This window comes from Variovorax sp. GW821-FHT09D04 (assembly GCF_059416405.1).
Genome location: NZ_JBWKPA010000003.1, coordinates 110370 through 221923, shown reverse-complemented (window position 1 = coordinate 221923; position 111554 = coordinate 110370). Strand labels below are relative to the sequence as shown.

Below are 111554 nucleotides of genomic sequence, written 5' to 3'. Positions count from 1 at the left end.
GCCCGAAATGGAAGCTCACCACCGGCGGCTTGAACTCGGCCAGCAGGTCGGCCACCTCGGCGCTGAAGGGGTTGCGCCCGGGGCCGGTCGGGATGCCCGCGGGGTCGATGCCGAACTCGGCGTAGTACGGCCCCAGCGCGGCGCGCCAGGCGGCCTCGCGTGCCTCGTCCGGCGTGGGCGGGGTGTGGGCGAAGAAGTTGACGTTGAAGGGCTTGTCGGTGCCCGCGCGGATCGCCGCGAGTTCGCTGCGCATCGCGTCGGGGCCGAGCATCGCGCACGGCAGCGACCCCAGCGCGCCTTCGTTGCACACCGCGATCGCCATCGCGCTGGCCTGCGCGCCGGCCATCGGCGCCTGGATCAATGGAAGTTCGGTGCCGAGGATCTGTTGCAACGTCGTCATTCGGGGTGCGCTCCTGTGTCCGTGTGTCGAATGCACGGCATTGTCCGGCCAAGCCGTTGAGCGCGGCGCCCGCGGGGTCATCGGGCAGCGGGACAGGTCAGCAGCAGCAGCAGCAGCGCGCAGCCCGCCGCAGGCTCACTCCTCGCTGGTCCACTCCACCTGTACGCCCAGGCTGCGCAGGTTTTCCACGAAGCGCGGATGCGCGCGCCGGATCGGCGTGGCGTTGCGGATCTCGGACTTGCCCTCGATGCTCGCGGCCACCATGAACAGCGCGATCGCCACGCGGATGATGTAGGGGCTCTCGACCACCGCCGGCGTGAGCGCGTGGCCGCCGAAGGTGATGAGCCGGTGCGGGTCGGACGAGAACACGTGCGCGCCGAACTTCGACAGCTCGCCGGTCCAGCCCAATGCGCCGTCGTACACCTTGTTCCAGAACATCGCGTTGCCCTGCGCGCGCACGCCCAGCGCAATGAAGATCGGCAGCAGGTCGACCGGGAAGTACGGCCACGGCGCGGCTTCCACCTTGGTGAGCACGTTGCTGGTGAACGGCGTCTGCACCTTCAGCGGGCCGCTGCGGATGGCGCGCGACCAGCCGTCGGCATGCTCGATCTGCACGCCGAACTTGGCAAAGGTGCGGTCGATGAGCGGAAAGTTGCCCGGCGCGCTGTTGCGCACCACGACGTCGCCGCCCGTGATCGCGCCCAGCGCCAGGAAGGTGGTGATCTCGTGGAAGTCTTCGTCGAAGCGGAACTCGCCGCCGCCCAGCGTGCCGCCGCCATGCACCGTGAGCCGCGAGGTGCCCATGCCCTCGATGCGCACGCCGATCATGGCCATGAAGCGGCAGAACTCCTGCACGTGCGGCTCCGAGGCCGCGTTGGTGAGCGTCGAGGTGCCGCCCGCGGCGGCCGCGCACAGCACGAAGTTCTCGGTGGTCGTCACCGAGGCGTAGTCCAGCCAGTGGTCGGTGGGCGTAAGGCGGCCGGGGGCGTACACCAGCAGCGAGCCCTCGGTGCGCTCCACCTGGCCGCCGAAGCGCTGGAACACCTCCACGTGCGGATCGATCTCGCGCACGCCCAGCGTGCAGCCCTTGACGTTGTCTTCCAGCCGCGCCACGCCGAAGCGCGCCAGCAGCGGCGGCACCAGCATGATCGACGAGCGCATTTCCTCGGGCAGGCGGTGGAGCGCCGCATCGAAGGTGGTGGCGCGGTGGTGCAGCTCGAGCGTGCCGCTCTCGTGGTCCATGCGGACCTCGCTGCCCAGCGTGCGGAAGATGTCGAGGATCTTGCGCACGTCGGTGATGTCGGGCACCCCGTGCAGCCGCAGCGGTTCGCCGGTGAGCAAGGTGGCGCACAGCACCGGCAGCACCGCGTTCTTGTTGGCGGAGGGAATGATGCGGCCGCGAAGGGGCGTACCGCCGTGCACGATGAGGTTGGACATGAAAGGGGGCGAACAGAGGGGCGAAGGCACGAACTGTTCGCGCCGGACGGCGGAACTTTACCGTTGGAAACGACGGGTTTCCGGGGGCTCAGTTGTAAGAATTTGGAAACGCCCGCGGCGCACTGGTGCAGCCGCGGCGTGGCCTGGGAGGCCCGTCAGGCCTTGCGCTGGAAGCCCGGCGCCTGGTCCACTTCGGTCGGCTTGTAGATCTTGTGCGCCGCCGTCGCGCTGCCCGCGTCGGCCACCACCAGCAGGCGCCACAGCGGCTCGCGCACGGCGCACATGCTTTCGTCGGGCGTGAGCGCGAAGGTCGGCAGCGCCGGGGCGGTGCCCTTCACGACCACCTTGAGCAGCATCGCGCCCTTGGCGTTCGACACCTCGATGTCGTAGCCCAGCGCCTTGCTGGTGACGTCTTCCGCGTTGTAGCCGTAGCCCTTGAAGTGGCCCATGACATAGGCCATGGCGGCGGCCTGGACGGCGTCCGTCGTGGTCGGGCCGGCCGGGGCCGCGTCTGCGTCGTCGGCCGCCGGCACGCCGCCACGGGCCTTGGCGGCCGTGATGTCGGCCTCGGTCGGCACCCAGCCGCGCGCACCGCGCACCAGCACGGCGAGCTGCTGCTCGGGTTCCCAGCTCGCGACGTGCCATTCGGCGTCGTCGCGCACGCGGGTCGACACCTTGGCGCTCTTGTTGCTCTCGAGCTCGGCAATGGCGACGCGGTTGGTCTGCAGCACGGCGCGGAAGCCCTGGCCGGCGTCGAAGGTGCGCTTGAGCAGGGCCAGGCGGTCCTTGGCGCGCTGCGCCTGCTGGGCGCTGCGCACGCCGCCGCCGGGGCGGCGCTGGGCGTCGAGCGATTCCAGGTAGAACCAGCGGCCACCGGCCGCGACGCTCACGTACTCGCCCCAGATGGTGGCGATGACGTTGTCGCCGGTGGCGAGCCAGGCGTGCTCGAACGGCTTGTCGCGTGCGTCGAACACCCCCATCTTGGCGACGATTTCGACCGGCGTGAGGCGCGGTCCGGAGAGCCGCATCTCATCGATGGCGGCGAGCACGGAGGGGTCGACTTCCTTGTCCATTCAGCGGAATTCTGGCGAGTTGGGAGGGGGTGGGAGTATGCCGCATCGGCCGTCGCTCCCCGGTGCCCGGCGCCGCGCCGCGTGTACCCTCCGTGCCTTGAAAGCCCTCGCATGCACGACCTGCTGACCTCCTATTTCTGGCACGGTGACACGCTGCGCAGCCGCAGCGTGAGCGGCATCGTGCACGCGGCCCTGCTCGACGTGCCCGAGCCCCCGGCGCGCCTCGTGGCCGACTGGCAGCGGGAGATCGCCACGAACGTGCCGCTCGAACCCGGCGATGTCGAACCGATGCCGCTGGCCCGCGCACGCACGCGCTGGCCCGACTATGCGCAGTGCGTGCAGGCGATGTCCGGCTGGCTCGGCACGCTGGGCCTGCCCGTGTCGCTGCTGCCGGCCAGCGACGTCGCCCTGATGGCCTGCCGCGGCGCGCGCTACCACCACGACGGCGCGCAGTACGGCGGCGCGGCGTTCTGCAATCTCTTTCTCAGCGAGGACAAGGGCCTGGACGTGCACTTTCCCGTCACGGGCCATCGCATCGCGCTCACGCGGGGCACGGCCCTGCTGTTCGACACGGGCCAGCCCCACGCGGTCGTGCCGCGCGGCAGCGACCACGGCTTCGACGCGGCCGACTTCCCGTCTTCGCTCGATCGCACGCAGCTGTTCCTGACCTGGGAGCTGTCGATCGAAGACGCGCAGGTGGCGCGGCTGCTCGGCGTCGGCTTCGATGTCGATCCGGCCACCGCGTCGCGGCTCGGTGAAGAACAGGTTTGGGTGAACGGCGAACCGGCCGAGGTCTGCGCGAGCTCGGGCCGCTGGCGCAGCGCCGAGTAGCGATCAATCGCCTTGGCGGTAGTGGTTCCCCGGCCGCGCCGCCGAATCGATGATGTCCCGCCACGATTTTCCCGCGCTTCGCAGCTGCTCGATCGACGGGCCCAGCGTGTTGCCGTAGCGGCTGTGCGACCTGGCTTCGAGGGCCTGCAGCTCGTGCGAGGGCGTCAGCGCGCGGTAGTGCAGCTTGAGATCGTCCCGCTGCGCGAAGATCCAGCGCGCCACCTGTTCTTCACTCACACCGTCGGCCAGCATCCGCGCAGCGGCAGGCCCCAGCTCGGCCACGGCCGCTTCGTAGGTCTTGCGTACGTTGAGGTCTGCCATGCGGACTCTGGAGTGGATGTGACGGGCGACTCGGCCCATTGTGCATACGACGAGGGCGCTACAGTGGCTGTCCCCTCACCTCTTTTCGTGCATGCCCGGAGCCCAGACGATGCGCCACCTCTTCAACGTGTTCGGCCGCACCCTGCGCGTCGAAATGACCGACGCCCGCTGGCGCAGCCACTGGGTCGGTGCCGACGGAAAACTGGGCCTCGCCCAGCTCGCAATTCCTCCGGACGTGGCGCCGGCCGACCTCGCGCAATACCTCTACGACATCTACCACGAGAACGCGACGCCGACGAACGGCGATGTCTTCGAGATCGGCGCGAAGTGAGCCCGGCGTTGCTATCGCTGCGCGGCCTTCGATGACGCGCGCAACATCAGCCAGGCCACGCCGCCGAACGCCAGCACGAACACCAGCAGCGGCCCCACCTCCCGGGGCCTGAATCCCTCGCTCGCGAGGTTGCCAAGCAAGGTCCACGGCACCAGCGGAAACGCAAGCAGCACCACCACCGCGGGCACATGCGCGTGCAGCGGAAAAAGAACCAGCGCAAGGCCGGTCGACAGCAGGCTCGCCACCAGGTACGCGAGCAGAAGCTTGAACACCACTTTCATGCGGCGATTCTGACCGCCTCCTTGCCCAAGCCGGGGTGACAGATGACACGGCAATCTGCTACACCTCGCGGTACCCACCCGTCCCCCTGCGCATGGAGATCCGACCGATGGCCCCAGCCAAGAAGCGCGTCGCCGCGAAGAAGCCCTCGCCCGCTGATACGAAAGTCCCCAGGATGCCGCACGGGGTGCTGACGCCGGCGCTGTCGTCGGGCAGCGTGCGGCTGCACGTGACCGGGCAGATCAAGCTGCTCAACAGCTGGGTCGACCTGCCGCCGGAGATGGCCGCCGCGATGGTGGCGCAGTCGGCCCACGCCGACGCGCCCGCCGCGGGCCACCTGCCGGGCGAAGCCTCCCCCGCCCTCACCGCCGCGCTCGCCGGCACGGCCGACGCGCTGTGCACGCGGCTCTCGCCGGTGTCGACCTTCGGGCTCGCGCAGCTGCAACGCCTGCCGATGGACGTCGAGACCTCGATGGACCCGCGCCTGCAGCTGGCGGTGATGAACCGCCGCGCGGGCAAGCAGAGCATGCCCATCTCGTCCGCCGATGGCGATTCGGTGCCGGTGGTGGCGCGCGTCACCAGCCATGCCGAGTGGGCCGACATTCCCGACGTCGATGCGGGCTCCGACATCGGCACCGCCGACGACGGCACGGCGCTCGTCACGGGCCGCATTCCGCTGGGCAAGGCCGAGGCCATCCGCCAGCATCCGGCCGTGCTCAGCATGAAGGCCTCGCAGCCGGTGCTGCCGGCGCTGAACAACACCATCGCGTCGATGGGCGTGCAGGCCGACAACCCCGCGCTCGCCGGCACGGCGGGCGGCGCCGGCGTGGTGATCGGCGTGGTCGATTCGGGCGGCGACTTCGCGCACCAGAACTTCGTCAAGGCCAACGGCAAGACGCGCCTGCTGGCGCTGTGGCAGCAAGGCGCGCCGGCCAAGGCCAACAGCCCCTACGGCTACGGCCGGCTCTTCGAGGCGGCGGACATCGACAAGGCGCTGAAGAAGGCCGACCCGTACAAGGCGCTGGGCTACGACCCCGGTGCGGGCATGCCGGGCAGCCCGGGTTCGCACGGCACGCATGTGATGGACATCGCCGGCGGCAACGGCCGGGGGTCGCTGCAACCCGGCGTGGCACCGAAGGCCGACCTGATCTTCGTCGAGATGTCGGCCCGCGACATCGCCTGGACCGGCCACAACGCGGTGTTCAGCTCCTTCGGCGATTCGGTGCAGATGCTCGAGGCGGTGAAGTTCATCTTCGACCGCGCCGGCGACAGGCCCTGCGTCGTCAACCTGAGCCTGGGCACCAACGGCGGCCCGCACGACGGCACCTCGCTGGTCGAGCAGGGCTTCGACGCGCTCGTGTCGCAAAAGCCCAACCGCGCGATCGTGCTGGCGGCCGGCAATTCGCAGGAAGACAACACGCACACGGCGGGCACGGTGCCCGGCAACGGGCACCTCGATGTGTCGTGGACCCTGGTCAACGGCAAGGGCGGCGAGTTCGAGCTCTGGTACGGCGGCAGCCAGCGCCTGCGTGCCGAGCTGCTGGGCCCCGACGGCCAGGTGCTGGCGAGCGTCGCACCGGGAGAAAACTTTCCGCTCGGTGCAGGCAACGGCGAGATCGCCGCGTTCCTCAGCAGCCGCATCACCGACCCGAACAACAAGGACAACGTGATCGGCATCTGGCTCGCACCCAACTGGCCCGACGGCGAGTTCAAGGTGCGGCTGCACGCCCTGGCCGCCGACGACGTGCCGTTCCATGCCTGGCTCGAGCGCCTGGACAGCGGCCAGTCGTACTTCGGCCAGCCGGTGAAGTCGCACCTGCTGGGCTCGCTGTCGACGGGAAAACTGTCGATCGTGGTCGGCGCCTACGACGCCCGCAAGACGGGCGAGCCCGCCGCCAGCTTCTCGAGCGCCGGCCCGACGCGCGACGGTCGGCCCAAGCCCGAGGTCAGCGCGCCCGGCGTGCAGGTGAAGGCCGCGCAGTCGCGCACGAAGGACGGCATGGTGAAGAAGTCGGGCACCAGCATGGCGGCACCGGCGGTGACGGGGCTGGTCGCGCTGATGCTGGCCAAGGCCCACAAAGCTGGAAAGAAGCTGACCATCGCCGACATCCGCGCCAGGCTGAAGGCGGGCGTCAAGCCCGGCGGCAGGCCGGCCGGCTGGGACCCGCAGCGCGGCGACGGCCGCGCCGGCAGCGGCGCGATCTGACAAGCTACCCATGACCCCCACGCCCGGTGCGGTTGTGCCGAACCCGAACGGGGGGTGTAATCTGTGCTTTCGCCCCCATCTGCCCTCTCATGCCCATCGATTTGCGCTCGCTCAAGAAGCTCGACTTTTCGGCCGCCCCCGCGCCGGTGTCGGGCGAGCGCGTCGTCGTGCTGGTCAAGCTGTGCGAGGGCGCCGAGCGCCCGGACTACATCGCCGCGCGTGCCGACATCTCGCCGGGCCTGTTCTCGGCCGAGATCCCGCTCGACAAGCTCCAGCAGCTCGAGGCCGATCCGGCCGTCGAGTCGGTCGAGCTGTCGCGCCGGCTGCCCAACATCTCCTGATTCCCCTGACAAGCGACCCACCCGGGTCGCTGCCTTCGCGCATGCCATGCCGGCAGGCGCCCGCACACCCGTGCCCCACAACCCACCCCAAGGAACACCCATGAAAGTGCTCGACGATGCCGCGCGCGCGGCGGTCCGGTCGGTGATCGCCACCCACCAGGCGCAGTTGGCCGCCCTGCCCGGCTACGTGGCGGCGGAGCCGGGCTTTCCGCTGGTCGACGGCCGCTTCCTGCGCGAGCCCGCCGTGATCGTGCTGGTCGACCGCAAGCGCCCGTTGTCGGAGGTTCCCGTGGCCGAGCGCGCGCCCCGGCAGCTCGGCCCCTACCGCGTCTGCGTGATGCAGGCCGACCCCGCGCGGCAGCTGGCCGCCAGTGCGGACTTCGAGGACACGGTGAACGCACTCGCCGAAGCCGCCGTCGGCCTCGTCTACAAGCCGCCGGCGGGCCAGCCCATCGACAAGGTCTACAACGTGAAGCAGCCCTTCCTGTGCCACGTCGGCCCCGATGCGGGGTGGCCGGTGCTGCGGCCTTTTCTCGAAGGCACGACGCGTTCGCTGTCGGTGGCGATGTACGACTTCAACGCCGACCACGTCGCCCAGGTCTTCATCGACCTCGTGCGCGACGGCGGCATCGCGGCGGCGCTGAGCTGGGACGACGGCATGACGAAGGAAGAACAGGTCATCCGCAAGAAGCTGCGCAAGCTGCAGCAGGAGGCCGACTTCAGGGCCTGGCTCGTGCAGTGCGGCAAGGGCCGCCGCTTCGCCAGCGCGTACCACGAGAAAGTGGCGGTGCGCGACCACAAGGCCTTCTGGCTCTCGAGCGGCAACTGGAGCAAACGCAGCCAGCCCGACATCGACCCCGTGGCCACGCCCGCGCAGGCCAAGGGCATGTTCAGCAAGGGCAACCGCGAGTGGCACGTGATCTGCAACGACGCCGTGCTCTCGAAGGTCTTCGAGAAGTACATCCTGCACGACCTCAAGGCCTCCGAGAAGGAAGAAGCCGACGGCGCGGCCGACGCGGCGCTGGACGTGGCGCCCAAGCTCACGTTGCCCGACGTGTTCGTGCCGCTGGACCACCTGCTGGAACAGGCCGTGGCCTTCGCGGGGCCGGTGGTGCCGGTCGAACCCGCGCGGCTGCCGACGGTGAAGACCACGGTGAAGGTCCAGCCCGTGCTCACGCCGGACAACTACCTGCCGCACATCAACGCCCTCATCGACAGCGCACAGACTTCGCTGTACCTGCAGTTCGCCTACATCACCTGGAGCGATGCCGACAAGGACGCGGACTTTCGCGCGCTGCTGCGCAAGCTCGCACAGCGCAGCACCGAGCCGGACCTCGACCTGCGCATCATCCTGGGCAGCACCAGCGCGGCCGACAACATCCGCAAGCTGGTCGAGGCGGGCTGCAACCAGGACGTGTTCCGCGTCCAGGGCAGCATCCACAACAAGGGCATCATCGTGGACGGCCAGGCGGTGCTGGTGAGCAGCACCAACTGGTCGGGCGACGGCGTGCTGCGCAACCGCGACGCCGGGCTGATCATCCACAACGAAGAAGTGGCGCAGTACTACCAGCAGGTCTTTCTCGACGACTGGGACTCGCGCGCCAAGAGCCGCGTGGACGACGATCCGCCGGTGACGCTGGCCTCAGCCGGCGCGCCCACGCCGCCGGGCATGGTGCGCATGTCGTGGAGCGACTATCACGGGTGAGGCGCCGCCTCGATGAAATCCACCGAGTGCAGCACCCGCCGCAGCTCGGGATCGTCCGAGGCCTGCCACGCCGGCAGCTGTGCCAGGAAGTGAGCGATGAAGCGCGCCGCCGCGTGCGACGGCGCCTCCTGCGCGCGGCGCACGATGCCCACGACGTTGCTGTGGAAGCGCTCGCGCAGCTGCAAGGTCACGAGCGCATGGCGCAGGCTCTCGGTTTCCACCAGCGGCCAGGGGCAGAAAGTGAGCATGTCGGTCTTGCGCACGAGGCCCAGCATCATCGACGGTGAATGGGCCAGCTGGATGCGCTGCACGGGCGCGGCCAAGCCGTGCTGGCGGAACAGGTTGTCGAGAAAACTCGCGCCCTCGCCCGGCGTGAAGTTGAGCACCCAGTCGTCCTGCAGCAGCTCGGCCATCGACTGCGCGCCGGCCCGCGGATGGCCGCGGCGCGCCACCACCGTCATGTCGTAGCGGAACAGCGGCTGCGCCTGCAGCCCCTGCATGGCCTCGTCGGGGCCGATGCGGCCGATCAGCAGGTCCAGGCTGCCTTCGCGCAGCCGCGGGTAACTGAGCGCGGAGAGGCCGTCGAACATCTCGAGCTGCACGTGCGGCAGCTCCTCGCGAAACAGCGACACCACGCGCGGCAGCAGGGTCTGCGTGATCCAGGGCGTGATGGCCACGGTCAGGCGCTGCTGCGCGCCGGTGTCGCGGTGGCGTGAGAGCGTGTCTTCGGCCTGGCGCAGCTGGGCCAGCACGCGCTGCGCATGTTCGAGCAGCTCCAGCCCGGCCGGTGTGAAGGCGATGCCGCCGCCATGGCGCGTGAACAGCGCCACCTGCGCATGCGCCTCCAGTTCGCGCAGGCCCTGCGTGACCGTGGCCTGGGTGACGCCCAGCGCCCGCGCGGCGGCGCGGATGCTGCCTTCGGAGGCGACGGCGGCGAGATAGCGGAGCTGGTGCAGCTTCATGGCGGCCCATTATCCGCAGCCGTCCGCAGCCGTCCGCAGCGACAGGCGCCGCCCGCCCCCGCATGGCGGCGCCTGTCTGCCCCGGCGGGCAGCGAATTCCTAGACTCGCCGCAAGACAGCAAGGAGACAGATTCCCCCATGACGACCTACACCGTCGACAACGCCGCCGCCCTCGAGAGCGTGCTGCCCGCCGTGCGCGAGGTCGCGCCCGAGATGGTCGGCCTGCGCCACCAGATTCACGCCCACCCCGAGCTGGCCTACGAAGAGCACGTCACCAGCGAGCTGGTGGCCACGCGCCTGGCCGACTGGGGCTACGAGGTGCACCGCGGCCTGGCCGGCACCGGCGTGGTCGCCACGCTGCAATGCGGCACGGGGACGCGGCGCCTGGGCCTGCGCGCCGACATGGACGCGCTGCCGATCCAGGAAACGACCGGCCTGCCCTACGCCAGCCAGGTGCCCGGCAAGATGCACGCCTGCGGCCACGACGGCCACACCAGCATCCTGCTGGCCGCCGCGCGCGTCATCGCGCAGGAGCGCGGCTTCGACGGCACGCTGCACCTGATCTTCCAGCCGGCCGAGGAAGGCCTGGGCGGCGGGCGCCGCATGGTGGAAGAAGGCCTGTTCGATCGCTTTCCCTGCGACGCCATCTTCGCGCTGCACAACATGCCCGGCTTTCCGGCGGGCAAGTTCGGCTTCAAGGAAGGCTCGTTCATGGCCTCGTCCGACTCGGTCACGATCACCGTGACGGGGCGCGGCGGACACGGCTCGGCGCCGCACCTGTCGGCCGACCCGGTGGTGGCGGCGGCGCACATCGTCGTGGCGCTGCAGACCATCGTGTCGCGCAACGTCGACCCGCGCGAGATGGCGGTGGTGTCGGTGGGCGCGATCCACGGCGGCGACGCGCCCAACGTGATTGCCGACAGCGTGCAGATGCGCCTCACGGTGCGCGCCTACCGCCCCGAGATCCGCGCCATGCTGCGCGAGCGCATCACCGAACTGGCGCAGGCGCAGGCCGCCACGCTCGGCGTGAAGGCCGAGGTGGACTACCACTGGCGCTACCCCGCGCTGGTGAACGACGAGGAATCCACGCGCTTCGCACGGCAGGTCGCGCGCGACTGGCTGGGCGACGACGGCCTGCTGCCGCCGCTGGCGCCGCTCACGGGCAGCGAAGACTTCTCCTTCATGCTGGAGCGCTGCCCCGGCAGCTACCTGATCGTGGGCAACGGCGAAGGCGAGCACCACCGCACCGGCGGCTGCATGGTCCACAACCCCGGCTACGACTTCAACGACGCGATCCTGCCGATCGCGGCCAGCTACTGGGTGCAGCTGGTGCGGCGCTTCCTGGGCGCGCAGGCCTGAGCGGGCCTTCTCCTTTCCCACTCTTTCGTACTGGAACCGCGATGACCCGTCTTGCTTCCTCTTCCGTTTCGCGCCGCGTGGCACTGAGCGCGCTTGGCGCCGCCGCCTTCTGTGCCGCCGCCCCCGCGTTCGCGCAGGGTACCTACCCCGCCAAACCCATCAAGCTGCTGGTCGGCTACGCGCCGGGCGGCTCGGTCGACATGGCCGCGCGCGTGGCGGCGGACATCCTGTCGGCCAAGCTCGGTGCGACGGTGGTGGTCGAGAACGTGACCGGCGCCGCGGGCGTGGTCGCGGCGCAGCGCGCGGTGAGCAGCCCGGCCGACGGCTACACGCTGCTAGCCGGCTCCAGCAACGAAATGGCGGCCACGGTGCTCGTGAACCCGGCGCAGCGCTACGACCCGGTGAAAGACCTGACCCCGGTCAGCCTGCTCGCCTTCGCGCCCGTGCTGCTGGTGGCGAGTCCGAAGGTGGGCGTGAAGAACCTCGACGAGTTCATCGCCCTGGCCAAGCGCAACCCCGGCAAGTACAGCTACGGCAGCTCGGGCGTGGGCTCGACGCTGCACTTCGTGGGCGAGCAGATCAAGCAGCGCGCGGGCCTGTTCCTCACACACATTCCCTACCGCGGCACCGCGCCGCTCACGAGCGACCTGGTCGGCGGCACGCTGGACTTCGCGATCGTGTCGCCCACCGCCGCGGCGCCCTTCCTGCAGGGCGGGCGGATCGTGCCGCTGGGTGTCTCGTCGGCCAAGCGCTTTCCCGGCTTGCCGCAGGTGCCGGCGCTCGGCGAGCATCCGCAGTTGAAGGGCTATGAGCTGAGCGGCTGGTTCGCGCTCGCGGGCCCGAAGGACCTGCCCGCGCCCATCGTGCAGAGCCTGCGCGCGGCGCTGCAGGCCGGCCTGGCCGACCCGGCGATCCGCCGGCGGCTGGAAGAAGGCGGCTCCATTCCCGCCACGGGCAAGGAAGACCTCGGCCAGATCATGCGCGAGGACACGGCGAAGTACGCAACGCTGGTGAAGTTCGCGAACATGCGCGACTGAGGCCCGCCGGCCCGTTTCAGCGCGGGGCGTCGCCGCCCTGGCGCTCCTCCACCCACCACTTCGCCTGCGCGGCATTCATCGCGCGCGCGTTGACAATCATTTCCTCGATCTGCGCACGCGTGGCCGGTGAATCGACCATCCACGCGGTCTGCACGGCATGCGCGGGCCCGCCTTCGGCAAGCCGGTATTCCAGACAAAAACGAACCTCATTGCTCATCGGTGATCGAACCCTCTCTCTTCGCCACCGATTCTGTCTGACTCAAGTGAAACAGAACGCTTCTTCGATGCGTCGCAGCCACAGGAATCGATGGCGTTTTGAGGCCATTCGTTCACAATGATTGCACCGTTGTTGCAGCGGAAAGGAGTGTGAAACCATGTTCGACTTCTTGTTTCGGCCCACCCACACGGCCTATTTGAAACGTGCCTCGGCACTGCTCGAAGAGGCGCAGATGGCACGCATCGAACACCAGGCTGCCGCAGAGCATCACAGCGCCCTCGCCCGCATGTACGCGGAACGTGCCCGGCGGCTCGAGAACGAGCTGTACCGGCAACCTCGCGCCGCGGAGCACGGCACCGAGGCAGTGGCGGTCGCGGTGGAAGACCGCCCGCAGCTGTACTCGCTGGATGGCAGCCGCAAGGCGACGACGCACCCGGCCGGCAGCTGACGCCGGCCCGCGCGATCGCCTCGAGGTCGCGCCCGGCGACAAGGGCGCGGCTGTGCCGATGCGGTGATCCGGGGTGATGTAATCCGGCTCCCCGGCCCTCACCGCGAGAACCCCATGCGCTTCATTGCCTGCATCGCCGCCTGCGCGGCCCTGGTCCTGTCCCCAGCCCATGGGCAAACCGCCGCGCCGTACGACGGCCCGCTGTTCGACACCCACCTGCACTACAACCAGGAAGCCTGGGACGGCACCGCCGGCCCCTTCCCGCCCACCGAGGCGCTCGCGCGCATGCAGCGCAACCAGGTGAAGGCCATCATCGCGAACTCGCGGCCCAACGCCGGCACGCAGACCTTGGCCGCCGCACGCGAGACCCGCGCCGCCGGCGTCACCGTGGTGCCCTTCGTGCGCCTGTACCGCAACCGCGACGACTACAACAACTGGTTCCGCGACGAAAGCATCCACGAGATGGTGCTGGCAGAGCTGGCACGCGGCACCGCCAGCGGCCCCTATCGCGGGCTCGGCGAATTCCACCTGTACGAGAGCGCCAACGCCAACGGCCCCGTGGCGAAGAAGCTGATCGCACTGGCCGAAGAGAAAAAGCTCGCCGTGCTCGCGCACGTGGACGACGTGGCCGTCGACCTGCTGATGGCGAACGCGCCGTCGAAGGGCCGTGCGCTGCGCCTCATCTGGGCCCACACCGGCATCGGCGGCACGCCGGTCGAACGCGTGCAGGCGATGCTGGAGCGCTACCCACTGCTGATGGGCGAACTCTCGTACCGCCCGGGCCTGACCTGCGAGGACGGGCGCCTGTGCCCCGAGTGGCGCGCGCTGATCCTCAAGCACCCCGACCGCTTCATGGTCGGCTCCGACACCTGGGTCAACCAGCGCTGGAGCGCCTACGACGAGATCATGCGCGGCTACCGCACCTGGCTGGGCGACCTGCCGCCCGCCGTGGCGCAGCGCATCGCCTGGGGCAACGCGGCGGCGCTGTTCGATCTGCGCTGAGGCCGGCCCGCGCAGGAGGTCTCAGGCGACCTGATCGCGCCGCGCGGCCACCTCGCGCAGCCGCTGGTGCGCGACGCCGTCCCACGCCACCGGCTGCTGGTTCTTCGCGCACAGGTAGTGGTGCGTGAACACGCCCAGGTAGGCGTCCAGCGTCTGCTGCGCGGCCTGCTCGCCGGCCAGGTCCATGCACATCGCGGCCACCTCGCTGGTGCAGAAGTGGTCGCCGCGGCCGGAGTTGCGCAGTTTGTATTGCGTGATCTGCTCGGGCTGCAGGCTCAGCACCGGCAGCCGGTCGAGGTAGGGGCTGCGGCGAAACATCTTGCGCGCCTCGCCCCAGGTGGCGTCGAACAGGATGAAGAGCGGACGTTTCGCGGTGCCTGCATCGGCCGGGTCAGCCGACGAAGGAACGACGCTCAGCACCACGCGCTCGGGCGCCGCGTACTGCCCCGGGAACACCACATACGGCTGCCATTGCGGGTCGTTCAACAGCGCCAGCAGCGCGGGATCGGTCTCGGTGCGGGCCCAGCCGAAGGCGAAGGTGTCGGCCACCACATCGGCCACCAGCCACCCGGTGTTGGTGGGCTTGAGCGGCTCGATGTCGGCCATGAGCAGGCACACCCCCGCGCGCGTGGCCACCGGAGGGCGCACGGCGCACATGCAATGGCTGGGCACCAGGCGGCAACCCGCACAGCGCTCGCGCTTGAAACCGCCACGGGCAAGAAAAGGCTTGGCGCTGCGCGCCAGGCGCGCGGCGCGAAGGAGGGAGACGGCGTGAGGCATGCGCCGATTCTCGGTGGCGTGGCCGTCGCATGGCGGCCCCTGCCCTCACCGAGGCTGACGCGATGCCTCGGTATCAGGGCGTGCGAACCGGCGTGACCTTGCGGATCAGGTTGTTGAAGGTGTCGGCCACGTACAGATTGCCAGCGGCATCGACCGTCACCCCATAAGGCTGCTTGAACGTGGCTGCCGTGCCGATGCCGTTCTGCGCGCCCAGCACACCAGGCTGGCCGGCGATCGTGGAGACCACGCCCGCCGGCGTGATCTTGCGCAACAGGCTGTTGCCCGTGTCGGCCACGTAGATGATGCCGTCGCTGTCCACCGTCAGGCCGCTCGGCTGGTGGAAAGATGCCGAGTTGCCGGCCCCGTCGGCCGCCCCGGCCTGGCCCGAACCCGCCAGCGTCGTGACCACGCCACCGGGCGTGATCTTGCGGATGCGGTTGTTGCCGCCATCGGCAACGTAGACGGTCCCGCCCGCGTCGACCGCGATGCCATAGGCCATATTGAAAGACGCCGCGCTCCCGGTGCCGTCGGCGAAACCCAGCGCACCCGAACCGGCCAGCGTGGTGACGTCGCCAGCAGGCGTGATTTTGCGAATGACGGCGCCGAAGAGTTCGGTCACGTAGAGGTTGCCGGCGGCATCTGTAGCGACCGACGCAGGTGCATTGAACGTGGCGGAAGTGCCATGACCATCGAGCGAACTGCTGTTGCCGTTCCCGGCGAACGTGGTCACGTCAGCTGCCGGCGTGATCTTGCGGATGCGGTTGCCGTTGAATTCCGTTGCGTAGGCATTGCCCGCAGCATCCAGCACAAGACCGGCCAGCCCCGCGAACGATGCGGCCGTGCCGTTGCCATCCCCCGAGCCACCGCCGGCACCGCCGCCCGCAAAGATCGAGACATCGCCGGCAGGCGAGATCTTTCGCACGAGATTGGTTCCTACGTCGGACACGAGCAGGCCGCCGCTCTTGCCGACGACCACGCTGTACGGGAGGTAGAACGATGCGGCGGTCCCGTTGCCATCGACCGAGCCGGTGGTACCCGATCCGGCGAACGTGGACACTTGCGCCTGCACCGCCGAGCACGCGACCGCCACGTCGCCGACGTCGGCCGCCGCCTTGCCGCTGCCCTTGCTGACGGTGCAGAACTGCCACAGCGGCTGGGTGCGTACGCTGACCTCGTAGGCCGCACCTTCGACGAGCGCGGTGGTAAAGGTGAACTTGCCATCGGCCGTGAGCTTCAGGTCGTCGCCCGCATTGTTCTGGAGCACCAGGCTGCCGGTGAGGCCAGTGACGGTGCCGCCGACCGTGTGGGTCACGACCACGGGAGGCGCCGGCTCGGGCTGCGGCTGTGCCGGCGCGACGATCGGCAGGAAACCCGCGCCACCGCCGCTTCCCCCACCACCGCCGCAGGCCGCCAGCAGGACAATCACACCGGCCATGGCGCTGCAGCGCCCGTAAGAACTCACTCGCTTGGAAAGCATCCGACGCCTTTTTGGAGAAACCCGCTCTCCGGCTGGAGCGCCCAATTGTTTCTGAATGTCTATTTTTGTAATTAACCTGCGCCAAAGCCATCCCCGAAATTGGGTAAACGCAGCGGCGCATGCCTGTGCGGCCTCAGGCGAAGGGGCGGACACAAGGTCCAAAAGGAGATCGTGAAAGAGACGGTGCGGCCCGCCCCCGTGGGGCCATCAGACCAGCCGCAGGTCCCTCACCGCCGCACCGCCGAACACCCGCGCCACCTGCGCCGTCGACAGCCCGTACATCCGCTGGAACAACCCGCCCAGCACCGCCCGGTACTCGTTGAGCACCGCGTGGTCGCGGTTCTGGAACAGCGTGGCCTGCGTCAGCGGCTGCTGCTCGCCCACGACGCGCCCGCCCGCCTGCGCGGCCAGGCCGCCGCCGAGCACCCAGTACACGGTGCCGTGCCCGTGATCGGTGCCGCGGTTGCCGTTCTCGCGGAAGGTGCGGCCGAACTCGCTGACGACGACCACCACGGTCTGGCGCCAGGCGGGCTCGCCCATCTCCTGCGCGAAGCCGGCCACGCCGCGGCCCAGTTCTTCGAAACGGTTGGCCAGGTAGCCCTTGGCCGCGCCCTGCCCCACGTGGGTGTCCCAGCCGCCGACGTCGACAAAGCCGATGTCGTAGCGCTCGCGCATCAAGAGCGCCATGCGCCGCGCGACCTGCTCGAAGCCCTTGGGGCTCATGGCGTTGCGGCTGGCGGCGTCCATCTCGGCCTGCATGGCGCGCACCACCTCGTCGCGCACCTGGAAGCCCTCGGCCACGGGCTGCGCGAGCGCGGTGTTGCGGTACATCGACGCAATGATCTGGCTCTGCCGCGCATCGAGGGCCTGCCGCGCCACGCCCGCGAGCGCCATGTTGGCAGCCTTGGCGTCGTCGCCGCGCAGCACGATGGGCAGCTGGTCGGTGAAGGCGATGGGCGACACGTCGGCCAGCGGCCCGGCGCCGAGCACGCCGGCCAGCCGGTTGAGAAAGCCCGAGCGGTAGTCGCGCCGCGCGTTGTCGGGCGCCACGCCGAGCTCGATGGCGTCCTGCGTCTCGAAGTGGCTGCGCGTGAGGTCATCGGTGCCGGCGAAGGCGATGAAGGCCGCCTGCTTGCGCTGGTACAGCGGCAGCACGCTCTGCGCGAGCGCGGGGTGCAGGCCCCAGTCGCCGCCATCGAGCGGCAACGCGCCGTCGGGCGTGCCGGGCCGGGGGATGGCGATGTTGGGCCGCGAGGCGTAATAGAAGTCGCTGTTCGCGGTGGGCAACAGCAGGCTGGTGCTGTCATAGGCGCCACGCAGGAACACGACGAGCAGCTTGGTGCCCTCGGCGGCGGGCGCGGCAACCACGCGTGCGGCGGCGCTGGCCAGCGGCGTGGCGGCGATGAGTTGCAGCAGGTGTCGACGTTGCATGACTGAGCCTCTTTTCAACGCCGCATCAGCTCGGGCGATGCGAGCAGGAAGGTGTTCCACTCCGGCGGGTTCTTCGCCTGCGCGAGCGCCTGCTGCGTGTCGGCGCTCAGGCCGGGCTGCAGCGCATGCACGGCGCGCGACTCGGCCAGCGGCGGAAACGGCGGTTTCTCGAGCGGCGCCTTGTCGTCGGTGCGGAACAGCACGGCGCCGCCCGTGCCGATGGCGCGCGCGATTTCGAAGCGGGTGTTCATCTGCCCCGCGCTGGCCCAGGCGGCCTCGTTGAGCGGGTAGCCGTCGGGCGTCTCGTGGGCGTACAGGGTCTCGCCCATGCGGTTGATCCAGCCGATCATCGGCGTGGTGTTGAGCACCACGCGCTCGTCGTAGGCCAGCCGCACGCCCGCCACCACGTAGTGCACGGGGTCGCGGAACTTGCGGCCCAGCGAGGCCGCGAACTCGCGCGATTCGAACAGCGTCTGCAGGGTGGCGGCGATGTCGCCGTCGCTGCGCGTGAAGGTGGCGGCCATGCGATCGACCAGCGCGGGCGGCGGCTCGTCGGCCACGAAGTACACGGCGAGCTTGCGCGAGATGAAGCGCGCGGTGGCCGGCGCGCGCGCCAGGCGGTCGAGCGCCTCGTCGGTCTCGGCCAGGCCGCGCGCCTGGATGGGCTGGCCCAGGAAGGTCTTCGGGCCGTAGTCGTGCCGGTTCGGGTGGAACTCGAACAGGCCCTGGCGCACGTAGTCGGCGCGCACGGCCGGGCGCACCGCGGGCGGCGCTGCGTCGGGCGGCTGCACGCCGACGCCCACGCCGGTCAGCACGCGCGCCAGCTCCTGCACGTCGGCCTGCGTGTAGCCGCCGCCCACGCCGAGCGTATGCAGCTCCATGAGCTCGCGCGCGTAGTTCTCGTTGATGCGGTTGGCGGCGTTCTGCGCGTTGTCGAGGTAGCGCAGCATGGCCGGGTGCCGCGCGGTCGCGCCCAGCAGGTCGCGGAACTTGCCGAGCGCGTGCGGGCGGATGGCGTTCTCTTCGTAGTCGCCGACCATCGCGCGCACCAGGTCCTTGCGGATGCTGACGCTGAAGTGGTTCATCCAGAACCAGGTCATCTGCTCCTGCAGCTGGTTAGGCGAATACAGCGCGCGCAGCAGGAAGCGCTGCTGCGCCTCGCGCGCGAGGGTGTTGAGTTCCTGCTGGTAGGCCGTGCGTGCGGCCTTCTTCGCTTCTTCGTCGGGCAAGGCGTCGGCGGCCTTGCGCCGGGCGTCGAGCGCGAAGACGAGCTGGTCGAGCGGCGTGCGCGAGATGGCCATGGCGTCGATCTGTGCCTGCGCCGCCGCGGGCAGCGGGCGTGGCGCGGGACGCAACTGCCGGCCCATCCAGCGCGGCAGGCCGTCGCGCGCCAGTTCGGCCTGGCTGCCGGCGTTGGCGCCCCAGCTCACACGATCGAGCCAGCGCAATTGCGCGGCGGGCGTGTCGGCGGCATGGCCCAGCGCCGTGAGCGGCGGGCCCTCGGGGCGCAGCAGGCCGGTGGAACAGGCGGTGAGCGCCAGCACGGCGGCCAGCGTCACGGCGATCGCGCGCGAACGGTGCAGCTTCGGAAACGGCATGCGGTCGATCATGCGCCCTTCAACCGCCTCGCGATGTAGGCGGTTGACCGACCTCGGCCCGCACTCAGGTAAAGCTGAAGGTCAGCTTCGTTTCAGGACGAAACGACAGGGCCGCAGCCCTGCGCCTTCAGGCCGTGGCGGTACGGCTGGGCTCCGCGCCCGCAATCTGCCGCAGCGCGCGCTCGAACACCTCGACCGGCTGGCCGCCGGAGATCAGGTGCTGGTCGTTGATGATGATCGCGGGCACCGAATGGATGCCGGCGTCGGTGTACAGGCGCTCGCGTTCGCGGGTCTCGGCCGCGAACTCGTCGCCGGCCAGGATCTCGCGGGCCCGCGCCGCGTCGAGCCCCGCTTCGGTCGCCGCGCGCACCAGCACCTCGATGTCCGAAGGGTTCTGGCTGTCGGTGAAGTAGGCCTTCAGCAGCAGCTTCTTGAGCGCCACCTGCTTGGCCGGGTCTTCCAGTTCGGCCCAGTGCAGCAGGCGGTGGGCGTTGAAGGTGTTGTACACGCGGGGCCGGCCCCCGGCGCTGAACTCGAAGCCGACGGCCGCGCCGCGCTGGCGGATCGCCTCGCGGGCCTGGGCCTGCTGCTCGCGCGAGGAGCCGTACTTCTGGTTCAGGTGTTCGAAGGTGTCCTGGCCTTCGGGCGGCATCTGCGGGTTCAGCTCGAAGGGCTGGAAATGCAGCTCGGCCGTGACCTCCGGCGCCACCCGTTTCAGGGCGGCCTCGAGCGAGCCGAGGCCCACGGCGCACCAGGGGCAGGACACATCGGAAACGAAATCGATCTTGAGATGGGCGGTCATGGCGCCATTCTTCATGGCGCCACAACCCCTTTGTGCGCGCGGGGTCTTCAGGCCATGGCCTTGCGGCGCTCGCGCTCCGTGCGGGCGCTGGCCAGCGTTTCTTCGCGCAGCCGGTCGTACTCGGCCTTGTCGACCGGCACCGCGTTCGGGTTGCCCAGGTCGTGCATGTGGACGCGGTAGGTCTCGCGGGCGCTCATGGCGGCCAGCGCGGCCAGCACGGTCACGGCGAAGGTGATGGCACCCACGGTGAACCAGATGTTGGTCGAGCCCGGAGGTGCCACGGCGGCGAACAGCGCGGGCAGCAGCGCGGTGAAGGTGGTACCGATGTTCTGCGAGATGGCCATGGCAGACACGCGGTTGCGGGTGCGGAACAGCTCCGGGTAGAAGCTCGGGAAGGTCGCGTTGTAGCCCTGGTACACGATGCCCCACATCAAGAGCGACATGCAGATGGCCAGCGGCACGTTCTTGATGCTGATGGCGTACAGGTACACGAACGACAGCAGGCCCGACGCCAGGGCGCCCACGATGATCGGCGGCTTGCGGCCGATGCGGTCCGACAGGTTGCCCACGAACGGGATCACCAGCACGGCCAGGATGTTGCCCAGCACGGGAATCCACAGGTACACGTCTTTCTGGAAGCCGATGCCGTAGGCGGCCTGCACCGCGTAGGCCGCGCCGAACACGGTGGCGACCACGGGAATCACGTTCATCAGCGCCATGCAGATCACGCGCAGCATGTCGCCCCAGCTGTCGGTCAGCGCCTGGACGATCGGCGCCTTGGCCACTTCGCCCTTCTGGTCGACTTCGGCGAAGGCCGGCGTCTCGTCGACCTCGCGGCGGATGATGTAGCCGGCCACGATCACGATGAAGCTCAGCAGGAACGGAATGCGCCAGCCCCACGAGTTGAAGGATTCTTCAGGCATGTAGTGCGCCAGCGGCAGGAACACGGCGGCCGCCAGGATCTGGCCGGCCTGCACGCCCTGCAAGGTGAAGCTCGCGAAGAAGCCGCGGCGCCCGAACGGCGCGTGCTCCAAAATCATCGAGCTCGCGCCCGAAATTTCGCCAGCCACCGCGAAGCCCTGCACCAGGCGCAGGAACACCAGCAGCGCCGGGGCCAGCAGGCCGACCTGGTCGTAGGTCGGCAGCAAGCCCACGGCCACGGTCGAGAAGCCCATCAGGAACATGCACAGCACCAGCACCTGCTTGCGCCCGTGCGTGTCGCCCCAGTGGCCGAGCACGAAGGCGCCGATGGGGCGCGCGACATAGCCCACGCCGTAGGTCGCGAGCGACGCGATGATGGCCGTGGTCGGGTCGCCCTTGGGAAAGAAGATCTGCGGAAAGATCAGCGCCGCGGCGGTGGCGTAGATGAAGAAGTCGTAGTACTCCAGCGCCGAGCCGATCCAGCCGCTGGCGGCGGCTTTCCTCGACTGGTGCTTGCCTTGCGGCTCTTTGGCGGATGGGTGGGCCATGGGTTGTCTCCAGTGGTGTGACGAAGGTGTCGGATGCGAGGGGGAAAATTGGTCTTGTGGATCAGTCTTGCTGGGGCTGCTGCGCCTGCGACGCCATGCGCGCGGGTGCGTTGAGCGCGCCGTAGGCGTCGTAGCCGCCCACGCGCTGTGCGACCTCGAAGAAGAGGCCGCCGTCGAAACTCTCGGTGTAGATGTGCAGGTAGTCGCCGGCCGCCGAGCGGTCGAACAGCACGCCGGCCGCGCGCATGCGCGCCAGCAGCTCGGGCGCCACGTCGATGCGCGTGGCCAGGTCGTCGTAGTAGTTGTCCGAGATCGGCACGAAGCGCGTGCCGTTGGCGCGCAGCCGGGCCACGGTGTCGAAGATGTCGTCGCAATCGAGCGCGATGTGGTGCACCGCGCCGCCGCCGGTCACGCTCAGCGTGCGCGCGGTGCGCGTGCGCTGGCTCAGCGACACGTTCAGCACGAGGCGCAGGCTGCGGTCGGCATTGGCCACGCCGCGGCTGCGGATCAGGCCGAAGGGGTCGGCCAGCTCCAGGCTCTCGCCGGGCTCCAGGCCGAGCACGGCGCGCGTGAACAGCACCCAGGTGTCGAGCTGGTCGAGCGCCAGGCCCAGCGCCACATGGTCGATGCGCGTGAGGCCGGCATCGTGCGCATCGGGCCCTGCGTCCTCGAGGATGAAGTCGGTCTCGTACAGCCCGTTGGCGCCCAGCGCCTCGGGCACGAAATGGATCAGGTTGCCGCCCGGCGCCACGATGGCCGGCACGCGCAGCTCGTTCGGCCCCACCGGGCTGTCGTGGCGCTGCGAGCGCATGGCGCTGGCGCGGCCCACGGCCGCGAGCGGGTCGGCGCAGCGCACGCCCAGCGCGCAGACCGAGGTGCCGTGCGCCTCGAAACGGCGGCGCGCGAACGAATCGGGCTGCGCGTTGACGATGAAGTGGATGCCGCCCTGGCGGTACAGCGTGACGGCCTTGGAGCGGTGGCGCCCGACGCGGCGAAAGCCCAGCTGCCCGAGCAGCGCGCCGAGCGTGACGGCCGAGGCCTCGTCGGCCGCGAACTCGATGAACGACAGCCCCGAGAGCGCCGGCGCCGGCGGCGGGTTGAACAGCTCCACGCGCTGCGGCTGCACGGGTGCATTCCCGTTGGCGAGCCGCTCGCGCGTTTCGCTTTCGAGGTACAGCAGCGAGCGCATCGCATCGACGGCGGTGCGGCGGTTCGGCGTCTCGCGGAAGATGTCGTTGAAGATCTCCAGCGACAGCGGCCCGGTGTAGCCCGCGCGCAGCACCTGTTCGAAGAAGCCGACCACGTCGAAATCGCCCTGCCCCGGGAACGAGCGGTGATGGCGCGCCCACTGCAGCACGTCCATCGACAACAGCGGCGCATCGGCCATCTGCACGAAGAAGATCTTCTCGCCCGGAATGGCGGCGATGCCCGCCGGATCGTCCTTCAGCGACAGCGTGTGGAAGCTGTCGAGGATCAGCCCGAGGTGCGGGTGGTCGGCGCGCTGCACGATGTCCCAGGCCTGGGCGTAGCGCGAGGTGTGGCGGCCCCAGGCCAGCGCCTCGAAGCCCACGCGCAGGTTGCGGCGCGCGGCGCGCTCGGCCAGCGCGTGCAACTGGGCGGCGGCGCGCGCCGGGTCGTTCACCGACAGCGGCGAGGTGTTGGAGCAGCACAGCACCAGCGGCGCGCCCATGGCTTCCATGAGGTCGAACTTGCGTTCGGCACGCTCCAGGCTGCGGTGGAACTGCGCCTCGGGCATGCCTTCGAAGTCGCGGAACGGCTGGTACAGGTCGATAGCCAGGCCCAGGTCGACCACGATGCGGCGCAGCTCGGCGGCGGTGCCGCGGAAGTTGACGAAATCGGCTTCGAACAGCTCGATGCCGTCGAAGCCCGCGGCCGCAATGGCTTCGAGCTTCTGGCGGAGGGTGCCGCTGAGCGAGACGGTGGCAATGGCGCGGTGCATGGGGATGGACTGTAGAAAGAGCCCGGGCGCGCCACAACGCAAATCAGCCCTTTCTGATCGATGATCGCACGCTATCGATCATCATTCGCACGAAATAGGGGTTACACCTAGCCCGCACGGGGGGTGCGGGCCGGGCATTTTTTCAGAGGCTGCGCCAGTAATCGATCAGCATCTGCGCGAACTCGACCGGGCGCTCCACCGCGCTCAGGTGCGCGGCGTCGATGGTCGCCAGCCGCGCACCCGGGATCTGCGCCACCATGGCCTCGGACATGGCAAGGGGCGTGGCCTCGTCCTGCAGCCCGCCGATCACCAGCGTGGGCGTGGCGACGCGGCGGTTGCTGTCGCGGAAGTCGATGGCGGCCACGGCGTTGCAGCTCTCGATGTAGCCCTGCGCGTCGGTGCGCACCAGCGTGTCGTGCAAGGTGCGCGCGGCCACCGCGCCCTCCGGCGTGGCGGCGTAGGCCGGCGTGAGCCAGCGCGCCACGGCGCCCGGGGCGATGGCGGCCACGCCCTTGGCGGCCACGGTTTCCGCGCGCAGGCGCCACGGGGCCTGGTCGGGGTAGTGCGCGGCCGAATTGGCGATCACCACGGTCTTGAGCTGCGCGGCGTGCCGCACCGCCAGCGCCTGCGCGGTCATGCCGCCCATCGACAGGCCCACGAAGTGCACGGGCTCGCCGCCCGTCTCGCGCGCAATCAGCTCGGACGCGTCCTGTGCCAGCGTTTCCACGCGCAGCACGCCGGGCACCACCTCGGAGCCGCCGTGGTTGCGGTGGTCGTAGCGGATCACCGTGTGGGCGCGCGCGAGCTGCGCGGCCACGCCGTCCCACATGTGCAGGTCGCAGCCGAGCGCATGGCTGAGCACGACGAAGGGGCCGTCGCCTTCGCGCACGACATTCAGGCGGGGGGAGGATGTGGTCATGGTGTGGAGTCCTTCTGGGAAGCGGATGACGAAGCAGGTTGCGCAAGGCGCGGCAGCCACAGGAACGCGATGGCCAGCAGCACGGTGCCGGCCATCAGCATCGGCACGACCATCGGCCAGGCGCCGTACGAAAAGCTCGTGTCGACGAACAGCGCGGCGACCTGCCCCACGCAGAACGCGACCATCATCATGCCGAAACCGGACCACGACACGGCCCGCCCCGCCAGGTGCGGCAGGTCGCCCACGGCGCCGGCCTGCCCGCAGGGCTGGTGGATGCCGTGGCCGAGGCAGTACACGGCATGGCCCGCCAGCAGCGGCACCGCGCTGTGCGGCATCAGCCAGCAGCCCAGCGCCTGGATGACGGCGCCGGTGATGCTCAGCACCGCGCCCAGGCGCACCGTGCGCATCGGCCCGAAGCGACGCAGCAGGCTGCGGCACATCGTGGTGCTGAAGATGTAGACCAGCGAGCCGCCGGCCGGAATCCAGCCGTACCACGCGGGCGACCAGCCGAGGTAGCCGATGTAGACCATCGGCGAGAGCAGCAGGAAGCAGAACAGCCCGCCGTAGGTGGCCGCCGCCACCGAGGCCCAGGCGCGGAAGGCGCGGCTCGCGAACACGGCGCGCGTGCTGCCGCGCGGCGCGGACGATTCGCCCTCGCCCCACGGCCGACGCGTTTCGCCGAACGAGCGCCAGCACAGCGCGAACAGCACCACGGCATAGAGCGCCATCGCCACCATCACCCAGCGCCAGCCCGCGCCCTGCACCAGCCAGGCGCCGAGCAACGGCGCCATGAGGCCGACCACGCCCAGCCCCGTGAGGCCGCGCGCCATCACGTGCGGGCCTTCGTGCGCCGGGTACAGGTCGCGCACCGCGGCACGCGCGCACACGAGGATCGCCGCCATCGAGAAACCCTGCAGCGTGCGCCAACCCGCGAGCACCGCCACGCTGCCCGCGAATGCGCCGCCGAAGGCCGCGATGGCGTAGCAGCCCAGGCCCGCGAGCAGCACCGGCCGGCGCCCGAAACGGTCGGCCAGCGGGCCGCACAGCAGCTGCGCAAAGCCGAAGGCCAGCACGAACAGCGTGAGGCTGGTGCTGGCCGAACCGAGTTCGCCGGCGATGGCGGGCAGCGCCGGCAGGTAGCTGTCGGTGGCGACCGGCTGCGCGGCCAGCAACAACGGCAACAGCAGCGTGAAGCCGACGTCGAAGCGGCCCTTGCCGCCCCGGCCTTCCGTCGCGCTCACTGCGCCGCCACTGGCGGCAGCAGGCCCTTCTCGCGCAGGATGTTCGTCGCGATGCCGAAGGCGTGGTTGGCCACCGGCACGCCGCAGTAGATCGCGGCCATCATGATCACTTCCTTGATCTCGTCGGGCGTGAGGCGCGACTCGGGCGGGCCGTCGAGCGCGGCGCGCACGTGCATGGCGAACTCTTCGTAGGCATGGATGCCCAGCATCATCGACAGCACCATGAAGCGGCGCGTCTTGTCGCCCAGCGCGGGGCGGCCCCAGATGTCGTTCCACGCATGGCGCGTGATGAGCTCCTGGAACTCGGCGTTGAAGCCGTTGCGGTTGGCGAGCGACTTGTCGACCCACGCGTCGCCGAGCACGCGGCGGCGGTTGACGAGCCCGTCTTCGTAGGGGTTGCTCGGGGTTTCGGGGGCGGTCATTGCGAGAGTTCCTTGTCGGATGAGAGTTGGGCTTGCAGGGCTTTCACCTGCGCCAGTGCGGTCTGGCCGGCGTTCACGGCCAGCGCAGGGTCGAACCATTCGTCGGCCGCGTCGCGCGGCAGCTCGGCGCGCAGCCGATCGATGTTGGCGCGCATGCGCGCGGCGTCGACCTGCAGGCCGGGCAAGGCGCCGGCCATGGCGCGCACGCTGCCGTGCGCCGACATCAACAGCTGCGGCCATTCGGCCAGCTCGGCCTGCCAGGCGCCGAGCGCGCGTTCGTGCTGCTGCGGCATGGCGCCGAGCAAGGCGGCCACGCGCTGCGGCGCGCGGTGCGCGGCGGCGATGGCGACCATCGAGGCCACGGGGTTGCGCTTGTGCGGCATCGCCGACGAGCCGCCGCGCCCGGGTTCGCTGGGCTCGGCGACCTCGGCCACTTCGTACTGGCCGAGCAGCGAGATGTCGACCGCGACCTTGCCCAGGCTGCCCGTGAGCAGGCCGAGTTCGCAGCCGAGCGCGACCCATTCGTCGCGCTGCGTGTGCCATGTCGCGCCAGGGTCGCCCAGGCCGAGTTCCTTGGCCATGCGCTGGCGCACCGCGGCGCCCTGCCCCTTCATCTGCGCCAGCGTGCCGACGGCGCCGCCGAGCTGCAGCTGCAGCGCGTGCTTCGCGGCGGCGCGCAGGCGGGTGCGGCTGCGCACCAGCGGCGCGGCCCAGCCGGCGCACTTGAAGCCGAAGCTGGTGACCGAGGCCGGCTGCATCAGCGTGCGCGCGAGCATCGGCGTGTCGGCGTGCTGCACCGCCAGGCGCAGCAGCGCGTCGGCGGCCTTGGCGAGGTCGGCCTCGACCAGCGCGACGGCTTCGCGCGTGACCAGCGCCATCGCGCTGTCGATCACGTCCTGGCTGGTGCTGCCGAAGTGCACGAAGGGCGCGGCCTCGGCATTGAACAGGCCCACGGCCTCGCGCAGCGCCTTCACCAGCGGGATGGCGACGCTGCCGGCGCGTCCGCTCTCGCGCACGATCTTGGCCACGTCGAACAGCTCGACCTTGCAGCTGCCGACGATCGAATGCGCGGCGCTCTCGGGGATCAGCCCCTCGGCCGCCTGCGCGCGCGCGAGCGCGGCCTCGAAGCGCAGCATGGCGTCGACGAAGGCGCGGTCGCTGAAGGCGCCCAGCGTTTCGGAGGTGGAAAGGAAGCCTTCAAAAATGCTCATGCGTATTCCGATGTCTAGTATTTCAATTGCGCGACGGCGCGCAGCTCTTCAGGCGAGGCGGTGCCGAAGCCGAAGAACTCGAGGTAGGCCGGGATCATCTCGAACAGCATGTCGGTGCCCACCTGCACCTGGCAGCCCTTGGCCCTGGCGGCCTGCAACAGCGGCGTGTATTCGGTCTTCATGACGACCTCGCCAACGAAGGTCTCGGGAGCGATGCGGTCCACGTCGAAGGGCAGCGGGTCGGTGTCCTTCATGCCCAGCGGCGTGGCGTTGACGACGATGTCGAAGCCCGCCGGGTCCTTCGAGCCGGTGGCGACCTTCATCTGCGGATAGTGCTCGCGCAGCCGCGCGGCCAGGGCCTGTGCAGAGGCATCGCTCATGTCGAACAGCATCAGCTCGGCCGCGCCGGCCGCCGCGATCGACGCCGCAATGGCCGACCCGACGCCGCCCGTGCCCGACACCAGCACGCGCGTGCCCTTGAACAGCCGCCCCTTGCGCTCCACGCCGCGCACGAAGCCCGCACCGTCGAACTGGTCACCCAGCAGGCTGCCGTCGGGCCGCTTGAGCACGGCGTTGCAGGCGCCCGCGACGCGCGCGGTGGGCGTGACTTCGTCGACCAGCGACATCGTCGTGACCTTGTGCGGCATCGTGACCAGCGCGCCGCGCAGGTTCGAGAACTTGAAGATCTGCGCGAGCGACACCGCGTAGTCCTCGGGCTTCACGCCCATCGGCACGACGACCGCGTCGATGTCCTGCTTGTCGAACCAGGGGTTGTAGATCATCGGCGCCTTGAAGGCTTCGGTGGGGTAGCCGATGTGGGCGATGAGCGTGGTCTTGCCGGAGATCATGGGAAGTCGTCTTGTTCAGGAAGGTACGGGATCAGGCCACGCTCGGGGATTGGTAGCGCAATGGCGTTGCGATCTCAGCGTGCATCGCCGGCGGATAGATGAGCTCGCGCAAAAAGTCGGCGTCGGCCTGCATCGCATCGGCCGCGTCGATGTGACCGAAGTAGCGGAAGTAGTGCGGCATCTGCTGCACCAGCATCTCGAAGCCGGCCTGCGCATTCAGCCCGCGCGCGCGGGCCGCGCGCACCAGCGGCGTGGGCTGGTTGCGCAGCAGGATGTCGAACAGCGCCGCGTGCGGTTCCATGCGCGCCACGTCCAGCGGCAGCGCGTCGTCCTCGGCCAGGCCCAGCGGCGTGGCGTTGATGACGAGGTCGTAGCCCTCGGGCGCGTTGCTGTCGACCGCCACCACGGTCGCGTCGAAGAAAGCGTCGAGCTTGGCGGCCACGCCCGCGGCCTTGCCGGAGGCGGTGTCGAAGAAAGCGATGTGCTCGGCGCCGTTCACCGTGCCGCCTTCGGCCAGCGCCACGCCGATGGCGGCGGCGCTCACGCCCGCGCCGAGGATCAGCACGCGCTTGCCGCGAAACGGCACGTTGCAGCGGTCGAGCGCGCCGATCAGGCCTTCGCCGTCGAACAGGTCGCCCTCGAGCTGGTCGCCCTCGGTGCGGCGCACCACGTTGACCGAGCCCGCCACGCGGCCGAACAGGCCGCAGCCGTCGAGCAGGTCGACCACGCGCGGCTTGTGCGGCGGCGCGATCACCATGCCGCGCACGTTGCGCGCCAGGAAGGCCGACTTCATGAACACCGCGAAATCGCGCACCGGCACCTGCATGGGCACCAGCACCGCGTCGATGCCGTAGCGCGCGAAGGCCGCGTTGAACATGCGCGGCAGCCGCACGTTGCGGACCGGGTCGCCGGGGATGAGGTAGGCCTGGGTGCTGCCGGTGATGAATGGGCTCATGGGCGTGCTTCCGTTCGTCAATCGCTCGTTTCGGTGCGGAACAGCGGGCTTTATAGTCCCTTCGCGCGCGGCCTGCTGGCGCACGAGCCACCAAACGTTCGATGATCGATCTTTCAAGTTCGTCAATCGATCAAATTGCGGGTTTTTACTTAGCCATTCGGACCCCGCCGCCGCGACGGACGCGGGCACACTTCCGCCCATGAACAGCACCAGCCCCGACGACTCGACGCCGCCCGCCGGCCTGGACAAGCGCGACTGGATCGCCGGGCTGGAGCGCGGCGTGAGCATCATCGAGGCCTTCGACGACGCCAACCCGCGCCTCACGGCCAGCCAGGCCGGCCAGCGCACGAACATGACGCGCACCGCCGCGCGGCGCTACCTGCTCACCCTGCAGCACATGGGCTACGTGGCCAGCGACGGCAAGCTCTTCTGGCTCACGCCGCGCGTGCTGCGCCTGGGGCAGTCGTACCTCGAATCGGCCCGGCTGCCGCGCGTGGTGCAGCCCTTCCTGCAACGCGTGGCGGCCGGCACCAACGAGATCGCGTACCTCAGCGTGATGGACGGCGACGAGGTGGTCTACATCGCGCGCAACGGCCCCAACCGCAGCATGAGCACCGGCTACGTGCTCGGTGCGCGCGTGCCGGCGCAGGTGACGGCCTCGGGCATGCTGATGCTGGCGCTGCGCAGCGACGCCGAGCTGAACGACTGGCTGGCCACGCGCCAGCTCACGGTGTTCACCTCGCACACCATCGCGAGCATGGAGCGCATGAAGCTGGAACTGGCGCGCATCCGCGCCCAGGGCTGGGCACTGTCGGAACAGCAGCTCGACCTGAACTCGCGCGGCATCGCCGTGCCGCTGCGCGACCGCCACGGCACGCTGGTGGGCGCACTCAACATCACGATGCCGATGGGGCACGAGAGTTCGGAAGACGCGGTGGCCCGCGTGCTGCCCGTGCTGCGCGAGACGGCGCAGGCAATGCGCAACCTGATCTGAGGCACTGACAGCATTCCGACAGCATCCGCCCGGCAGGATGCGGGCTTCCATCCAAAAAACACTGGAGACAAGCCATGTCCGACCGCTTCCCCACCGACGTTCCCCTGAGCCGCCGCCACTGGCTGCAAGCCGGCGGCGCCCTCACCCTCGGCGGCCTGCTGCCTTCGATGGCCTCGGCGCAAGACGCCTGGCCCAGCAAGTCGATCCGCTTCGTCGTGCCTTTCGCGCCGGGCGGCAGCTCGGAGATCGTGGCGCGCTCCACCGCCGCCGAGCTGTCGCGCACGCTGGGCCAGAGCGTGTTCGTGGACAACAAGCCCGGCGCGGCCGGCAACATCGCCATGAGCGAGGTGGCGCGCGCCACCGACCAGCACACGCTGATCCTCGGCCACATCGGCACGCTGGCCGTGAACCCCTACATCTTCGCCAAGCTGCCCTATGACGCGAACAAGGACTTCAAGCCCGTGAGCCTGCTGGCCAAGGTGCCCAGCCTGTACGTGGTGCACCCCGACGTGCCGGCGAAGAACCTCAAGGAATTCATCGCCTATGCCAAGAGCAAGCCCGGCAAGCTGAGCTACGGCTCGGCCGGCAACGGCAGCGCCGGCCACTTGGCCTTCGAGTACCTGAAGATGACGGCCGAGGTCTTCATGCTGCACGTGCCCTACCGCGGCACCGGCCCGATGGTGACCGACCTGCTCTCGGGCCGGCTCGATGCCTCGGCCATCGGCGCGGCGGCGATCATTCCGTTCATCAAGGCCGGCAAGGTGCGCTGCATCGCGACCGGCTCGGCCAAGCGCCTCGCCCAACTGCCCGACGTGCCGACCGTGGCCGAGCAAGGCTTCCCCGGCTTCGAGATGACGCAGTGGTACGGCATGCTCGCGCCGGCCAGCATCACGCCCGCGCAGATGGCCAAGCTGTCGGCCGAGACCATGAAGGCCCTGAAGTCGCCCGACTCGATGCAGCGCCTCACGGCCGATGCGGCCGAGGCCGTGGGCGGCACGCCGGAGCAGTTCGCGCAGTTCATCACCGCAGAACAGAACCGCTGGCAAAAGGTCATCGCCCGGGCAAACATCAAGCCTGATTGAGGCACGCAGGCCCTAGCATCGGCGCCATGCGCATCCTGCTGGCCGAAGACGAACACACCCTGGGCACCTGGCTCTGCAAGGCGCTGGAGCATGCGGGCATCCAGGTCGAATGGGTGGACGACGGCCGGCTGGCCGACCGGGCGCTGCAGCAGCGCGACCACGACGCGCTGGTGCTCGACCTGGGCCTGCCCGGCATGGACGGCCACACGGTGCTGCAGCGGCTGCGCGAACGCGACCAGCGGCTGCCGGCGCTGATCCTCACGGCGCGCGATTCGCTGGACGAGCGCGTCGCCTCCCTCAACGCGGGCGCGGACGACTTCCTCGCCAAGCCCTTCGCGCTGGCCGAGCTGGAAGCGCGACTGCACGCGCTGGTGCGCCGCGCGCGCGGCGTGGAGCATCCGCGCCTGGCCTGCGGGCCGCTGGTGTACGACGGCGCGCGCCGGCAGTTCACGCTGGGCGGCGAAGCGCTTGCCCTGTCGCCACGCGAACAGGCGGTGCTGCGCGCGCTGGTGCAGCGCAGCGGCGAGCCGCTGTCGAAGCAGCAGATCCTCGACCGCGTGTTCTCCGACGACGACGAGGTGCACCTCGAAGCGATCGAGGTGCTGGTGTACCGGCTGCGCAAGCGGCTCGACGGCAGCGGCGTGCGCATCGTCACGCTGCGCGGCCTGGGCTACGTGCTGGAAGCCGACTGAGTGAGCGCGCTGCGCCGCTTCACCGACCGCCTGCGCCGCACCAGCCTGTGGCAGCGGCTCGCGCTGCTGCTGTTCCCCGCCCTGCTGCTGGTGACGGGCATCGAGCTGTGGATGACGCGGCACGACGCGCTGGCCGCCGCCAACGCGGCGTACGACCGCTCGCTGCTCGGCGCGCTCAAGTCGATCGACGCGAACATCTCCACGGCCTCGGGCGGGCTGTCGGTCGAGCTGCCCTACACGATGTTCGAGTTCTTCGAGCTCACGGCCAGCGGGCAGGTGTTCTTTCGCGTCGCGACCTCCGACGGGCTGGTGGAGCTGGGCAGCGCCGACCTGCCCGCGCCGCCCGTCGAGCCCGCGATGGGCGTGCCGGCCTTCTACGACGCCACCTACTTCGGCGAGGCCGTGCGGCTCGCGGCCTATCGGCGCGACCTGGACCGCGCGCCGGCCGGCAGCACCGGGCGCAGCGTGCTGATCCAGGTCGGCGAGAGCACGCGCTCGCGCCAGGAATTCACCAGCCGCTTCGTGCGCAGCGCGGCGCTGCGCGACGGACTGATCCTCGCGATGCTGCTGTGCGGCACCGCGCTGGCGCTGGCGGCGGCGCTGCGCCCGCTCTCGCGGCTGGCGCGCGAGGTCCAGGCACGCACGCCCGACGACCTCACGCGCATCGCCGAGACCGACCTGCCCGCCGAGGTGCGCCCGCTAGTGGCCGCCGTGAACCAGCAGATGGCGCGCACGCAGGAGCTGGTGGCGCAGCAGCGGCAGTTTCTCGACGACGCCTCGCACCAGTTGCGCACGCACCTGACCACGCTGCAGATGCAGGCCGACTACGCACGCCGCGAGGACGACCCGGCGCAGGTGCGCGCCGCGCTCGACGCGCTGGGCGCCGAGATCGGCCGTGCCACGCGCAGTGCGCAGCAGCTGCTGGCGCTGGGCCGCAGCGACACCGTGGCCGTGGCACCCGCCGAGTTCGACACCGCCGAGCTGCTGCGCGAGGTGGCGGTCGACCTGCTGCCGCTGGCGCGCGCCAAGCGCATCGACCTGGGCATCCATGCGCCCTCGCCCGAACTGCACGCGGTGGGCGACCGCGGCCTGCTGCGCGAGGCGCTGAGCAACCTCGTGGCCAACGCCATCGCCTACACGCCGGCGGCCGGCACCATCACGCTCTTCGCGGCCGGCGACGCCGCGGGCTGGAGCCTCAACGTGGAGGACGACGGCCCCGGCCTGAGCGAGGACGAGCGCGCCACCTTGGGCCAGCGCTTCCGGCGCGGCGCGCGCGCGGACCAGGGCGGCTTCGGACTCGGCCTGGCGATCGTGCGTTCCATCGCGCAGCGGCATCGCGGCGATTTGCGGCTCGAAGCACGCGGCGCGGGGCCGGGCCTGCATGCCATCATCTGGTGGCCCCGTCCCGCGGGGTGAACTGCCGCCCTCCTTCCTTTTCGATGCCACGCTCTTTCGCCGTCACCCGTCGCCATGCGCTGCGCGCGCTGTCCGCGTGGCTCGCGCCTGTCGCGCTGCAGGCGACGGCGGCCGCGGGCGATGCGTCCGAAGGCCCGGCGGAATGCGTGATTCCCGCCAAGGCCGGCGGCGGCTTCGCGCTGACCTGCGCGCTGGCGCGCGATGCGCTGCAGGCCGTGCGCCCCGCGCGCACGCCGCTCGCGCAGCGCTACCTGCCGGGCGGCATCGGCGCGGTGGCCTTCGACCGCATCGCGAGCGGCCAGCTCGGCGGGCCGGGCACGCTGGTCGCGTTCTCCAGCGGCTCGCTGCTCAACCTCGCGCAGGGCCGCTTCGGGCCGCACCCGCCCTCGGCCGTGCGCTGGATCGCCACGCTGGGCACCGACTACGGCGTGGTCGCCGTGCACCGCGACTCGCCCTACCGCCGCCTGCAGGACCTGATCGCCGCGCTGCGCCAGGACCCGTCGCGCGTGGTCTTCGGCGCGGGCGGTACGGTCGGCAGCCAGGACTGGGTGAAGGCCGCGCTGCTGGTGCGCGCGGCCGGCGGCGCACCGAAGGCGATGCGTTTCGTGTCCTTCGAAGGCGGCGGCGATGCGCTGGGCGCGCTGCAGGGCAAGCACGTCGACGCGTTCCCGGGTGACGCCGCCGAGGCGCTGCAGGCCATCGCCGGCGGCGCGCCGCTGCGCCTGCTCGCGGTGCTGTCCGAAAAGCGGCTGGGCGGCGCGCTCACCGGTGTGCCCACCGCGCGCGAGCAAGGCGCGGACATCGTCTGGCCGACCGTGCGCGGCGTGTACCTGAGCGCCAACGTGCCCGACGCCGCCGTGCGCGCCTGGACCGCCGCCTTCGCCGAGGCCACGGCCGCGCCGGGCTACGCGGCGCTGCGCGAACGGCACGGCCTTTATCCTTTCGCGCTCACCGGCGCCGCGCTCGACGACTACGTGCAGGCGCGCATCAAGGCCTACCAGGCACTGGCCGACGAGCTCGGCCTGCGGCGCTGGAAGCCTTGATCTTCAACTGACCTCCATGACCGAAGACGACATCACCCAACACCTCATCGACATGCTCGGCGGCGGCCATTTCGAAGTGGCCGACGACAACACCTTCTTCTTCCATGGCGCGGACAACAAGTTCCCCTTTGCCACGATCGTGACGAAGGACAACGACTTCGACAGCGCCTCGAAACTGAACCGCCCCGGCTTGTTCCGCCTGAACGTCGGCGTGGGCAAGGAAAGCTTTCGCGCGCTGTTCGGCGAGCAGCCGCCAATTGACGTCGACTACACCGCGATCGACCGGCTGATGCCGCACCCGGTGTACGCCAAGATGCACTGGGTGAGCGTGATCAACCCGAGCGCCGCGACCTTCGAGACCGTGAAGCCGCTCTTGGTGGAAGCGCGCAACCTGCTGATCGCGCGGGACAAGAGCGCGTAGACCGGCCCCAACACCCGACCACATGAAACGCATACAATCCATATACGTTTCATACAGAGGTGGCCCATGGGCATCGTCAAGATTTCAGACCTGATGCACGAGAACCTGCGCGTGGCGGGCAACGCCCTCAGCCGGTCGATCAATGCGCAGGCAGAGCACTGGATGCGGGTCGGCATGCTGACCGAGATGCATCCCGACCTGGACTACCGGGAGGTCTGCCAGTTGCTGATCCAGGCCGAGCTCTCGGGCGGGCTGGACATTGCCGCGACAGTCACTGCGGCGCCACCCGGCAAGCCCCGCGCCCCCGCGAACGGCAAGCAGCACTGATGGCACACGACGTTCCACTCAAGTCCGCCGAAGAGCTGGTGATGGCGCGGCGCGCCGCACAGCTGGCCGCCGAGGTCCTGGCCATGATCGAGCCCCACGTCGTGCCCGGCGTGAGCACCGAAGCGCTCGACCGCCTCTGCCACGAACACATCGTGAAGGTGCAGGGCGCCATTCCCGCCAACGTGGGCTACCTGGGCTATCCGAAGACCATCCTCACCTCGGTGAACCAGGTCGTGTGCCACGGCATCCCCTCGGCCGACAAGATTTTGAAGGCGGGCGACATCGTCAACATCGACGTCGCCGTCAACAAGGACGGCTGGTTCGGCGACACCAGCCGCATGTTCTTCGTCGGTGCGCCGAGCGTGCTGGCGCGCCGGCTGGTGGAGACGACCTACGAAGCGCTGTGCGCCGGCATCCGACAGGTGAAGCCCGGCGCGACGCTGGGCGACGTGGGCCACGCCATCCAGTCGATCGCCCAGCGCGAGCACTTCAGCGTGGTGCGCGAATACTGCGGGCACGGCATCGGCCGCATCTACCACGACGAACCCCAGGTGCTGCACTTCGGGCGGCGCGGAGCGGGCCTCGTGCTCGAGCCGGGCATGGTCTTCACCATCGAGCCGATGCTCAATGCGGGCCGCGCCGAAACGAAGCAGCTGGCCGACGGCTGGACCGTCGTGACCAAGGACCGCTCGCTGTCCGCCCAGTGGGAGCACATGGTGGCGGTGACGGCCGACGGGTACGAGGTGCTGACGGCCTGGCCGGACGGCACGGGGACCTACGCGCCGATCTGATGCGCGGCCCGGCCCTGGGGCGATGGCGATTCAGTAGGTCACGGTGACCGTGATCGTGTCGCTGTAGCTGCCCGGCGTCACATTGGTCTGGGCCGGCACCCGCCCATAGACCGGAATGCTGCTGCCGGGGTTGCCGCTGCCGTCGACCGTGTCCGTGCCGACGGTGTTGCCCCAGCGCAGCGAACGCGCGGCATCGCGGTACAGCTCGTACTGGATGTAGTCACCGGTGCCGCCCGCCATGCGCCGCTGGGTCCCCGCCACGTTCACGCCATTGCTCAGTCCCACCTTCCAGGCGGTGCTGGGCGGACAGGCCATCGTGATGGCGGCCGTGCCGTTGACCGCGGCGCTCAGCGAGCTGGCACTGCCGAAGTCCAGGTCGGTGGCCGCCACGCTGACAGTGCAGGCGTTGGAATAGAGCGCCGTGACCTGCGTGTAGAAGTTCGTCCTGCCGACGTACTTGGCCGAACTCGCGGTGCAGCTGTCGGGCGCGTTGCCGCTCTTCATGCCCCAGACGACCTCGGAGTTGTAGATGTTGGCCTGGTAGCTGCCCGCCGCCAGCGATTGCCCGGACGGCACGCGGCCATACAGCGGGATGTTCAACGCGACATTGCCGCCGCTGGCCGGCAGCACGAAGGTGCCACCCGCGCTGGCGTAGGTGCCACCGCCCGGCGGCGGGCCGACGATGCCGCTGCGGGCCGCGTCGGCATAGATGTTGTAGGCCATCTGCGAACCGTTCCAGTTGGTCATGTAGCGCGGGGCGTAGCCGGCGATCTCGTTGCCCTGGGAGACGTACACGCAGTAGCTCAAGAACATGGTCTGGCCGGTGTCGTTCTGGCAGGCGAAGCCGACCGTGGCGGTGGTGTCCGTCGCCGCCGACGCCGTCACGGTGCCGAAGGCGAAGCTGGGCTGGCTGGCGACCCAGCAGCTCGGGTCGGCATGCGCCGCGCCCATGCCCAGCAGGCATGAGAAGGCCAGCGCCAGTTTCACGAATCTCAACGTCCACATGTCAACCGCTCTTTCTGCAAACCACCGCTCTCGGGACGCCGCCAGTCGAACTGTGCCCGGCACACCGCGCCGTCGGGCGTGCGCACGGCGAGCGTGTTGCGCACGGCGAGCGTGTCCAGGTACACCCAGCCGTCGTAGCCCACCACCGCGCCACCGCCCTCCTGCCCGTTCACCTGCACGCGGCTGCCCAGCGGCAAGGGCTGGCCCTGCGCATCTGCCAGCGCCACGTGGGCGGCCCGCACGGGCGTGATGCCGAAATGCGCCCGCGCGCCCGACCGGCCGGCCGGGGTGATGAGGCTCTCGGCACGTTCGATGCGCACGTCGGCGGGCAGGTCCATCGGGTCGATCGCCAGCTTGTTGTTCTGGTAGGCGTTCACCGGCACGACCAGCAGCAGCCCGCGCGAGTTGGTCTGCCCCACCGGTCGATTCTCGAGCTTCACGGGCACGCCGGCCACGCCGTCGGTGTCCACCACGGCAAAGGCGTCGTCGATGCGCCGCGCGGCCAGCACCCCGCCGCCCATCAGCACCAGCGCACCGCTGGCGCCCGCATAGGCGTAGCGGCTGGCGCGGCCGCCGCCCATCTCGCTCACGCCGGCCTGCACGCGACCGTAGGGGCCCAGGTAGTTGATTTCAGCCTGCCCGCCGGTCGTGCCGCCGCCCGTGCGCGCGGTGGCGCGCCAGCCCCAGCCGCCGTCGCCGAGGGGGGAGTGCTGCGCGCTGACGGTGCCCACGGTGCCCTGGTCGCCGCTGCGCTGCACGCCAGCGCTCACGCTGGTCTGCGCGTCCCACGACCAGCTCAGGCCGACGAAGATGCCGCGGTCGCTGCGCTTGTCCAGGTTCTGGTTCATGCCCACCGAGACCGAGGTCGTGCGCCCGATCGAACGGAACCAGTTCACGCTGGCGTAGCGCGACGCGGTCTGCCCCACCGGGCGCAGGTAGAGGTAGCTCACGCTGACGTTGCCCAGGCCGCCCATGTCGTAGCCCACGCTCGCGCTGGCGCTGCCCTTGGCCGGTGCCGAGCCGTAGGCCGTGGCCACGTCGCGGTAGTCGCCCTGCGTGCGGCTGCCGTTCAGGCCCACCGACAGGCGCTCCTGCCGCCACAGGTAGCCCAGGCTGGTCTGCGTGCCGCTGCGGCTGCCGCCGGGGGCGTCGGCGTCGTGCCGGCTGCCCGCCAGCGCCGCCGACAACGTGCCCGCCGCGCCCAGTTGCCACACGCCGCCGGCGCCGGCCAGCGCCAGGCCGCGCGTCACTTCGCCATGCGCTTCCACCGTGAAGCTGTCGCTGAGGCCCCGGCGCCAGGTGCCGGTCAGCACCGGCTGCTTGCCGTAGTCGAAGGAGCGCAGGCCGTAGTTGCGGCGCACCACGCCCAGGTCCACCGTCCAGTCGCTCAGCCCGGGCGCCAGCAGGCGGCTGCTGTCGAAGAGCGAGAAGCTCAGCGTGGCGGCGCGACCCAGCGCGTCGGTCACCACCACCTGCGCCGTGCCGGTGCTGTTGATGCGCGGCAGCGCGTTGAGCTGGAAAGGCCCCGCCGGCACCTGGCCGCTGTACTGGCGGATGCCGTCGATGAACAGTTCCACGTCCGAAGGCATCGTGGCCGAGCCGATGAAGCTGGGCAGCGGCGCGGTCTGCCGGTAGGGCTGCAGGCCGAAGTCGCGCGACAGCTGGATGCCGCCGATGCGCGTGGCGCGCGACCAGGGCACGGCGCCGGTGAGCGTGTCGCCCACGCGCAGGGTGAGCATCCTGTCGGGGAAGGCCATGCTCCAGATGCTGTCCATGCGCACGGACTGGTCCTTCCAGCCCTGGGTGTCGTGCGTGCGCTGCATCAGCCAGGTGGTGCTGAGCACGCTGGCGCCACGAAAGGCGCGCAGCTCGCCGAAGGCGCTCAGGCTGGCACTGCCACCCCTGCCCTGGGTGCCGTAGAGGTCGTAGTTCAGCAGCAGGCCGGTGGACGTGCTCAGGGGCTGCGCGGTGACTGCCGCCTGCCCCACCGTGGCCGTGGGCAGTTGCAGCATCGCCAGCGGCGCGGTCAGGCTCAGTTGCTGGCGCGCGGCGTCGTAGTCGGCCACGAGCCCGGGCAGGTCGCGCAGGGGCAGCCATTCGGCGCCGTTGTCGGGCAGGGAGAAACTCAGTTCGCGCAGCACCGCGCGGGAGGCCGACAAGGCCCCGGCCTGCAGGCGAAACGGGTGCAGCCCGCGCGCCATGCCGTTGAGGCTGACCTCCAGGTACAGCGTCATGGCCCCCGGCACGGACTGCGCGGCGGGCGCTGCGTGGGCGGGGAGCGTGGTCAGGGCCAGCGCAAACGGAGCCAGCAAGGCCCTCGCAGCGAACCCGGCCCGCTCAGCGCGCCAGCGGCGCGAGGTTGGCGTCCGTCGTTCTGCCATCGATCATGACCTGCCAGCGACCCGCGCCGGCCAGGGCGGCGGGCGACGTCTTCAGCGGCCAGCGCATGGTGGCGCCGGGCAGCACGTAACCCAGCAAGCCGGTGTAGGCGGCGACGGCGCGGCCGTCCGCGCCGGTGAACACGAGGTCCGCCAGCTGGGCATGCACCCCGCCGCTGTTGCTGACTTCCAGCACGGCCTTGCCGTCCTCGCGCCGCAGGCTCCAGCGCAACTGCGCGGGGGCCGGCTCCGCGCCCGCCGGGGACACGAAGATGGGCAGCGAGTGCCGCATCACGAAGTTCAGGTTGCTCTTCTTGCCGTCCGCCGCGGTGCCCGCCGCCTGGGGCACGGGCAGTTCATCCACCAGCACGCGGTAGGCTTCTTCCGCCGGGCCCGCGGGCGGCGGGCCGTTGCGGATCACGCGCACCAGTTGCCGTCCGCCGGTGGGCAGCTGCAGCATGGGCGGGCTGACGACCAGTCCGTCCGCCGGCTCCATGCGGTCCTGCCCGTCCACCTGCGTCCAGCGGAAGACGCGGATCTGCGCGTCCAGCGGCGCGGCTCCCGTGTTGCTCAGCCAGAGCCCGTCGCCTTGCCGCGTCGGCGCCAGCGTCAGGGTGACGGGCGAGACCTGCAGGCCGGCCGCCTGGACCGCACCGCCGCCAAGCAGGCATGCGCCCCACAGTCCGAGGATGGCAAGTGCACGTCTCACGATTCAGCTCTGGCTCGGTGATTCAGCTCTGGCTCAGTACGTGACCGTCACCGTGACGGTGTCGGCGTAGCTGTCCGGGGTGAAGTTGGCGTTGGTGTTCTTGGCGTAGACCGTGTGCGTGATCGCCGCACCGGTGCCCGTGCCGCCGACGACATTGGCGCCGGTGCCGGTGGTGTTGCCCCACACGGTGCTGTTGCCCGCGTTGGAGTACAGCGCGTAGGGCACCTTGTCGGTGTTGGTGGCCGAGTTGGCGACGGACGACATGGCACCCGTGCCGTCGGTGGTGCCGCCGTTGGTGGACGAAGGCAGCAGGCCGACGGTGTAGGGCGTGGTCTTGGAGCAGGTGACCGAGATGGTGTTGTTGCCCGTCTGGTTGGTGGCGGTGGGCTGCACGGAGGTGCCCAGGCTGATGTCGGAGGCGCCGCCGGCCGTCACCGCGCAGCTGCGCACGATGGTCATCTTGACCTGGAAGCTGGCACCGGCGGTGTCAGCCAGGGCCGAACCGGATGCGAAAACGAGGGTGGCGGTGGCCGCCGCGGCGACTGCGAGCTTGAGCATGAAAGCACTCCAAATGTAATCAATAAGACCTGACAGGTCGGTATTTTGTAATCATTTTGCATACGTTTTGACTACAAAGTGGCGCAAGGATGCCCCACAACCGGCCCGTTTGCCCTCGGATTCACGGCGCCTCGGCTCAAGTTTCGTGATCTAGTTCTCGTAACAATTGGAAAACTGTTTGCATTGTTTACATTTCCACCACAGTCAAAGCGCCCCCGCCTCCGCGAAGTGGAGGCCTTGGTGCAGTCGATAGCGGGTGGGGAAGTGGTCGCAACAAGCGCAGGGCTTGGTGGCGCCCGAGGCTGGGCAGCCTCAGGAAGTCGATGCGGGCCGGCTCAAAGCGTTGCCCGGACCCGCCCGGGCGCAGACGGCAGGGAGTCGCCCTGCCCCCGCGTCAGCCTCAGGCCTTGGCCAACCGCCGCCGCGCCTTCACCGCCGACGCCAGCCCCTCGAGCACCGGCACCGTCTGCGCAAAGCCGATGCAGGCATCGGTGATCGACACGCCGTGCTTCAGCGGCACGCCGGGCTTCAGGTCCTGCCGGCCTTCCTCGAGGTGGCTCTCGATCATGATCCCGGTGATGCGTCGCTCGCCGCCTGCGATCTGCGCGGCCACGTCCTCGGCCACCACGATCTGGCGCTGGTGCTGCTTGCTGCTGTTGCCGTGCGAGACGTCGATCATCACCTGCGGGCGCAGGCCGTTGGCCAGCAGCGCCTCGCAGCTCGAAGCGACATCCGCCGCCGAATAGTTGGGCGCCTTGCCGCCGCGCAGGATCACGTGGCAGTCGTCGTTGCCGCGCGTCTCGAAGATCGCGGCCATGCCCATCTTGGTCATGCCCATGAAGGCATGCGGCGCGCGGGCCGCGAGGATGGCGTCGGCCGCCACCTTCACGCTGCCGTCGGTGCCGTTCTTGAAACCGACCGGGCAGCTCAGTCCCGAGGCCAGTTGGCGGTGGCTCTGGCTTTCGGTGGTGCGCGCGCCGATGGCGCCCCAGGCGATCAGGTCGGCAATGAACTGCGGGCTCAAGAGGTCGAGGAACTCGGTACCGGTCGGCAGGCCCAGCGTGGTCAGCTCCAGCAGCAGGCGCCGCGCGCGCTCCAGGCCTTCGTTGATGGCGAAGCTGCCGTCCAGGTGCGGGTCGTTGATGTAGCCCTTCCAGCCGACGGTGGTGCGCGGCTTCTCGAAGTAGGCGCGCATGACGATGAGCAGGTCGTCCTGCAGCGAATCGGCCACCTTCTTGAGGCGCTGCGCGTACTCGATGGCCTGGTCGTGGTCGTGGATGGAACACGGGCCGACCACCACGACCAGCCGGTCGTCGCGGCCGTGCAGCACGTCGGCGATGGCCGCGCGGCTGCCTTCGACCAGAGCGAGCGTGTTGTCGCGCACGGGCACGCGCTCCTGCAGCAGCGCGGGGGTCATGAGGGGACGCACGGCGCCGATGCGCACGTCGTCGATGCGGGTGGTGTCGAGGGTGCTGTCGCGGGAGCCGACTTCGGCGTCGTGGCGGGGGTCGTCGAGGCGAGACATGGTCGTGGAATGCTGTGATGTCGAGGGGGTTGCTTCGATTGTCCCCCAGCACGCCCTCCTCCCCGGCTCAGGCCGCCTTCAGGAACACGTCGGGGTCCGTCGCGGCCTGCATCGGCAGCTGGCCTCACGGGACCACAGCCAGGCGATCACGCCGACGAACGCGACAGCGTCGCCAACTTCTTCCTCGCACTCTGCAAGAGGCCGACCTTCTCGGCGGGCAGCGGCGCCTTCGTATCCCCGAGCTTGATGATCTCGAGCGCCGCGGGTTTCGGCATGAGTGCATCGCGCGGCGTGAGGCCGTTGAACTTCGCGTTCGAGATGACGTGCACCTTCAGGTGACGGTGGATGTTCTTCGAGAGCTTCCGGCAGGCGGCCGCCAGGGTGGCTTCGTCGGGCATCGACTGGCCGTGCACGACGAGCAGCTCCAGGGTGCCGTCTTCGTCCTCCGCGAGCACGAAGGCGCGCACGACCGAGGCCTTGAACTTGCCGCGCAGCATCGCGCGAACCGGCTCGGCCGCGGCGAACGACTTGAGCGCGATGTTGCGCAGTTCGTCGTGGAAGATGAACGCGCGGTCGATCGAGAAGGTCTCGGCCTCCTCGGCCTTCGGCTTTTGCTTCTTCAGGATGCCGCTGCCGACGAGATGCGCCAAGGTGCGTTCCACGTCGGCCGTGTCGAGCTTCGAGCGATGGGCCAGCTCGCTGGAAGACAAGGGTTGTTGGGGCGCCGCGTAGGCGACCATCAAGAGCTTTTGCACCTCGGGGGCGAAAAGAAAATCTGCTGCACTCATTTCGCGGTTCTCTAGTTCTCTGCTTCTGTGGGGTTCTCTACAAGCGGGTTGCATTATCGAGAGCGCCCTGTCTCCCGTGCGATGCGGCTTTCTCTACGGCGTTTTCGCGGCGGATTCCGTCACCGCGCATGGCGCCGGCCTACAGCGGAGCCCGGCGCTCACCGGTAAGAACGGCTGAACACGACAAGGAGCTTCAGCCATGGACCTGAAACAGACGATCGACAAGATCAAGCAGGTGGATGCGGCGCGCGCCGACTACCCCGGCGAACACTTCGTCGTGCTCGGCGCCGGCGTGCTGCTGTTGCTGGCCGCGGGCCGCAGCCGGTCGTTCCTGATGCGAGTCGTCGCGGGCGCCGCCGGCGGCGCGCTGATCGGCCGGGCGGCGAGCGGCACCGGCGGCATCGCGAAGCTGGCCGGCGTGTTGCAGAACGGGGGCCTGGCATGGCCGCGGCGTTGAACTCACGGGCCGGCGACCCCCGACGGTATTGGGCCCCGTGCCTGGGCGTGGCGCTGGTGGCGATGTCGCTCTTCTATGTGACCTTGAAAGACCTGGTGCACGAGAGCGCGGCGCGTGCTGCGCTCCTGACCACGGCAGTCGTTCCGGTCGAGGCCGAGCCCGACAGATCGGCCGCCCGCGAAACGTTCCCGGATGCGGTGACCCGCGCATCCAAGGAACCTGCCACGCTGACGAACACGCACTTCGAGCCCCCAGTGATCGCCCCCGCAGCCAAGTCCGTGCCTGCCGTCGTCGAGGTGCACAAGTGCGTCATGCCCGAGGGCGATGCGACCTACTCCGACGGGCCGTGCCCCGCAGGCGCACGCGCGAGCACGCTGCGATTGCCGCGCGACCTGCACGCCTCGGCGAGTTCCTGAGCTCTTGAGCGGCTCACCCCGCCTTCAAGAACACATCGTGGTCCGGTGCGAAGTTGGCGTGCAGCGGCAGCATCGCGCCGCCCAGCGCACACGCCTGCGCCCCCGCCCTGCCCCCATGCAGTTGCGGCGCCCACAGGCCTTCCCAGTTGCACTGCGTGAGCGCCGTGCGGGTCTGCACCAGCAATGCGTCGAGCAGCGCGCGCGACATCGAGCCGTCCATCACCACGTCGGCCAGGTCGAGCACCGCGGTGCTGCTGACGATGGCATGCGCCAGCGCGCGTGACGCGCTGCCGAGCCAGGCCTGCGTGGCTGCGGCGAACGGCACTTCGAGCGCGCGGTCGTCGTAGGCCGCCGTGGCATCGAGGCCTTCGGTGCGCAAGCGTTGCTCGAGCTCCCACAGCGACGCCTCGGCCACCACCTGCGTCGACAGGCCTTCGGAGGGCTTCTCGGTGCGCATCGGGATCGACGCGAGCGCGCCCGCATTGCCGTGCGCACCGGTGTGCAGGTGCGAGTTGATGACCAGCCCGCCGCCCACGAAGGTGTCGACGAAGATGTAGAGAAAGCTCTTGAGGTCGTGCCCGCGCCCCGTCACCAGCTCGGCCACACAGGCCGCCACGGTGTCGCGCGCGAAGCCCACGGGCACGTCGGTGCGCGCGCGCACCTCGGCCAGCAGGTCCATCTGGTTCCATTCGTCCGACTGCGCCTTCGACAGCCCCAGCGTGCGGTGCCAGCCGCCGAGCTGGAACGGCGCCGCCAGCCCCGCGCCCACGTTGCGCGCGGCCAGCGGCCCGAGCCCGTCGCGCAGGCGGTGGATGTGCTCGGCGATCACGGGCAGCAGCGCCTCGGCGTCCGGGAATTCGTAGCGGATCGCGTGGTGCTCGCGCACGCGCGCCGCGAAGTCGATCAGCAGCCACTCTGCGCCGCGCCGCCCGAGCTTGACGCCGATGGCAAAGGCGCCGTCGGGGTTGAGCGCCAGCGGCACCGAGGGCTGGCCGATGCGCCCGCGCACGCGACTTTGCTTGACGATGAGGCCGTCGTCCTCGAGCCGCGCGGTGATGAGGCCGATGGTCTGCGCGCTCAGGCCCGTGAGCCGCGCCAGGTCGGCCTTGGGCAGGCTGGTGTGCACGCGCAGCGCCTGCAGCACCACGCGCTCGTTGAACTGGCGCATGCCCACCTGGTTGGAGCCGCGCGGACGCAGCAGGGCCGACGGGCGCTCGAGGGCATCGGTATCAAGCATGCGCCTCCGCGGGCAACTGGTCGGCGGTCATGGCGCCGGTCATCACGGCCACGGTGTCGCTCATGCTGATCTTCTTCGGATTGAGCACGGCCGCGCGCCTGCCCAGGCGCGCCACGTGGATGCGGTCGGCCACCTCGAACACGTGCGGCATGTTGTGGCTGATGAGCACCACGGGCAGGCCGCGCTCGCGCACGCGGCGGATCAGCTCGAGCACCATGTTGCCCTCCTTCACGCCGAGCGCGGCGGTGGGCTCGTCCATGATGACCACGTGCCGCGCGAAGGCCGCGCTGCGCGCCACCGCCACGCACTGGCGCTGGCCGCCCGAGAGCGTTTCGACGGCCTGCGTCATCGACTGGATGCCGACCTTCAGGTCGGCCATGCGCGCCGTGCTTTCGAGCAGCATCTTTTTCTTGTCGAGCATGCGCAGCACATTGCCCAGAAAGCCGGGGCGGCGCAGTTCGCGGCCGAGAAAGAGGTTCTCGTAGATGGTCATCGCGGGTGCGACGGCGAGGTCCTGGTAGACCGTCTCGATGCCGGCGCGCCGCGCGTCCAGCGGGTTGCGGAAATGCACCGGCACGCCATCGAGCAGGATCTGGCCTTCGTCGGGCACGATGGCGCCCGACAGCGCCTTGATGAGCGACGACTTGCCCGCGCCGTTGTCGCCGATCACCGCGAGGATCTCGCCTTCGCGCAGCTCGAAGTCGACGCCGTCGAGCGCGGTGACCTGGCCGTAGCGCTTCACCAGGCCCTTGGCCTGCATCACGATCTTGGGGTTGGCCACGGTGTTCATCAGCGGGCTCCCTTGCGCGAGAGTTGATCGGCCGCCACCGCCAGGATCACGAGCACGCCCGTCACCAGCACCTGGTAGATCGACGACACGCCCATCAGCGTGAGTCCGTTGCGGAACACGCCCACGATCAGCACGCCGATGAGCGAACCCAGCACGATGCCGCGCCCGCCGAAGAGGCTGGTGCCGCCGAGCACCACGGCCGTGATGGCATCGAGGTTTTCGGTCTGGCCCGCGTTCGGGTCGCCCACGCCAGTGCGCGCCACCGACAGCAGCGAGGCGATGCCGTAGAACACGCCCGCCGCCACGTACACCGCGAGCAGCACGCGCTGCGTGGGAATGCCCACCAGCCGCGTGGCCTCCGCGTTGTTGCCGATCGCGTAGACATGCCGGCCGGCCGCCGTCTCGCGCAGCACGAACCACGCGAGCGCATAGAGCGCCAGCATGAGCACCGAGCCCCACGCCACCTCGGCGCTGCCGATGGTGAAGGTGGTGCCCAGGCCCGTGAGGCCGGCGGGCAGGTCGGTGATCGTTTGCGACGACGAATACAGCTGCGTGATCGCGAACGCGATGTTCAGCGTGCCCAGCGTCACGATGAACGGCGGCAGCTTGATGCGCGTGACCAAGAGGCCGTTGAGCAGGCCGAACAGCGTCGTCACGCCGATGCCGCACAGGATGGCCACCGGCACCGGCATGCCGAGCTCGGTGGCGAACTTCGTCATGATGATCCCGCCCAGCGCCATCACCATGCCGCACGACAGGTCGATGCCGGCCGTGAGGATGATCAGCGTCTGGCCGATGGCGATCACGCCCACCACCATCACCTGCTGCAGGATCAGCGACAGGTTGCCGCCCGTGAGAAAACGCTCGGACTGCGTCGCGAAGAAGATGCAGGCGCCGAGCAGGGCCAGCCACGGCCCGAGGGCGCCCCACGGGATGTGGTGCGTCGGAGATTTCGCCATCGATGTGCCTCCCTATAGACCGGGGCCGTTTACTTTTTGCCCCAGCACAGCTCGGTGCCGGTCTTGGTGTCCTTGCTGTCGACGCCGACCACGCTCTTGCCGGCGATGAGCGTCACGCCGGTGTCGACGTAGCCCGAGGCCTTCTTGCCGGTCTTGGCGAATTCGACGCCCGCGGCCACGCCCATGGCGGCCATCTTCAGCGGGTACTGCTGCGAGGTCGCGGCGATGATGCCGGCAGCCGTGTCCTTGATGCCCTGGCAGCCGCCGTCGACCGAGACGATCATCACGCCCTTCTCCTTGCCCGCGCGCTTGAGCGCGTTGTAGGCACCGGCCGCAGCGGGCTCGTTGATGGTGTAGACCAGGTTCACGTCGGGCGCCTTCTGCAGGCAGTTCTCCATCACGGTCTGCGCCTTGGCCTGGTCGCCGAAGCTGTCGGCCATGCAGACGATCTCGGGCGACTTCGACAGTTCGTTCGACTTGGCGTCGTTGGCCGGCAGGCCGAAGCCCTTCATGAAGCCGTTGTGACGCTGCGCACCCACCGGATGGCCCGGCAGCAGGTCGAGCGCGACGATCTTGGGCGTCTTGCCGGCCATCGCGGCCTTGGCGTATTCGCCGATGAGCACGCCAGCCGTGTAGTTGTTGGTGGCGAAGAGCGCGTCGGTGGCGTCCGGCGGATCGGCCGGGCTGTCGAGTGCGATCACCTGCACGCCCTTGTCGCGCGCCTTCTTGATCGCCGGCACGATGGCCTTGGCGTCGCTGGGCGTGATGAGGATGGTCTTGGCGCCGGCGGCGATCATGTTTTCCATCGCCGTGATCTGGCCCGCGTTGTCGCCGTCGGCCTTTCCAGCCCCCGACAGCAGCTTGGCGCCGAGCTTCTTGGCCTCCTCCTGCGCGCCCTCTTTCATCTTCACGAAGAAGGGGTTGGTCTCGGTCTTGGTGACCAGGCCGATGACGGGCGGGTCGGCGGCCAGGGCCGTGGAAGTGGTCGATGCGGCCAGGGCCAGGACGGCCAGGGCGGGAACGAAGCGCGGGCTGATGAACATGAGGTTGTCTCCTTCAGGGGGGCGGGCGCACAGCGCCTGCCGTGCTTGCTATGGAACCGGATGGCGATCCGCCAACGAGCGGAAAGGCATTCGGACGAGGGGGACTATCGAGCAGTCGACCGACTAAATCAAGCAACTTGAGTTATCGAAAACCCGAGGCCGGACAGGTTCGTGCGGTCAGAGCTGACTGCGACGGAGGATTCCGTGCAGCGCGTAATTTGTAATTCAAACGGCCTCGTTTCTATTGCCGCCCGCTCAATTCTTTTCTGATTTTGACAATTGTCATGGATGTTGATTTATCGTCATCGAAGATGCAAAGAATCGGCAATTCGCAAAACGAAAAATAAAGTTTTCGCTGGAGTCCCACCACTCGCAAGCCGTTGATGCCAATGGATGCAGTGCTCCTTTTTTCGTTGCGATCCGCCGACCCGCTCGAATGAACAAATAACCCGGAGGGATCGCGGCACATGTTCGGCCACCTTGTGGAAATACTCAGAAACAGTCCGGAGATCGCATTGTTTCTGGTGCTGTGCATTGGCTACGCGGTGGGCCAGATCCGTTTCGGCCCGATCCAGCTCGGCGGCATCTGCGGCACGCTGATTGCCGCGCTGGTGGTCGGCCAACTGGGCATCCGGCTCGACGACAGCGTGAAGAACGTGTTCTTCATGCTCTTCATCTTTGCGCTCGGCTACGCAGGCGGCCCGCAGTTCTTTGCCAACCTCGACGCCAAGGGCCTGCGGCTGGGCCTGCTGTGCCTGGTCGAGGTGGTGGCGGTGCTCGCGCTGGTGCTCGGCGCCACCGTGCTGCTGTCGCTCGACCGCGGCACGGCCGCCGGGCTGATGGCGGGCGCGGCCACCGAATCGGCGGTGGTGGGCACGGCGACCGACGCGATCTCGAAGCTGTCGCTCCCCGCCGCCGAGATCGCGCAGCTGCAGGCCAACGTGGTCACGGCCTACTCCATCACCTACGTGTTCGGGCTCATCGCCATCGTGGTGGTCACGAGCCAGGTGTTTCCGCTGCTGCTGCGCGTGAACCTGCGCGCCGAAGCCGACAAGCTCTGGAAGACCATGGGCGGCGGCGCCGACGATCCGGAGGCCGCCAGCGCCACGCCCGAAATGGTCGGGCGCGTGTTCCGCGTCACCGTGGGCCGCGGCCGCTCGGTCGGCGAGCTGACGTCGATCCTCGGGCGGCAGGCCAGCATCGAGCGCGTGGTGCGCGACGGCCAGAGCCTCGCGGTCGAGCCCGGGCTGCACCTGCGCGTGGGCGACCAGGTGCTGGCCATCGGCCGGCGCAGCGCGCTCGTCAACGTGGGCGAGCTGCTGGGCCGCGAGTTCGCCGACACCACCGCCTTCGACACCGTGGTCGAGACCACCGAGGTCGTCGCCAACCGTCGCGAATGGTTCGGCCGCGGGCTGCGCATGCTGGAAAACGAGTTGCCGTCCGCCGTGCAGGTGATCGGTGTGGCGCGCGACGGCCACGCCATGCCGCTCGTGAACGAGCTGGTGCTGCAGCGCGGCGACGTGCTCCAGCTCTACGGCCCCGCGCCCGAGGTGGCGAGCGCCATCGCGCAGGTCGGCGACCGCGTGATCGCCTCCACGCGCAGCAACATCAGCTTCGCCGCCGCGGGCATTTTGCTGGGCGTGTTCATCGGCAGCTTCAGCGCGAAGCTCGGCGGCATTCCGTTTTCGCTCGGCACCGGCGGCGGTGCGCTGCTCACGGGGCTGGCCTTCGGCTGGTACCAGTCCAAGCACCCGCATCGCCTGAGCGTGCCGGCCGACGCGCTGGCGCTCATGAAGGACCTGGGCCTGGCCACCTTCATCGCCTGCGTGGGCCTGGCCTCGGGGCCGCAGGCGCTGGCGCTGGTCCAGAAGTTCGGCGTTGCGCTGCCGCTGGTGGGCATCGCCGTCGCGGTGGTGCCGGCCAGCATCTCGCTGTTCGTCGGCCACCGCCTGCTCAAGCTCGAGGCGCCGGTGCTGCTGGGCGCCATCGCCGGCCAGCAGTGCAGCACGCCCGCGCTCAGCGCGGTGCAGAACGCCGCGGGCAACGCCACGCCACTGCTGGGCTACACGATCACCTACGCCATCTCGAACGTCGTGCTGCCGCTGATGGGCCCGCTGATCGTGGCCCTGGCCGGCCTGGTGCAGCACGCGAAATAAGACAACGACCCGAGACGCTCCACGCCCTTCTCTTCTCTCTTCTTCTCATTGATGCCCTGAAAGGACTTCCTCTATGGAATGGCTGCATGAACTCTTCAAGAAGTCGCCCGAAATGGCGCTGTTTCTCTCACTGGCTGTCGGCTACTGGATCGGCAAGATCAAGTTCGGCAAGTTCCAGCTCGGCGGCGTCGCCGGCTCGCTGCTGGTGGCGGTGATCGTGAGCCAGGTCGGCGTGCAGATCGACGGCGGCGTGAAGGCCGTGCTGTTCGCGCTGTTCATCTACGCCGTGGGCTTCGAGAGCGGGCCGCAGTTCTTCAGCTCGCTGGGCAAGCAGTCGATCAAGGAGATCATCCTGGCCGCCGTGATGGCGGCCACCGGCCTGGCGACCGTGGTGGTCATGGCCAAATTGTTCGGGCTCGACAAGGGCCTGGCGGCGGGCGTGGCGGCCGGCGGCCTCACGCAGAGCGCCATCATCGGCACCGCGGGCGACGCCATCGGCAAGCTCGGCCTTGCCGCGGCCGAGACGGCGCGGCTGCAGGGCAACGTGGCCATCGGCTACGCCGTGACCTACGTGTTCGGCTCGTTCGGCGCGATCATCGTGTGCGTCAACATCCTGCCCAAGCTCATGGGCCGCAGCATCCGCGACGACGCGATCGCAGCCGAGACCGCGATGCAGGCCGGCGTGAAGGTGCTCGGCCCCGACCAGGAAGAAGCCGCGCCCTCGCTGGTCGGGCGCATCTACCAGCTCACGAGCGACCCGCAGCGCACGGTGGCCGACATCGAGAACGCCAACCCGGCCACCACCATCACCATCGAGCGCGTGAAGCGCGACGGCAAGTTCGTCGAGGTCAGCCCCACGCTCGTGCTGCGCCAGGGCGACTACGTGCTCACCGTCGGCCGGCGCGATGCCGTGGTGGCGAGCGCGCCGCTGCTGGGCAAGGAGGTCGACGCGGTCGACGGCATGGAGCTGACGCTGAACAAGCGCGAGATCGTGCTCACCAACAAGGACTTCGGCGGCAAGACCGTCGACCAGATCCGCCAGGCCACCGCCGGCGGCGTGCGCCACGGCATCTTCGTGGTGCAGCTCAGTCGCATGGGCCAGGTGCTGCCGATGAAGCCCGACACCGTCGTGCAGGTGGGCGACCTGGTGTCGATCTTCGGCGCCGAGCAGGACGTGAAGCGCGTCGCGTCCCTCGTCGGCGACGTGATCGTGCCCAGTGCCAAGACCGACTTCGTGTACCTGGGCGCGGGCCTGGTGGTGGGCCTCTTGGTCGGCCTGCTGAGCGTGAAGATCGGCGCCATTCCGCTGACGCTCGGCGCCGGCGGCGGCGCCCTGCTGTCGGGCCTGCTGTTCGGCTGGTACCGCGCGAAGAAGCAGACCTTCGGCGCGCTGCCGCCCAGCGCGGTGCAGCTGCTGAAAGACCTGGGCCTGGCGGGCTTCGTGGTCGTGGTCGGCCTGACGTCGGGCCTGCAGGCCGTGCAGACCATCAAGGAACTGGGCCTGACCATCTTCGGCGTCGGCGTGGTCGTCACGCTCGTGCCGATGATCCTCACGATGCTGTTCGGGCGCTACGTGCTGCGCTACGACAACACGGCCGTCTTCGCGGGTGCGCTGAGCGGCTCGCGCAGCGCCAACCCGGCCTTCGGCGAAGTGCTGGGCAAGGCCGAGAACGCCATTCCCACCGTGCCCTTTGCCATCACCTATGCGCTGGCCAATGTGTTCCTCACGCTGCTGGGCCCGCTGATCGTGGCGCTGGTCTGAGCACCGCGCCGTCCCTCTTCTTTCTTCTTTCTTTTTATCAACCAAGGAGTACTCCATGGATTTCGGCGACGTGAAAAAGCTGGGCGGCCTGAGCCCGTTCGAACTGAAGGATGCGCTGATCCAGGTCGCACGACAGAGTGACCGCCTCATGCTCAACGCCGGCCGCGGCAACCCGAACTTCCTGGCCACCACCCCGCGCCACGGCTTCTTCCAGTTCGGCCTGTTCGCCATGACCGAGGCCGAGCGCTCGTACATCTACATGGCGGACGTGGGCGGCTTTCCGCAGCGCGAGGGCATCGAGGCGCGCTTCGAGCTCTTTGCCAAGTCGCACGAGGGCGAGCCCGGCGTGCGCTTCATCGAGGCCGCCGTGTCCTACGTGCGCGACCAGTTGGGCCTGTCGGCCGGCGACTTCATCTACGAGATGTGCGAGGCCATCCTGGGCTGCAACTACCCGGTGCCCGACCGCATGCTGCGCCTGACCGAGATCGTCGTGGGCCAGTACATCCACAAGGAAATGATCGGCACCCACCCCTTCGTGGGCAAGTTCGACATGTACGCGGTGGAAGGCGGCACCGCCGCCATGACCTACCTGTTCAACAGCCTGCGCGAGAACCACCTGCTGTCGCCCGGCGACACCATCGCGCTGGGCATGCCGATCTTCACGCCCTACATCGAGATCCCGCACCTGAACGACTACCAGCTCATCGAGGCGCTGATCGACGCGCCGCCGGAGAACAACTGGCAGTTCACCAAGAAGGAGCTGCAGAAGCTGCTCGACCCGAAGGTCAAGGCCTTCTTCCTGTGCAACCCGAGCAACCCGCCCTCGGTGAAGATCAGCGACGAGGTGCTGGGCTACATCGCCGACATCGTGAAGCAGCGACCCGACCTCATCATCCTCACGGACGACGTGTACGGCACCTTCGCCGACAACTTCCTGTCGCTGTTCGCGATCTGTCCGCAGAACACCATCCTGGTGTATTCGTTCTCGAAGTACTTCGGCGCCACCGGCTGGCGCATGGGCGTGGTCGCCACGCACGAGGACAACATCCTCGACCGCAAGATCGCCGCCCTGCCCGAGGCCAAGCGCCGGGAACTCGACGCACGCTACAGCTCCATCACCACCGAGCCGCGCAAGCTGAAGTTCATCGACCGCCTCGTGGCCGACAGCCGCACCGTGGCGCTGAACCACACGGCCGGTCTCTCCACGCCCGTGCAGGCGCAGATGGTGATGTTCTCGCTGTTCTGCCTCATGGACGAAGGCGAGACCTACAAGAAGTCGATGAAGCACATCGTCTCGCGCCGCAAGGAAGCGCTGTACCGCGAGCTGGGCCTGCCGCTGCAGCCCGACCCGAACTCGGTGAGCTACTACCACCTGCTCGACCTGCAGGACATCGCCACGCAGATGCACGGCGAGCGCTTCGGCAAGTGGATTCTCACGAAGCTGCAGCCCAACGAGGCGCTGTTCCGCATCGCCGCCGAAACCAGCATCGTGCTGCTGCCCGGTCGCGGCTTCGGCGGCAAGCACCCCTCGGGGCGCGTGTCGCTGGCCAACCTCAACGAATACGACTACGCGAACATCGGGCGCTCGCTGCGCAAGATGGCTTCGGAGTACTTTGCGATGTTCGAGAAGGAGGTGGGGGGCGGCAAGGTGGACAACGCGGGAAAGGCGGCCAAGGGCGGCGTAGGCAAGACCACTGTCGTTAAACCCGCAAAACGCGGCAAAAAGTAGCCTCGTTCCGCCCCTTGCGCGGCCCCGAAATGTATGCCTTTGACATACGATCAAAGGCATAAAAGAGGGATCGCAAAGGGGCGAGAAATGATCGTAGGCATTGACCTGGGCACGACCAACAGCCTGGTGGCGGTGTGGCGGGAAGGGAAGTCCGTTCTGATTCCCAACGGACTGGGCGAATACCTGACGCCGTCATGCGTCAGCCTCGACGAGGACGACACCGTGCTCGTCGGCAAGGCCGCCAGGGAACGGCTTCAGACACATCCGGACCGCACCGCCGCCGTCTTCAAGCGCTACATGGGCAGCAACAAGACGGTGCGCCTGGGCAAGCGCAGCTTCAGGCCCGAGGAGCTTTCGGCACTGGTGCTGCGTTCACTCAAGGCCGATGCCGAGGCCATGTTGGGCGAACCAGTTCATGAAGCCGTCATCACCGTGCCCGCGTACTTTTCGGATGCGCAACGCAAAGCCACCCGTGCGGCGGGCGAACTCGCCGGCCTGAAGGTCGACCGGCTACTGAACGAGCCCACTGCCGCGGCACTCGCCTACGGCATGCACGACATGGGCGCCGAAACGCGCTTTCTGGTGTTCGATCTCGGCGGCGGCACTTTCGACGTATCGATCCTCGAAATGTTCGAGGGTGTGATGGAGGTGCGTGCGTCGGCGGGCGACAACTTCCTGGGCGGCGAAGACTTCGTCGAATCGCTGATCACCCTCTTCTTCGAACGCAACGCTCTGCCGGCGAGCCTGCGCAGCAACGCCCAGTTCATGCAACGACTGGCCGCGCAAACCGAAGCCGCGAAGCAGGCGCTGAGCCTGCACCCGCGCGCCGAGATCGTCGTCGCGCACGAGGCCGTGCAGCATCGGCTCGCGCTCGACGAAGCCCTGCTCGAACAAGCCTGCGCACCACTGCTCAAGCGGCTGCGCGCGCCGGTCGAACGCGCGCTGCGCGACGCCAACCTGCGAGCAGCGGAACTGGATGCAGTCGTTCTCGCGGGCGGTGCCACGCGCATGCCCGTCGTGCGGCGGCTGGCAACCACGATGTTCGGACGCTTCCCCTCCATCGACTTCAACCCCGATGAAGTCGTCGCACTGGGTGCCGCCGTGCAGGCCGGCCTCAAGGCCAAGGATGCGGCGCTGAAGGAAGTGGTGATGACCGACGTCGCGCCCTACTCGCTCGGCGTCGCGGTGAGCCATCGACTGGGCGCCAACACCTCGTCGCACGGGCATTTCGACCCCATCATCGAGCGCAACAGCACGGTGCCGGTCAGCCGCTCGAAGACATACATTCCCGGCTCCGACGCGCAGACCGCCATCGAACTGCAGGTGTACCAGGGAGAGTCACGCATGGTGCGAGACAACGTGCACCTGGGCAATCTCGAGGTACCGCTGCCACCCGGCCCCATTCAGGAATCGGTGGTCGAGGTCCGCTTCACCTACGACGTCAACGGTCTGCTGCAAGTCGAAGCGACGGTGCAGAAAACCCAGCAGACCTTCGGACTCCTGATCGAGGGTAATCCGGGGCTGCTCACTGACACGGAGATCAAGGAGCGACTGCAGGCACTGAGCGAACTCAAGATCCATCCACGTGACCGCATCGAGAACCGCACGCTGCTCGCACGCGGCGAACGGGTCTACCAGCAGCTGCGCGGCGATGTGCGTGAATGGCTGGGCGCCTGCATCACGGAATTCGAACGTGTGCTGGCTACACAGGACAAGCGGCTCATCGCACCGGCGCATCGCCAGTTTCAGGAGCAGCTGGACCACATCGAGCGCGACAGCCATCTGGCGGACTGACCGAAAGCGACGGCACTCATGAGCGAAGTACCGGGCTTTCTGCTCGCACTGGGCCTGCGGCCAGACGCCGATGAGCGCGCGATCCGGCGCGCCTACGCAGCCGAACTGAAAAAGATCGACCAAGAGGCCGAGGCAGACGCCTTTCAGCGCTTGCGTGAGACCTATGAAGCGGCCTTGAGCTGGGTGCGCCACAAGCCTCAGGCCGATGCACCTGCCACGCAGGAGCCCCCACCGGCGCCTGTCGAATCCACTGCGCAGAATGTGCAGCCCGCCCCGCTCGATACAACGCTGGCAGGGTCGCCCTCCGCTGTCCCCCAGACCGCCTCACCCCACGAGAGCGCACACGCGGTGGTCGCAGCGTTTGCCGAGCGACTTGCCGAGCACCCGCCCCGCTCGATCGACGACGCGGCAACGCTGCTGAATACCTCGCTGGAAGATGACCGCCTGCTCGACATGGACGCCCGCTTCCTGTTTGAGGCCAACGTGGCGCATATCCTGGCCAGCGGCTGGCAGGCGGGGCACGAGCACTTGTTCGAGGCGGCCGCCGAAGCCTTCGAGTGGCGCAAGGATTCCGCCCGACTGCAACGACTGGGCAAGGCTGGCCAGGTGGTGGATGCCGCCATCGTGGAGCAGCACGCCCACGCAGACCTGCCCACCGCGCACCGCGAACTGCAACTGAAGTACCTCGACCTGCTGCGTAAACGGTCGAACCCTGGCGAAGAAGCGGTGACGCTCGGCCTCGATCACGTCTTGCATGCGGCGGGGCTCTTTCCCAATTGGGTACGGCTGACATCCAAGACCGAGAACATCGCAGCCTGGCAGAAGGTCGACGCCAATACGGCAAGCTCGGCCTTCGGACCGAGCCCTCGTCGCACATCGCCTGCGACCGATGCACCGCACACACCGCTGAAGCCATCGCAACTGGTGGCATGGTTTGCGATCTTCTGTGTCGGCTCGATGCTGTTCGTGGTGTTGCAGTCGGCTCTCAAGTGGCAGGGCGAAAAGATGCCGGTTGCAGGGCCGCTCTCCTCGCACGCATCCCAGACGCCACCCCAGCGCGCAGCCTCGCCAGCGACAGTCATCCCGACCTCGCCTACCCCACCCACCTTCACGGCGCCCCCTGGGGCGCCCCGCGCCAGCGTCGCCCAGTCCGATGCGCCCAAGGCCGAATACAGCGTGGCGCCCCGTCCCGTCTATCCTCCGTTGTCGAAGCGATTTGGCGAACAAGGCAAGGTCCTCGTGAAAGTGCTGCCCGACAGCGAAGGCATCGTCCGGGGTATCCGCGTGGCACAGAGCTCGGGCTACGAGCGGCTCGACGCCGCAGCCCTCGATGCCGTCAAGGCCGCCCGGCTCATCATCCCCAAGGACAAAGTCGACAAGACGGGATCCACCTGGTACCTGGCGCCCATCAATTTCGTACTGACCGACGGCGCACAACCCGCCACGCGAAAGGACTGGGGCCAGATGGTGGCAGCAGCGGTCAGGCCCAACATCATTTTTGCGGCCGACGTACGGGGCAATCCAACGGTGGAGTTCACCCTGGACCTGGCGCCGAGCGGAAAGATCCTGAACGCAACCCTGTTGAAATCCAGCGGCGTTCCCGAATGGGACAACGCGGCGTTGCGCGCGATCCGCAAGACCGAGTACATGCCACTGCCCGATCAGGGCGCGATACCCGCCCAGATGGTGCTGGCTCTGCGCCCCAAGAATCCATGATCGACTTGCTTTTCGCTGTCGTGACCTGCGTCGTTCTTCACGTGTCATCGGCGGCATTCCTTGCCGACCAACTGAAGATCCGGGTGCGGGAGGTGTCGATCGGTTTCGGGCCTGTGCTCGCGCGGTTCGGCCGAGTCACGCTCAGGCCGTTTCTCTTCGGCGGCTCCGTGAGGTTCAAGGACTCCGAGGCGGAGTACCTCGATCCCGATGACATGCACGACGCTTTCGATGCCCAGCCACTGACGGCACGGCTTGCGGTCGGCGCCTCAGGCTGCATCGCGCTGGTGCTGGTGGCCGCGGCGACGCTGCGCATGGACGGTCTGCGCGCCTTCGTCAATGGCTTCGCGCAGATCGTCGGCGGCGCACTGTCCCCACTTGGCGAGGCGCAGGAACTGCTGGCACAGATGCATCTTGCGGGCACCACGCTGCCCTTCGTCTCGCTCCTCGGCTTCACAGCCGCCAAGTTCGCAGCGTTGAACCTGCTTCCCTCACCGGCAACCAACGGCGGCTTCCTGATCCGGACAGCCTTCTTGCGTACCCGGCTCTTCGGACTCTGGCCATCGCGAATGACTTCGCTCTGCGTGGTCGCCTACCTCGGGTTGCTGCTTTCATGGCTGTGCGCCCTACTGGTCTACCTGACCCAGTCAGGTGCCATCGACCTTCACATGCTCAACGGGAAGTAAATGACGCCCATGCAATCGAACATCGAGGTCCTTGTGGCCTATGCCCTCGGCGGCGGCGCCTTCGCCGCCTTTGCCCTGCTGCCATGGATACGGCGTATTCCACTCGACATGCACAGGGTGTGGGCCAGCGAATACCAGAACTATCAGCCCTTCCTGCGCGACACCTCCGAACTCGACATCTCCAAGGCGAGCAAGTTCGCCATCGTCATCGGTGCCGCCTTGCTCTGTCTCGGCCTCGCATTCGTGCGCGGCGCATCGTTGGACACAGCGATGCTGTGCGTGCTGCTGCTCGGATGGATCCTGCTGACGGCGATCAACGTCCGTCACGAGTTGCTTCCAGACCGGATCTTGCTCGCCCTGCTATGGCTGGGGCTGCTCTACCGTGCATCCACAGGACCGGCGTCCGACAACGTGCTCGGGGCGGTGTCGGGGTACCTGGCGCCGTGGCTGGTGACGACGGCAGTGCGCTCGAATACAGGTCGGGACATCGTGGGTCACGGCGACCTCAAGGCCTTCGCCGTCACCGGCGCCTGGTTCGGATGGGCCGCGCTGCCGACGGTGTACGTCGCGTTCGTGGTGGCTTCGTTGCTGACGGCGATCGTGTTCGCACTGCGAGACGCGCATCACAAGAGAGCCGTGCCATCCGGGCCGGCACACATGGCGGCGGCAATGGTGGCAATGCTGGGGTACCGAATCTTCTGACGGCGCGGCTCAAGCGGGCTTCGACCGCCCCGACGGCTCGAGCACCACCATCCGCCACGCACACAACGTCCCTGCCACCGCCAGCAACGCCGCCAGCGCGAACATCGTGCGGTAGCCCAACTCCTGCGCCACCGCCCCACCGAGCAGCACGCCCAGCACGCCGCCGAAGCCGTAGCCGATCACCGTGAACAGCGCCTGCCCGCGTCCGCGCAGGTGGCCGGGGAAGCGGCGCGACACCACGGCGATGCAGGCCGTGTGGTGCGCCGCGAAGCTCAGCGCATGCAGCCACTGCGCGATGACCAGCGCCGCGATGAAGCCGCCCAGCCCGGCCGTGAGGCTGAGCCGTGCCACGCCGGCGATGCCGCACACCAGCATCCACCGCGGCATCGGCAACAGGCCGATGAGCCGGCCCTGCAGGAAGAACCAGACGATCTCGGCCACCACCGACAGCGCCCACAAGAGGCCGATGGTGCTCTTGCCGTAGCCGATCGAATCGAGGTACAGCGAGAAGAACGCGTACACCGAGAAGTGCGACATCACCTGGAAGAACAGCGAGGCGAAGAACCATCGCACGGCAGGGATGCGCAGCACGGGGCCGATGGGCTCCTTCACGGCGTCGTGCGCGGCCGGCGGCTCGCGCAGGTCGGGCAGCTTCATGGTCGCGAGCAGCACCACGGCCAGCGTGCCCGCCGCCCAGTACGGAAAGTGCTTCATACCGAAGCGCTCGAACCACTCGCCCGCGACGAACACGGTGACCAGGAAGCCGGCCGAGCCGCACAGGCGGATGCGCCCGTAGCGGCCCCAGTCGCCTGCGACGATCTGCGCCATGGCCGCTTCGGTGAGCGACATCATCGAGCTGGTGTGCGTGAACATCACGAGCAGCACGAGCGCGAGCCACCAGGCGCCGCCGTGCCACCACAGCCCGAAGGAGCTGGCCAGCGCCACCGCGGCGCTGAAACGCAGCAGCTTCACGCGCTGGCCGGTGTGGTCGCTGAGCGCGCCCCAGGCATAGGGCGCGAAGACGCGCGTGATCGATTGCACCGAGGCCAGCAGGCTGATCGTGAAGATCGGCAGGCCCAGGTCCTTGAGCCACAGCGGCAGGTACGGATTGAAGAAACCGATGTGCGCGAAGTAGCTGGCCGACAGGCCAGCGAATGCCAACAGGTGGCCGCGCCCGGCGGCCACAGGTGGCGCGGCGGACACTACAGGAAAGACGACTGCGGCGACGCAGCTTCGCTCTTGTCGGCGGGCGGGTTCACGTCGCCGCACTGCGCGCGGTTGCGCAGCACGTGTTCCATCACCACCAGCGCGAGCATGGCTTCGGCGATGGGCGTGGCGCGGATGCCCACGCAGGGGTCGTGGCGGCCCTTGGTGATGACTTCGACGGGGTTGTTGTTCACGTCGATGGACTGGCGCGGGCTGATGATCGAGCTGGTGGGCTTGATCGCGATGCTCACCTCGAGGTCTTGCCCCGAGCTGATGCCGCCCAAAATACCGCCGGCGTTGTTGCTGAGAAAACCGGTCGGCGTGATCGAGTCGCCGTGCGTGGTGCCGCGCTGCGTGATGCTGTCGAAGCCGGCGCCAATTTCCACGGCCTTCACCGCGTTGATGCCCATCATGGCGTAGGCGATCTCGGCGTCGAGCTTGTCAAAGAGCGGCTCGCCCAGGCCCACGGGGACGTTGGTGGCGGTGACGCGGATGCGCGCGCCGCACGAATCACCGGCCTTGCGCAGGCGGTCCATGTAGTCCTCCAGCGCGCTCACGTCGGCGATGGGGGCGAAAAAAGGGTTGTTCGGGACGTGGTCCCAGCTCTCGAAGGGAATGGCAATCTCGCCGATTTGCGTCATGCAGCCGCGGAACACCATCCCGTATTTTTCGGCCAACCATTTCTTGGCGACCGCGCCGGCCGCGACCATGGGCGCCGTGAGGCGTGCCGAAGAACGCCCGCCGCCGCGCGGATCGCGGATGCCGTATTTCTTCCAGTAGGTGAAGTCGGCGTGACCGGGGCGGAACTGCTGGGCGATCTGCCCGTAGTCCTTGCTGCGCTGGTCGGTGTTCTGGATCAGCAGCGCGATGGGCGTGCCGGTGGTCTTGCCCTCGTACACGCCGGACAGGATCTGCACCGCGTCGGGCTCGTTGCGCTGGGTGACGTGGCGGCTGGTGCCGGGGCGCCGGCGGTCGAGGTCGCCCTGGATGTCGGCCTCGCTCAGGGCCATGCCTGGGGGGCAGCCGTCGATCACGCAGCCGATGGCCGGGCCGTGCGACTCGCCGAAATTGGTGACCGCGAAGAGAGTTCCGAAGGTGTTGCCGCTCATGCCGGGGATTATCCCCACAAAGCAGCAGCCGACTCAGTCGGTGGTGTTTTCCATGCGCTTGGCGAGCGCGCCGAGCTGCAGCTCGATGCTGAACAGCCGCTCGTTCAGCACCGCCGTCTGCAGCCGGATCGCCTCGACGATGGCCTTGGTCTGCGGGTCGGAGGTGCTGTCGGACAGTTCCGCCAGGTCATGCAGCTTCTTGCGCAGTTCGTTGCTCATGGGGCCTCCGTTCGGTCGTGGGATGCGTCGTGGAAGCCCCAGTATGGAGGCTCGTCAACGCTCCGGCAATGCGGCGCCGCCCGGGGGTACGGCGCCCTCCTCCGCGTGGGACGCGCCCACCCCGCGCAGCCGCACCGCCACCAGCACGCCGACGAACAGCAGCACCACGGCGCACAGGCCGGCCACCAGCCGCAGGGCGCGCAGCAGCGCCTCACGCCCGGTGTCGAGCAGCGCGGCGCCGGAGGTACCGGGCAGTTCCCCGGCCAGCGCGACCGCCCCGCCCAGCGTGCTGCGGGCGGCTTCGACCGCGGCCGCATCGGCCAGCCCGGCCGGCACGGCGTCGGCCATGGTCGCGCGGTAGATCGCCGCGCCGACGCTGCCGAGGATGGCGATGCCCAGCGCCCCGCCGAACTCGGAGCTGGTCTCCGAGATCGCCGAGGCCACGCCCGCGCGCTCGGGCGGCGCGCTGCCCACGACCAGGTCGGTGGCCAGCGTGAACACCGGTGCCAGGCCGAGCGAAGAAATGATGGCGCTCGTCACCATCCAGGCCAGCCCGCCTTGCGCGGGCAGCAGCACCAGCATGCCGAAGCCCAGCGCCGCCACGCCCAGTCCGCCGCCCATCACGTAGGCCGGGCACAGGCGCCGCGTGAGCGCGGGCACGATCATTGAGCCGACGATGAAGGCACCGGCGCCCGGCATGCTCCACAGGCCCGCCGCCAGCGGCGGCAGGCCGAGCACCAGCTGCAGGTACTGCGCGTTGTACAGAAAGAGCCCGAACATCACGAAGCAGGCCAGCATGTAGGCCCCCAGCGAGACGCTGAAGGCCGGCAGCCTGAACAGGCGCAGGTCGATCATCGGGTTGGCCAGCCGCCCCTGCCGGCGCGCGAACAGCCAGCCCAGCAGCGCACCGGCCGCGATGGCCAGCAGCGACACCGCGTCGGGCCCGTGCTCGGCCACCTGCTTGATGCCGTAGATGGCAGCCAGCACCGCGCCCAGCGAGAGCGCCACGCTGGCCAGGTCGAGCGCGCCCGCGTCGGGGTCGCGGTACTCGGGCAAGAGCCACGGGCCGAGCGCCAGCAGCAGCACCATCACCGGCACGCCGATGAGGAACACCGAGCCCCACGGAAAGAACTGCAGCAGCACGCCGCCCAGCACCGGGCCGATGACGGCGCCGGCCGAGTAGCTCGAAATCCACACGCCGATGGCCACGGTGCGCTGCGCCGGGTCGAGGAACATGTTGCGGATCAGCGAGAGCGTGGACGGCGCCAGCGTCGCCCCCGCCACGCCCAGCAGCGCGCGCGTGGCGATCAGCATGTTGGCGCTGGTCGAGAAGGCCGCGAGCACCGAGGCCACGCCGAACGCCACAGCGCCGATCAGCAGCAGCCGGCGCCGACCGATGCGGTCGCCCAGCGTGCCCATGGTGACCAGCAGGCCGGCCACGAAGAAGCCGTAGATGTCGACGATCCACAGCAGCTGCGAGGCGGTGGGCTTGAGGTCTTCGCTGATCGACGGGATCGCCAGGTTCAGCACCGTGAGGTCCATCGAATAGAGCATGCACGGCAGCGCGATGACCGCCAGCCCGGTCCATTCGCGCGCCGTGGCGCGGGCGGGTGCCGCCCGGTCGAGTGCGCCGCTCATGGGCCGGCTCCGCTGTCGCTTGCCGACCAGGCCTTGCGCACCTCGATGCTGCTCAAGCGCGCCGAGGGAATGCCGGCCGCGAGCTGCAGCGCTTCTTCTTCGCTGTCGGCCTCGACCAGGTAGAAGCCGCCCAGCTGCTCGCTGGTTTCGGCGAACGGCCCGTCGGTGACCGAGAGCTTGTCGTTGCGCATGCGCACCGTGACCGCCGTGCCGGCCGGCTGCAAGGCCTCGGCCACGACGAGCTTGCCGAGCGCCTGCAGATGGGCGTCGTAGTCGATGTGTTCGTTGATGTAGTGGTCCATGTCCTGCGCCGAGAAGTGGCTCGTCTGCGCGTCGGTTCCGAAAATGAGGCAAAGGTATCTCATGCGGCATTCCCCTCGGGGTTTTCGATCATTTCCATGACCTCGATGGGACGCACCTCGATGGCACCGTAGCGCGCCATCGGAATGCGGCCCGCCAGCTGGATCGCGGCGTTCAGGTCGCGCGCCTCGACCAGGATGAAGCCGCACAGCTGCTCGCGGGCTTCGGCGTAGGGGCCGTCGACGTGCGAGCGCTGGCCCTGGCGCACCTGCACGACCTTGGCGGCGCGCACCGGGCTCAGCGCCTCGGCGGCGATGAAGTGGCCGGCGGCTTCGAGCAGGCGGTCGTAGGCCATCGAGTCGGCATTGAGCGCGCGGCGCTCGTCGGGCGGCAGCGCGCGAAGCACCGCTTCGTCGCAATGAACGAGGCAGAGGTATTTCATGCGGAATCTCCTTGCAGATGTGAATGAGGACACCACTGGTCGAACGGCGACGGCCGGAATCGACAAGGGCTGTCAAAAATTTTTCGTGTCCGGCAGCGAAGCCAGCTGCCGCTCCAGGAATTGCCGCTCGGGCTGCTGGCGCACCAGTGACAGCGCCTGCAAGTAGGCCGCGCGTGCATCGTCGGTGCGGCCCAGGCGCCGGCACAGTTCGGCGCGCGCGCCGTGCGCCAGGTGGTACTTCGCCAGCTCGCCGCGCGCGAGCAGCGCGTCGATCAGCGCGAGCCCCGCAGCCGGCCCGTCGCGCATCGCCACGGCCGCCGCGCGGTTGAGCTCGGCCACGGGCGAGGGGTCGAGCCGCAGCAGCACGTCGTACAAGCCGACGATCTGCGGCCAGTCGGTGTCGGCGGCCTCGGATGCTTCGGCGTGCACCGCGGCGATGGCGGCCTGCAAGGTGTACGGGCCGAAGCGGCGCGACAGCAGCGCGCGCTCGACCAGCGCCGCGCCCTCCCCGATCTGCCCGCGGTGCCACAGGCTGCGGTCTTGCGCGTCGAGCAGCACGAGCTCGCCCTGCGCCGACGTGCGTGCGGCGCGGCGCGCGTCGTGCAGCAGCATCAGCGCGAGCAGGCCCAGCGCCTCGGGGTCGGGCAGCAGTTCAGCCACCAAGCGCCCGAGCCGGATCGCTTCGGCCGAGAGGTCGGCGCGCGTCACGCTCTGGCCCGACGAGGCCGCGTAGCCTTCGTTGAATACGAGGTACACCACGCGCAGCACGGCATCGAGCCGTTCGGGCAGCTCGGCCAGGCCTGGCACCTGGTACGGAATGCCTGCATCGCGGATGCGCGCCTTGGCCCGCACGATGCGCTGCGCGATGGTGGGCGCGGGCACGAGGAAGGCGCGCGCGATCTCCTCGGTCGCCAGCCCGCAGACCTCGCGCAGCGTGAGCGCCACCTGGGCGTCGGGCGCGAGCGCGGGGTGGCAACAGGTGAAGACGAGGCGCAGGCGGTCGTCCTCGAGCGCGTCGGCATCGGGGTCGGCCTCGTGCCAGGCGGGCGCGGGGTCGGCCAGCGTGTCGGTGTGGGCGGTGGCGTCGTCCCACGCCGTGAAGCGCGCCTGCCGGCGGATGCCATCGATCGATTTGAAGCGCCCCGCCGACACCAGCCAGGCGCGCGGGTTGGCCGGCACGCCTTCGCGCGGCCATTGCTCGAGCGCGGCGCGAAAGGCGTCGTGCAGGGCTTCTTCCGCCAGGTCGAAATCGCCCAGCAGCCGCACCAGCGTGGCGAAGATGCGGCGCGACTCGCTGCGGTAGATCGCGTCCAGCGTGTCGGCGATGGCCGTCGGTTGTGCCGTCACCCGGTGTCGCCGGCGAGCAACCAACTCTCGAGCTTGACGAGGGAGCCGGTCCAGCCATGGTTGTGGCCGTCGCGCGCCGCTTCGTCGAAGAACTGCTGGTGCATGAGCACGAGCTCGCAGCCGCCCGCGTCGGGCTCGAGCTGCACCGTGACACGCGACTCGCGCTCGGGCGTGCTGCGCCAGGCCCAGCTGAAGACCAGCCGGCGCTCGGGCACGACCTCGAGGTACGTGCCGCTCACGTCGTGCGTCTCACCGTCGGCCGCCAACATGGTCACGCGAAAGCGCCCGCCCACGCGCAGGTCGACCTCGGCCAGCGGCACGTCGACGATTTCCTCGGGACCGAACCAGTGCTTCAGCGCTTGCGGGTCGGTCCACGCGCGCCAGACTTTGGCGGGGCTGACGCGGAAGTGCCGGCGGAGCGTGAGCGAGGGGCGATCGGTGCCGGGGCCGGCGGTGTCGCCGGGGGAAGGTTTCGCCATTCGGTGTCCTCCTGGTGGTAGAGAAAGCGCGCCAGGGCATCGAGGCGGCCGGTCCAGAACTTCTCGTAGCGCGAAAGCCACACGGCGGCCTCCTGCATCGGGCCCGGCGACAGCTCGCAGCGCACGACGCGGCCCGCCTTCGTGCGCGAGATGAGGCCGGCGCCTTCAAGCACGCGCAGGTGCTTCATGAAGCCGGTCAGCGACATGCCGTGCGGTTCGGCGAGCTCGGTCACGCTGAGGCCACCCTTGCCCAGCGCTTCGAGCACGCTGCGGCGGGTCGGATCGGACAGGGCCGCAAACACGGCGTCCAGGGCATCTGAGTGAACCATGCGGTTGAGTATCTGGAGCGGCCCGAGAGCCGTCAAGCCATGGACCTCGCTCAGGAACGGTTTATGCATGCTGCGCCGCAGCATCATCCCCCGCGAAGGAGCGCCCATGCTGGACCGAACCGCCACCCAGTTCTCCCACGTCAAGCCCGGTGACACCGAGTACGTCTCGGGCGGGTTGCGAGACTTCTTCCTGTACCGCGACCTCGGCATTGCGGCCGCCACCCACGGCAAGGTGATCGCGCACCTGGTCAAGGCCAACATGGCACCGGAAGCGGGCACCGGCTGGCACCGCCACGAGGCGGACTTCCAGATCGTCATCATGCTCAAGGGCTGGGCCCGCTTCATGTACGAGGACAAGGAAACGCGCGTCGAGGCCGGCGACGTGGTGCACCAGCGCCCCGGCATCCGCCACTTTCTCTTCGACTACTCGCCCGACATGGAGTACCTGGAGATCGTCTCGCCGGCCGACTTCAAGAGCATCGACGTCGAGCCGGTGTGTGAAATTCCGGCGCCCACGCCCTGGCCCTGAAACCCACGGCCGGCGCGGCTTTGCGCGCCGATAAACTCCTCGCGTCTCACCAGAAACGACAACAACCGAGGAGAGAGAACTTGCGTATTCATACTGCCCGCCTGACGGCCGGCTTGCTGTTCGCGTGCGCCCTGACGGCCACCCACATCAGCAACGCCGCATCCCCCACCACCGCTTCCACAGCCTCGACCGCGAGCTCGCTCGAAGCCGAGCAGGAAGCCGCCTTCAAGGCCGCCAAGGCCGTGCAGAAAGCCGGCCCCGCCGACATCACGCTGCGCGACCAGGCCCACCTGAAGCTGCCCGCCGGCTACGTCTGGGTGCCCACACCCGCCGCCGCGCAGCTCATGCGCAGCATGGGCAACCGCACCGACGACACCTTCATCGGCGCGATCTTCCCCGCCGACGACGGCGACTGGATGGCGGTCGTGAAGTTCGTGAAAGAGGGCTACATCAAGGACGACGACGCCAAGGACTGGAACGCCGACGAACTGCTCACGAGCCTGAAGGAAGGCACCGAGGCCGCGAACGAGGAACGCGCCAAGCGCGGCATCCCGGGCATCGAGGTCACGGGCTGGGCGCAGAAGCCGCAGTACGACGCCGCGACGCACCGGCTGGTGTGGTCGGCCCTGTCGAAGAAGAAGGGCAGCGACGGCGGCAGCCCCGGCGTCAACTACAACACCTACGCGCTGGGCCGCGAGGGCTACCTGAGCCTGAACCTCATCACCAACGCGAACGACCTCGAGAAGTACAAGCCCGACGCCACCAAGCTGCTCGGCGCGCTGCAGTACGACGACGGCAAGAAGTACGCGGACTTCAACGCGTCCACCGACAAGGTCGCCGCCTACGGCCTGGCCGCGCTGGTGGCCGGCGCGGCGGCGAAGAAGCTGGGCCTGTTCGCGGTCGCCCTCGCCTTCCTGGCCAAGTTCGCCAAGGTCGCCGTGGTGGCGGGCGGCGCCGCGCTCTGGGGCCTCACGAAGCTCTTCAAGAAGAAGAGCTGAGCCTGCAGCAGCCCGCCGCGCTCAGCGGCCCGAGAAGTGCGGCGCGCGCTTTTCGGTGAAGGCCTTCACGCCTTCGCGCCCATCCGCGCTGCCCGCGCGTCGGCGCAGCAGGCGGTGTTCCATCTCGAAGTGTTCTTCGATCGGGCGCTCGGTCGCACCGCCGCACAGCGCCTTGATGCCCGCGAACGATGCGGTGGCACCGTTCGCCAGCCGTGTCACCAGCGCTTCGGCCGCCTCCGCCAGTTCGGCGTCCGGGTACAGCGCATCGACCGCGCCCGCCGCCAGGCAGCGCGCGCTGTCGATCGGGTCGCTCAGCATCAGCCATTGCTGCGCGCGCACCGGCCCGATGCGCCGCGACAGAAAATACGAACTCCCCGCGTCCGGCGACAGCCCGATGGCCGCGTAGCCCGTGCGCAGCTTCATCGACTCGGTGGCGAGCACGAAATCGCCGCACAGCGCCAGCCCCACGCCGGCACCGCCGACCGTGCCGTTCACCGCCACCACCAGCGGCGCCGGGTTCTGGGCCAGCCGCAGCAGCGCGGGATGCAGCCGGTCGAGGATGGCGTCGACCAACTCGGGCAGCTTGTCGCCCGCCGCCACGAAGCTGTCGATGTCGCCGCCCGCGCAGAACACGCGGCCCTCGCCGGTCAGCAGGATGGCGCGCGGCGCCGCTTCGAGCACCTCGTCGATGGCGCGCGCCAGCGCATGGCTGCTCGCCAGCGACACCGAGTTGGCGCGCTCGGGCCGCTTCAGCACGATGCGGCCGATGCCGTCCTGCACGCCCCAGGCAATGCCTTCTTCTTCGAATTGCGTGCCGGCCATCTCAGATTCCCGTGAGCCCGCCGGTGCACATGAGCGTCTGGCCGCTCACGTAGTCCGACTCGGGCGCGCACAGCAGGTACACCGCGCCGGCCGCCTCTTCGGGCGTGCCGCCGCGGCCCAGCGGGATCGACTGTTCCATCATCGCCAGCAGGCCGGGGTTGACGCCGACCTTGATCTCGCGCCCCTCGATGTTCGCGGTGGTGGCCTCGGCGGTGCTGGCCGTGAGCCGCGTCTGGATGAAGCCGAAGGCCACGCAGTTCACCGTGACGTTCATGCGGCCCCACTCCTTGGCCAGCGTCTGTGTCATGCCGACGATGCCGGCCTTGGCGGTCGAATAGTTGGCCTGACCCGCATTGCCGAAGAGCCCGGCCACCGACGAGATGTTGACCACCTTGCGCACCACGCGCCGGCCCGCTTCGCCCTCGGTTTTCGCCAGCGCACGGATCACGGGCTGTGCGGCGCGCAGGATGCGAAACGGCGCCGTCAGGTGCACGTCGATCATGGCGTACCACTGCTCGTCGGTCATCTTCTGCACCACGCTGTCCCAGGTGTAGCCAGCGTTGTTGACGATGATGTCCAGGCCCTTGAACTCGTTCACCGCCGTGCCCACGAAGCGCTCGGCGAAGTCCGTCGCCGACACGCTGCCGACGCAGGCCACCGCCTGCCCGCCCGCGGCGCGGATGGCCTGCACGGTCTCTTCGGCCGGTGCGGCGTCGAGGTCGTTGACGACGACGCGTGCGCCTTCGCTGGCGAGCTTCAGGGCGATCGCGCGCCCGATGCCGCGGCCCGAGCCGGTGATGAGGGCGACCTTGCCTTCGAGTTTGGGTGTCATGTCTCTTCTCTCTTCTTTCATTCGTTCGTTCAAGGGATCAGCGCAGCGCCACCAGCGCCTCGCCCGCGATACGCGTCTGGCCGTGCTGGTTGGCGCTGAGCACTTCCACGCGCACGCAGCGTTCGCCGCCCAGTTCCAGCTTCTCGACCACGCGACCGGTGCAGCGCACGGCATGGCCCAGGTGCGTGATGCCCTGGAAGCGCACGTCGAAGCGGCGCAGCTGCGCCTGCGGCACCCACTGCGTGAGCAGCCGGCCGAGCCAGGCCATGCCCAGCATGCCCTGCGCGAACACGTCGGGCATGCCGGCCTTGCGCGCGAAGTCGGTGTCGATGTGGATCGGGTTGTGGTCGCCCGAGGCGCCCGCGAAGAGCGCGAGCGTGGTGCGGTTCACCGGCGGGAGTTGCAGCGCGGGAAGTTCGTCGCCGACCTGGACGGTGTCGTAGCGGAGGGTCATCGCTCGTTCTTTCTTCAGTGGCGGCAGACGATCACCGTGCGCAGCTCGGCCACGAGTTCGTCGCGCTGGTTGGTGGCGCGCGAGGTCTTCACGACGAATTCGAGCGCGCCGTTCTTCTTGTCGTAGATGTCGCTGATGGTGGAGCGCACCGTCACCGTGTCGCCCACGCAGGCGGGGCGGTGGTAGCTGAAGCTCTGCTCGCCGTGCAGCAGCTTCGACAACGGAATCTGCAGGTCGGTCAGCAACTGGTCCGAAGCGCCCGAGTCCAGCTCGGCGGCGAACAGGAAGGTGGGCGGTGCGGGCAGGTCGGGGTAGCCGGCGTCGCGCGCGGCGGCGGCATCGGTGTAGACCGGGTCGGTCTCGCCGATGGCCTTGGCGAAGAACTGCAGCCGGCTGCGCTCGATGGGCAGCACCGAGGCGGGCAGTTCGTGGCCGATCCATTTCTTGTCGATCATGGGTGGCCCTGCCCTCAGACGCGTTCGTACAGCGTGACCACGCAGGCGCCGCCCAACCCGAGGTTGTGCTGCAGCGCCATCCGCGCGCCTTCGACCTGGCGCTTCTCGGCCGTGCCGCGCAGTTGCTGGACCAGCTCCGTGCATTGCGCGAGCCCCGTCGCGCCGAGCGGGTGGCCCTTCGACAGCAGGCCGCCCGACGGGTTGGTGACGACCTTGCCGCCGTAGGTGTTGTCGCCATCGACCACGAACTTCTCCGCACCGCCGACCGGGCACAGGCCCAGCGCTTCGTAGCTGATGAGTTCGTTGTGCGCAAAGCAGTCGTGCAGCTCGACCACGTCGATGTCCTGCGGGCCGACACCGGCCGCGTCGTACACCTTCTGTGCCGCCTCCTGCGCCATGCTGAAGCCGACCACCTCGCGCATGTCGCGCGCCTCGAAAGTGATGGCGCGGTCGGTGGTCATGGCCTGGGCCTTGATGCGCACGCGGCGGTCCAGCCCGTGGCGTTCGGCGAAGCGCGGCGAGCAGACGATGGCGGCTGCGGCGCCGCAGGTCGGCGGGCAGGCCATGAGCCGCGTCATCACGCCGGGCCACATCACGGGCGCGGCCATCACTTCGTCTTCGGTGACGACGGTGCGAAACAGCGCCACCGGGTTGTTCGACGCATGGCGGCTGGCCTTGGCGCGGATCTTCGCGAAGGTCGACATCTGCGTGCCGTACTGCTGCATGTGCGCCAGGCCGGCGCCGCCGAAGTAGCGCAGCGCCAGCGGCACCTGCTCGTTGCCGACCAGCTCGTCGGTGATCGACTCGAAATGATCGAACGGACTCGGGCGGTCGTTGAACACCGCGCCCAGCGCACCGGGGCTCATGTGCTCGAAGCCCAGCGCCAGCACGCAGTCGGCCGCGCCGCTGGCCACGGCCTGGCGCGCCAGAAACAGCGCGGTCGAGCCGGTGGAGCAGTTGTTGTTGACGTTGACCACGGGGATGCCGGTCATGCCGACTTCATAGAGCGCGCGCTGGCCGGCGGTGGAATCGCCGTACACGTAGCCGACGTAGGCCTGCTGCACCAGCTCATAGCCGATGCCGGCGTCTTTCAGCGCGGCATTGGTGGCGTGCGCGGCCATCTGCGGGTAGGGCTGGTTCGCGCCCGGCTTGGTGAAGGGGATCATGCCGACACCGACGACGTGGACATCCTGGCTCATGAGGGGCTCCTGAAATGAATGAGTGAGTGAAATGGGAAGAGGAACAGGGCTCAGGCTACGCTTCGTTGGCGCCCTTGCCAAAACGGTTCGCGCAGCCGGGTCTTGAGCACCTTGCCCGCACCCGACAGCGGCAGCGCCTCGACCACCGCCACACTGCGCGGGCACTTGTAGTTCGCGATCAGTGCCTTGCAATGCGCGATGAGCGCGTCGGCCGCCAGCTGCTGGCCTGGCTTGAGCACGAGCACCGCGTGCACGGCCTCGCCCCACTCCTCGCTGGGAATGCCGATGACCGCGCAGGCCGCCACGGCCGGGTGCTGGTTGATGGCGTTCTCGACCTCGGCCGAATAGATGTTCTCGCCGCCGCTGATGATCATGTCCTTCAGGCGGTCGACCACGAAGATGTAGCCGTCGTCGTCCATGTAGGCGCCGTCGCCCGTGTGCATCCAGCCGCCGCGCACGGCCGCGGCCGTTTGCGCGGGCTGGTTCCAGTAGCCCTGCATCACGTTGGGGCCGCGCACTGCCACCTCGCCCACCGTGCCGCGCGGCACCTCGAGGCCTTCGGCGTCGACGATGCGCACCTCGGTGCAGTAGCTGGCGCGGCCGGCCGAGCGCAGCTTGCCCCGGCGCTGGCCTTCGGCCGTGTGGTTGCGCGCGGGGTTGACGGTGGCCAGCGGCGACAGCTCGGTCATGCCGTAGGCCTGCACGAAGTCCACGCCCGGGAAGGCCGCCATCGCGCGGGTCAGCACCGCCTCCGAGATCGGCGAGGCGCCGTAGGTGATGCACTTCAGGCTGCCGAGGTCGCGCGGCTCGCGCATCGCGGGATGGTCGACCAGCATCTGGATCATGGTGGGCACCAGCAGCGCGTGCGTGACGCGGTCTTGCTCGATGGCGTTCAGCACCGCCTCGGGGCTGAAGGCCGGAATGATCGCGTGCGTGTTGCCCTCCAGCCAGTGCGGCGCAGCCAGGCCCATGTCGGCCAGGTGGAACATCGGCGCGGCATGCAGGTAGCAGCCGTCGGGCGCGGCCAGGCCTTCGGCATGCAGGGCCAGCCCCGAGCTGCCCATGTTGGTGTGGCTCAGCATCACTCCCTTGGGAAAGCCGGTGGTGCCGCCGGTGTAGAAGATGCCCGCCAGGTCGTCGTCGCAACGGCCGGCGTCGGGCACGGGCGAGGCGGCTTCCAGCAGTGCCTCGTAGCCGAGCATGCCGGGCGGCGTCGGGCCGTCGCCGCAGTAGATCACCTCGCGCAGGCTGGTCGCCTGCCCGCGCATCTGCTCGACCACCGGGCGGAAGGTGTCGTCCACCAGCAGCAGCGTGGAGCCCGAGTCGTCCAGCGAGTACAGAATTTCGGCCGCCGACCAGCGGATGTTGCAGGGGTTGAGCACGCCGCCGCCCCAGGGCACGGCCATCTGGTACTCGAGGTAGCGCGTCGAGTTGAGCGCCAGCATGGCGACACGGTCGCCCGCCTGCATGCCGAGCCCCTGCAGGGCGCCCGCCAGGCGTGCGACGCGCTCGGCATAGGCGCGAAAGCTCAGGGTGCGGCCGGAAGCGCGCACGGCGATCCGGTCGGGGTGCTGCTGCACGCTGCGGTGCAGCGACTGGGTCAGGTACATGGCGGTTGTCTCCGTTCGGTTCTTGTGTAGGCGCATGGTAGAAACCGCGCCGTGCCGCGGCGATTGCGCATCGCATCGCCCGCATGGCAGAAAACCTCAATCGACACCCGCGCCGCCGTCAGGTCTGATCCGCTCACGCATGCTGCAACCGCCCGTCACCATCCCGATCGTGTTCGTCCAGGGCATGCTCTCGGGCGTGCGCGCGCGCGGCGACAACGCCCCCATCTGCATCGACACCGCGCTGCAGGATGCCGGCATCGCCCCCGCCCTGCTCGATGCACCGGGCGCGCGCGTCACGGCCGAGCAGTACGTGGCGCTGTTCGCGCTGCTGATGGAGCGGCTGGACGACGAAGCCTTGTGCTTCCTGTCGCGCCGCCTGCGCTGCGGCAGCTTCGCGCTCATGACCCGCGCCACGATGGGCGCCCCCACGCTCGAAGTGGCGCTGCGGCGCGTGGCCCGCACCTTCAGCCTGCTGCAGGACGACCTCGAGATGGTGCTGCTGCACGAAGGGCCGCTCGCGGGCTTCGGCCTGCGGGTGCAGGGCATGCCGAGCGCGCCGCTGAACTTCTTGCACGAGCTGATGCTGCGCGTGTACTGGCGGCTCTTTGCCTGGCTGCACGGCGGCCGACTGACGGCGCGTCGCTTCGACTTCGGCTTCGAGCAGCCGCCCTACGCGGCGCGCTACAACAAGGTGTTTCCCGCGCCGCTGCAGTTCGGCCAGCCGCTGTCGGCCGTGTGGTTCGACGCGAGTGCGCTGGCCACGCCGATCCGCCGCGACGCGCGGGCCATGCGCGACTTCCTGGCCGCCGCGCCGGCCCACGTGATCCTGCCGCCGCTGGGCGAACTGGCCGTGAGCGCGCGCGTGCGCACCGTGCTGCAACAGCACCGCCCGGCCTGGGCCGACCTGGCCACGGCCGCGCGCAGCCTGCACATGTCGGTGAGCACCCTGCAGCGCCACCTGGCCACCGAGGGCACCTCGTTCCAGTCGCTCAAGGACCAGCTGCGGCGCGACGTGGCCATCGTGCGCCTGAACACCAGCACCGTGCCGCTGGCGGCACTGGCCGAGGAGCTGGGCTTTTCGGACAGCGCGGCGTTCCAGCGTGCGTTCAAGACCTGGACCGGCGGGGCGCCGGGGTCGTACCGGCGGCGTCCTGGACCCGACCCCGAGGCCTGAAGCTACCCGCCTACCACTTGACTCGCACGCCGAGCGAGCCGTTGATCGAACTCTTCACCCTGGCATCGCCGCCCGAGGACCACAGCTTGCCGACTTCGCCGTACAGGCTGGTCGCCTGGCTGAGCGCGAGCGTGAAGCCGCCTGCGAGTTCGGTGCTGGTGCCGCCGGTCGGTGCCGCGATGTCGGTCGTGGTCGCGCCGTTCACGAAGCGTGCGATGTCGGTGCCGCTCGAGGTCTTGTAGATGTTGACGCGGCCGTAGGGCTGCAGCACGCCCAGGCCGGTGTCGATCTGGCCCTTGACCCGCACGCCCGCGCGGGCGATCCAGCCGCTGTCGGCTTGGGGCTGCGCGATGGCACCGACGATGGCCGAGTTGCGCAGGTCCATGTGGTGGTGGATCAGCTGCAGCTGCGGCTCGATGCGCCAGCCACTGCCGCCGATCGCGAAGGCCTGCCCCACTTCGATCGAGCCCAGCAAGCTGTTCCCCTTGCCGCCCACGCCCGCGCCCAGCATCGGCTCGACCGTGTAGCGGTGACGGCCCGACTGCACCACGGCATCGGCGTAGAAGCCGCTGTCGGCGGTGTAGGTGCCGTACACGCCGACGTACTGGCTGCGCAGGTCGTTGCGGCCCACCGCGAGGTTGCGGATGCCGCTGGCAAAGCCGCTCACGCGGGCATCGCCGTCGAGCTGGCCGAGGTACAGGCCGGCGCGCCAGTTCTGCGTGGCGAGCAGGTCGGTGCCGGCCTGGAAGCCGGTGAGGCGGCCCTTGCTGGTGGGAGAGACGGTGCCGCCCTGCTGGATGTCGATGTCGGTGGAGAGCACGCGGGCCCAGGCGCGGCGGTCAGAGCCCGTCGGCGTGCTCGCGGCGCCCTTCACATCGTCGTCGCCCACGCGCTTGCGCACATCGCCGAGCATCGCGAGGTTGCCCTGGCGCAGCTGGCCCGGCAGCGCGGCGTACAGCGCGGCTTCCGGGCGGTAGGTGACGACGGGCAGGCCCACCGGTTGACCCGGCGACACCGCGTCGGTGGTGGAGCGCAGGTACCAGCTCTCGCCCGCGCCCTTCGCATCGGCGGCATGCAGGCGGTACTCGTAGGCGCCTGCGTCGACATGGCCACCGGCCAGCGAGAAGGCGTCCTTCGTGGTCTGCGCGGTGGTGGTCGCGCCGTTCTGCGCGGTGATGACCTCGATGCCGTTGCCGCTCGTGAGTGCGCCCAGGCCACCGAGGTTGCCGATCTGCACCTGGGTCTTGCCGCTGGCGATGGCGGTGGGGCCATCGAGCACGAGGCGGTCGGAGGGGCCGGTGCCGTTGAGCGTCGTGCTCAGCTTGAGCACGCCGTTCGTGCCGACGTAAGCGCCCTTGACCGTGAGCGTGGTGCCTGCGGTCGTGCCGGCCAGGGACACGGTGCCGCTGTTCGTCAGCGACGCGACGGTCTGATTGAAGCCCGCGAGATCGAGCGTGGCGCCTGCGGCCACGCTGTGGGCTGAAGCGGCGCTCAGCGTGTTCGCCGCGCCGGCCTTCAACGTGCCCTGCGCCACGTTCGTCGCACCGGTGTAGGTGTTGGCGCCCGACAGCGTCAGCGTGCCTGTGCCCTGCTTGGTGATGAAGCCACCGCCGCTGATCGCACCGCTCAGCGTGCCGCTGAACGCACCGGTGTCGATGACCGGGTCGTTGTTGCCCGTGAGCTTGATCGTGTTGGCGATCGTCAGGCCGTCCGCGCTGAAGCCCAGCGTGGTGTCGTCGTCCATCGACAGCGTGCCGGTGCCCAGCGCCTGGCTGTGGCCCACGTTCAGGCGGCCCTGGCGCAGCGCCGTGCCGCCGGTGTGGGTGTTCTCGCCCGACAACGTGAGCGCGCCCGTGCCGACCTTGACGAGCGAGCCACCGACACCGGAGATCACGCCCGAGATTTCGGTGTCGGTGTTGAGAGCGCCCGTCGTCAGCGCCTTTGCGCCGAGCAGCACGCGGCCTGCCCCTTCGAGTGATCCGATGGTGATGCCTGGCGTGCCAAGGTTGGACAGGAAGACCGTGCCACCCGCCTTGTTCACCACGCTCGCCTGCGCGGCCGTTGCATTGTCGCGAATGTCCAGCACGCCGTCGCGCTCATTGACGATGGTCGCCTGCTCGGCGGAAGCGCCGCCCCAGAGGTAGGTCGTGCCACCAGCGAAGTTGGTGATGTGGGTCTTGCCTGCGTTGGCGTTGAACCAGACCATGACCTCGCCACCGCGGTTCTCGATGGTGGCATTGCCGGCCGTCGCGTTGCCACGGAAGTCGATCGAGCCGCCGGCATGCGCGGTCAAGGTCGCGTGGCCGGCCGAGGCGTTGTCCTGGAACTGGACGAAGCCGCCGTTGCCCGACTGGGCGGCGCCTGCCGTGATCTTTAGGCTTTCCGCATCCGCACTGCCGCTGAAGATCAAGGCCGCGCCACTGCTCACGCCCACCGGACCGGTGCCCACCGCGCCTGTCACGCCCACATTCAAGGTGCCGCCATCGACCTGCGTGCCGCCCTTGTAGCTGTTGGCCGCCGTGACCAGCAGTTCGCCGACCCCACTCTTGCGCAGGCTGCCCGCGCCGCTCATCGTGCCCGCGAAGCTGCCGCTGGCCACCTGGTCGAAGACCACCCGGGCGTCGTTGACGATGGCGCCGCGCAGGCTGGTGGTGTCGCCCTGCAGCGTGCCGGCGCGCACGAGCGTTCCGCCGGTGTAGGTGTTGGCGCCCTTCAGGATCAGCGTGCCCAGGTCGTCCTTCGTGAGGCCGCCCGCGCCGGTCAGCACCGACGCGATGGTGGCCTGCATCTGCGCCCCCGAGGCCGTGCCGTCGCCGACCTTGATGACGGTGTTGGCGTTGCCCAGCGTCAGCGCGTCGCCGGTGACGAGATAGCCGCTGGTGGAGAACTGCGCGCCATCGATGCTGATCGCGCCGCCCGTGTTGTCCACCCGGACCGTGCCGGCCGCGCCGCCGAACAGCGCGAACTGGTTCTGCTGCCAGCCGGTGTTGGTCTTGCCGTTGGCGCCGGTCCAGCTGTCGGACGGGTCGTTGAGGCCGGAGTGGCCGATGCGCCAGGTGCCGGAGCCGCCGCCGATCTTGCCGTCGTTGTACTGGGTGGCGTCGCCGCCCGCGCCGTCCCAGAAGCTGAGCGACACGCCCTTGCTGTTGATCAGGTTGATCTCGCCCAGCACCGACGACTGCAGGTGCAGGTCGCCGGCCGCCGTGCCCGCGGGCGCCGTGCCGATGTTCAAGCCGTTGTCGATCAGCGAGCCGGAGTAGCTGATCAGGCGGTACAGGCCGGGCCCGAAGGTGCCGCCGGCCGATTGCGCCACGTTGAGCGTGCCGTCGAGCACGAGGCCGCCGTTGACCTTGACGAGGTCGTTGAGCGGGCCGCCCGCCACGCCCGCCTGGCCCAACTCGTAGTTCAGGAAGGCGCCGGGGTCGAAGCGCAGCATGCCGGTGGTCAGCGTGCCGAGGTTGCTGCCCGGTGCGAGCGTCGCGCCGTTGGCGATGGTGACCTGGCCGGCGATGGTGCCGCCGCCGCTGAGCGTGGCGCCGCTCTTGACCAGCACCGTGCTCGCGCCCGTGGCGCTGTCGGTGGTGTTGTTTACGCGCAGCGTGCCGGCGTTGACCTCGGTCGCGCCGCTGTAGGTGCTGGCGCCCGTCAGTTCCAGCACGCCCACACCGTTCTTGGACAGTGTGCCGGTACCGCTGATGACGCCTGCGTAGCTCAGGCCGTCCGCGCGGTCGAAGACCAGGTCGCCGTCGTTGCTGATGTTCCCCGTGATGCTGCCGGTGGTGCCACCCGCACCGATCTGCAGGATGTTGCCGGCCACGACGGTGGTGATGCCCGTGAAGGTGTTGTCGCCGGTCAGGGTCAGCTTGCGCGCGCCCTTCTGCAGGAGGCTGCCGGAGCCGCTGATGTTGCCGGCGAAGGTGGTGTCGGCGCTGCGGTTGAACACCAGCGCGGCGTTGTTGGCAATGCTGCCGAGGATGCTGCCGCTGTCGCGGATCTCCAGGATGCCGCCGTTGAGGGTCGTGCCACCGGTGTAGGTGGCGTTGCCTGTGTAGACCAGCGTGCCCGCGCCGGTCTTCGTCACACTGCCGCTGCCGGTGATGTGGCCCGCGAAGGCCGCATCGTTCGATCGGTTGAAGACCAGTGCCGCGTTGTTGCTGACGTTGCCGGTGATGCTGCCGACGGTGCCGCCATTGCCGATCTGCAGGGTGCCGCCGTCGATGGTGGTGCCACCGGCGTGCGTGGCGCTGCCGGTGTAGACCAGCGTGCCCGTGCCGGTCTTCGTCACGCTGCCGACGCCGCTGATGTGGCCCGCGAAAGCGATGCCGTTGGCGCGGTTGAAGACCAGCGCCGCGTGGTTGGTGACGTCGCCGGTGATGCTGCCGTTGTTGCCGCCGCTGCCGATCTGCAAGGTGCCCGCGCTGACCGTCGTGCCGCCGGTGTAGGTGTTCGAGCCCGAGAGCGTCAAGGTGCCCGAGCCCTCCTTGACCAGCGAGCCCGTGCCGTCGATGCTGCCTGCAAACGTGGTACTGGCGTTGGCCGACCCGACGGTCAGGGTGGCGCTGCCCAGCTGAACGGCGCCTGCGGGGCCCGACAGGCTCGAGGCACGCAGGTTGAAGCTGCCCAGGTCCAGCACGCCGCCAAGCACGGTGTACGCCGTGTTCTGCGACAGGGCCGATGCGGCGCCGGAGCGCAGCGTGCCGCCGCGAACGGTGGTGCCGCCCTGGTAGGTGTTGCTGCCCGAGAGCGTGACCGTGCCGGTGCCCCATTTCGTCACGTCGCCCGAGCCGCTGATGGCGCCGGAGAAGGTGCTGCTGTCGGTGCGGTCAAAAGCCAGCGTGCCGTTGTTGACCACGTTGCCGATGAGGCTGCCGCCGTCGCCGATCTGCAGCGTCCCCGCGCTGATGGTCGTGCCGCCGGTGTAGGTGCTGGCGCCCGTCAGGGTCAGCGTGCCCGCCGTCGTTTTCACGAGCTGCCCCGTGCCGGTGATCGCGCCCGAGAACGCGCCGGACTCTACCGTCGTGGTCTGGGTCGGGCCGTTGCCGGTCCGGGTGTTCAGCGTTCCGGCGCCCTGCAGGTTGCGGAGGGTGACATTAGAGCCGTTCAGGTCGAGCGTGGCGCCGGTGTCCACCGTGGTGGAAGCCACGTTGGACAAGAAGAAACCAAGGAAAAAGACGTCTGCCGCCTGCAGCGTGCCGCCGGCCACGACGATCGCGGCATCCGAAGAGAGGCTGCCGCCGCCGCCGCCCACGCGGATGGTGCCGTTCTCAGTGACGCTGCCAAAGACGGCTGTCGCCCCGCCGTCCAAGTGCAGGTCGCCGCCGATGCCGAAGACCTGGCCACTGGCGGCGGCCACTGTACTGCGCTGACCGCCGGCGAAGCTCAGGCGATTGGTCAGGTCGAGGCTCGAGGTGGCGGTCAGCTTGCCGCCGTCGAGCGTGACCGTACCGGCGCCGAGCGCGCCGGCCGTGCCGATCTGCAGCGTGGTGCCTGTCTTGATCGTGGTTCCGCCGGCGTACGTGTTGGGACCGCCCAGCGCCAGCGTGCCGCCACCGTCGACCGTGAGGCTGCCGACGCCGGAGATGAAGCCGTTCATCGCCAACTGCGCGGGCGTCGCGCCGCTGCCGTCGACGGTGATCGCGAGATTGCCCGCGGGCAGGAATGTGCCGGCCAGCCTCCAGTTGCTGCCGCTGGCGGCGTGGATGCTCGAGAAGCCCTGGAACGCGTCGTCCTCGATGTTCGTACCCTCCAGGCGCAGCGTGTTGCCCGTGCCCTGGGCGACCACGCCACCGTTGAGCACCGAGCCCGCCTGGAGCGTGAGCGAGTTGTTGCTGCCGCCCAGCTGGAGCGAATTGGCGCGGGTCACCCCGTCGCCTGCGAGTCCACCGGAAATGATGCCGCTGTTGACGATGGTGAGATTGCTGCCGACGATGCCCGCGCCGCCCTGCGCATACGCACCCAGTTGCGTGCCGCCCTGCGCGCCGCCTTCACCGTTGCCGCCGGCACCGCCATAGACCGTCACGTTCGCAATCGGATGGGTCCCTCGGGCGGCCAGGCCCTTGCCGCCGTTGCCGCCCGCGATCGAGCCGGCGTTGGTGATCGTCACGCCGCCCACAGGCACCACCAGCACGCCTGCGCCGCCGCCGCCGCCAGTCCCCTTGAGGGACGAAGTGCCTGTGAACGCATCGCCGCCGTTGCCGCCATCGCCGCCGAGGAGCGCCCCCGTCGTCTTGACTTCGAACGATTGGGTGGCGAGCACACTGCCACCGCCGCCGCCGCCGCCTGCACCGCCAGGGTCTATTGAGCCGGCGTAGCCGCCGGTCCCCCCGTTGCCGCCACTACCGGCCTTGATCCAGCTGGTGACAGGCGCGGCGCCGGTCCGGGCGGAACCGCCGCCGCCGCCGCCACTGCCGTCGAGCCTGTCCGGGTTGTTGCCGCTCGACGCCGCAGCCCCGTTCGTTCCGTTGGCACCGAGGGCGCCCCCGGCGGCACCCGCGGCGGACTGATCGCCCTGCCCCCCGTGACCGCCTTCACCGGTCGTGCTGCTGCCCGCCGCGTACCCTGCGCCATAGCTGCCGTTGACAAGGAAACCCCCTCCGCCCCCATCGCCCCCCGCGAACGACGCCCCGGCCAGCATCAGCAGCGACGCCGCGCCCGCCGCCCGCGCCACGGCCCGGTGGCTCTTCTTGCCGCGGGCGTGGGTGTTCTCGGAAACAGCCACCCAGGCCCCCAACGACGGGTTCCAGAGGCTGCGATGTGCTTTGTTCATGGGGAGAAAACCTTGAGATGAGAGGCCGGATGCACCAGAAATGGGCAAATAGTCAGCAAACGTTTATTTTTGTAAATAATTTGTTTCTCACCCATCACCGAAACTAGTTATTCATGCACCCCGCTGTCTTGCTGGGTTTTCGGAAACTTCCGTACGTCCAGCAATCCGGCGCGACAATCCGCCGCATGGCTTCCGCACCCGACCTCCCTCCCCTCAACCGCCAGTTCGTCGCCCACTTCGGCGAGATGGGCAGCAAGTGGGGCATCAACCGCACCGTCGGCCAGATCTACGCGCTGATCTTCCTGTCGGAGCGCGCGCTCAATGCCGACGAGATCGCCGAGATGCTGGAGTTCTCGCGCTCCAACGTGAGCATGGGTTTGAAGGAGCTGCAGGCCTGGCGCCTCGTGCACCTGCGCCACCACGCGGGCGACCGGCGCGAGTATTTCGAGGCGCCGAAGGACGTGTGGGAAATCTTCCGCGTGCTGGCCGAGGAGCGCCGGCGCCGCGAGATCGAGCCCACGCTCTCGATGCTGCGCAACGCGCTGCTCGAATCGCCCACCAGCGACGCCGAGCGCCACGCGCAGGCCCGCATGCGCGAGATGCACGACCTGATCGACCGGCTGATGAAATGGTTCGACGACGTGCAGCGCCTGGCGCCCGAGACTGCGATGCAGCTCATGGGCATGGGCGCGACGGTGACGAAGGTGCTGACGCTCAAGGACCGCCTCACGGGCGGTGCGTCGAAGAAGAGCAAAGGCCCCGCGGGCGAAACCTGAGTCGCGCCGCGAGGCAGAGGGAACGGACGGGGCGCTACGCCCTCACAGCCGTTCCTGCCCCTGCGGGGTTTCCGGCGTGCCGAGCTTTTCCTTGCGGATGGCCTCGTCGTCCATCAGCTCATACCACATGGCGTTGAGCACGGCGAAGGCGGCGGCCAGCGGCAGGCCGAGGATCCAGGCGAAGTACCACATGTCTTTTTCCTTCCCGTTTCAGTAGGCGTGTCCGCTCTCGTCGCGGATGGCTTGTTCGTCGACCTTGCCCCACAGCACGTGGTAGACCCAGGTGGTGTAGGCCACGATGATCGGGATGAAGATCGCGGTGACCACCAGCATGATGAACAGCGTCAGGTGGCTCGACGACGAATCCCACACCGTGAGGCTGGCGCGCGGGTCGATCGACGAGGGCAGGATGAACGGGAACATCGACGCGCCCACGCTCAGGATGATGCCGGCTATGCCCAGCGCCGCGGCCAGCAGCGCGAATCCCGGCCGGCGCAGCACCAGCCCGAGCAGCGCGCCCAGCGTGCCGACGAAGCCTGCTGCCGGCGCGGCGATGGTCCAGGGGTGTGCCGCGTAGTTGCCCATCCAGGCACCGGCATGCAGCTCGACGGTCTTGAGCATCGGGTTCGACGGGCCCACCGCGTCGACCACGCTGCTGATGCGAAAGCCCCCGATGCCCATGGCCAGCCACACGCCGGCCAGCGCGTAGAACACGAGCGTGAGCACGGCCGCGACCATGCCGTAGCTGCGCGCACGCTCGGCCACCGGGCCGGCGGTCTTGAGCAGCAGCCAGGCCGCGCCGTGCATCACCAGCATCGCCACCGACACCAGCCCGCAAAGGATGGCGAAAGGGTTCAGCAGGCCGAAGAAGCTGCCGTCGTAGAAGATGTGCATGTCGGCGCCGAAGCGGAACGGCACGCCCTGCAGCACGTTGCCCACGGCCACGCCGCAGATCAGCGCGGGCACGAAGCCGCTGAAGAACAGCACGCCATCCCAGCGCGCGCGCCACTGCGGCGACTCGCGCTTGCTGCGGAACTTGAAGGCCACCGGCCGCAGGATCAGCGCCGACAGGATCACGAACATCGCCAGGTAGAAGCCCGAGAACGACACGGCGTACAGCTGCGGCCAGGCCGCAAAGACGGCGCCGCCGCCCAGGATGAGCCACACCTGGTTGCCCTCCCACACCGGGCCCACGCTGTTGATGACCACGCGCCGTTCGATGTCGTTGCGCGCGGCAAAGGGCAGCAGCATGCCGGCGCCCAGGTCGAAGCCGTCGGTCACCGCGAAGCCGACCAGCAGCACGCCGATCAGCAGCCACCAGATGAAGCGCAGGGTGTCGTAGTCGAGGAGTGTGTGGAGGATCATGCGGCGCTCCCGGTCGAGGCAGAAGAGGAAGACGTGGCGGCACGCGCCGGCGGAATGTGCGAGCGTGCATCGCCCTCGGTGGGCGCATGCTCGACCTCGGGCCCCTTGCGGATGGCCTTGAGCATCAGCTTCATCTCGATGATGAGCAGCGTCGTGTAGATCGCGATGAAGCCCGCGAGCGTGATCAGCAGTGTCGTCACGCCCAGGTTCGACACGGCCACCGCGGTCGGCAGCACGCCCTCGATCACCCAGGGCTGGCGGCCGAACTCCGCCACCAGCCAGCCGGATTCGATGGCGATCCACGGCAGCGGAATCGCCCACACCGCCACCTTGAGCAGCCAGCGGTGGCGGTCGAGCGCACGGCGCGCCGACAGCACGAAGAAGGTGCCCGTCAGCAGGATCAGCAACATGCCGATGCCCACCATCACGCGGAACAGCCAGAACAGCGGTGCCACCTGCGGCACGGTGTCCCATGCGGCCTTGGCGATTTGCTCGTCAGTGGCCTGGCGCGGGTCGTCCACGTAGCGCTTGAGCAGCAGCGCGTAGCCCATGTTGATGCCGTTGTCCTCGAAGTCGCCGCGCACTCCCTGCGTGACCTTGTCGGCGCCGCCGGCCTCGCGGATCTTCTGCAGCGCGTCGTAGGCCTTCAGGCCTTCGCGGATGCGGGCCTCGGCGCGCTTCACGAGCTCGTCGATGCCGGGCATCACGGTGTTGAGCGAGCGCGTTCCGATGAGGCCCATCACCGCCGGGATGTGGATCGCGTAGTGCGTCTCGCGCGCCTTCTGGTCGGGGAAGCCGATCACGGTGAAGGCGGCGGGCGCGGGCTGCGTCTCCCACATGCCTTCGATGGCGGCCAGCTTCATCTTCTGGTGTTCGCCCGAGAGGTAGCCGCTCTCGTCGCCGAGCACCGCCACCGACAGCGCGGCGGCCAGGCCGAACGACGCGGCCACGGTCATCGAGCGCTTGGCCAGTTCGATGTGGCGGCCCTTGAGCAGGTACCACGCCGACACGCCGAGCACGAACACCGCGGCGCACACATAGCCGGCCGACACGGTGTGCACGAACTTGGCCTGCGCCACGGGGTTGGTCAGCACGGCGGCGAAGTCGGTCACCTCCATGCGCATGGTCGCGGGGTTGAAGGCCGCGCCCACGGGGTTCTGCATCCAGCCGTTGGCGATGAGGATCCACAGCGCCGAGAAGTTGGAGCCGATGGCCACGGCCCAGGTGGCCGTGAGGTGGCCCACCTTCGAGAGCTTGTCCCAGCCGAAGAAGAACAGGCCCACGAAGGTCGCTTCCATGAAGAAGGCCATGAGCCCTTCGATGGCCAGCGGCGCGCCGAAGATGTCGCCGACGTAGTGGCTGTAGTAGCTCCAGTTCATGCCGAACTGGAACTCCATCACGATGCCGGTGGCCACGCCCATCGCGAAGTTGATGCCGAACAGCACGCCCCAGAACTTGGTCATGTCGCGCCAGATGACGCGCCCGGTCATCACGTAGACCGTCTCCATGATGGCCAGGATGATCGACAGTCCGAGCGTGAGCGGCACGAACAGGAAGTGGTACAGCGCCGTCACGGCGAACTGCAGGCGCGAGAGCGCGACGATGTCAAGGTCCATGGGGGCTTCCTTTATGTGTTCTCTGTTCGTTCGTTGCTCGGTCGGTCAACTCATCAATCGGGGCGCAGGCCGCGCAGCGCAGCCTCGAAGGCCTCCGTGCCACGGCGCAGGTCGGCGACGATGCGACCCTGCACCATGCACACGAGGCGGTCGGCCAGCGCGGCTTCGCGGCGCAGGTGCGTGGCGATCAGCAGCGTGCGCGGGCCGGCCTCTTGCGCCAGGCGCTGCAGCACGTCGTGCGCGGTGGCGGCGTCGAGCGCCTCGGTCGGTTCGTCGAGCAGCCACAGAGGCACCGGGCGCAGCAGCAGCCGCGCGAGTGCGAGCCGGCGCGACTGCCCGCCCGAGAGGCCGAGGCCGCCTTCGCCCAGGCGCGTGTTGAGGCCGGTGACCAGCGCGCGCACATCGGCATCGAGGCCGGCGGCGTGCAGCACGGCCCACAGGCGCTCGTCGCTCGCTTGCGGATCGGCCAGGCGCAGGTTGTCGCGCAGGCTGTCCTGGAAGAGTTCGGTGCGCTGGGTCAGCAGGCAGGCCGGTTGCGCCTGCACCTGGCCGGCGCGTGGCGTAAGGTCGCCGGCGATCACGGAAAGCAGCGTGGACTTGCCCGCGCCGCTGGCGCCGACCAGTGCGACGCGCTCGCCCGCGTTCAGGTGCAGCGACACGCCGCCGAGCACTTCGACGAGGCTGCCGGGGTGCATGACGGTGAGCTGGTCGACCCGCACCGCCGCCGTCTGCGCGGTGCGAGCGGGGCGCGCGCCCTCTTCCACCGACGGGTCCAGTCGCGGTGCCAGCCGGCGCACGGCCAGCCAGGTGCGTCCGGCATCGAGCGCGCCGCGCCGCAGTGCCGCGAAGGGTTCGGTGGCGGTGAGTGCGATCAACAGTGCGAGCGCCGCGCCGGGGGCGCCGATGACGCCTTCGCTCACCAACGCGCCCACGGCCAGCAACACACCGACCAGCGTCAGCGTGCCCGCGCTGCCGTAGGCGAAACCGGCGGCGGCTTCGAGCTTGTTCAGCGCGAGGTCGGCCTGCGCGAGGTGCGCGTCGGCATTCATGAGCGCGGCGCGCTGGGCATCGAGCCGGCCCGCCATCGCGAGATCCGCCTGGCCCGCGACCAGGTCGACAGCCCGCGCGCGCAGCGCCTCCACGGCATGGGCGCGCTGCCGCGCCGGTTGCCGCGCACGCCGCGCGATGAGGTACGCCAGCCCCCAGCCGATGGCGCAGAGCCAGAGCGCGATCGCCACGCCCATCCCCACATGCATGAAGCCGAGCACGATGCCCGCCAGCAGCGCCGCGCCCAATGCTGCGGCGGCGGGCACGAACAGGCGCAGGTAGAGCGACTCGAGCGCGTCGATGTCGGAGGTGAGCCGGAACAGCAGCCGCGCCGGCCGCATCAGCAGGTCGCGCGCAGCCTCGGGGCGTGCCCAGCCGCGGAACAGCCGCACGCGCAGCTCGGCGAGCACGGCGAAGGTGGCGTCGTGCGTGACCAGCCGCTCGCCGTAGCGCGACCCCGTGCGCCCGAGCGCCAGCAGCCGGATGCCAGCCGAGGGCATGAAGACATCGAAGGTGAAGGCCGTGGCCGCATGCAGGCCCGCGAGTGCGGTCGCGGTGATGAACCAGCCCGACAGGCCCAGCAGCGCCATGCCCGCGAGCACGGTGACAGCGGCCAGCAGGCAGCCCAGCAGCAAGGCGCGCGGCTGGGTCGCGAGGAAGGGACGCAGCACGAGGCGCAGGTCGCGCCAGCGAGGCGAAAGGGTGGCGTGGCGGCTCATGCGGCCTTCTCCACCAGCGGCTCGGGACCGAGGCTCACCGTGCGGTCCATGCGCGCGGCCAGCACCGGGTCGTGGGTCGAGACGACCAGCGTCCGGCCGCGGGCGAGCGCCACCAGCGCGTCGGCGACGCGCGCGGCGGTGGCGGTGTCCAGGTGGGCTGTGGGTTCGTCGGCCAGGATCAGGTCGGCATGCGGATGCACCGCGACGCGCGCCAGCGCCAGCCGCACGGCCTCGCCGCCCGACAGGCCGCTGCCGCCCTCGCCCAGCGCGGTGCCGGGGTGGGCCTGCGCCACGTCGTCGAGCGCCGCGAAACGCATCGCCTCGGCCACCTCGGGCGCACCGATGTCGGCACGGCCCAGCGCCACGTTGGCTTCGACCGATCCGGCGAAGACGTGGGGCTTCTGCCCCATCCACGCCGTCCGCTGGCGCAATGCAGCGGCCGTGTGCTCGGTCAGTGGCACGCCGCCGATGGCGATCTCGCCGCGCGTGGCCGGCATCAGTCCCGCCAGCAGCGAGAGCAGCGCGGTCTTGCCCGATCCGCTCGGGCCGGCCAACGCGACATGCTCGCCGGCGCCGATGCGCAATTCATACCCGTCGAAGAGCGGCGTCGACTCGCCGGGCCAGGAGAAATGCAGCCCGTGGACCGTCACCGCCGGCGCGGCCCCTGCCCCAGCGACGCCAGTCGCTGCGCGCGTGACCGCGACGCCCGCGCCGGGCAACGGCAGCGCGCCGCCTTGCAGGTCGTCGAGCGCCTGCAGCGCCGCCTCGCCGGCCGCGCGGTCGTGCCAGACCGCCGACAGCTCGCGCAGCGGCTCGAAGAAGGCCGGCGCCAGCAACAGCACGAACAGGCCTTCGCCCAGGCTGAGCTGCTGGCCCCAGGCGCCGAAGCCGAGCGAGCCCAGCAGATGGAAACCGATGTAGACCGCGACCAGCGCCACGCCCAGAGCGGAGAACAGCTCCAGCACGGCCGACGACAGGAACGCGATGCGCAGCACCGCCATCGTGCGCTGGCGCAGCGACTGGGCGGAGGCGCCGAGCCGGTCGGCCGTGGCGTCGACCGCGTCGAGCGCGCGCAGCGTGGCCAGGCCGCGCAGGCGGTCGAGCAGGAAGGCGTTCATGCCGCCCATCTCGACCATCTGCGCCTCGCTGGCCGCCTTGGCGCGCCAGCCGACGATGGCCATGAAGATCGGAATCAGCGGCGCCGCCACCAGCAGCACCAGCGCCGCGGCCCACGAGAACCAGGCCACTGCCGCGAGCAGGAAGAGCGGCACCACCGTCGCGCGCCAGCGCGCGGGTTGGTAGCGCACGAGGTACGGCACCAGCGCCTCGGCCTGTTCGGCGAGCACGCTGGCCGCAAGACCGGAGGGTGCGCGTTCGCGGTCGAGCGGCGAACCGGCCGCCAACGCGGCTGCGGTCTGCGCGCGCAAGGCCGTCAATTGCGCCCGCGCGCGCCCGAAGGTGCGGCGCACGCCCCAGGCTTCGCAGCCTGCGCGCAGCAGGCCGAGCAAGAGGATGCCCACCGCCGGCCACAGCACGGCGGCCATGCCCTCGCCGTTGGCCAGACCCTGGACCGCCATCGCCAGCAGCGCCGCCTGCGGCAACCAAGCGAGCGCCGCGACGCCTTGCACCACGCTGCCGATGTCGGGCGACGTGAAAGCCTTCAACGGCGATCGTGGCGGCGATGGTTCTGTCATTCCTTGAGTTTGTGTATTTTCAGTATTTACTGAAAGATTCACAATCATACACAACAGGGGCAGTTCGCGCAGACTGCCCGCTCTGAAGCCCGAAGGCAACAGATTTGCAAAGGAATGGGAAGAAAAAGGGCCGCACCGCAGCGGGTGCGGCGCCTTTCAGTACGACACGATGAGGCCGCTGACGAGCAATGCGGCAAAAAGTGTGCAGACGCTGCGCAGCGACGCCGGCCGGGCTTCGACCCCGCGGTACAGCAGCACCGCCGCGCCCACCGACAGCCCGAAGGTCGCGACCATGCCCAGCAGGTCGACCCACGGCCCGTGCGGCCCCAGGCCCGCCACCAGCGCGTTCACGGCGAGCAGCACCGGGAAATGGATCAGGAACAGCGAGTACGAAATGCGCCCCAACTGCTGCAACGGCACGGCCGCCGCGGGCCAGTGGGCGGGCGACAGCCACTGCCGGCGCTGCGCCACCGCGATCAACAGCGCGGTCACCAGCGCAATGGCGATGCGGCTGCGCCAGTCGATGGCAAGCGCGCCCGCCCCCACCAGCGCCAGCAGCGCGACGGCGCTGCACCAGGTGCTGGTGCGCGTGGCGCGGCCGACCCAGAAGGCCAGCATGCCGAGCCCGTAGGCGCCGAAGAAATAGAACGCCGTTTCGTCCAGCCGCGCCTGCCGGTTGAACAGCGCGAGCGACGCCACGGCCACGATGAACACCAACGCCACCGGCGCCCAGCGCGCGGCCGAAGTGGGTTGTCGCAGCACGGCGGGCAGCCCGACCAGCGCGAGCGCCAGTGCGAACAGCTGGAAGTCGATGGCCACGTACCAGACACCGGTCGACAGCGACTCGTAGTTCAGCAGGTCCTGCAGCAGCAGCCCGTGCGCCAGCAGCTGACCGAGGCTCGGCTCGGCCGGCACCACCTCTTCACCCAGCCATGGCCGCGCCACCTCGGCCACCAGCACGCAGACCGTGAGCGCCGCCAGGTACGGCATGACCAGCCGGCCATAGCGCTGGAAGATCCGCGAGAGCGGCCGGTCCACGCGCAGCACGCCGTCGGGCGCCAGGCTCGCCGTGGCCAGGAAGCCCGCGATCACGAGAAAGACCTGCACCGCGAGCCGGCCGTCGTTCGCCAGCCAGCCGAAGAAGTCGGGCGCCAGCACCTGCGCGCCGGCCGGCATCGGGCCGTAGCGCGCGAGGTGGTGCCCCACGATCAGCGCACAGGCCAGGCCCTTGACCACGTCGAGCAGCGGCATGCGCCCCTGCCGCGCGGGCACAGCCCCGCCGCCACCGCTCGCAGCGGAGGTCAATGCCGGTGCGTGCGAACCGTTCAAAGTGCCAATCGCTGTCGTGCTTCCTGGTATTCGCGCTTGAGCTTCTCGATGAAGGCGCCTGCGCTCGCCACTTCGGTGATGGCGCCGATGCCCTGGCCCGAGCCCCAGATGTCTTTCCAGGCCTTGGCCTTGCTGCCTTCGCCGCCGCCGAAGTTCATGGTCGTCACGTCGCCTTCGGGCAGGTTGGCCGGGTCCATGCCGGCCTTGACGATGCTGGGCGCCAGGTAGTTGCCGTGCACGCCGGTGAACAGGCTCGAGTAGACGATGTCGTCCGAGTTGCCGTCCACGATGGCCTGCTTGTACTCCTCGCTCGCACGCGCTTCTTCGGTCGCGATGAAGGCGGTGCCGATGTAGGCGAAGTCGGCGCCCATGGCCTGCGCCGCGAGCACCGCACCGCCGGAGGCGATGGAGCCCGACAGCGCGATCGGGCCGTCGAACCACTGACGGATCTCCTGCACCAGCGCGAACGGGCTCTTCACGCCCGCATGGCCGCCGGCACCGGCCGCCACAGCGATGATGCCGTCGGCGCCCTTCTCGATCGCCTTCTGCGCGAACTTGTTGTTGATGATGTCGTGCAAGGTCACGCCGCCGTAGCTGTGCACCGCGTCGTTCACGTCGGTGCGCGCGCCCAGCGAGGTGATCACGATCGGCACCTTGTACTTCACGACCATCTCCATGTCGTGCTCCAGGCGGTCATTGCTCTTGTGCACGATCTGGTTGATGGCAAACGGCGCGGCCGGCTTGTCCGGGTTGGCCTTGTTGTAGGCCGCCAGCTCCTCGGTGATCTCGATCAGCCACTCTTCGAGCTGGGCGGCCGGGCGGGCGTTGAGCGCCGGCATCGAGCCGACCACGCCGGCCTTGCATTGCGCGATCACGAGCTTGGGGTTGCTGATGATGAACAGCGGCGAGCCGATGATCGGCAGCGGGAGGTTCGCGAGAACAGAAGGCAGCTTGGACATGTCGTCTCCGGGAAGGGGTTCGGTTTTATAAGAGCAAGGGGCCGCTGCCGCCCGTCAGATCGGCGACAGCGGCGGGTGCGTCAGAACGCTTCGAGCGCCAGCGCCGTGACGCTCTCGGCGCCTTCGACGATGCTGTCGCGGATTCCCGGCACCTTGTTCAGGATGTGCTCGGCGTAGAAGCGCGCGGTGGCAATCTTGGCCTGCATGAAGGCGACGTCCACGTTGTGCGAGGCCTGGTCCTGCGCCACGATCAGCGAGCGCGCGAGCTGCCAGCCGGCCACGAGGTTGCCCGCCAGCATCAGGTACGGCACGCTGCCCGAGAACACGGCGTTGGGCGAAGCCTTGGTCTGGCCGGCGACGAAGTCGACCACGTCGATGAAGGCCAGGCGCGCAGCGGTCAGGCGCTTCAGGACGGCTGCGGCTGCAGCGCTGTCGCTCTTGGCGAGTTCGGCTTCGGTCTTCTCGATCTGCGCGGCGATCGCCTTGGCGGTCTGGCCGCCGTCGCGCGCGGTCTTGCGGCCCACGAGGTCGTTGGCCTGGATCGCGGTGGTGCCTTCGTAGATCGTGAGGATCTTCGCGTCGCGGTAGTACTGCGCCGCGCCGGTCTCCTCGATGAAGCCCATGCCGCCGTGCACCTGCACGCCCAGCGAGGTCACTTCGAGGCTCATCTCGGTGCTGTAGCCCTTCACGAGCGGCACCATGAATTCGTAGAAGGCCTGGTTCTGCTTGCGCGCGTCGGCATCGGGATGATGGTGGGCGGCATCGTAGGCGGCGGCGGCCACCGAGGCCATCGCGCGGCAGCCTTCGGTATACGCGCGCATCGTCATCAGCATGCGCTTCACGTCCGGGTGGTGAATGATGGGTGCGCTGGCGTTGATGGAGCCATCGACCGGGCGGCTCTGCACGCGGTCCTTGGCGTAGGCCACGGCGTGCTGGTAGGCACGCTCGGCGATCGCGATGCCCTGCATGCCCACGGCGTAGCGGGCCGAGTTCATCATGATGAACATGTACTCGAGGCCGCGGTTTTCCTGGCCCACGAGGTAGCCGATGGCGCCGCCGTGGTCGCCGTACTGCAGCACGGCGGTCGGCGAGGCCTTGATGCCCATCTTGTGCTCGATGCTCACGCAGTGCACGTCGTTGCGCGCGCCCAGCGAACCGTCGGCGTTGACCATGAACTTCGGCACCACGAACAGGCTGATGCCCTTCACGCCTTCGGGCGCGCCGGTCACGCGGGCCAGCACGAGGTGCACGATGTTCTCGGCCATGTCGTGCTCACCGTAGGTGATGAAGATCTTGGTGCCGAACACCTTGTAGGTGCCGTCGGGCTGCGGCTCGGCGCGGCTGCGCACCATGGCCAGGTCGCTGCCGGCCTGCGGCTCGGTGAGGTTCATCGTGCCGGTCCACTGGCCGCTCACGAGCTTCTCGAGGTACACGGCCTTGAGCTCGTCGGAGCCGGCGGTGAGCAGCGCCTCGATGGCGCCGTCGCTCAGCAGCGGGCACAGCGCGAAGCTCATGTTGGCCGAGTTGAGCATTTCGCCGCAGGCCGCGCCGATGGTCTTGGGCAGGCCCTGGCCGCCGAAGTCCGCCGGATGCTGAAGGCCCTGCCAGCCGCCCGACACGTACTGCGCGAAGGCGTCCTTGAAGCCCTTGCTGGTGGTGACTTCGCCGTCCTTGAACGACGACGGGTTGCGGTCGCCTTCGACGTTCAGCGGCGCCACCACGTCCTGGTTGAAGCGCGCGCACTCTTCGAGCACGGCCTGTGCGGTTTCGAGGCCGGCGTCTTCGAAGCCGGGCAGCTTGGCGATCTCGCCGATGTTGGCCAGGTGTTCGATGTCGAACAGCATGTCCTTGAGGGGGGCGGTGTAGCTCATGTCTTCTCTCCAGGGGCCGCGGTGGGGGGCGGCAGATGTAAAAAAGGCATCGCGAACGATGCCTTCTGGCTCAATGCGTTGAAGCGATCAGAGCGCCTTCACGAGTTCCGGCACGGCCGTGAACAGGTCGGCCACGAGGCCGTAGTCGGCCACCGAGAAGATCGGCGCTTCTTCGTCCTTGTTGATCGCGACGATGACCTTCGAGTCCTTCATGCCGGCCAAGTGCTGGATCGCGCCCGAGATGCCCGCGGCGATGTACAGCTGCGGCGCGACGATCTTGCCGGTCTGGCCCACTTGCCAGTCGTTCGGGGCGTAGCCCGCGTCCACTGCGGCGCGGCTGGCGCCCAGGCCGGCGTTGAGCTTGTCGGCCAGCGGCGTCATCACTTCGTTGAACTTCTCGGCGCTGCCCAGGGCACGGCCACCGGAGACGATGATCTTGGCGGCGGTCAATTCAGGGCGGTCGCTCTTGGTGACTTCACGGCCCACGAAGGCGCTCTTGCCGCTGTCGGCCACGCCTTCAGCGGTTTCAACGGTGGCGCTGCCACCGGTGGCAGCGGCTGCATCGAAGCCGGTCGTGCGAACCGTGATCACCTTGGTGGCGTCGGTGCTCTGCACGGTGGCGATGGCGTTGCCGGCGTAGATCGGGCGCTCGAAGGTGTCGGGGCTCTCGACCTTGGTGATGTCGCTGATCTGCGCCACGTCGAGCTTGGCAGCCACGCGCGGTGCGACGTTCTTGCCGTTGGCGGTCGAGGGGAACAGGATGTGGCTGTAGTTGCCGGCGATCGCGAGCACTTGCGCTGCGACGTTCTCGGCGAGGTTCTCGGCCAGCGATGCGCTGTCGGCAGCGATCACCTTGGACACGCCGGCGATCTGCGCGGCAGCCTTGGCGGCCTCTGCGGCGTTGGCACCGGCCACGAGGATGTGGACGTCGCCACCGCAAGCCAGGGCTGCGGTCACGGTGTTGAGGGTGGCCGGCTTGATGCTGGCGTGGTCGTGTTCGGCAATGACGAGTGCGGTCATGTTCGTTTCTTCCTCAGATCACTTTGGCTTCGTTCTTGAGCTTGTCCACCAGGGTGGCAACGTCGGGCACCTTGATGCCGGCGCCACGCTTGGGCGGCTCGCTGACCTTGAGGGTCTTCAGGCGGGGCTTCACGTCCACGCCGAGGTCTTCGGGCTTGAAGGTGTCCAGCTGCTTCTTCTTGGCCTTCATGATGTTGGGCAGCGTCACGTAGCGCGGCTCGTTCAGGCGCAGGTCGGTCGTGATGACCGCGGGCAGCGTGAGCGTCAGGGTTTCCATGCCGCCGTCGACTTCGCGTGCGACGGTGACCTTGTCGGCTGCCAGGTCGACCTTCGAGGCGAAGGTGGCTTGGGGCAGGTCGGCCAGGGCCGCCAGCATCTGGCCCGTCTGGTTGGCGTCGTCGTCGATGGCTTGCTTGCCCAGGATGATCAGCTGGGGCTGTTCCTTGTCGACCAGCGCCTTGAGCAACTTGGCAACCGCGAGAGGTTGCAGCTCTTCGCTCGTCTCGACCAGGATGCCGCGATCGGCGCCGATGGCCATCGCGGTGCGCAGGGTTTCCTGGCACTTGGCATCGCCGCAGGAGACGGCGATCACTTCCGTGACCAGGCCCTTTTCCTTCAGCCGCACCGCTTCTTCGACAGCGATCTCGTCGAAGGGGTTCATGCTCATCTTGACGTTGGCAATGTCCACCCCGGTGCCGTCGCTCTTGACGCGCACCTTCACGTTGTAATCGACGACCCGTTTGACAGGCACAAGAACCTTCATTGACTTGACTCCATTGGATTGCAAAAAGGGGGGCTTCGAGAGCAGCCGGCCATTTTAGGACGCCGGCCTTGGCTGCCTCTCCATTCTTCTTGTCGGCCTCAAGGGCTGAAAAAAGAACGATCGTGCTTTTCCGTGATTATAAAACAGCGGGAGGCGCTGCGGCCACTCCCGCCGGCAAAGATTCCACTCGCAGCACCCGCTGCGGATAGGGAATGTCAATGCGGGCGGCGCGCAGCCCTTCGAGGATGGCGATGTTGATGGCCGAGCGCACGTTGTCCTTGCCCTTGTCAGGGTCGGCGACCCAGAAGTTCAGGCTGAACTCCAGGCCGTCGGGCGCGAAGGTGACGAGGTAGGCGATGGGCGCCGGGTCGGTCATGACGCGCGGCTGGGCCTTGGCGGCGTCGCACAGGATGCCCTGCACCTGCGCCACGTCGCTCTCGTAGCCGACCACGATGTTGGTCGTGATGTTGAACTTGCGGTCGGCCAGCGACAGGTTCTCGACCCGGCCGGTGATGAGCGATTCATTCGGCACGATGGCCTCGCGCCCGTTGCCCGCGCGAATGAGCGTGTAGCGGGTCTTGATGTCGGTGATGCGGCCTTCGAAGGTGTCGACCTTCACGTTGTCGCCGATGCGGATCGAGCGCTCCAGCAGGATCACGAAGCCGCTCACGTAGTTGGCCGCCAGCTTCTGCAGGCCGAAGCCCAGGCCCACACCGAGCGCGCCGCCCAGCACCGACAGCGCCGTGAGGTCGACCCCCACCGCCGACAGCGCGAACAAGAGGCCGATCAGCAGCAGGAAGGCGCGCACCGCGTTCGACGCCACCTTGCGCATCGACAGGTCGCTCACGGCCTCGCGCAGGATGCGCTTTTCGATGGTGCTGGAGATCCACAGCGCGATCATCAGCACCAGCCCCGCCGACAGCGCGCCCTGGATGATGGTCTGCAGGCTCACGCGGGTCTTGCCGAAGGCCAGCGTGATGTCGTCCAGTTCGGCCAGCACCGGCGGCAGCAGCCCGACGATCCACAGCACGGCGGCGATCCAGGCCAGCCACGAGATGGTGCGCTCGATCAGCCGCACCAGGCTGGAGGTCGGGAACACGGCCCGCAGCACCCGCGCGAACAGCCGGATGACCGCCAGCGACAGGAACACCGGCACGGCAATGCGCAGCACCAGCACCACGGGCAGCACATCGAGCGCCACGCGGCGCGCAATGCCGGTGAGCACCAGCGCGAGCAGCGGGAACAGCAGGCCGTCGAAGGTGCGCTCGCCGAACCAGATCGAATCCTTGGGCTGGTCGCGCCCGAACCATTTGCATACCGCCCATGCCACGCCCACGCAGGCCACGAGCACGGCCAGTTCGATGCCCAGGCCGTGCGCATCGACCTGCCGCAGGCGCTGGAGGAAGTCGTCGAAATTGAAATTCATCGATGAAAGAAACAGGGCGCCCCACGGGCGCCAACCGGGTTACAGGTCCGCCAGCACGCGGATGTGCGCTTCCACGCTGCGCGCCAGGGCGTCCAGGTGGTAGCCGCCTTCGAGCAGCGAGACGATGCGCCCGCGCGCATGGCGCTTGGCGACATCGCGCACGCGGCCGGTGATCCAGGCGAAGTCGTTTTCGTTGAGGCCGAGCTGGCCCAGCTCGTCCTCGCGGTGGGCGTCGAAACCGGCGCTGATGAACACCATCTGCGGCTTGAAGGCCTCGAGCCGCGGCATCCAGATCGCCTCGACCAGCTCGCGCACGTCCATGCCCTTGGTGTAGGCCGGGATCGGCAGGTTCAGCATGTTCGACGCCGGGTGCTCGGTGCCGCTGTACGGATAGAACGGATGCTGGAAGAACCCGACCATCAGCACACGCGGATCGTTCGACAAAATGTTCTCGGTGCCGTTGCCGTGGTGCACGTCGAAATCGACGATGGCCACGCGGTCCAGCCCGTGCACCTCGAGCGCGTGCCGCGCGGCAATGGCCACGTTGTTGAAGAAGCAGAAGCCCATGGCCTGCTCGCGGCAGGCATGGTGGCCCGGCGGGCGCACGGGGCAGAAGGCGTTCTCGATCTCGCCGGCCATCACGGCATCGGTGGCCGCCACGGCGGCACCCGCGGCGCGGCGCGCGGCCAGCAGGGTGAAGCGGGTCAGTACGGTGTCGGGGTCGACCTGCGCATGGTCGGGGCCGCCGGCGGGCGCGTCGGCCACGAGGCGCTGCTGCAACTCCTCGAGGTGTTCGACATGCGCGTGGCTGTGGGCCCGGGTGATCTGTTCCAGCGTGGCCAGGGGCACCTCGCCCCGCGCCAGCGCGTCGCCGACGCCGGTCAACAGCAGCCGGTCTTCGATGGCATCCAGCCGCTCGGGGCATTCGGGATGCCCGTTGCCCATGTCGTGCTTCCAGAAGTCGCGATGCGTGAAGTAGCCTGTCTTGCCCATCTCTCGCCGTGTCTCGTGTCGTCGCGTCTAGACCTCACGCAGCATGGGGCCGCAAGGTCTTACGGTATCGTTTGCATATGGATACAAATATGGACGTTGCTGCGAAGCTAGCCACTTTGCTGAGTCAGCTTAACACGGTGATTGTTGGCAAAGAGGCCCAGGTGCGCGACTGCGTGGCCTGTCTGCTGGCGGGCGGGCACCTGCTGATCGAGGACGTGCCGGGGGTCGGCAAGACCACCCTGGCCCATGCGCTCTCGCACACCTTCGGCCTGCAGTTCTCGCGCGTGCAGTTCACGGCCGACCTGATGCCGGGCGACCTGTCGGGCGTGGCGATCTACGACCGGGGCCAGCAGGCCTTCGTGTTCCACCCCGGGCCGATCTTCGCGCAGGTGCTGCTGGCCGACGAGATCAACCGCGCCAGCCCCAAGACCCAGAGCGCGCTGCTCGAGGCGATGGAAGAAAAGCAGGTCACGGTCGAGGGCGAGACCCGCCCCCTGCCCTCGCCCTTCTTCGTGATCGCCACGCAGAACCCGCAGGACCAGCTCGGCACCTTCGCGCTGCCCGAATCGCAGCTCGACCGCTTCCTGATGCGCATCTCGCTGGGCTACCCCGACCGCGCGGCCGAGCGCCAGCTGCTGGCCGGCGCCGACCGCCGCGAGATGCTCGCCGGCCTGCCCGCCCTGCTGACCGCCGGCGAACTCACCGCCCTGCAGCAGCGGGTGCAGCAGGTGCATGCGGCCGAGCCGCTGCTGAACTACCTGCAGGACCTGATCGCCGCGACCCGCTCGGGCCGCTGGTTTTTGCAGGGCCTGTCGCCGCGCGCGGGCATCGCCGTGCTGCGCGCCGCCAAGGCGCAGGCGCTGCTGGCCAACCGGAACTACGTGGCGCCCGACGACGTGCAGGCCGTGCTGCCGCAGACCATCGCGCACCGCCTCACGCCCGTGGGCGACGCGGGCCGCGGCGCCGTCGAACAGGTGCGCGCCATGATCGCCGCGGTGCCGCTGCCGTGAACCCTGTCGGCGTCCTGCGCTCGCGCATCGACGGCTGGTTCCTCTCGCGCCGGGCCCCGTCGGACACGCTCGAGCTCACCCAGCGCAACGTCTACATCGTGCCCACGCGCGCGGGCTGGACGCTGGCGGCCACGCTGCTGGTGCTGCTGGTCGCGTCGATCAACTACCAGCTCAACCTGGGCTACCTGCTGACCTTCCTGCTTGCGGGCAGCGTCGCGGTGGGCATGCACGTGTGCCACGCCACGCTGCGCGGGCTGGCGCTGCGCATGGTGCCGCCCGAGGCGCAGTTCGCGGGCGCCGCCGCGGTGCTGCGCGTGGTGCTGCACAACGAACGGCGCAGCGTGCGCTACGGCATCGGCATGGCGGTACGCGGCAGCGGCCAGTGGGCCTGGACCGACGTGCCCGCCCAAGGCACGGCCACGGTGGAGATCGCCTTCCAGCCCGAGCGGCGCGGCCTGCACCCGGTGCCGCCACTGACCGCCGAGACGCGCTTTCCGCTCGGCACCTTCCGCGTCTGGACGGTCTGGCGCCCGGCCGCGCAGCTGCTCGTGTACCCGACGCCCGAAGCCCATCCGCCGCCGCTGCCGGCGGGCGAGCCGCTCTCGGGGCCCGCCGCCGCGTCGGCCGCGGTGCGGGCGCAGAACGCCGGCGAATACGACGGCGTGCGCGCCTACCGGCGCGGCGACCCGCTCAAGCTCGTGGTCTGGAAGAAGGCCGCCCGCGCGCAGGCCAACGGCTCCGAAGACCTGGTGAGCCGCGACACGCAGCACACGCAGCGCGAAGAGCTCTGGCTCGACGCGCACGCCGCCGCGCTGCCTGACATCGAGGCCCGCCTGTCGCGCCTGTGCGCCTGGGTGCTGATGGCCGACCGGCTGGGCATGGACTATGGCGTGCGCGTCGTCGGCCGCACGGTGAAACCGTCGCAGGGCGAGGCGCACCGGCGCGCCTGCCTCGAGGCGCTGGCGCTGTGCGCATGAACGGGGTCGCCGCATGAACCGGGTCGTACGCGAACTCACCGCGCTGCCGAGGGACGCACGGGACACGCTGTTCCTGCTCTGCGTCATCGGCCTCATCCTGCTGCCGCAGGTGGACGAGCTGCCCTGGTGGTGCTCGGCCATCACCGCCATGGTGCTGCTGTGGCGCGCCTCGCTGGCGGTGCAGGCGCGCCCGCTGCCCAGCAAGTGGTGGCGCCTCGCGCTGCTGGCGCTGGCGCTGGCCGCCACCTACGCCACCCACCGCACGCTGCTGGGCCGCGACGCGGGCGTCACGCTGGTCGTGTGCCTGCTGGCGCTCAAGACGCTGGAGCTGCGCGCGCGGCGCGACGCCTTCGTGGTCTTCTTCCTGGGCTTCTTCGCGATGCTCACGAACTTCTTCTATTCGCAGTCGCTGCTCACCGCCTTCACCATGCTGCTGGCGCTGCTGGGCCTGCTGACGGCGCTGGTCAACGCCCACATGCCCGTGGGCCGGCCGCCGCTGATGCAGGCCGCGCGCATGGCCGGCTGGATGACACTGGCAGGCGCGCCGGTGATGCTCGCGCTGTTCCTGCTGTTCCCGCGCTTCGCGCCGCTGTGGGGCACGCCCGGCGACGCCATGGCCGGGCGCACCGGCCTGTCGAACACGATGCGGGTCGGCACCATCGCCGAGCTGGCGCTCGACGGGAGCATCGCCGCGCGCATCAAGTTCGACGACAACCGCGCGCCACCGCAGAGCCAGCTGTATTTCCGCGGCCCCGTGCTGGCGCAGTTCGACGGCCGCGAATGGACGGCACTGCCGACCTGGGCGCGCAGCGGGCAGTCGGTGTCGAACCTGCGCACGCGCGGCGAGTCGGTGCGCTACGAGGTCACGCTCGAGGCCAGCCAGCGCCCGTGGCTGCTCACGCTCGACGCCGCGCCACGTGCGCCCGAGGTGCCCGGCTACGAGGTCACCGGCACACCCGACCTGCAGTGGTTCGTGAACCGGCCGATCACCGACCTCGTGCGCTACCGCGCCGAGAGCCATCCACAGTTCCAGAGCGGCCCGATCGTGCGCACCGGCGGCCGGCTCCAGCCCTACCTGGTGCTGCCGCCCGGCAGCAACCCACGCACCGCTGCACTCGCCGCCCAGATGCGCGCCGACCCCACGCTGGCCGGCGCCGATGCCAACGCCTTCGTGCAGGCCGCCTTGCAACGCCTGCGCACCGGCGGCTACACCTACACGCTGGAGCCCGGCGTGTACGGCAACGAGACCGCCGACGAGTTCTGGTTCGATCGCAAGGAAGGCTTCTGCGAGCACATCGCCTCGGCCTTCGTGGTGCTGATGCGCAACCTGCAGATCCCGGCGCGCATCGTCACCGGCTACCAGGGCGGCGAGCTCAACAACGTCGACAACTACTGGGTGGTGCGCCAGAGCGACGCCCACGCCTGGGCCGAGGTGTGGCAAGAGGGCGCGGGCTGGGTGCGCGTCGACCCGACCGGCTCGGTCGCGCCGGGGCGCATCGGGCAGTTCCAGCGCCTCACGCCGCAGCCCGGCCTGCTGGCCGGCGCCATCGGCGTCATGAGCCCGACGCTGGTGCAGAACCTGCGCGCCGCCTGGGAGGCCGTGAACAACGGCTGGAACCAGTGGGTGCTCAACTACACGCAGAGCCGCCAGCTCGACCTGCTCAAGACCCTCGGCTTCAACGCCCCGAGCCTGGAAGACCTGGGCTACGTGCTGCTGTACCTGCTGGTGGCCGCGAGCCTGGCCGGCGCCGGCTGGACGCTGTGGGAGCGCAGCCGGCACGACCCGTGGCTGCGCCTGCTGGGCCGGGCCCGCGCGCGCCTGGCCAAGGCCGGCCTGCCGCTGCCCGAGACAGCGCCGCCGCGCCAGATGGCCCAGGCCGCCGACGCCCGCTTCGGGCCCGCCGCGCAGGCCGTGCGCGACTGGCTGCTGAAGCTCGAAGCCCAGCGCTACGCGCCCGCCGCGTCCGGCCCATCGGCCTCGCTCGCCGCGCTGCGCGTCGAGTTCCGCCGGCTGCCCTGGCCGCCCACGCCGCCGCGCGCCTGACGCGCGCCTGACGCGCGGCTGCAACCACATGTGTCCCCCGAAAGTGCGCATGCGCACGGGCGGCACAATCGTGCCCATGTCACACGCCTTCCCCACGCCCTTGCGCGCCGCAGTGGCCGCCACCGCCCTCCTCGCCGCCTGCGTCGCCTGGCCCACGGGCGCCCTGGCCCAGAAGCCCCAGGCCAATGGCCGCCCCACCGTCACGCCGGTGCGCGGCAGCACTCCGTACGCCACGCGCGACGACGCCATGGCGTTCGCCGACGACGTCGCCCAGCGCCGCAACCTCGACCGCGAATGGGTGCGCGCCACCATCGGCGCCGCGCGCTTCCTGCCCAACGTGCCGCGCCTGATGCTGCCGGGCCCGGTCGGCACGGTGAAGAACTGGCAGACCTACCGCAGCCGCTTCATCGACCCGGTGCGCATCGCGGCCGGCGTGCGCTTCTGGCGCGCCAACGCCGAGACGCTCGCGCGCGCCGAGGCCACCTACGGCGTGCCGCCGGAAATCATCGTCGGCATCGTCGGCGTCGAGACCATCTACGGCCGCAACATGGGCAACTTCCGCGTGATCGATGCGCTGGCCACGCTGTCCTTCGACTTCCCGCAGGGCCACCCGCGCGCGGCCGAGCGCATCGCCTTCTTCCGCGGCGAGCTCGAGAGCTTCCTGAGCACCGAAAGCCGCACCGCCGACGACCCGCTCACGCCCGTGGGCAGCTACGCCGGCGCCATGGGCATGCCGCAGTTCATGCCCAGCAGCATCGCCAAGTACGCGGTCGACTTCGACGGCGACGGCCGCATCGACCTCGTGAACAACCCGGTCGACGTGATCGGCTCGGTCGCAAGCTACTTCAAGGGCTTCGGCTGGACGCCGGGCATGCCGTCGATCTATCCGGTGCATTTCGAGGAAGCGCGCTTGAAGAAGGCGCTGCTGCTGGCACCCGACATCCTGCCGACCTTCAGCGCCGACAGCTTCGTGGCCGCGGGCGCCGTGCCCGAGGGCGAAGGCCTGAAGCACAAGGGCCTGCTGGCGCTCATCGAACTGCAGAACGGCCTCGACGCACCGCCGACCTACGTCGCCGGCACGCGCAACTTCTACGTGATCACGCGCTACAACTGGAGCAGCTACTACGCGATGTCGGTGCTCGACCTCGGCCAGGAGGTCAAGGCCGCGATGGAGCAGTGACCGCAATGACACCGCAGGCGCTGCACGCGAACTGGACCGCCGCCTGGCAAGCGCTGGGCGTGGCCGCGCCCGACGATGTGCTGCGGCAGCAACTGCAACGCCGCTACGGCGAGCCGCAGCGCCACTACCACACGATGCAGCACCTGGGCGAATGCCTCGCGTGGTTCGACCGGGAACAGGCGCTGGCCGAACGCCCCGGCGAAGTCGCGCTGGCGCTGTGGTTCCACGACGCGATCTACGACGTGCATGCGCACGACAACGAAGCCCGCAGCGCCGACTGGGCGCGGCAGGCGCTGCAGGCGGCCGGTGCGAGCGATGCGTCGGCCGACCGCGTCCACGCGCTCGTCATGGCCACGCGCCACGACGCCGTGCCCGAAGGCCGCGACGCCGAGCTGCTGATCGACATCGACCTGTCGATCCTCGGCGCCGAACGTGCGCGCTTCGACGAGTACGAGCGCCAGGTGCACGCGGAATACGGTTTCGTTCCCGAGGAGATTCGCCTGCCGCGCCGGCGCGCGATCCTCCAGCGCTTTCTCGATCGCTCCGCGATCTACGCCACGCCGCGCATGCACGCCCTGCTCGAAGCGCGGGCGCGCGAGAACCTTCAGCGTTCGATCGCCGCCTGATCGGTCGGCACCAGCCGCCACCATTCGGAGCGCGGCGGCACGTCGCCGAACGTCTCCTCCACCACGCCGAACAGCAGCCCGTCGCGCCCCGCGCCCAGCTGCGACAGCGCCAGCGGCCGCGCGAGATCGCGGCACAGCATGAAGCTCGCATCGCCCTGCCAGTCGAGGCTGCGGCCGACCTCGGCCAGCATCAGCGCGGGCTGGCCCTGCATGAAGGTGAAGGGCATCGGCAAGCCCGCGTCGAGCTGCGCCAGCCCCGCGCGCGTGGCCTCCCATGCGCCGCGCCGGCTGGTCACGCGCAGGCGCGCGCCCGCCGGCAGCGCGGCTTCGCCGGCCGCGTCGAGGCAGCGCAACGCGCCGTACATCGCCAGCTCGGTCCACAGGCCGACGCGGCGCGGCCGGCGGCCCAGGCGGGTCGCGAGCGCGTCGCGCCAGTCGTCGGGCGGCGGATGCGCCACGACGTGCGCGACAGTGCGCCAAGTCGGTGTGGTCATGCGGCGTTGCAATCCTTGAGCACCAGCGACGCATGCCCGCCGCCGAAGCCCACCACGTTGAGCAGGATGTGGCGCAGCCGCGCCGGCGGCCCGTCGCTCAGCGCGATGCCCAGCGTCTCGTCCAGCGCGTAGCCGACCGACGGCCAGGCGCCGCCTTCGATGCAGCCGACCAGCAGGGCCAGCTCCGCCGCCCCGGCCGCGCCGAGCGTGTGGCCGATCGCCGACTTGAGCGACACCAGCGGCGGCAGCGGCGCGAACACCTCCCGCAGCGCCTCGACCTCGATCGCGTCGTTGACCGGACTGCCGGCGGCCTGCACCTTGATGAGGTCGATGTCCGTGGGCTGCAGGCCGCTGCGCGCCAGCGTGTCGCGGCACATCGCGCGCACCGCGCTCGCCTCGGTGCCCGAGGGGTTGCGGCCGTCCACCACGTTGGCGCCGCCCAGCAGCGCCCAGCGGGCAGGTTGCGACCCGAGCCGCAGCGCCGCCACCGCTTCGCCGAGCACCAGCCCCTGGCGCCCCGCGCCGAAAGGCCGCGCGCTGTCGGGCGCCAGCAGCTGCATCGCGCCGAAGCCGGCCACGGTGAAGCGGTTGTCGAGTTCGGCTCCGATCACCAAGGCCTCGCGGGCCTCGCCCGCGCGCACCATGTCGGCCGCCGCCAGCATCGCGTTGAGCGCCGAGGTGCAGGCGGTCGAGACGGTGAAGACCGGGCCTTGCCAGTCGAGCGCGGCGGCGGCGATGTCGGCAAAATCCTGCAGGTCACCGCTGAGCCGCGCGTCGTGCTGTGCGTGTTCCATGGCCCCGATGTCGAGCGACGACGAGGCCACGAACAGCGGCCCCTGCCGGTCCAGCCCGTCGCCGGTCTGCGCGACCACGCGGCGCACCGTGTGCTGCACGCGCTGCGCCCAGTCGCCGGGCGGCACCGCCAGCGTGTAGACCGGCCACTGCAGGCCCTCGGCCACCGTCACCGGCGTGGGCGGCACGCCGCCGCGCCGCAGCGCCGCGAGCGCGGACGGCAGATCGTCGCCGAGCACACAGGCCAGGCCCATGCCGGCCAGGTACACCGGACTCATGCCTTGCCCGCTTGCACCAGGTGTTCCGCCAGGTGCGCGATCGACGTCATGGCGCGGCGCGTGTCCTTGCTGTCGGGCATGCGCAGGCCGAAGTGCTGCTGGATCGCCATCGACACCTGCAGCGCGTCGAGCGAGTCGAGGTCCAGGCGCGCCTCGGGGCCGAACAGCGGCTCGTCGTCGCCGAGGCCGCCGGGCGGCGCGTCTTTTTCGACAGCCTCGAGCACGAGGGCCTTGAGGCGGGCGATGAATTCAGGAGAAGAAACGGTGCTCGTCACGGTGCGCGCCTGCGAAACAGAAAGACAGCCACGAAAAACATGAGGGCCGCGAACGCCACCAGCCGGCCGACCTGCGGCAGCACCTCGGCCACGCCGCCGCCGCGCAGCAGCACGGTGAGCAACGCTTCGAGCCCCCAGTTCATGGGAGAGATTTCGACCATGCGCTGCATGAAGCCCGGCATGACGAACTTGGGCACCATGATGCCGCCCGCCGCCGCCATCAGCACATTCACCATCGGCCCGAGCGTGGCGGCCTGCGCATGGCTCTTCACGAGGCAGGCCACCGCCAGCGACAGGCTCACCGCCGCCAGGCTCACGGCCGCCAGCGACAGCAGCAGGCCGCCCCAGTGGATGCCCGCGAGCGAGAGCGCGTCGCCGCCGATCAGCGGCATGAACCAGATGCCCGCCGCCAGCATCAGCAGCGCCTGCAGCGCGTTCACACCGAGGTAGGGCAAGGCCTTGGAGGCCAGCAGCATGGAACGCGACACGCCCAGGCTCTGCAGCCGGCCGAGCGCGCCCGAGCCGCGCTCCTGCACGAACAGGCTGGACAGCGAGGCCACCACGAAGAACATGCCGAACACCAGCCAGGCCGGCACGTTCTGCTGCACCGACGTGGGCCGCGGGCCGGCGGTGGCAAAGCGCTCGGCCTGCACCATCGCCTGGATGGACGCATCGGGCGCGGGGCTGGCCGTGCCGGGCACCGCCAGCGCGAGCCGCGCCTTGAGTTCGCCCGAGGCGCCGATGAGTTCGGCGCGCAGCGCGTTGAACAGGTTGGCGTCGATGCCGGGTTCGGCCAGCAGGCGGATGTGAGCGCGCGTGGAGAGCGCGGCCGATTCCAGCTCGTCCGACAGGCCCGGCTCCAACACGATCACGTACTTGAGCGTGCCGCTGCGCAGCCGCGCCTGCCAGTCGGCGCCCAGCGGTTGCGGCGCGCCGTGGCTGCGCTGCCAGATCTGCAGCAGCCATTTGGCGGGCGTGCCGCTGTCGCGCGCATCAACCGCGTAGCTCAGCTCGGCCAGCGGCGGGCGGTAGATGTCCTTCAACGTGAGCGACATCAGCACGATGAACACCATCGGCATCACGAACAGCACGGCCAGCCCGTGCATGTCGCGCACGAGGGCCAGCAGTTCCTTCTTGATGAGCGCAAAGAGCATGGCGTTCGGTCAGTCGCGCAGCGAACGGTGCGTGAGCGCCATGAAGAGCTGCTCGAGGTCGTGCCGGCCGAACTCGGCCTGGCGCACCTCGATGCCTTCGGCTTCGAGCGCGGCCAGCACGGGGCCGGGGCCGGTGCCCGCGTTCAGGTGGATGCGCCAGTGCGCCGCGCCCTGCTCCACCGTGCCGAAGCGCGAGAGCCTCTGTGCGTCGAGCCCGTCGGCGGCCAGGGTCAGCAGCATGGCGCTTTGCGACAGCAGCGCGTCGAGCGGGCCTTCGCGCAGCACGTGGCCCTGGTCGAGGATGGCCACGCGGTCGGCGATGGCCTCGATCTCTTCCATGTAGTGCGAGGCGTAGATCACTGCCGCGCCCGCCTGCGCCAGGCTCTTGATCGCATCGAGGATGAAGGCGCGCGACTGCGGATCGACGCCCACCGTCGGCTCGTCGAACAGCATCAGCTCGGGTTCGGGCAGCAAGGCGATCGCGAGGTTGAGCCGGCGCTTGAGGCCGCCCGAGAGCCGTTCGGCACGCACGCCCGCGAACTGTTCGAGCTGCGCGAACTGCGTGCAGGTGTCGATGCGCGCCTTCTTGCGCGCACCCGAGAGACCGCCGGCCGCGGCGAAGCAGGCCAGGTTCTCGGCCACGGTGAGCATCGGGTAGAAGGCCTGGTCCTGCGGCGCCACGGCGATGCGCGTGGGCGCCTTGGCGCGCACCTGCTGCAGCGGCTGGCCGTCAATGCGGATGTCGCCCGACTGCACCGCGAGCGCGCCCGACAGGTGCGAGATCAGCGTGGTCTTGCCGGCGCCGTTCGGGCCCAGCAAACCCAGCACGCAACCGCGCGGCACGGCGAGCGACACGTCGGCCAGCGCGGCCTTGTCAGCGTGCGGGTAGCGGTAGCCGAGCTGGTGAAGCTCGAGCATCAGGCGACGGCGGCCTTGAGGTCGCGGAAGAAGGTTTCCTCTTGCTGCGCCTGCTCGCGCAGCTTGCCCGCCAGCGCCACCGGATCGACGGGCTCGCGCCCTTTCACCATGCGCGCCGCCTTGAGCGCGAACGCGCGCCAGCCGTCGCCGATGGCGATCAGGCGTTCGGACATCTGCGTGAGCTGCGGCTTGTCGAGCAGCTGCGCCGCCTCCTGCAGGAAGCCCGCGTAGATGAAGCGAAAGCCCGCCCCGCCCGTGCCGATTTCTTCCTGCATGCGCACCAGGTGGCCGATGAAGTCGACGCTGCGCGGATCGCTGGGCGACAGCTTCTGCATGCGCTTGGCCAGCGTGCGCATGCCGCGCACGCCGACGATGGGAATGGGCGCGAGCATGTTGCGCACGGTCTTGCGGATGGCCTGGGTCACCGAGGCGGCGTCGACCGCCTTGCGCTCGATGGCCTGCGGGTAGTACATGAGGCCCTTGGGCGCCAGCACGCCCTTGGCGAAACGGGCGCGCGACAGGTCTTCGCTCGCGCAGCGCACGGGCTCCTCGAACACCGGGTCGCTGATCAGGTAGTCGTCGCCGTCCTTGCCGTAGACCAGCAGGTTGTGCGCGTTGAAGTGAAAGCGCATGTTCGGCGGAAAGTACGGCAGCCAGTAGACCGAGGTCTGCAGGCCCACGAGCTGGCCGTCGGCCAGCAGCGCGTCGAGGCGCTGCTGCCCGGCCTGCGGGCTGCGGAAGGTCTCGAAGCGAAAGCGCGCGGCCATCGGCGCCAAAAGGCCCTTGATGATGGCCTTGGGCGGCATGCGGTACGAGATGAGCGGCAGGCCCGACAGCTTGATGAACGGCAGGTAGGCGAACGAGAGCGCCGACGACAACCCCAGCGCCATCGCCTCGCTCATCGGCGCGCCGTGGTGGCGCATGAGGCTGGAGATGACGCCGCTTTCGCAGTGCGCCGCCTGTTGGTGTTGGAAGTTCACGGCAGGCCTTGCAGGGTGGAAACGGGCAGCCCCAGCGCCTGGCCGTAGCGGGCGAGCTGGGCCGGCGACAGCGCGGCGAAATGGCGCGGCTGCAGGTGGCGGCGCACGCGCCATTGCCAGAAGCCGCTGGTCTGCGAGAGCAGCGCCACGTCCATGCGGCGCTCGTACATCCAGTACTCGAGCGGCGAGGCCAGCCCGGCCTTCACGCGCGCCTTGGCCTCCTGCGCCTGTTCGACCAGCACATCGACCGCGTGGCTGGTGACGATCTCTTCCGCCTCCCAGCCCTTCGAGGTGGTGGTGACGACGCGGCCCTGCGCGTCGCGGGCGTACATCAGCTTGGAATGGCCCGCGAGGGTCGCGTTGCCCTCCTGTGGCACGGCATCGAGGTCCATGGCTACACAGCCTCCAGGTAGATGAAGCCGCTCGAAAAGCGGCCGCTTTCGGGCACGAACATCAGGAGCTTCTGGCCGCGCTGGATGCGACCCGAGCGGAACAGCTCGTCGAGCATGATGTACGGCGAGGCCGAGCCCGTGTTGCCCTTGGTCGCGAGGTTGCTGAACCAGCGCTCGCGCGGAATCGGCAGGCCCAGCGCGGCCAGGCTTGCGGCCACGGGCTCGACGAAATAGTGCGACGACAGGTGCGGCAGGAACCAGTCGATGTCGTCGGTCTTCAGCCCGCGCCGTTCGATGATGGCGGCCAGCGGCTCGGCCAGCGTGGCGCGCACGATGTTGTCGTTGAGCAGGCGCACGTCCTGCTTGACGGCGAAGGTCGAGTCGCGCTGCCAGTCGGCCGGCGAGGTGCGGGCCCAGCCGTCGAGGCCGCCCTGTTCGTTCTTGTCGGCGCCGGCATACATGCACACCGGCAGCTCGTGCGCTGCCGACGACAGCTCGATCCACTCGACGCGCAGCGACAGCGGCCCGCGCGGCTCGCGCTCCAGCAGCACCGCGCCGGCGCCGTCGGACAGCATCCAGCGCAGGAAGTCTTTCTCGAAGGCGATCTCGGGGCGGGCTTCGAGCGCTTCGAGCTTGTGCTCGAGCTCGGCCTCGAAGTTGATGCCGCGCATCACGGCCGAGGCCAGCTCGGAGCCCGTGGCGACCGCGCGGCGGGCGTCACCCGCACGCACCGACAGCCACGCATGCTTGAGCGCCGCCGCGCCGGCCAGGCAGATGCCGGCGCAGGCCACCACCTCGAGCCGGGGCCAGCCCAGTTCGCCGTGCACCATCACCGCGTGGTTGGGCATGAGCTGGTCGGGCAGCGAGGTGCCGGTGGCCAGGCAGTCGACCGGGCCGATGTCGTCGCCGAGCGCGCGGATGGCCGCGGCGGTGAGCTGCGCGTTGGTCATGGCCAGCTGGCCGGTGGCGCGGTCGATGGCGTAGTGGCGCGACTGGATGCCGTTGCTGCGCAGGATGAGGCGTCGCGCACGCGACACCTTGCCGCCGATGCGGCCCAACACTTCTTCGATGTCTTCGTTGCTGACCGGAGAAAAAGGCAGGAAGGCAGCGGTGCGGGTCAGGAAAACATCAGTCGTCATAGAGAGGGAGCCGGTCCGTGGCAGAGCCCGACGGGCGCTCGAATTGAGCCGTCATTTTAGTCAGCCACCCTCGGAACAACGGCCGCAGCAGGGCCTGCAGCGTCAGGCTCACCGGCACGACGGTGACGATCAGTGCCAGCAGAAACAGCACGTACAGCAAGAGCAGCGGTTTGCGCACCGCCGCGCCCGGCCCGCCGGCCGCCATGATCAGCTTGCCCCACAGGTAGAAGCTGCGCGTGCCGGCCTTCTCGCTGATGAGCAGCCGCGCCTGGGCGCGCACCGCGCCCAGCCCGGCCAGCAAGGGCGCATCGCCCTGCTCGCGGCCTGCGTGCAATGCGTCGCGCAGGGCCCGGCCGAAGCGGCCGCAGCCGCGGATCTGTTCCTCGCTCAGACCCGCGTCGGGCATGCCCCAGAAGCCGCGCTTGCGGCCCCAGATGAGCCAGGCCGGCGTGGTGAAGAAGGTGGCGAGCGTGGGGCCCGGGTCGGTGAGCACCACGTTGTCGATCAGGCGCGCGCCGGTGGCGGCGAGCAGGCCCTTGAGCTTTTCATGGGCCAGCAGCCACATGTTGCGGCAGGCAATGACCGTGACCACGGGTTTTCCCTTGAGCAGCCGCGCCGCCACGGGGTGCTGCAGGAAGGCCACGACCGGCTGCGCGGGCGCCAGGAACCACACCTGGTACGGCAGGATGACGAGGTCGAAGTCTTCATCGCCCATGAGCGTCAGCGGCGCCAGCGGGCCCGGCTTCAGGTGGGCCGACTCGGGGAACGCGTCGAAGAAGGTCAGGAACGGCCAGGGAAAGGGAAAGCGCTGCAGCGGCCGCAGCGTTTCCACGCGCAGTTCGATGCCCGGGTCGGCGCGCAGTGGCGCGGCGATCTGCCCGGCCACGCGGTCGAGTTGCCCGGTCTGCGAGTACTGGATCAGCAGGACGCGTTTGACACGCGCGCTCGGGGTGGCAGGAGGGCTGGCGGTGGGGCTGGAAGAACTTGGATTCACTGGCGGGCCGTGGCGGGGGCCGTCGAATGTAAGCGAACCTTTTCAAAGGTGCATCTGCCATAGGTCATGGCGTCGCGTGAATCCGACGAACCAGGGCGCCAGAAAGCGAAAAAGGGCCGCACCTCGCGGCGCGGCCCTTGTTTGCAATTGCTGCTGGCGAAGCGCCGGTCAGCGCACCTTGCCGGCCTTCCAGGCGCTCAGCAGCTTGTTGTAGTCGATGGTCTCGCCCTTGGGCTTCTCGTTGGCCAGCTTCTTCCACGGGGCGTGCTGGTCGCTGAGCCACTTGTTCGGGTCGCCCTTGGCGTTGAGCTTGGGCGCGCAGTGGGCCATGCCGGCGCGTTGCAGGCGGCCCATCACGTTGTCCATCTCGTCGGCCAGGTTGTCCATGGCCTTCTGCGGGGTCTTCTCGCCCGTGACGGCCTCGGCCACGTTCTTCCACCACAGCTGCGCCAGCTTGGGGTAGTCGGGCACGTTGGTGCCGGTGGGCGTCCATGCCACGCGGGCCGGGCTGCGGTAGAACTCGACCAGGCCGCCCAGCTTGGGCGCCATGTCGGTCATGGCCTTGCTCTGGATGTCCGATTCGCGGATCGGGGTCAGGCCCACGATGGTCTTCTTGAGCGAGACGCTCTTGGAGGTCACGAACTGGGCGTAGAGCCAGGCGGCGGCGGTCTTGTTGGCGTCATGGCCGTTGAAGAACGACCACGAACCCACGTCCTGGTAGCCGTTCTGCATGCCCTGCTTCCAGTACGGGCCGTTCGGGCCGGGCGCCATGCGCCACTTGGGCGTGCCGTCCTCATTCACCACGGGCAGGCCCTTCTTGGTCATGTCGGCCGTGAAGGCCGTGTACCAGAAGATCTGCTGGGCGATCTGGCCCTGCGCGGGCACCGGGCCGGCTTCGCCGAAGGTCATGCCCATGGCTTCCTTGGGCGCGTACTTCTTCATCCAGTCGATGTACTTGGTGAGCGCGTACACGGCGGCCGGCGAGTTGGTCGCACCGCCGCGCGACACGGCCGCGCCCACGGGCGTGCACTTGTCGTCGGCCACGCGGATGCCCCACTCGTCGATCGGCATGCCGTTGGGGGTGCCGATGTCGGCGGTGCCGGCCATCGAGAGCCACGCATCGGTGAAGCGCCAGCCCAGCGACGGGTCCTTCTTGCCGTAGTCCATGTGGCCGTAGATCGGCTTGCCGTCGATGGTCTTCACGTCGACGCTGAAGAACTCGGCGATGTCCTCGTAGGCGCTCCAGTTCAGCGGCACGCCCAGGTCGTAGCCGTACTTGGCCTTGAACTTGTCCTTCAGGTCCTTGCGATCGAACAGGTCGGCGCGGAACCAGTACAGGTTGGCGAACTGCTGGTCGGGCAGCTGGTAGAGCTTGCCGTCGGGCGCGGTGGTGAACTTGGTACCGATGAAGTCCTTGAGGTCGAGCCCGGGGTTGGTGTACTCCTTGCCCGCACCGGCCATGTAGTCGGTGAGGTTCATCATCTTGCCGTAGCGGTAGTGCGTGCCGATGAGGTCGGAGTCGGAAATCCAGCCGTCGTAGATCGACTTGCCCGACTGCATCGAGGTCTGCAGCTTCTCGACCACGTCGCCTTCCTGGATCAGGTCGTGCTTGACCTTGATGCCGGTGATTTCCTCGAAGGCCTTGGCCAGCGTCTTCGATTCGTATTCATGCGTGGTGATGGTCTCCGACACCACCGAGATTTCCTTGACGCCCTTGGCCTGCAGCTTCTTGGCCGCGTCGATGAACCACTTCATCTCGGCCGCCTGCTGGTCCTTGCTCAGGGTCGACGGCTGGAACTCGCTGTCGATCCATTTCTTGGCTTCGGGCTCTGCGGCCCATGCGCCGTGCGCGGCGACCATCGCCGCCGCCATTGCCAATGCCGTGTAGCGCATCTTCATGAATGTGTCTCCTCGGTTGTGCTTCCCCGGTTTTTTCATCGCGGCTCCGGGGAGGCGGAGAGCCGGACGCGTTGACGAAATCGGTGGGCTAACCTTTGCGCATCACGAGCGCGAGCACGAACATCGACAGCACGAAGCCGATCCAGATCGAGGGCTCGGCCTCCAGGCTCAGCCACTCCTGCACCTTGCCGGCCAGGCCGACGAAGATCAGGTTGACGTAGGCCGCGGACAGCAGGCCGATGAAGAGCCGATCGCCGCGCGTAGTGGCAATAGGCAGCCAGCCACGGCGCATCGTGGTGGGCGACTTGAATTCCCACACGGTCATGCCGACCAGCATGAGCGCGATGCAGCTGAAGAAAACGGCCACCGGGGTGGTCCAGACCATCCAGTCGAACATCTTTCGACCTCCTTAAACGCGGCCCATCGCGAAACCCTTCGCGATGTAGTGACGCACAAACCAGATCACGATCGCGCCGGGCACGATGGTGAGCACGCCGGCCGCGGCCAGCGTCGCCCAGTCCATGCCCGAGGCGCTCACCGTGCGCGTCATCGTCGCCACGATGGGCTTGGCGTTCACGCTGGTGAGCGTGCGCGCCAGCAGCAGCTCGACCCAGCTGAACATGAAGCAGAAGAACGCCGCCACGCCCACGCCGGCCTTGATGAGCGGCAGGAAGATGGTGA

At 69.3% G+C, this 111554-nt stretch carries 104 protein-coding genes and 1 pseudogene (2 of these 105 cut by a window edge); 35 read left to right on the top strand and 70 right to left on the bottom strand.

Annotated elements, in window-relative coordinates; all coding sequences use genetic code 11:
* The 3 genes from AC07O4_RS11390 to AC07O4_RS11380 form a co-directional block, all read right to left on the bottom strand.
* Positions 1-400: the 5' end (the start) of an NAD(P)H-dependent flavin oxidoreductase gene (locus AC07O4_RS11390; protein ID WP_495273016.1), read on the bottom strand. Its footprint begins 641 nt before the window's first position; only the first 400 of its 1041 coding nucleotides appear in the window; its start codon is at positions 398-400; its stop codon lies beyond the left edge, outside the window.
* 135 nt (positions 401-535) lie between these two features.
* A complete protein-coding gene (locus AC07O4_RS11385; RefSeq protein WP_390344806.1) occupies positions 536-1837 on the bottom strand; it encodes a UDP-N-acetylglucosamine 1-carboxyvinyltransferase in 1302 nt (433 codons plus the stop codon).
* Positions 1838-1992: 155 nt separating this feature from the next.
* Positions 1993-2910, bottom strand: coding sequence for a protein NO VEIN domain-containing protein (locus tag AC07O4_RS11380; RefSeq protein ID WP_070059389.1), 918 nt, complete (start codon positions 2908-2910; stop codon positions 1993-1995).
* A gap of 111 nt (positions 2911-3021) precedes the next feature.
* On the opposite strand from AC07O4_RS11380, the gene AC07O4_RS11375 reads away from it, so the two are divergent.
* Positions 3022-3741, top strand: coding sequence for a hypothetical protein (locus AC07O4_RS11375; RefSeq protein WP_495304569.1), 720 nt, complete (start codon positions 3022-3024; stop codon positions 3739-3741).
* A 3-nt stretch (positions 3742-3744) separates the two neighbouring features.
* On the opposite strand, the gene AC07O4_RS11370 is transcribed toward AC07O4_RS11375, so the two are convergent.
* On the bottom strand, positions 3745-4062 hold the full coding sequence (locus tag AC07O4_RS11370) for a hemagglutinin (protein WP_354346455.1): 318 nt from the start codon (positions 4060-4062) through the stop codon (positions 3745-3747).
* Positions 4063-4171: 109 nt separating this feature from the next.
* Between AC07O4_RS11370 and AC07O4_RS11365 the strand changes: the two genes are divergently transcribed.
* Entirely contained in the window at positions 4172-4393 is a 222-nt protein-coding gene (locus AC07O4_RS11365; RefSeq protein WP_143599026.1) for a DUF7661 family protein, read from the top strand.
* An 11-nt stretch (positions 4394-4404) separates the two neighbouring features.
* Here the strand turns inward: AC07O4_RS11365 and AC07O4_RS11360 are convergent, their stop codons facing one another.
* A complete protein-coding gene (locus tag AC07O4_RS11360; RefSeq protein ID WP_495304568.1) occupies positions 4405-4674 on the bottom strand; it encodes a hypothetical protein in 270 nt (89 codons plus the stop codon).
* Positions 4675-4781: 107 nt separating this feature from the next.
* Between AC07O4_RS11360 and AC07O4_RS11355 the strand changes: the two genes are divergently transcribed.
* The 3 genes from AC07O4_RS11355 (at position 4782) to AC07O4_RS11345 (ending at position 8924) form a co-directional block, all read left to right on the top strand.
* Positions 4782-6878 (top strand): S8 family serine peptidase, encoded by a 2097-nt coding sequence (locus AC07O4_RS11355; protein WP_495304567.1) that lies wholly within the window; start codon positions 4782-4784, stop codon positions 6876-6878.
* An 89-nt stretch (positions 6879-6967) separates the two neighbouring features.
* Complete coding sequence (locus AC07O4_RS11350) at positions 6968-7219, top strand: cell division protein FtsQ/DivIB (RefSeq protein WP_070095020.1); 252 nt, start codon at positions 6968-6970, stop codon at positions 7217-7219.
* Positions 7220-7319: 100 nt separating this feature from the next.
* A complete protein-coding gene (locus AC07O4_RS11345) occupies positions 7320-8924 on the top strand; it encodes a phospholipase D-like domain-containing protein (protein WP_495304566.1) in 1605 nt (534 codons plus the stop codon).
* On the opposite strand, the gene AC07O4_RS11340 is transcribed toward AC07O4_RS11345, so the two are convergent.
* Positions 8915-9886: a LysR family transcriptional regulator gene (locus tag AC07O4_RS11340; protein ID WP_307694040.1), complete on the bottom strand. Its 972-nt coding sequence runs from the start codon at positions 9884-9886 to the stop codon at positions 8915-8917. The genes AC07O4_RS11345 and AC07O4_RS11340 overlap by 10 nt on opposite strands.
* Before the next feature lie 138 nt (positions 9887-10024).
* Here AC07O4_RS11340 and AC07O4_RS11335 point away from each other — a divergent pair, with 138 nt between their 5' ends.
* The gene (locus AC07O4_RS11335) at positions 10025-11245 is read left to right on the top strand and encodes a M20 aminoacylase family protein (RefSeq protein WP_495304565.1); all 1221 of its coding nucleotides are present in this window, start codon (positions 10025-10027) and stop codon (positions 11243-11245) included.
* Positions 11246-11286: 41 nt separating this feature from the next.
* A complete protein-coding gene (locus AC07O4_RS11330) occupies positions 11287-12282 on the top strand; it encodes a Bug family tripartite tricarboxylate transporter substrate binding protein (protein WP_495304564.1) in 996 nt (331 codons plus the stop codon).
* Positions 12283-12298: 16 nt separating this feature from the next.
* Here the strand turns inward: AC07O4_RS11330 and AC07O4_RS11325 are convergent, their stop codons facing one another.
* The gene (locus AC07O4_RS11325; RefSeq protein ID WP_062474379.1) at positions 12299-12499 is read right to left on the bottom strand and encodes a hypothetical protein; all 201 of its coding nucleotides are present in this window, start codon (positions 12497-12499) and stop codon (positions 12299-12301) included.
* A 157-nt stretch (positions 12500-12656) separates the two neighbouring features.
* Here AC07O4_RS11325 and AC07O4_RS11320 point away from each other — a divergent pair, with 157 nt between their 5' ends.
* Positions 12657-12947 carry a hypothetical protein gene (locus tag AC07O4_RS11320; protein WP_062474377.1) on the top strand — a complete coding sequence of 97 codons (291 nt, stop codon included), beginning with the start codon at positions 12657-12659 and terminating at the stop codon, positions 12945-12947.
* A gap of 114 nt (positions 12948-13061) precedes the next feature.
* Positions 13062-13949, top strand: a complete 888-nt coding sequence (locus AC07O4_RS11315) for an amidohydrolase family protein (protein ID WP_495304563.1) — start codon at positions 13062-13064, stop codon at positions 13947-13949.
* 21 nt (positions 13950-13970) lie between these two features.
* On the opposite strand, the gene AC07O4_RS11310 is transcribed toward AC07O4_RS11315, so the two are convergent.
* From AC07O4_RS11310 to AC07O4_RS11250, 13 genes are all read right to left on the bottom strand, one after another.
* The gene (locus tag AC07O4_RS11310; RefSeq protein WP_495304562.1) at positions 13971-14729 is read right to left on the bottom strand and encodes a tRNA-uridine aminocarboxypropyltransferase; all 759 of its coding nucleotides are present in this window, start codon (positions 14727-14729) and stop codon (positions 13971-13973) included.
* 73 nt (positions 14730-14802) lie between these two features.
* Positions 14803-16164, bottom strand: a complete 1362-nt coding sequence (locus AC07O4_RS11305; protein WP_495304561.1) for an NHL repeat-containing protein — start codon at positions 16162-16164, stop codon at positions 14803-14805.
* A 249-nt stretch (positions 16165-16413) separates the two neighbouring features.
* Positions 16414-17637 carry a DUF1501 domain-containing protein gene (locus AC07O4_RS11300; protein ID WP_495304560.1) on the bottom strand — a complete coding sequence of 408 codons (1224 nt, stop codon included), beginning with the start codon at positions 17635-17637 and terminating at the stop codon, positions 16414-16416.
* Positions 17638-17651: 14 nt separating this feature from the next.
* Entirely contained in the window at positions 17652-19247 is a 1596-nt protein-coding gene (locus AC07O4_RS11295) for a DUF1800 domain-containing protein (protein ID WP_495304559.1), read from the bottom strand.
* Between the two features lie 115 nt (positions 19248-19362).
* Positions 19363-20037 (bottom strand): DsbA family oxidoreductase, encoded by a 675-nt coding sequence (locus AC07O4_RS11290; RefSeq protein ID WP_495304558.1) that lies wholly within the window; start codon positions 20035-20037, stop codon positions 19363-19365.
* 47 nt (positions 20038-20084) lie between these two features.
* Positions 20085-21506, bottom strand: coding sequence for an MFS transporter (locus AC07O4_RS11285; protein WP_095744853.1), 1422 nt, complete (start codon positions 21504-21506; stop codon positions 20085-20087).
* Positions 21507-21567: 61 nt separating this feature from the next.
* Complete coding sequence (locus AC07O4_RS11280) at positions 21568-23466, bottom strand: bifunctional sugar phosphate isomerase/epimerase/4-hydroxyphenylpyruvate dioxygenase family protein (protein ID WP_495304557.1); 1899 nt, start codon at positions 23464-23466, stop codon at positions 21568-21570.
* Between the two features lie 142 nt (positions 23467-23608).
* Positions 23609-24385 (bottom strand): alpha/beta fold hydrolase, encoded by a 777-nt coding sequence (locus tag AC07O4_RS11275; RefSeq protein WP_495304556.1) that lies wholly within the window; start codon positions 24383-24385, stop codon positions 23609-23611.
* Positions 24382-25626, bottom strand: coding sequence for an MFS transporter (locus tag AC07O4_RS11270; RefSeq protein WP_495304555.1), 1245 nt, complete (start codon positions 25624-25626; stop codon positions 24382-24384). Before AC07O4_RS11270 ends, AC07O4_RS11275 begins: the two co-directional genes overlap by 4 nt.
* Positions 25623-26048 carry a carboxymuconolactone decarboxylase family protein gene (locus AC07O4_RS11265; protein ID WP_487847292.1) on the bottom strand — a complete coding sequence of 142 codons (426 nt, stop codon included), beginning with the start codon at positions 26046-26048 and terminating at the stop codon, positions 25623-25625. The genes AC07O4_RS11270 and AC07O4_RS11265 overlap by 4 nt, the downstream gene beginning before the upstream one ends.
* Positions 26045-27259 (bottom strand): 3-carboxy-cis,cis-muconate cycloisomerase, encoded by a 1215-nt coding sequence (gene pcaB / locus AC07O4_RS11260; RefSeq protein WP_495304554.1) that lies wholly within the window; start codon positions 27257-27259, stop codon positions 26045-26047. Before pcaB ends, AC07O4_RS11265 begins: the two co-directional genes overlap by 4 nt.
* A gap of 14 nt (positions 27260-27273) precedes the next feature.
* The gene (locus AC07O4_RS11255; protein WP_495304553.1) at positions 27274-28107 is read right to left on the bottom strand and encodes a shikimate dehydrogenase family protein; all 834 of its coding nucleotides are present in this window, start codon (positions 28105-28107) and stop codon (positions 27274-27276) included.
* Between the two features lie 31 nt (positions 28108-28138).
* Complete coding sequence (locus AC07O4_RS11250) at positions 28139-29062, bottom strand: shikimate dehydrogenase family protein (protein ID WP_062481276.1); 924 nt, start codon at positions 29060-29062, stop codon at positions 28139-28141.
* Positions 29063-29261: 199 nt separating this feature from the next.
* On the opposite strand from AC07O4_RS11250, the gene AC07O4_RS11245 reads away from it, so the two are divergent.
* The 8 genes from AC07O4_RS11245 (at position 29262) to map (ending at position 35828) form a co-directional block, all read left to right on the top strand.
* Positions 29262-30056, top strand: coding sequence for an IclR family transcriptional regulator domain-containing protein (locus AC07O4_RS11245; RefSeq protein WP_056573982.1), 795 nt, complete (start codon positions 29262-29264; stop codon positions 30054-30056).
* Between the two features lie 74 nt (positions 30057-30130).
* Positions 30131-31138 carry a Bug family tripartite tricarboxylate transporter substrate binding protein gene (locus tag AC07O4_RS11240; RefSeq protein WP_495304552.1) on the top strand — a complete coding sequence of 336 codons (1008 nt, stop codon included), beginning with the start codon at positions 30131-30133 and terminating at the stop codon, positions 31136-31138.
* 26 nt (positions 31139-31164) lie between these two features.
* Complete coding sequence (locus AC07O4_RS11235; RefSeq protein ID WP_062482520.1) at positions 31165-31830, top strand: response regulator; 666 nt, start codon at positions 31165-31167, stop codon at positions 31828-31830.
* Complete coding sequence (locus AC07O4_RS11230) at positions 31831-33246, top strand: sensor histidine kinase (protein WP_495299483.1); 1416 nt, start codon at positions 31831-31833, stop codon at positions 33244-33246.
* Between the two features lie 23 nt (positions 33247-33269).
* Positions 33270-34289 (top strand): Bug family tripartite tricarboxylate transporter substrate binding protein, encoded by a 1020-nt coding sequence (locus AC07O4_RS11225; protein WP_495304551.1) that lies wholly within the window; start codon positions 33270-33272, stop codon positions 34287-34289.
* 16 nt (positions 34290-34305) lie between these two features.
* A complete protein-coding gene (locus tag AC07O4_RS11220; protein WP_495304550.1) occupies positions 34306-34710 on the top strand; it encodes a DUF6194 family protein in 405 nt (134 codons plus the stop codon).
* A 66-nt stretch (positions 34711-34776) separates the two neighbouring features.
* Positions 34777-35037, top strand: coding sequence for a ParD-like family protein (locus AC07O4_RS11215; protein ID WP_062482851.1), 261 nt, complete (start codon positions 34777-34779; stop codon positions 35035-35037).
* On the top strand, positions 35037-35828 hold the full coding sequence (map, locus tag AC07O4_RS11210) for a type I methionyl aminopeptidase (RefSeq protein WP_495304549.1): 792 nt from the start codon (positions 35037-35039) through the stop codon (positions 35826-35828). Before AC07O4_RS11215 ends, map begins: the two co-directional genes overlap by 1 nt.
* Positions 35829-35858: 30 nt before the next feature.
* Here the strand turns inward: map and AC07O4_RS11205 are convergent, their stop codons facing one another.
* The 6 genes from AC07O4_RS11205 to AC07O4_RS11180 all read right to left on the bottom strand — a co-directional run bounded on the left by AC07O4_RS11205 (position 35859) and on the right by AC07O4_RS11180 (position 42791).
* On the bottom strand, positions 35859-36833 hold the full coding sequence (locus AC07O4_RS11205) for a Csu type fimbrial protein (protein ID WP_095744839.1): 975 nt from the start codon (positions 36831-36833) through the stop codon (positions 35859-35861).
* Positions 36821-39145 (bottom strand): fimbria/pilus outer membrane usher protein, encoded by a 2325-nt coding sequence (locus AC07O4_RS11200; RefSeq protein ID WP_492741617.1) that lies wholly within the window; start codon positions 39143-39145, stop codon positions 36821-36823. The genes AC07O4_RS11205 and AC07O4_RS11200 overlap by 13 nt, the downstream gene beginning before the upstream one ends.
* Positions 39146-39170: 25 nt before the next feature.
* Complete coding sequence (locus tag AC07O4_RS11195; RefSeq protein WP_492741618.1) at positions 39171-39920, bottom strand: fimbrial biogenesis chaperone; 750 nt, start codon at positions 39918-39920, stop codon at positions 39171-39173.
* A gap of 33 nt (positions 39921-39953) precedes the next feature.
* Positions 39954-40478 carry a Csu type fimbrial protein gene (locus AC07O4_RS11190; RefSeq protein ID WP_492741619.1) on the bottom strand — a complete coding sequence of 175 codons (525 nt, stop codon included), beginning with the start codon at positions 40476-40478 and terminating at the stop codon, positions 39954-39956.
* A gap of 400 nt (positions 40479-40878) precedes the next feature.
* Positions 40879-42003, bottom strand: coding sequence for a 3-deoxy-7-phosphoheptulonate synthase (locus tag AC07O4_RS11185; protein WP_139703841.1), 1125 nt, complete (start codon positions 42001-42003; stop codon positions 40879-40881).
* A gap of 146 nt (positions 42004-42149) precedes the next feature.
* A complete protein-coding gene (locus AC07O4_RS11180; RefSeq protein WP_307694066.1) occupies positions 42150-42791 on the bottom strand; it encodes a hypothetical protein in 642 nt (213 codons plus the stop codon).
* A gap of 199 nt (positions 42792-42990) precedes the next feature.
* On the opposite strand from AC07O4_RS11180, the gene AC07O4_RS11175 reads away from it, so the two are divergent.
* Together AC07O4_RS11175 and AC07O4_RS11170 are read left to right on the top strand one after the other, a co-directional pair.
* Entirely contained in the window at positions 42991-43248 is a 258-nt protein-coding gene (locus AC07O4_RS11175) for a hypothetical protein (protein ID WP_492741620.1), read from the top strand.
* A gap of 62 nt (positions 43249-43310) precedes the next feature.
* Complete coding sequence (locus tag AC07O4_RS11170) at positions 43311-43664, top strand: hypothetical protein (protein WP_495304548.1); 354 nt, start codon at positions 43311-43313, stop codon at positions 43662-43664.
* Positions 43665-43677: 13 nt separating this feature from the next.
* Here AC07O4_RS11170 and AC07O4_RS11165 read toward each other — a convergent pair whose 3' ends face one another.
* From AC07O4_RS11165 to AC07O4_RS11150, 4 genes are read right to left on the bottom strand one after another with little or no spacing between them, the layout of a single operon-like run.
* A complete protein-coding gene (locus AC07O4_RS11165) occupies positions 43678-44901 on the bottom strand; it encodes an ROK family transcriptional regulator (RefSeq protein ID WP_492741622.1) in 1224 nt (407 codons plus the stop codon).
* Positions 44894-45691, bottom strand: a complete 798-nt coding sequence (locus AC07O4_RS11160) for an ATP-binding cassette domain-containing protein (RefSeq protein ID WP_492741623.1) — start codon at positions 45689-45691, stop codon at positions 44894-44896. Before AC07O4_RS11160 ends, AC07O4_RS11165 begins: the two co-directional genes overlap by 8 nt.
* Positions 45691-46650, bottom strand: a complete 960-nt coding sequence (locus AC07O4_RS11155; protein WP_062475719.1) for an ABC transporter permease — start codon at positions 46648-46650, stop codon at positions 45691-45693. Before AC07O4_RS11155 ends, AC07O4_RS11160 begins: the two co-directional genes overlap by 1 nt.
* A 29-nt stretch (positions 46651-46679) precedes the next feature.
* Positions 46680-47693 carry a sugar ABC transporter substrate-binding protein gene (locus AC07O4_RS11150; RefSeq protein ID WP_495304547.1) on the bottom strand — a complete coding sequence of 338 codons (1014 nt, stop codon included), beginning with the start codon at positions 47691-47693 and terminating at the stop codon, positions 46680-46682.
* 467 nt (positions 47694-48160) lie between these two features.
* Between AC07O4_RS11150 and aspT (AC07O4_RS11145) the strand changes: the two genes are divergently transcribed.
* The 7 genes from aspT (AC07O4_RS11145) (at position 48161) to AC07O4_RS11115 (ending at position 58235) form a co-directional block, all read left to right on the top strand.
* The gene (gene aspT, locus AC07O4_RS11145) at positions 48161-49849 is read left to right on the top strand and encodes an aspartate-alanine antiporter (RefSeq protein ID WP_495304546.1); all 1689 of its coding nucleotides are present in this window, start codon (positions 48161-48163) and stop codon (positions 49847-49849) included.
* A gap of 73 nt (positions 49850-49922) precedes the next feature.
* Positions 49923-51611: an aspartate-alanine antiporter gene (gene aspT, locus AC07O4_RS11140; RefSeq protein ID WP_062475727.1), complete on the top strand. Its 1689-nt coding sequence runs from the start codon at positions 49923-49925 to the stop codon at positions 51609-51611.
* A 55-nt stretch (positions 51612-51666) separates the two neighbouring features.
* Entirely contained in the window at positions 51667-53340 is a 1674-nt protein-coding gene (locus AC07O4_RS11135; RefSeq protein ID WP_495304545.1) for a bifunctional aspartate transaminase/aspartate 4-decarboxylase, read from the top strand.
* Positions 53341-53427: 87 nt separating this feature from the next.
* Positions 53428-55134 (top strand): Hsp70 family protein, encoded by a 1707-nt coding sequence (locus tag AC07O4_RS11130; protein ID WP_492741628.1) that lies wholly within the window; start codon positions 53428-53430, stop codon positions 55132-55134.
* 18 nt (positions 55135-55152) lie between these two features.
* Positions 55153-56850: a TonB family protein gene (locus AC07O4_RS11125; RefSeq protein ID WP_492741629.1), complete on the top strand. Its 1698-nt coding sequence runs from the start codon at positions 55153-55155 to the stop codon at positions 56848-56850.
* Entirely contained in the window at positions 56847-57533 is a 687-nt protein-coding gene (locus tag AC07O4_RS11120) for a site-2 protease family protein (RefSeq protein WP_492741631.1), read from the top strand. Before AC07O4_RS11125 ends, AC07O4_RS11120 begins: the two co-directional genes overlap by 4 nt.
* Before the next feature lie 9 nt (positions 57534-57542).
* Positions 57543-58235, top strand: a complete 693-nt coding sequence (locus AC07O4_RS11115) for a prepilin peptidase (protein WP_447743327.1) — start codon at positions 57543-57545, stop codon at positions 58233-58235.
* A 9-nt stretch (positions 58236-58244) separates the two neighbouring features.
* Here AC07O4_RS11115 and AC07O4_RS11110 read toward each other — a convergent pair whose 3' ends face one another.
* From AC07O4_RS11110 to AC07O4_RS11070, 9 genes and pseudogenes are all read right to left on the bottom strand, one after another.
* A complete protein-coding gene (locus AC07O4_RS11110) occupies positions 58245-59438 on the bottom strand; it encodes an MFS transporter (RefSeq protein ID WP_495304544.1) in 1194 nt (397 codons plus the stop codon).
* A complete protein-coding gene (gene aroC, locus AC07O4_RS11105) occupies positions 59438-60550 on the bottom strand; it encodes a chorismate synthase (RefSeq protein ID WP_495262225.1) in 1113 nt (370 codons plus the stop codon). Before aroC ends, AC07O4_RS11110 begins: the two co-directional genes overlap by 1 nt.
* Positions 60551-60583: 33 nt before the next feature.
* Positions 60584-60769 carry a hypothetical protein gene (locus AC07O4_RS11100; RefSeq protein WP_062475744.1) on the bottom strand — a complete coding sequence of 62 codons (186 nt, stop codon included), beginning with the start codon at positions 60767-60769 and terminating at the stop codon, positions 60584-60586.
* Between the two features lie 54 nt (positions 60770-60823).
* Positions 60824-62407 (bottom strand): MFS transporter, encoded by a 1584-nt coding sequence (locus AC07O4_RS11095; RefSeq protein ID WP_495304543.1) that lies wholly within the window; start codon positions 62405-62407, stop codon positions 60824-60826.
* Positions 62404-62772: a YciI family protein gene (locus AC07O4_RS11090; protein ID WP_159272310.1), complete on the bottom strand. Its 369-nt coding sequence runs from the start codon at positions 62770-62772 to the stop codon at positions 62404-62406. Before AC07O4_RS11090 ends, AC07O4_RS11095 begins: the two co-directional genes overlap by 4 nt.
* A complete protein-coding gene (locus AC07O4_RS11085) occupies positions 62769-63149 on the bottom strand; it encodes a YciI family protein (protein WP_095744822.1) in 381 nt (126 codons plus the stop codon). Before AC07O4_RS11085 ends, AC07O4_RS11090 begins: the two co-directional genes overlap by 4 nt.
* A 72-nt stretch (positions 63150-63221) precedes the next feature.
* A complete protein-coding gene (locus AC07O4_RS11080) occupies positions 63222-64496 on the bottom strand; it encodes an RNA polymerase sigma factor (RefSeq protein ID WP_495304542.1) in 1275 nt (424 codons plus the stop codon).
* Positions 64493-64975, bottom strand: coding sequence for an SRPBCC family protein (locus AC07O4_RS11075; protein ID WP_495304541.1), 483 nt, complete (start codon positions 64973-64975; stop codon positions 64493-64495). The genes AC07O4_RS11080 and AC07O4_RS11075 overlap by 4 nt, the downstream gene beginning before the upstream one ends.
* Before the next feature lie 149 nt (positions 64976-65124).
* Positions 65125-65304: pseudogene (locus AC07O4_RS11070) on the bottom strand (ArsR/SmtB family transcription factor); the annotation flags it as partial.
* Between the two features lie 106 nt (positions 65305-65410).
* On the opposite strand from AC07O4_RS11070, the gene AC07O4_RS11065 reads away from it, so the two are divergent.
* Together AC07O4_RS11065 and AC07O4_RS11060 are read left to right on the top strand one after the other, a co-directional pair.
* Entirely contained in the window at positions 65411-65833 is a 423-nt protein-coding gene (locus tag AC07O4_RS11065) for a cupin domain-containing protein (RefSeq protein WP_495304540.1), read from the top strand.
* Positions 65834-65913: 80 nt separating this feature from the next.
* Positions 65914-66831: a DUF2167 domain-containing protein gene (locus tag AC07O4_RS11060; protein ID WP_495304539.1), complete on the top strand. Its 918-nt coding sequence runs from the start codon at positions 65914-65916 to the stop codon at positions 66829-66831.
* A 21-nt stretch (positions 66832-66852) separates the two neighbouring features.
* Here the strand turns inward: AC07O4_RS11060 and AC07O4_RS11055 are convergent, their stop codons facing one another.
* Genes AC07O4_RS11055 through AC07O4_RS11030 form a run of 6 tightly spaced genes read right to left on the bottom strand, consistent with a single transcriptional unit; the run spans position 66853 to position 72203 of the window.
* Entirely contained in the window at positions 66853-67653 is an 801-nt protein-coding gene (locus AC07O4_RS11055) for an enoyl-CoA hydratase/isomerase family protein (RefSeq protein WP_495304538.1), read from the bottom strand.
* A 1-nt stretch (position 67654) separates the two neighbouring features.
* A complete protein-coding gene (locus AC07O4_RS11050; RefSeq protein ID WP_495304537.1) occupies positions 67655-68485 on the bottom strand; it encodes an SDR family NAD(P)-dependent oxidoreductase in 831 nt (276 codons plus the stop codon).
* A 37-nt stretch (positions 68486-68522) separates the two neighbouring features.
* Positions 68523-68939 carry a MaoC family dehydratase gene (locus tag AC07O4_RS11045; RefSeq protein ID WP_095744817.1) on the bottom strand — a complete coding sequence of 139 codons (417 nt, stop codon included), beginning with the start codon at positions 68937-68939 and terminating at the stop codon, positions 68523-68525.
* 14 nt (positions 68940-68953) lie between these two features.
* Entirely contained in the window at positions 68954-69394 is a 441-nt protein-coding gene (locus AC07O4_RS11040; protein ID WP_070059441.1) for a MaoC family dehydratase N-terminal domain-containing protein, read from the bottom strand.
* A gap of 14 nt (positions 69395-69408) precedes the next feature.
* Positions 69409-70593, bottom strand: a complete 1185-nt coding sequence (locus tag AC07O4_RS11035; RefSeq protein ID WP_495304536.1) for a lipid-transfer protein — start codon at positions 70591-70593, stop codon at positions 69409-69411.
* Between the two features lie 50 nt (positions 70594-70643).
* Positions 70644-72203 carry a long-chain-fatty-acid--CoA ligase gene (locus AC07O4_RS11030; protein WP_495304535.1) on the bottom strand — a complete coding sequence of 520 codons (1560 nt, stop codon included), beginning with the start codon at positions 72201-72203 and terminating at the stop codon, positions 70644-70646.
* 139 nt (positions 72204-72342) lie between these two features.
* Here AC07O4_RS11030 and AC07O4_RS11025 point away from each other — a divergent pair, with 139 nt between their 5' ends.
* The gene (locus tag AC07O4_RS11025; protein WP_159272324.1) at positions 72343-73377 is read left to right on the top strand and encodes an AraC family transcriptional regulator; all 1035 of its coding nucleotides are present in this window, start codon (positions 72343-72345) and stop codon (positions 73375-73377) included.
* Between the two features lie 10 nt (positions 73378-73387).
* Here the strand turns inward: AC07O4_RS11025 and AC07O4_RS11020 are convergent, their stop codons facing one another.
* Positions 73388-80143 (bottom strand): autotransporter-associated beta strand repeat-containing protein, encoded by a 6756-nt coding sequence (locus tag AC07O4_RS11020; protein WP_495304534.1) that lies wholly within the window; start codon positions 80141-80143, stop codon positions 73388-73390.
* Positions 80144-80328: 185 nt separating this feature from the next.
* On the opposite strand from AC07O4_RS11020, the gene AC07O4_RS11015 reads away from it, so the two are divergent.
* Complete coding sequence (locus AC07O4_RS11015) at positions 80329-80919, top strand: GbsR/MarR family transcriptional regulator (protein ID WP_139703802.1); 591 nt, start codon at positions 80329-80331, stop codon at positions 80917-80919.
* Between the two features lie 42 nt (positions 80920-80961).
* Here the strand turns inward: AC07O4_RS11015 and cydX are convergent, their stop codons facing one another.
* From cydX to AC07O4_RS10955, 12 genes are all read right to left on the bottom strand, one after another.
* Complete coding sequence (gene cydX / locus AC07O4_RS11010) at positions 80962-81111, bottom strand: cytochrome bd-I oxidase subunit CydX (protein ID WP_062475789.1); 150 nt, start codon at positions 81109-81111, stop codon at positions 80962-80964.
* Positions 81112-81129: 18 nt separating this feature from the next.
* Positions 81130-82284, bottom strand: coding sequence for a cytochrome d ubiquinol oxidase subunit II (gene cydB / locus AC07O4_RS11005; protein ID WP_159277448.1), 1155 nt, complete (start codon positions 82282-82284; stop codon positions 81130-81132).
* Positions 82281-83900 (bottom strand): cytochrome ubiquinol oxidase subunit I, encoded by a 1620-nt coding sequence (locus AC07O4_RS11000; RefSeq protein WP_095947372.1) that lies wholly within the window; start codon positions 83898-83900, stop codon positions 82281-82283. Before AC07O4_RS11000 ends, cydB begins: the two co-directional genes overlap by 4 nt.
* 53 nt (positions 83901-83953) lie before the next feature.
* Positions 83954-85666, bottom strand: a complete 1713-nt coding sequence (gene cydC, locus AC07O4_RS10995) for a thiol reductant ABC exporter subunit CydC (protein ID WP_495304533.1) — start codon at positions 85664-85666, stop codon at positions 83954-83956.
* Positions 85663-87360, bottom strand: a complete 1698-nt coding sequence (gene cydD, locus AC07O4_RS10990; protein ID WP_495304532.1) for a thiol reductant ABC exporter subunit CydD — start codon at positions 87358-87360, stop codon at positions 85663-85665. The genes cydC and cydD overlap by 4 nt, the downstream gene beginning before the upstream one ends.
* Positions 87361-87516: 156 nt before the next feature.
* The gene (locus AC07O4_RS10985) at positions 87517-88611 is read right to left on the bottom strand and encodes an acyltransferase family protein (RefSeq protein ID WP_062482677.1); all 1095 of its coding nucleotides are present in this window, start codon (positions 88609-88611) and stop codon (positions 87517-87519) included.
* Positions 88612-88685: 74 nt separating this feature from the next.
* Positions 88686-89648, bottom strand: coding sequence for an NAD(P)H-dependent flavin oxidoreductase (locus AC07O4_RS10980; protein WP_062482679.1), 963 nt, complete (start codon positions 89646-89648; stop codon positions 88686-88688).
* Between the two features lie 80 nt (positions 89649-89728).
* Positions 89729-91519, bottom strand: a complete 1791-nt coding sequence (locus AC07O4_RS10975) for an acyl-CoA dehydrogenase (protein WP_495304531.1) — start codon at positions 91517-91519, stop codon at positions 89729-89731.
* An 87-nt stretch (positions 91520-91606) separates the two neighbouring features.
* On the bottom strand, positions 91607-92539 hold the full coding sequence (locus AC07O4_RS10970; RefSeq protein WP_070059451.1) for an electron transfer flavoprotein subunit alpha/FixB family protein: 933 nt from the start codon (positions 92537-92539) through the stop codon (positions 91607-91609).
* A gap of 13 nt (positions 92540-92552) precedes the next feature.
* On the bottom strand, positions 92553-93302 hold the full coding sequence (locus AC07O4_RS10965; RefSeq protein WP_354345839.1) for an electron transfer flavoprotein subunit beta/FixA family protein: 750 nt from the start codon (positions 93300-93302) through the stop codon (positions 92553-92555).
* A 136-nt stretch (positions 93303-93438) separates the two neighbouring features.
* Positions 93439-94728, bottom strand: a complete 1290-nt coding sequence (locus AC07O4_RS10960) for a mechanosensitive ion channel family protein (protein WP_487849147.1) — start codon at positions 94726-94728, stop codon at positions 93439-93441.
* A gap of 39 nt (positions 94729-94767) precedes the next feature.
* Entirely contained in the window at positions 94768-95721 is a 954-nt protein-coding gene (locus AC07O4_RS10955; protein ID WP_062482261.1) for a histone deacetylase family protein, read from the bottom strand.
* Between the two features lie 89 nt (positions 95722-95810).
* Between AC07O4_RS10955 and AC07O4_RS10950 the strand changes: the two genes are divergently transcribed.
* From AC07O4_RS10950 to AC07O4_RS10930, 5 genes are all read left to right on the top strand, one after another.
* Positions 95811-96731 (top strand): AAA family ATPase, encoded by a 921-nt coding sequence (locus AC07O4_RS10950; protein WP_495272966.1) that lies wholly within the window; start codon positions 95811-95813, stop codon positions 96729-96731.
* On the top strand, positions 96728-97708 hold the full coding sequence (locus AC07O4_RS10945; protein ID WP_495304530.1) for a DUF58 domain-containing protein: 981 nt from the start codon (positions 96728-96730) through the stop codon (positions 97706-97708). The genes AC07O4_RS10950 and AC07O4_RS10945 overlap by 4 nt, the downstream gene beginning before the upstream one ends.
* A 13-nt stretch (positions 97709-97721) precedes the next feature.
* Positions 97722-99752, top strand: coding sequence for a transglutaminase TgpA family protein (locus AC07O4_RS10940; RefSeq protein ID WP_495304529.1), 2031 nt, complete (start codon positions 97722-97724; stop codon positions 99750-99752).
* Positions 99753-99828: 76 nt separating this feature from the next.
* A complete protein-coding gene (gene mltB, locus AC07O4_RS10935) occupies positions 99829-100932 on the top strand; it encodes a lytic murein transglycosylase B (protein WP_495304528.1) in 1104 nt (367 codons plus the stop codon).
* A gap of 5 nt (positions 100933-100937) precedes the next feature.
* Positions 100938-101558 carry an HD domain-containing protein gene (locus AC07O4_RS10930; protein ID WP_495304898.1) on the top strand — a complete coding sequence of 207 codons (621 nt, stop codon included), beginning with the start codon at positions 100938-100940 and terminating at the stop codon, positions 101556-101558.
* On the opposite strand, the gene AC07O4_RS10925 is transcribed toward AC07O4_RS10930, so the two are convergent.
* From AC07O4_RS10925 to AC07O4_RS10870, 12 genes are all read right to left on the bottom strand, one after another.
* Positions 101537-102052, bottom strand: a complete 516-nt coding sequence (locus tag AC07O4_RS10925) for a hypothetical protein (protein WP_495304527.1) — start codon at positions 102050-102052, stop codon at positions 101537-101539. The genes AC07O4_RS10930 and AC07O4_RS10925 overlap by 22 nt on opposite strands.
* The gene (locus tag AC07O4_RS10920) at positions 102049-103122 is read right to left on the bottom strand and encodes a beta-ketoacyl synthase N-terminal-like domain-containing protein (RefSeq protein WP_495304526.1); all 1074 of its coding nucleotides are present in this window, start codon (positions 103120-103122) and stop codon (positions 102049-102051) included. Before AC07O4_RS10920 ends, AC07O4_RS10925 begins: the two co-directional genes overlap by 4 nt.
* On the bottom strand, positions 103119-103397 hold the full coding sequence (locus AC07O4_RS10915) for an acyl carrier protein (RefSeq protein WP_139706326.1): 279 nt from the start codon (positions 103395-103397) through the stop codon (positions 103119-103121). The genes AC07O4_RS10920 and AC07O4_RS10915 overlap by 4 nt, the downstream gene beginning before the upstream one ends.
* The gene (locus tag AC07O4_RS10910; RefSeq protein WP_495304525.1) at positions 103394-104551 is read right to left on the bottom strand and encodes an ABC transporter permease; all 1158 of its coding nucleotides are present in this window, start codon (positions 104549-104551) and stop codon (positions 103394-103396) included. Before AC07O4_RS10910 ends, AC07O4_RS10915 begins: the two co-directional genes overlap by 4 nt.
* Before the next feature lie 9 nt (positions 104552-104560).
* Entirely contained in the window at positions 104561-105469 is a 909-nt protein-coding gene (locus AC07O4_RS10905; RefSeq protein WP_495304524.1) for an ABC transporter ATP-binding protein, read from the bottom strand.
* Positions 105469-106449: a BtrH-related acyltransferase DarH gene (darH, locus tag AC07O4_RS10900; protein ID WP_062476720.1), complete on the bottom strand. Its 981-nt coding sequence runs from the start codon at positions 106447-106449 to the stop codon at positions 105469-105471. Before darH ends, AC07O4_RS10905 begins: the two co-directional genes overlap by 1 nt.
* On the bottom strand, positions 106446-106841 hold the full coding sequence (locus tag AC07O4_RS10895; protein ID WP_062476723.1) for a DarG family dialkylresorcinol biosynthesis protein: 396 nt from the start codon (positions 106839-106841) through the stop codon (positions 106446-106448). The genes darH and AC07O4_RS10895 overlap by 4 nt, the downstream gene beginning before the upstream one ends.
* 2 nt (positions 106842-106843) lie before the next feature.
* Positions 106844-107980 carry a beta-ketoacyl-ACP synthase III gene (locus AC07O4_RS10890; RefSeq protein ID WP_495304523.1) on the bottom strand — a complete coding sequence of 379 codons (1137 nt, stop codon included), beginning with the start codon at positions 107978-107980 and terminating at the stop codon, positions 106844-106846.
* Positions 107970-108974: a dialkylresorcinol condensing enzyme gene (locus AC07O4_RS10885; protein ID WP_495264531.1), complete on the bottom strand. Its 1005-nt coding sequence runs from the start codon at positions 108972-108974 to the stop codon at positions 107970-107972. Before AC07O4_RS10885 ends, AC07O4_RS10890 begins: the two co-directional genes overlap by 11 nt.
* Positions 108975-109142: 168 nt before the next feature.
* Positions 109143-110873 carry an ABC transporter substrate-binding protein gene (locus AC07O4_RS10880; protein WP_070059465.1) on the bottom strand — a complete coding sequence of 577 codons (1731 nt, stop codon included), beginning with the start codon at positions 110871-110873 and terminating at the stop codon, positions 109143-109145.
* A gap of 88 nt (positions 110874-110961) precedes the next feature.
* On the bottom strand, positions 110962-111270 hold the full coding sequence (locus tag AC07O4_RS10875) for a DUF2160 domain-containing protein (RefSeq protein ID WP_062476731.1): 309 nt from the start codon (positions 111268-111270) through the stop codon (positions 110962-110964).
* A gap of 12 nt (positions 111271-111282) precedes the next feature.
* A protein-coding gene (locus AC07O4_RS10870) for a carbohydrate ABC transporter permease (protein WP_062476734.1) crosses the window boundary here: on the bottom strand, positions 111283-111554 show its end. 541 nt of this gene lie beyond the right edge of the window; 272 of the gene's 813 nt are visible here — the last part of the coding sequence; its start codon lies beyond the right edge, outside the window; its stop codon occupies positions 111283-111285.

Excerpts from the sequence above, each read along its gene's own strand:
- AC07O4_RS10880 (WP_070059465.1), bottom strand. The coding sequence starts at position 110,873 with ATGAAGATGCGCTACACGGCATTGGCAATGGCGGCGGCGATGGTCGCC.
- AC07O4_RS10890 (WP_495304523.1), bottom strand. The coding sequence starts at position 107,980 with ATGACGACTGATGTTTTCCTGACCCGCACCGCTGCCTTCCTGCCTTTT.
- AC07O4_RS11025 (WP_159272324.1), top strand. The coding sequence starts at position 72,343 with ATGCTGCAACCGCCCGTCACCATCCCGATCGTGTTCGTCCAGGGCATG.
- AC07O4_RS10985 (WP_062482677.1), bottom strand. The coding sequence starts at position 88,611 with ATGCCGCTGCTCGACGTGGTCAAGGGCCTGGCCTGTGCGCTGATCGTG.
- AC07O4_RS10960 (WP_487849147.1), bottom strand. The coding sequence starts at position 94,728 with ATGAATTTCAATTTCGACGACTTCCTCCAGCGCCTGCGGCAGGTCGAT.
- AC07O4_RS11240 (WP_495304552.1), top strand. The coding sequence starts at position 30,131 with ATGTCCGACCGCTTCCCCACCGACGTTCCCCTGAGCCGCCGCCACTGG.
- AC07O4_RS11020 (WP_495304534.1), bottom strand. The coding sequence starts at position 80,143 with ATGAACAAAGCACATCGCAGCCTCTGGAACCCGTCGTTGGGGGCCTGG.
- AC07O4_RS11360 (WP_495304568.1), bottom strand. The coding sequence starts at position 4,674 with ATGAAAGTGGTGTTCAAGCTTCTGCTCGCGTACCTGGTGGCGAGCCTG.
- AC07O4_RS11170 (WP_495304548.1), top strand. The coding sequence starts at position 43,311 with ATGTCGCTCTTCTATGTGACCTTGAAAGACCTGGTGCACGAGAGCGCG.
- AC07O4_RS11275 (WP_495304556.1), bottom strand. The coding sequence starts at position 24,385 with ATGACCACATCCTCCCCCCGCCTGAATGTCGTGCGCGAAGGCGACGGC.
- AC07O4_RS11380 (WP_070059389.1), bottom strand. The coding sequence starts at position 2,910 with ATGGACAAGGAAGTCGACCCCTCCGTGCTCGCCGCCATCGATGAGATG.
- AC07O4_RS10895 (WP_062476723.1), bottom strand. The coding sequence starts at position 106,841 with ATGGACCTCGATGCCGTGCCACAGGAGGGCAACGCGACCCTCGCGGGC.
- AC07O4_RS11305 (WP_495304561.1), bottom strand. The coding sequence starts at position 16,164 with ATGGCCGGTGTGATTGTCCTGCTGGCGGCCTGCGGCGGTGGTGGGGGA.
- aspT (WP_062475727.1), top strand. The coding sequence starts at position 49,923 with ATGGAATGGCTGCATGAACTCTTCAAGAAGTCGCCCGAAATGGCGCTG.
- AC07O4_RS11065 (WP_495304540.1), top strand. The coding sequence starts at position 65,411 with ATGCTGGACCGAACCGCCACCCAGTTCTCCCACGTCAAGCCCGGTGAC.
- AC07O4_RS11215 (WP_062482851.1), top strand. The coding sequence starts at position 34,777 with ATGGGCATCGTCAAGATTTCAGACCTGATGCACGAGAACCTGCGCGTG.
- AC07O4_RS11335 (WP_495304565.1), top strand. The coding sequence starts at position 10,025 with ATGACGACCTACACCGTCGACAACGCCGCCGCCCTCGAGAGCGTGCTG.
- cydX (WP_062475789.1), bottom strand. The coding sequence starts at position 81,111 with ATGTGGTACTTCGCCTGGATCCTCGGCCTGCCGCTGGCCGCCGCCTTC.
- AC07O4_RS11345 (WP_495304566.1), top strand. The coding sequence starts at position 7,320 with ATGAAAGTGCTCGACGATGCCGCGCGCGCGGCGGTCCGGTCGGTGATC.
- AC07O4_RS11040 (WP_070059441.1), bottom strand. The coding sequence starts at position 69,394 with ATGATCGACAAGAAATGGATCGGCCACGAACTGCCCGCCTCGGTGCTG.
- AC07O4_RS11100 (WP_062475744.1), bottom strand. The coding sequence starts at position 60,769 with ATGAGCAACGAACTGCGCAAGAAGCTGCATGACCTGGCGGAACTGTCC.
- AC07O4_RS11255 (WP_495304553.1), bottom strand. The coding sequence starts at position 28,107 with ATGATCTCCGGCAAGACCACGCTCATCGCCCACATCGGCTACCCCACC.
- AC07O4_RS11350 (WP_070095020.1), top strand. The coding sequence starts at position 6,968 with ATGCCCATCGATTTGCGCTCGCTCAAGAAGCTCGACTTTTCGGCCGCC.
- AC07O4_RS11030 (WP_495304535.1), bottom strand. The coding sequence starts at position 72,203 with ATGTACCTGACCCAGTCGCTGCACCGCAGCGTGCAGCAGCACCCCGAC.
- AC07O4_RS11035 (WP_495304536.1), bottom strand. The coding sequence starts at position 70,593 with ATGAGCCAGGATGTCCACGTCGTCGGTGTCGGCATGATCCCCTTCACC.
- cydB (WP_159277448.1), bottom strand. The coding sequence starts at position 82,284 with ATGATCCTCCACACACTCCTCGACTACGACACCCTGCGCTTCATCTGG.
- cydC (WP_495304533.1), bottom strand. The coding sequence starts at position 85,666 with ATGAGCCGCCACGCCACCCTTTCGCCTCGCTGGCGCGACCTGCGCCTC.
- AC07O4_RS11185 (WP_139703841.1), bottom strand. The coding sequence starts at position 42,003 with ATGTCTCGCCTCGACGACCCCCGCCACGACGCCGAAGTCGGCTCCCGC.
- AC07O4_RS11285 (WP_095744853.1), bottom strand. The coding sequence starts at position 21,506 with ATGGCCCACCCATCCGCCAAAGAGCCGCAAGGCAAGCACCAGTCGAGG.
- AC07O4_RS11085 (WP_095744822.1), bottom strand. The coding sequence starts at position 63,149 with ATGAAATACCTCTGCCTCGTTCATTGCGACGAAGCGGTGCTTCGCGCG.
- AC07O4_RS11370 (WP_354346455.1), bottom strand. The coding sequence starts at position 4,062 with ATGGCAGACCTCAACGTACGCAAGACCTACGAAGCGGCCGTGGCCGAG.
- AC07O4_RS11050 (WP_495304537.1), bottom strand. The coding sequence starts at position 68,485 with ATGACACCCAAACTCGAAGGCAAGGTCGCCCTCATCACCGGCTCGGGC.
- aroC (WP_495262225.1), bottom strand. The coding sequence starts at position 60,550 with ATGAGCGGCAACACCTTCGGAACTCTCTTCGCGGTCACCAATTTCGGC.
- AC07O4_RS11235 (WP_062482520.1), top strand. The coding sequence starts at position 31,165 with ATGCGCATCCTGCTGGCCGAAGACGAACACACCCTGGGCACCTGGCTC.
- AC07O4_RS10910 (WP_495304525.1), bottom strand. The coding sequence starts at position 104,551 with ATGCTCTTTGCGCTCATCAAGAAGGAACTGCTGGCCCTCGTGCGCGAC.
- AC07O4_RS11190 (WP_492741619.1), bottom strand. The coding sequence starts at position 40,478 with ATGCTCAAGCTCGCAGTCGCCGCGGCGGCCACCGCCACCCTCGTTTTC.
- AC07O4_RS11115 (WP_447743327.1), top strand. The coding sequence starts at position 57,543 with ATGCAATCGAACATCGAGGTCCTTGTGGCCTATGCCCTCGGCGGCGGC.
- AC07O4_RS11120 (WP_492741631.1), top strand. The coding sequence starts at position 56,847 with ATGATCGACTTGCTTTTCGCTGTCGTGACCTGCGTCGTTCTTCACGTG.
- AC07O4_RS10905 (WP_495304524.1), bottom strand. The coding sequence starts at position 105,469 with ATGCTCGAGCTTCACCAGCTCGGCTACCGCTACCCGCACGCTGACAAG.
- cydD (WP_495304532.1), bottom strand. The coding sequence starts at position 87,360 with ATGACAGAACCATCGCCGCCACGATCGCCGTTGAAGGCTTTCACGTCG.
- AC07O4_RS11330 (WP_495304564.1), top strand. The coding sequence starts at position 11,287 with ATGACCCGTCTTGCTTCCTCTTCCGTTTCGCGCCGCGTGGCACTGAGC.
- aspT (WP_495304546.1), top strand. The coding sequence starts at position 48,161 with ATGTTCGGCCACCTTGTGGAAATACTCAGAAACAGTCCGGAGATCGCA.
- AC07O4_RS11180 (WP_307694066.1), bottom strand. The coding sequence starts at position 42,791 with ATGAGTGCAGCAGATTTTCTTTTCGCCCCCGAGGTGCAAAAGCTCTTG.
- AC07O4_RS11090 (WP_159272310.1), bottom strand. The coding sequence starts at position 62,772 with ATGAGATACCTTTGCCTCATTTTCGGAACCGACGCGCAGACGAGCCAC.
- AC07O4_RS11355 (WP_495304567.1), top strand. The coding sequence starts at position 4,782 with ATGGCCCCAGCCAAGAAGCGCGTCGCCGCGAAGAAGCCCTCGCCCGCT.
- AC07O4_RS11295 (WP_495304559.1), bottom strand. The coding sequence starts at position 19,247 with ATGATCGACCGCATGCCGTTTCCGAAGCTGCACCGTTCGCGCGCGATC.
- AC07O4_RS11265 (WP_487847292.1), bottom strand. The coding sequence starts at position 26,048 with ATGACCGCCCCCGAAACCCCGAGCAACCCCTACGAAGACGGGCTCGTC.
- AC07O4_RS10920 (WP_495304526.1), bottom strand. The coding sequence starts at position 103,122 with ATGAGTCCGGTGTACCTGGCCGGCATGGGCCTGGCCTGTGTGCTCGGC.
- AC07O4_RS10940 (WP_495304529.1), top strand. The coding sequence starts at position 97,722 with ATGAACCGGGTCGTACGCGAACTCACCGCGCTGCCGAGGGACGCACGG.
- AC07O4_RS11225 (WP_495304551.1), top strand. The coding sequence starts at position 33,270 with ATGCCACGCTCTTTCGCCGTCACCCGTCGCCATGCGCTGCGCGCGCTG.
- AC07O4_RS11000 (WP_095947372.1), bottom strand. The coding sequence starts at position 83,900 with ATGGACCTTGACATCGTCGCGCTCTCGCGCCTGCAGTTCGCCGTGACG.
- AC07O4_RS10875 (WP_062476731.1), bottom strand. The coding sequence starts at position 111,270 with ATGTTCGACTGGATGGTCTGGACCACCCCGGTGGCCGTTTTCTTCAGC.
- AC07O4_RS11310 (WP_495304562.1), bottom strand. The coding sequence starts at position 14,729 with ATGCCTCACGCCGTCTCCCTCCTTCGCGCCGCGCGCCTGGCGCGCAGC.
- mltB (WP_495304528.1), top strand. The coding sequence starts at position 99,829 with ATGTCACACGCCTTCCCCACGCCCTTGCGCGCCGCAGTGGCCGCCACC.
- AC07O4_RS11205 (WP_095744839.1), bottom strand. The coding sequence starts at position 36,833 with ATGTGGACGTTGAGATTCGTGAAACTGGCGCTGGCCTTCTCATGCCTG.
- AC07O4_RS10925 (WP_495304527.1), bottom strand. The coding sequence starts at position 102,052 with ATGACCACACCGACTTGGCGCACTGTCGCGCACGTCGTGGCGCATCCG.
- AC07O4_RS11165 (WP_492741622.1), bottom strand. The coding sequence starts at position 44,901 with ATGCTTGATACCGATGCCCTCGAGCGCCCGTCGGCCCTGCTGCGTCCG.
- AC07O4_RS10930 (WP_495304898.1), top strand. The coding sequence starts at position 100,938 with ATGACACCGCAGGCGCTGCACGCGAACTGGACCGCCGCCTGGCAAGCG.
- AC07O4_RS11320 (WP_062474377.1), top strand. The coding sequence starts at position 12,657 with ATGTTCGACTTCTTGTTTCGGCCCACCCACACGGCCTATTTGAAACGT.
- AC07O4_RS11150 (WP_495304547.1), bottom strand. The coding sequence starts at position 47,693 with ATGTTCATCAGCCCGCGCTTCGTTCCCGCCCTGGCCGTCCTGGCCCTG.
- AC07O4_RS11015 (WP_139703802.1), top strand. The coding sequence starts at position 80,329 with ATGGCTTCCGCACCCGACCTCCCTCCCCTCAACCGCCAGTTCGTCGCC.
- AC07O4_RS10980 (WP_062482679.1), bottom strand. The coding sequence starts at position 89,648 with ATGTCCAAGCTGCCTTCTGTTCTCGCGAACCTCCCGCTGCCGATCATC.
- AC07O4_RS11300 (WP_495304560.1), bottom strand. The coding sequence starts at position 17,637 with ATGCAACGTCGACACCTGCTGCAACTCATCGCCGCCACGCCGCTGGCC.
- AC07O4_RS10955 (WP_062482261.1), bottom strand. The coding sequence starts at position 95,721 with ATGGGCAAGACAGGCTACTTCACGCATCGCGACTTCTGGAAGCACGAC.
- AC07O4_RS10965 (WP_354345839.1), bottom strand. The coding sequence starts at position 93,302 with ATGAAGGTTCTTGTGCCTGTCAAACGGGTCGTCGATTACAACGTGAAG.
- AC07O4_RS11325 (WP_062474379.1), bottom strand. The coding sequence starts at position 12,499 with ATGAGCAATGAGGTTCGTTTTTGTCTGGAATACCGGCTTGCCGAAGGC.
- AC07O4_RS11135 (WP_495304545.1), top strand. The coding sequence starts at position 51,667 with ATGGATTTCGGCGACGTGAAAAAGCTGGGCGGCCTGAGCCCGTTCGAA.
- map (WP_495304549.1), top strand. The coding sequence starts at position 35,037 with ATGGCACACGACGTTCCACTCAAGTCCGCCGAAGAGCTGGTGATGGCG.
- AC07O4_RS11375 (WP_495304569.1), top strand. The coding sequence starts at position 3,022 with ATGCACGACCTGCTGACCTCCTATTTCTGGCACGGTGACACGCTGCGC.
- AC07O4_RS11055 (WP_495304538.1), bottom strand. The coding sequence starts at position 67,653 with ATGGCCGGCACGCAATTCGAAGAAGAAGGCATTGCCTGGGGCGTGCAG.
- AC07O4_RS11245 (WP_056573982.1), top strand. The coding sequence starts at position 29,262 with ATGAACAGCACCAGCCCCGACGACTCGACGCCGCCCGCCGGCCTGGAC.
- AC07O4_RS11220 (WP_495304550.1), top strand. The coding sequence starts at position 34,306 with ATGACCGAAGACGACATCACCCAACACCTCATCGACATGCTCGGCGGC.
- AC07O4_RS11280 (WP_495304557.1), bottom strand. The coding sequence starts at position 23,466 with ATGCACCGCGCCATTGCCACCGTCTCGCTCAGCGGCACCCTCCGCCAG.
- AC07O4_RS11315 (WP_495304563.1), top strand. The coding sequence starts at position 13,062 with ATGCGCTTCATTGCCTGCATCGCCGCCTGCGCGGCCCTGGTCCTGTCC.
- AC07O4_RS11175 (WP_492741620.1), top strand. The coding sequence starts at position 42,991 with ATGGACCTGAAACAGACGATCGACAAGATCAAGCAGGTGGATGCGGCG.
- AC07O4_RS10975 (WP_495304531.1), bottom strand. The coding sequence starts at position 91,519 with ATGAGCTACACCGCCCCCCTCAAGGACATGCTGTTCGACATCGAACAC.
- AC07O4_RS11075 (WP_495304541.1), bottom strand. The coding sequence starts at position 64,975 with ATGGCGAAACCTTCCCCCGGCGACACCGCCGGCCCCGGCACCGATCGC.
- AC07O4_RS11250 (WP_062481276.1), bottom strand. The coding sequence starts at position 29,062 with ATGAGCCCATTCATCACCGGCAGCACCCAGGCCTACCTCATCCCCGGC.
- pcaB (WP_495304554.1), bottom strand. The coding sequence starts at position 27,259 with ATGAGCATTTTTGAAGGCTTCCTTTCCACCTCCGAAACGCTGGGCGCC.
- AC07O4_RS11155 (WP_062475719.1), bottom strand. The coding sequence starts at position 46,650 with ATGGCGAAATCTCCGACGCACCACATCCCGTGGGGCGCCCTCGGGCCG.
- AC07O4_RS11130 (WP_492741628.1), top strand. The coding sequence starts at position 53,428 with ATGATCGTAGGCATTGACCTGGGCACGACCAACAGCCTGGTGGCGGTG.
- AC07O4_RS11125 (WP_492741629.1), top strand. The coding sequence starts at position 55,153 with ATGAGCGAAGTACCGGGCTTTCTGCTCGCACTGGGCCTGCGGCCAGAC.
- AC07O4_RS11290 (WP_495304558.1), bottom strand. The coding sequence starts at position 20,037 with ATGACCGCCCATCTCAAGATCGATTTCGTTTCCGATGTGTCCTGCCCC.
- AC07O4_RS11365 (WP_143599026.1), top strand. The coding sequence starts at position 4,172 with ATGCGCCACCTCTTCAACGTGTTCGGCCGCACCCTGCGCGTCGAAATG.
- AC07O4_RS11385 (WP_390344806.1), bottom strand. The coding sequence starts at position 1,837 with ATGTCCAACCTCATCGTGCACGGCGGTACGCCCCTTCGCGGCCGCATC.
- AC07O4_RS11160 (WP_492741623.1), bottom strand. The coding sequence starts at position 45,691 with ATGAACACCGTGGCCAACCCCAAGATCGTGATGCAGGCCAAGGGCCTG.
- AC07O4_RS11045 (WP_095744817.1), bottom strand. The coding sequence starts at position 68,939 with ATGACCCTCCGCTACGACACCGTCCAGGTCGGCGACGAACTTCCCGCG.
- AC07O4_RS11095 (WP_495304543.1), bottom strand. The coding sequence starts at position 62,407 with ATGAGCGGCGCACTCGACCGGGCGGCACCCGCCCGCGCCACGGCGCGC.
- AC07O4_RS10970 (WP_070059451.1), bottom strand. The coding sequence starts at position 92,539 with ATGACCGCACTCGTCATTGCCGAACACGACCACGCCAGCATCAAGCCG.
- AC07O4_RS11340 (WP_307694040.1), bottom strand. The coding sequence starts at position 9,886 with ATGAAGCTGCACCAGCTCCGCTATCTCGCCGCCGTCGCCTCCGAAGGC.
- AC07O4_RS10950 (WP_495272966.1), top strand. The coding sequence starts at position 95,811 with ATGGACGTTGCTGCGAAGCTAGCCACTTTGCTGAGTCAGCTTAACACG.